Origin of the sequence: Paraherbaspirillum soli (genome assembly GCF_042654985.1) — a bacterium.
GTDB lineage: Bacteria > Pseudomonadota > Gammaproteobacteria > Burkholderiales > Burkholderiaceae_D > Paraherbaspirillum > Paraherbaspirillum soli.
Genome location: NZ_JBHSMT010000030.1, coordinates 1 through 115343, shown reverse-complemented (window position 1 = coordinate 115343; position 115343 = coordinate 1). Strand labels below are relative to the sequence as shown.

Genomic DNA, 115343 nt, shown 5'->3' with positions numbered 1-115343 from the left:
GCCCCCAGGCATTTGGCTGCTTCTGACCGACCTCGTGCGTGCGGCCCGCGGAGTTTTCTCGGTACCAGGCGATATCGTCGAGTTCGCCATATCTCGGGCTGTTTGTTCCGGCGCGGCAGGCGTATTCCCATTCCGCTTCGGTCGGCAGGCGATAGCCGCTACTTGCAGGGATCAGAGAGGCCCCGGTTTCATCTTCATGGATTTCGTAGCAGTCGGGCAGGCCGGCGGCCCTCGATAGCATGTTGCAGAACCGAACGGCATCCAGCCAGGATACGTTCTCTACCGGGCATTGCGCGGCGACAGTTGATGATGGCCGTTGTCCGGTTATCGCAGCATATTGCGCCTGGGTGACGGGATAGCGGCCGATCGCAAAGGGCTGCAGTTCGACCAGCCATTTACGGCTGATTCTATCGTCCCGCAATGCAATGGTTCCCGCGGGAATTCGTACCGTTTGCATATCGAGCGTTTCAGACGGATGTTCCATTTTCTCCATGGTGATGACAGAAGTGGCGTTGCATGACGGAAAGATTGCGATAGTAAAACTCATCAGGCGTACTTCCGTCAAGCGCGCTGTGGGCGGTGCGAGTTGTCAAGAACTGGCGCAGTGGTTCCGGCAGCGGATAGTTTGAGGTGCAAGCCTCACAAAGTGAAATCTCCATCATCGTAAGCGCGGCAGTAAGTCAGCCAGTCCTTGTGGACTTGGGCGGCGCAGTCCAGCGCCATGTCCATCAACTGCCGCTTCCATTTCTTGCGTTGACCAAAGTCGATCAGTTCATCGGCGCTTGCCGAACCCTGACGGCCGGCGCTGCGCAATTGGTCCCAGGCGACTATCTTGCCCATCGTGCCGATGGCGCGCTGCAGTTCTTGCATGGTGTGGCTTGGCCTATCCAGGGTGACGCGGTCTTCGCTCGGCTGCAGGCCGCGCAAGACGTAGCTGGTCTTGCCAACCATCACCGGCTGCAGGAAGGCCATGGATACCGCCTGGCAGCGCCGCTGTAGCTCGACCACGCGATGCGCTTCGCTTTTCCATTTCGGTTGCGCCACTTTCAAATGCGGTAGCAGGGCGGACGGCAGTGCTTGCTTGAGGTCGAGCAGGTAGTTGCCGTCCGGCGAGCCTTTACCGTGGACCAGGATCACGTAGCGGTCGACGCCCAGGCTGCCGGTGCCGGCGATCCGACGCGCCACATCCAGCACTTGATAGAAGTCCGGGTCGGGCTGTTGCGCGGCATATTGCTGCATGAATGCGGTGATCCTGGCGCGCTGCTTGGCGCCGACCGGCAGCGCCTTTTTTCCATCCAACCGCAGGATGCGTTGCTTGCCTTTGCGCTCGGTGCGGCGGTTGAGATGGTGTGGGCGCTGACGTTGGCGCAGGCTGTTGAGCAGGTCGCCGACGATGCCTTGCGCGGTGTCGCGCTCGACCCAGCGCATATGGCCTTGGGCCAGCGCGGCGGCATAGGCGTCGATAAAGCTCTGGCACAGCACCAGCGCTTCGGCGGCGGTGGCCGACAAGGTGTCGGCGCCGACCAGCACGCTGGTCAGGAAGCGCACCAGTTCCCAGCTGGCCGGGGCCAGCACGGCTTCGTCGAAATCGTTCATGTCGAAGTAGACCAGCCGGTTGTCGCCCTTGTAACTGCCGAAGTTTTCCAAGTGCAGGTCGCCGCAAATCCAGGCCAGCGGCGCCGATTTGAACAGGTCGCTTGACGGCAGCCGGTCATAGAACAGGTGGCAGCTGCCGCGCAGGAAGACGAAGGCGTTGCTGCGCATATTGCGGTATTTCATCTGCAGCCGTTCGGGATCGCGGCCCGCGTTGTAGTCCTGGATGCGACGCACTATGTTGGCCATGGCAAGCTCATGATGTTGTTGGACATCTCTAAAAACCGTAGCGAGCGGCCCAAGGTCGGGGCGACGATGTTGCAACACCTGCAGCCGTACGGAGCGGGAGAGCATCGCAGCCCCGAGATTGGGTCGCGCAGTAAATTTTTAGAGGTGCCCTATTGATGGAGGGGGCACGACCGGCAAATCCGGTCGGATGGTCCGCGTTGTACTGCGGGACAGCTGGCAATCTTACTATCAAGTAAGAAGAAGGATGCAGGATTTGATGCAAGGCCGGGGAGCAGGGTTGCTCCCCCTTGATTTGGTCGGCTTGACGTCTACCAGACCTGATAAACGCGGCCGGTCTGCGCGCCTTCGACGCTGCGGCTGTAGGCCATGGCGGCGCGGCTGGCGGGGACGGCTTCGAAGCCGTAAAAGAAGGCGCCGAAGTTGGCTAGCGATTCTTCCAGCACGGTCGGGCTGACGACGTTGATGCGGATACCGCGCTTGAGTTCGATGGCGGCGGCACGCACAAATCCTTCCAGGGCGGCGTTGACGGTGGTGGCGTTGGCGCCTTGCAGGATCGGTTCTTCGGTCAGGATGCCGCTGGTCAGCGTGATCGAGCCGCCGTCGTTGAGGTGGTGTTGCGCGACCAGCGCCAGGTTGATCTGGCCCATCAGCTTGTCGCGCAGGCCGACCTGGAATTGCTCCGGCGTCAGTTCTTGCAGCGGGCCGAAGTGTAGTTTGCCGGTGGTCGATACGATGGCGTCGATTTTGCCGATCTGGCTGAACAGTTTTTGCACGCTGTTGATGTCGGTGATGTCGACCTGGTACTGGCCGCTGGTGTTGCCGACTTCGATGATTTCATGGCGGCTTGCCAGTTGTTTGACGACTGCTTTGCCGAGGGTGCCGGTGGCGCCGATGATCGCGATTTTCATGATGACCTCTTGTTGGTTGTGGAGAAAGAGATGACAGTATGATTGCTTCTTAATCGGTGATAAATGGCTTAATATTACTATCACTTAACACCTATGGTGTGTAATTGGAGGGGTGATGGATCGCTTAGGCAGTATGCAGATTTTTGTTCGCGTCGTAGAAAAGGGCGGGTTTTCTGCGGCGGCGGAGGATGCCGGGATTTCGCCGACGATGGTTGGCAAGCATGTGCGGCAGCTGGAGGAGCATCTGGGCGTGCGGCTGCTTAACCGCACGACGCGGCGCCAGAGCCTGACCGAGATCGGCCAGTTGTATTTCGAGCGCTGCAAGCAGGCGCTGCTGGAAATCGAGGCCGCCGATGCCTCGGTCAAGGAGATGCAACTGGTGCCGCGTGGGGTGTTGCGGGTGACGGCGCCGGTCACGTTCGGAGCCCAGGTGCTGACCGCCGAGGTGCGGACTTATCTGGAGCAGCATCCGGAGGTCGAGCTGGATCTGGCCTTGAATGATCGCGTGGTGGACTTGGTGGAAGAGGGCTACGAGGTCGGCATCCGGGTCGGCGCGCTACCTGATTCCAGCCTGATTGCGCGGCCGTTGCAACCGTACCGGGCGCTGGTGTGCGCCGCGCCGGATTATCTGGCGCGCTGCGGCACGCCGCAAACGCCGCACGACCTGCGCGATCACAATTGCATGAGTTTTGTGTATGGCAACCGGTATAACCGCTGGAGTTTCGCCGACGCCGGCGGCCAGTTCGAGGTCGAGGTGGGCGGGCGGTTTCGGGTCAATAACGGCATGGCCTTGCGCACTGCGGCCTTGCACGGGCTCGGCATCATCATGCAGCCGGAGCCTTTGCTGCGCGAGGATCTCGCCGCCGGCCGGCTGGTCCGGATCCTGGACAACTATGCGTTGCCGCACAAGCCTATGCACATCGTGATTGCATCGAATCGCAAGATGACGCCCAAGTTGAAGTCGTTTGTCGAGTTTGTGGTGGCGCGTTTCGGCCGGGATGTTTAGTAGGGCGGATGAGCGCAGCGTTATCCGCCGTTGGATGTGCCACAGACATTTGATGCATCCAGAACGGCGGAAGGCGCTGCGCTTTTCCGCCCTACTATCCCTACTATTATTTAATAGCCGCCACGGTAACCGGTTTCTCCCGATATTCAGCCGGGAACATGCGCTTCAGGTTGTCGATCTTGGGCAGGTCGTAGATCGCGATATAGGGTTGGGCCGGGTGCAGGGTGGCGTAGTCCTGGTGGTAGTCCTCGGCCTGATAGAAGGCGTTCAGCGGCACGGACTGGGTTACCACGTGTCCCCGATAGACTTTGGCGGCGTCCAGTTGGGCGATATAGCTGTCGGCGATCCGTTTTTGCTCGGGGTTGCCGTAGAAGATCGCGGAGCGGTATTGGCTGCCGCTATCCGGCCCTTGCCGGTTCAGCTGGGTCGGGTCGTGCGCCACGGAAAAATAGATCTGCAGCAGTTTGCCGTAAGTGATCTTGTGCGGATCGAAGCTGATTTTTACCGCTTCGGCGTGGCCGGTGGAGCCGCTGCTGACGATCTCGTATTTGGCGGTGTCCTTGGCGCCGCCGGCGTAGCCCGACACGACCCGGGTCACGCCCTGGGTGTGTTGGAACACGGCTTGCACGCCCCAGAAACAACCGCCGGCCAGTACAGCGGTTTCGCTTGCGGCGTCGGGTGCGACGGTCTCATCCACTAGCGGCGGCGGGATTTTGACCGCGAGTTCGGCCGAGATGCCGGGCTGCCACCAGATGGCGCCGGCGACCAGCAGCGATACGGTGCAGAGTGCGCCGGCGATGCGTTGCGATTTCGATTTCATTGTGTTTCTCCTTGAATTATTCACTCAGGCGTCGGCCTTGAATTTCATCGCCGCCCCGTTCATGCAATAGCGCAAACCGGTCGGCTTCGGGCCGTCGTCAAACACGTGCCCCAGATGGCCGCCGCAGCGGCGGCAGTGGACTTCGGTGCGGGTCATGCCGAAGGTGCTGTCCTTGCGGGTACCGATCGCATTCGGCAGCGGCTGCCAAAAGCTGGGCCAGCCGGTGCCGCTGTCGTATTTGGTTTTGGACGAGAACAGAGGCAGATCGCAAGCGGCACAGGAGAACAGGCCGGGGCGCTTTTCGTGGTTGAGCGGGCTGGTGAACGGCCGCTCGGTGCCTTCCTGCCGCAAAATTGCATATTGCGTGTCGGTTAGCAATTTGCGCCATTCCGCATCGGGTTTGGTGACTTCGAATACTTCGGCCGCCGCGGCTGAGCGATGGAAGCGCCAGAGCGGCAGCAGTCCGGCCGCCAGCAACAAGCTTGTGCCCCTGAAAATGACCTTGCGTCGGGTGCTCATGAAAGATTCTCCTGAAGTTTTAAAACGGATTGCCCTGAACCAGCTTCCCATTGGTCAGAGTCGGCGTGGAAAACTTACATCTCTTTGATGAAATATGTTGGCCGCTGACGGATTAGAGCCTGTTTCGACGCTTTTGTTTGCAGGACTAAACCGGTTTGCCGCGCAGCATGTCGATGAGCACCCGCAAGGTGGTCGGCATCTGCTGCCGGCTCGGGTAATAAAGATAGAAACCCGGCATCGGCGGGCACCAGTCGTCCAGAACCCGCAACAGCCGCCCTTGGGCGATCAGTTCTTGCGCCTGGACTTCGTAGACATAACTCAGGCCGACGCCGTCCAGCGCGGCGCGGATCATCAGTTCGTCGTCGTCCAGCAGCAGCGGACCATCGACCTGGAGCGCCAGCGTTTCGCCATCCTTGGCGAACTCCCATGCATACACCGCGCCGCTCGGAAAGCGGCGGCCGATGCAGGCATGCTCCTTCAATTCTTGCGGCCGTTGCGGCAAGCCATGCGCGGCGGCGTAAGCCGGGGCGGCGACCACGATAAAACGCAGCGCCGGTCCCAGCGGAAGCGCGATCATGTCGCGTGCCAGGCTCTCGCCGAAGCGGATGCCGGCGTCGAAGCCGGCGGCGACGATATCGACCAGGCCGTCGTCGGTCACCACTTCCAGCCGGACTTGCGGGTAGGCCGCCAGGAAGCGCCCGAACAGCGGCGCCAGCAGCAGCCGCGCCGCCGGCCGTGGCACATTGAGCCGCAGCGTGCCGCGTGGCGTGTCGCGGAAACGGTTGACTTCATCCAGTGCTTTGTCGATGTCGCGCAACGCCGGTCTTAGCGATGCCAGCAGCTGTTCGCCGGCCTCGGTCGGGGTCACGCTGCGCGTGGTGCGGTTGAGCAGGCGCACTCCCAGCCGGGTTTCCAGCTTGCGCATGGCATGGCTCAGCGCCGATGCGGAAACGCCGCGTTCCAGGGCGGCCTTGTTGAAGTTGCGATGGCGCGCCACGCAGGCGAAGGCGTCCAGTTCGGTCAGGTCGGGTTTGGTCATTGATGAATTATGTTCAGTATTTCATGCGTCATAACATGGCTTATCGGAAGTAATTTAGCAGAGGATACTATCGGCGTCACCACTGATATAGGAGTAATTGCTATGAAAATCCGCACACTGGGCCGGCATGGCCTGAACGTTTCCTCGCTCGGCCTCGGCTGCATGGGCATGAGCTTCGCCTATGGCGGCGCCGACCAGGCGCAATCGATCCGCACCTTGCAACATGCGGTCGAACTTGGCGTCACCCATTTCGATACGGCCGAGGTTTACGGTCCTTATGTCAACGAGGAGCTGGTCGGGCGCGCCCTGCAAGCGGTGCGCGGGAAGGTGACCATCGCCACCAAATTCGGGTTCAAGATCCTGCCGCACGGCGAGGGCGTGGCGCGCATGGCCGGGGTCGACAGCCGCCCGCAACATGTGCGCGAGGCGGTGGAAGGTTCGCTCAAGCGCCTGGGGGTGGAAAGCATCGATCTGCTGTATCAGCACCGGGTCGATCCGCAAGTGCCGATCGAGGATACGGTGGGCGCGATGGCGGATCTGGTGCGGGCCGGAAAGGTGCGCCACCTGGGGTTGTCGGAGGTCTCCGCCGCCACGTTGCGGCGCGCCCATGCGGTGCATCCGATTGCGGCGGTGCAGTCTGAATATTCGTTATGGAGCCGCGAGCCGGAGCGTGAAGTGTTGCCGGCCTGCGTCGAGCTGGGCGTGGGTTTTGTGCCGTACAGTCCGTTGGGTCGGGGATTTTTGACCGGCAAGCTGAACGACACGCAGGGACTCGCGGCCGATGACTACCGGCGCACGCTGCCGCGCTTCCAGGATGCGGCGATGCACAGCAACCGGACGCTGATCGAGGCGCTGACCGTGCTGGCCGATCGGCGCGGCTGCACCCCGGCGCAACTGGCGCTGGCCTGGCTGCTGGCGCAGGGCGAACAGATTGTGCCTATCCCCGGGGCAAGGCAGATCCGGCATCTGGAAGAGAACGTGGCGGCCGCCGGGATCGCGTTGCAGGCGGATGAACTGGTTGCGATCCAGGCCGCGCTGGCCGCCGAGCGTATCGTCGGTCAGCGTTACGGCGAGGTGGAGCTGGGAATGGTCGAGCTCTGACCGGTCTTCGGTCAGCCGATGTTGACTTGCCTGACCGGATATTTGATGCGGGTGCTGTGCGGGTTGGCCAGTGTGAACGCCAGAGTCAGCGGGCCGACCCGGCCGATCAGCATCAGCAGCATGATCACGCACTGGCCGGCCATCGACAAATCGGCGGTCAGGCCGCGCGACAAGCCGGCGGTGCCGAAGGCTGACACCACTTCGAACGCCAGATCGAGGAATGGCCCCTTCTCGGTAATCGTCAGCAGCAAAGTGCCGGTGATGACGCAGAACAAGGAAATGACGGTAATCGCCAGCGCCCTGAGAATCACGTTGGAATCCAGGCTGCGGCCGAACACTACCGGATGCTGGCGCTGCCGGAGAAAAGCCCTGGTTGCCAGCAGCAGCACCATGAAGGTACTGAGTTTGATGCCGCTGGCGGTCGAGCCGCTGCCGCCGCCGATGAACATCAAGCCCATGATGAAAAACGCGGTGGCCGGCAACAGCGCCTGAATGTCGATTGTATTGAAGCCGGCGGTGCGCGGCGTGACCGCCTGGAACCAGGCCGCCCATAATTTGGTGCTGAAACTGGACAGCCCGCCCAAGGTCGCCGGGTTGCCGTATTCCAGCACCAGGATCACCAGCATCGCGATCAGGTTGAGCGCCAGCGTGCCGATCAGCATCAATTTGGTATGCAGCGAGTAATCGCGAAAGCGCGATTTGCCGAGCATGTCGGCCACCACCACAAAACCGATGCCGCCCGAGATCAGCAAGCCGGTAATCACGATATTGATCAGCGGATCGCCGACGTTGCTGGCCAGATTGTCCGATTGCAGCGAAAAGCCGGCATTGTTGAACGCCGAGATCGCGTGAAAAAAACTGTAGAACAGACCGCGCGACCATCCCAGCTGCGGCACCCAATGCAGCGCCAGCAAGGCCGTGCCCAGCAATTCCATGCTGATGGTGAAGCCGAACAGCAAGCCCAATATGCGCCGCATGTCGGCCTGCTCGCTTTGATTGAGCGCTTCGCGCAGGGCGGTCCGATGGCGCAATGCCAGCTGGCCGCTCATCACATGGATGATGAGCACGCCAAACGCCATCAGTCCCAGGCCGCCGCATTGCATCAGGACGATCAGCACCGACTGCCCGAACAAGGTGAATTGGGTGCCGGTATCCAGCACGATCAGACCGGTCACAGTGGAAGCGGAAGTGGCGGTAAACATCGCCTGCAGCCAGCTGATCGGGGTATGGGTCGCCAGCGGCAGCTTCAGCAGCAGCGTCCCGGCCAGCGCCAGCAGTACAAAAGACAGCGTCAGGAATTGCGGCGGCGCCAGGCCCAGCAGATGGTTTTTTGCTTGCAGCAGTAGACGCTTCGGCGGCGGGACTGGTCTCATGCGCGGCTCATAGGTATTTGATGATCTTGCGTAAATTTCCCAAAGTGCCCAGCAGCACGATCTGGTCGTCGACCTGGAACAGGTATTGGTCGTCGGCCGGCGCCATCACGCGCTCTTCGTGTTTGACCAGCAGGCATTGCACGTGGTGTTCCGGCAGGTGCAGATGTTCCAGCGTTTTGCCCGCCAGCCGTTCCGAGGCGCGCACTTCGACCGTGAACTGGTCGTGGCCCAGGCTGATGTAGTCCAGCACTTCCGGATAGATCAGGGTGTTCGCCAGCCGCAAACCCATCTCGTGCTCGGGATGGATGATGTGGTCGGTGCCGAGCTTGTGCAGGATCTGGTGGTGGTTGTGGTTGAGCGCCTTGGACCAGACTTTGGGCTTGTCCATGCTTTTGACGATCAGCGTCGCCAGCAAGTTGGCTTCCAGATCTTCGCCGATGGCGATCACCACCACATCGCATTCGTGCACGCTGAGGTCGCGCAGGACTTTTTCATCGCGGGCATCGGCCACCACTGCCTGGATGATGTGGTCCGCCACGTCGTTGACCAGGTCGGGATTGAGGTCGATGCCGATGACGTCGTTGCCGAGCCGCGCCAGTTGCGTGGCGACGGTGGAGCCGAACGCGCCCAGCCCGATCACGGCGTAAGTGCGTCTCATAATGCACCTCGTATTGCATCAGCGGATGGCATTAAAAATAGGGGCAGGGCGGCAAGGTCGATGGAATATTGAAAGGTCATTTTGCTTGGGAGCGTATGGTTTGTAAGTGGTGAGAGTAACGGCAGTTATTTAAGTTACGCAATACTTTCATAAGGCCGGATCTAAAAAATCTCCTGCGGGGTTTGGCCAATTCGTCAATCCATAATTCGTAGGGCGGAAAAGCGCAGCGCCTTCCGCCGTTTTGGATGCGTCAAGCACATGTGGCACATCAAACGGCGGATAACGCTGCGCTCATCCGCCCTACATGTTGCGATTGGCAGAATCATCTGCGGTTTTGGATCGCATCAAATTTCTCCCGTAAAAATCCCAACAGCGCCCGCACCGCAGGCGATGCGCTGCTGCGATGCGGATACACCATGTTCAACGGCGTTTCTTCGCCGGTGAATCGCTCCAGGATGGCCACCAGGTTGCCGTCGGCGATATCCCGGCGCACGTCCAGCCACGACTTGTAGGCGATGCCGATGCCGGCCACCGCCCATTCGCGCGCAATCGCGGCGTCGTCGGTCATGCGGTCGCCGCGCACTTTGATGTCGATCGGGTGCTTGCCCGAATAAAAACGCCAGTTATTGAACAAGCCGCGCTGCAGGTAATACAGCAGGCAATTATGCCCGGCTAGTTCCTGCGGCGATTGCGGCGTGCCGTGTCGCGCGAGGTAGGCCGGCGCCGCCACCGCCACCCGGCGGCTGGCCGCCAGCGGCTGCGAGATCAGCGTCGAGTCGTCCAGCTTGCCGTAGCGAAAAGCGATATCCACCGGGTCGCGAAACAGGTCAATGACACGGTCCGAGAATTGCAGCGACAAGGTGATTTGCGGATGGATTTCCTGAAATTCGTTGAGCCAGGGCAGCAACACATTGCGGCCGACATCGGACGGCATCGATAAGCGCAGATGGCCGCGCACCGCGCCATCGGCCCTCAGCAATGCCTCGCCCTCGCTCAGTAGCGCCAGCGCCTGCCGGCTGACATCCAGGAACAACGCGCCCTCCGGCGTCAGCCGCATGCTGCGGGTGGAGCGCACAAACAGGCGCGCATTGAGTTGCTGTTCCAGCCGCTTCAGGCTGGCGCTGGCGGTGGCCGGCAGCAGGTCGAGCTGGCGCGCCGCTTGCGACAGGCTGCCGAGGTCGGCGGTATGGATGAACAACTGCAAGTCGGTGGTCGAATACATTGGCAAATCCTGTTTGAAAGTAAATCAAATTTTACGGTATTCATAAAACATATCGACATAATCATAATGCGCTTTATTCGATCTTGTCGAAGCCTGTTCAACCTCATCAAGGAGCTGTTATGAAAGCCATCGCCTTAACCCGTTATTTACCCATCGAGAATCCGGAATCCCTGCTCGACGTCACGCTAGCCAAACCGATCCCGCAGGGGCGCGACATCCTGGTTGAAATCAAGGCCATCGCCGTCAATCCGGTTGACTGCAAAGTTCGCGCACCCAAAGAGACCGTCGAAAAAGCGCCGCGCGTATTGGGCTGGGATGCGGCCGGCGTGGTGCAGGCGGTGGGGCCCGATGTGAGCCGTTTCAAGGTCGGCGACAAAGTGTTCTATGCCGGCGACATCACGCGGCCCGGCAGCAATAGCGAGTTTCAGCTGGTCGATGAGCGGATCGTCGGCAACATGCCGGCAACGCTGAGTTTCGAGCAGGCGGCAGCATTGCCGCTGACCGCCATTACTGCCTGGGAGGCACTATTCGACCGTCTGCAGGTGCCAACGCCGCCGCATGCTTTGTCGCATGTCACTCCGCGCAAATCCATCCTGATCATCGGCGGTGCCGGCGGCGTCGGCTCGATCGCGATCCAGCTGGCGGCCAAGGTGGCCGGCCTGACCGTGATCGCGACCGCTTCGCGGCCCGAGTCGGCGCAGTGGGTGCGTGAGTTGGGCGCGCACCAAGTCGTCAATCATTTCGGCGACATGGCGGCAGAGTTGAAGGAACGCGGTTTTGACAACGTCGATTACGTGCTGATCCTGAACGATACCGACCGTCATTTCCCAGCCGCGGCGGCTGCGATTGCGCCGCAAGGCACGATTTGCACCATCGTCGAAAACAGCGCGCCGCTGCCAATCAATCTGCTGACAGCCAAAAGCGCCGGCTTCGTCTGGGAGTTCATGTTTACCCGTTCCATGTTCCAGACCGCCGACATGCAGGAACAGGGCAATTTGCTGGATGAAGTGGCGCGGCTGGTCGATAGCAAGATCATTCACACCACCGTGACCCAGGTTTTGTCGCCGATCAATGCCGCCAACTTGCGTCAGGCTCATGCGGCGCTGGAGGCGGGGCATGTGATCGGGAAGATTGTGTTGAAGGATTTTTAACTTATTGGACGCCTCGAAAAACCATAGCGAGCGACCCAAGGTCGGGGTGACGATGTTGCAACACCTACAGCCGTACGGAGGCACGGTGGGCATCGCAGCCCCGAGATTGGGGCGCGCAGTAGGTTTTTAGGGGCGCCCTTATTGCGTTTGTTGTCATAGGCATGGGGGAGGCGTGTTGGTCGGGAGGTCTTCACGCCTCAGTATTGCCATGCAATATCATGCGCAGGACTAAGGATTTGCGGGGGCATCGCTGTATAATGTCGGCTCCCGATTTAACCCGCAGCCATGCTGCATCAACTCCCCTCCCGCCATGTTGATTTTGCCCGGTTCAAATGCTCTGCCTGCCTTCCGTTCCCAACGTCTCTTAACGCAGTTACAGTCGATTGATAGCAATATCGTCGAAGTAAGCGGGCGTTTCGATCATTTTGTCGATGCATCCACGGTTCTCAGTCAGGATGACATCGGCCGTTTGGGCGCCTTATTGACCTATGGCGATCCGTTTACCGGCGACGACGAGGGTGAAACATTCATCGTGATCCCGCGTTTCGGCACGATTTCGCCGTGGGCCAGCAAGGCTACCGATATCGCCCACAACTGCGGTATGACGCACATCAAGCGCATTGAGCGCGGCATTGCGTATCAGGTAAAACTCAAATCCGGCTTGCTGGGCGGCGCCAAAAAGCTCAGCGACGACAGCGTCCGGGCGATTGCCGACATACTGCACGACCGCATGACGGAAACGGTATTGCGCAGCGCCGAGCAGGCGGCCGGCCTGTTCCGCGAACTGGATGCCAAACCGTTGGCGTTTGTCGATCTGCTGGCCGGCGGCAAGGCCGCTCTGGCGCAAGCCAATAGCGAGTTGGGACTGGCGCTGTCGGAGGATGAAATCGATTACCTGGTGGCTGCCTTCACCCGTGCGCAACGCAACCCGACCGATGTCGAGTTGATGATGTTTGCGCAAGCCAATAGCGAGCATTGCCGCCACAAGATTTTCAATGCCGACTGGACCATCGACGGTCAGGCACAGGATAAATCGCTGTTCGCGATGATCAAGAACACCCACCAGCTGCAACCGAAGGGCACGATTGTCGCCTACAGCGATAACTCGTCGATCATCGAGGGCGCGACGGTATCGCGCTTTTATCAGCGCGGCGCGGCAGAGGGCAATGTCTATCGGGCCACGGATGAGCTGACCCACATCCTGATGAAGGTCGAGACGCATAATCACCCGACCGCGATTTCACCGTTCCCCGGCGCCTCGACTGGCGCCGGCGGCGAGATTCGCGACGAAGGCGCAACCGGCCGCGGCGCCAAGCCGAAAGCGGGTTTGACCGGCTTCACCGTGTCCAACCTGCTGCTGCCGGAAGCGGCGCAAGCCTGGGAAAACGCGCAAGACGTAACCGCTGCAGTGGATGGCAAAGCGGGCATTTACGGCAAGCCGGACCGGATCGCTTCGGCGTTGCAAATCATGATCGACGGCCCGCTTGGCGGCGCCGCATTCAACAATGAATTCGGCCGGCCGAACCTGGGCGGTTATTTCCGCACCTACGAACAAAACGTCGGTGGCAATGTGCAGGGCTATCACAAGCCGATCATGATCGCCGGCGGCATCGGCAGCATTTCGGACAAGCACACCAAAAAGAACGATCTGCCGGTCGGCAGCCTGCTGATTCAACTGGGCGGTCCCGGCATGCGGATCGGCATGGGCGGCAGCGCGGCGTCGTCGATGGCGACCGGCACCAATACCGCCGACCTGGATTTCGATTCGGTCCAGCGCGGCAATCCGGAAATGGAACGGCGCGCACAAGAAGTCATCAACGCCTGCTGGGCCATGGACGATGCCAATCCTATCCTGTCTATCCATGACGTCGGCGCCGGCGGCCTGTCGAATGCGTTCCCGGAAATCACCAACGACGCCAAGCGCGGCGCGATTTTCGATTTGCGCAAAGTGCCGCTGGAAGAAAGCGGCATGGCGCCGAAGGAAATCTGGAGCAATGAATCGCAAGAGCGTTATGTGCTGGCGATTGCGCCGGACAGCCTGCCGCTGTTTGAATACCTGTGCCAGCGCGAACGTTGCCTGTTCGCGGTGGTCGGCCATGCGACCGAAGAACGCCAGCTGCGCGTGATCGATGCGCAGCACGATAATTCGCCGGTCGACATGCCGATGGATGTGTTGCTCGGCAAGCCGCCCAAAATGCATCGCGACGTGACCCGCGTCGAACAGAATCTGCCGGCGGTCGATCTGACCGGCATGGATCTGCTGGAAGTGTCGCAGCGCGTGCTCAAACTGCCGACGGTAGCCGATAAATCGTTCCTGATTACCATCGGCGACCGCACCGTCGGCGCCACCTCGGTGCGCGACCAGATGGTCGGCCCGTGGCAAGTCCCGGTGGCCGATTGCGCCGTCACCAGCATGAGTTTTGAAGGCTATCTGGGCGAAGCGATGGCGATGGGCGAGCGCACCCCGCTGGCCGTGATCGACGCGGCCGCCTCCGGCCGCATGGCGGTCGGCGAGGCGCTGACCAATATCGCGGCGGCGCCGATTGCCGATATCTCCGACATCAAGCTGTCGGCCAACTGGATGGCCGCATGCGGTCAGCCCGGCCAGGATGCCGCCTTGTTCGACACGGTCAAGGCGGTCGGCATGGAGCTGTGCCCGGCCTTGGGCATCAGCATCCCGGTCGGCAAGGATTCGCTGTCGATGCGCACCACCTGGACCGACAGCAAGAAAGAAAACGGCTCGACGCCGCAACCGGGCAAGGCGGTGACCTCGCCGGTATCGTTGATCGTGTCGGCCTTTGCGCCGGTGACCGACGTCCGCCGCACGCTGACGCCGCAGATCCGCACCGATGCTGGCGATACCGCGCTGATCCTGATCGACCTCGGACGCGGCAAGAACCGGATGGGCGCTTCGGCGTTGACCCAAGTCATGCAGCAGATCGGCAACGAGACGCCGGATGTCGATAGCGCCGCAGACCTGAAGGGCTTTTTCTCGGCGATCCAGCAGCTCAACAGCGAGCAAAAACTGCTGGCTTACCACGATCGTTCCGATGGCGGCTTGTTCGCCACCTTGTGCGAAATGGCGTTTGCAGGACACAGCGGCTTGTCGCTCAACCTCGACATCCTGACCATGGAAGGCGAGCACGCGGCGGATTGGGGCGACTCCAAAAACTGGACCGCCCAAGTTGCCGAACGTCGCAACGAACTGACCTTGCGCGCCTTGTTCAACGAAGAACTGGGCGCAGTGATCCAGGTCCGCGCCGAGCAAAAATCGGATGTGATGAACGTGTTGCGCACTTATAACCTGGGCGCTTGCAGTCATATCATCGGCAAGCCGAACGCGCGCGATGTGATCGAATTCAGCCGCGACGCCAAGACGATTTATAGCCAGACCCGCACCGACCTGCATCGCCTGTGGAGCGAAACCAGCTGGCGCATCGCCCGCCTGCGCGACAATCCAGCCAGCGCCGATGCCGAATACGCGCGCATCCTGGATGCGGCCGACCCCGGCATGACGCCGAAAATCACTTTCGATCTGCAGGACGACGTTGCTGCGCCATTCATTAACAGCGGCGCCAAGCCGCGCATCGCGATTTTGCGCGAGCAGGGCGTCAACTCGCACATCGAGACCGCGTATGTGATGCATAAAGCGGGCTTTACCGCAGTCGATGTCCACATGAGTGACCTGATCACCGGCCGCGCCAGACTGGATGACTTCAAGGGCTTTATCGCGGTTGGCGGTTTCTCTTACGGCGACGTGCTGGGAGCCGGCGAAGGCTGGGCCAAGACGGTGCTGTTCAATGCCAAGCTGGCCGAGCAGTTCTCGCAATTCTTCAATCGCGACGACAGCTTTGCGCTGGGTATCTGCAACGGTTGCCAGATGATGAGCAATTTGAAATCCATCATCCCTGGCGCGCAAGCCTGGCCTAAATTCACGCGCAACAAATCGGAACGATTCGAAGGCCGCTTTTCGATGGTGCAGGTCGAAGATTCGCCATCGATTTTCCTGCAGGGCATGGCCGGCACCCAAAGCCCGATCGCCATCGCGCATGGCGAAGGTTTTGCCGACTTCTCGCAAACCGGCGACATCAACCGGGCGCTGGTGGCGATGCGTTTCGTCGATAACCAGGGACAGGTGACCGAGGCTTATCCGTATAACCCGAACGGTTCGCCGCAAGGGATCACGGCAGTCACCACGCCGGATGGCCGCTTCAGCGTCTGGATGCCGCATGCGGAGCGCGTGTTCCGCACGGTGCAGCAATCCTGGCATCCGGAGGCGTGGGGCGAAGATTCGCCGTGGATGCGGATGTTCCGCAACGCGCGTAAGTGGGTGGGGTAAATCCCGCCTGGCCGTGCAGCAATTATTGTGTGCGGTTATTATCTCCAGGATTCGACTGGTTAATAGGCACCTCGAAAAACCTACTGCAGGGTTTGGCAAGCCCGCCAATCTCGGGCCTGCAGGGTTGGCAAGATCGTCGCCGTACATCCGTACGGTTGCGCTTCTTGACCCGACCTTGGGTCGCTCGCTACGGTTTTTCGAGGTCCCCAATACTTGGAGATCTCATGCTTACTTTGAAAAAAGTGCTTGCCCGTAACAAGGTATTCCTGATTCTCGTAGTGAGCATGGCGTTTGCGCGTAGCGCGATCGCAGATTGGTACGAGGTGCCGTCCGGCTCCATGTATCCGACTCTGATGATAGGCGACCGGATTTTTTCCAACCGCGTGGCCTACGATGTAAAACTCCCTTTCACCGATATCATCCTCAAACACATCGCTGATCCCCAGCGCGGCGATGTGGTCACTTTCAGTTCGCCGAAGGATGGGGTGCGGCTGGTCAAGCGCTTGATCGCGGTGCCCGGGGACGTGGTTGAAATGCGCGGCGAGCGCTTGTTCATCAACAATGTGGCGGCGGATTACGTGCTGGCGACAGGCGATGTTGCCAGCCAACTGGTCCCCGACACAGCAGGGCGGCAGCTGGTTCTTAATGAAAATCTTCTGGGGCAAAAGCATCCGATCATCGTGCTGCCTGAGTATCCGGCGGCTCGCTCTTTCGGACCGATCAAGGTGCCTGCAGGCGAATACATGATGCTCGGCGATAACCGCGACAACAGTGAGGACTCCAGATACATCGGGTTCGTCAGGCGCGAACTGTTGACCGGCCAGGTTGAGCGCGTGTTATTTTCGCTGGATAGCGCGAAATATTATTTGCCGCGTTTGAGTCGTTTCGGCGCAGCGATACTTTGAATTTGCCGTTTTTCTGAATTGCCTGAAAACCGATTTTGTTAGTTAAAGATTTAAAGATGTAAAAAAGCGCTCCGAGGAGCGCTTTTTTATTGGATGTTGCAGCTGCAGCGAAAGTCTTATTTGACTGTCGCTTTGCTACGCAATTCCTTTTGGTAGGCTTGCAGTTTTTGCTGTTGCAGCGCTTCAGTGATTTGCGGTTTCACTTCTGCCAGGGTAGGGATCTTGGCTGCACGTACTTCTTCCAGCTTGATCACGTGGTAGCCGAATTGGGTCTTGACTGGAGTTTCAGTCAATTGGCCAGCTTTAAGGGCAACCAGTGCATCGGAGAATGGCTTCACGAAAGAAGCTGGGTTTGCCCAGCCCAGATCGCCGCCGCTAGTTGCCGAACCTGGATCTTTCGATTGCTTGGCCAGATCGTCAAACTTGCCGCCGGCTTTCAGCTTGGCGATGATGGACTTGGCGTCGGCTTCGTTTTCAACCAGGATGTGGCGTGCGTGATATTCCTTGTCGCCGGCCTGGGCCTTGAACTTGTCGTATTCAGCCTGGATTTCGCCATCCTTGACCGGGTTCTTCTTGACGAAGTCCGCAACCAGGGCACGGATTTCGATCGATTGACGGGCGATATCGATTTGCGCCTTGACTTCAGGGTCGTTGCCCAGGCCCTTCTTTTCGGCTTCCTGGATCAGGACTTCGCGATTGATCAGCTCATCCTTGACCATCGCGCGCAGTTCCGGCGAATCAGGCTGGCCGCCTTGTGCCGACAATTGCTTGACCATCATGTCGGCGCGCGAGGAAGGGATTGCCTTGCCATTCACGACGGCGAGATTTTGTGCCATGACAGGCAATGCAGCAGCTGCAAAAAGCACTACCAGTAAACGGGAAGGTTTAAAAGTCATTATCAAATCCTAGATGAGGGAGTTATTAATAAATGGATGCGGAATAAAAACAGAATAAGATCAAATACGATTGCCAGACAAATTTTTATTTGCGTAGTTTAAGACGTTTTTATTTCGGATGGAGCCAGCGCATTGATTGCCAGCGCATGAATTTCAGTTTGCATCATGTCAGCCAGGCAATCATACACCAGCCTATGCCGATTTAAGCGATTTTGTCCTTCAAAAACTATGGAGACAATGCGTATCTTATAGTGACCGCCGCCGGAGGCGGCACCGGCATGTCCTGCATGCATTGCCGATTCATCCTCGACTATACATTCCTGCGGCGCGAAGGTCGCGATGAGGTTGTTACGAATCGTATCAAGACGTGCATCAGGGCGATTATTCATTCCGGGTCCTTGATGTATTTCGATAACATAATGCTCTGGGCAATAATGAATGCAAACATCAAACCCATGCCGCCGAACAGTTTGAAATTAACCCAGGTCGCGGTCGAGAAATTGAAGGCGATATAAAGATTCAACAGGCCCATCAGCGCAAAGAAAATACCCCAGGAAAAACCGACTCGCTGCCAGATTGGTTCCGGCAGCGCGATCTGTTTTTCCATCATGGTGCGAATCAGGTTTTTCTTGAGGATGAACTGACTGACCAGCAACGCCGTCGCAAACGCCCAGTACAGTACGGTCAGCTTCCATTTGATAAAGGTATCGTTATGGAAGTAAATGGTTAAGCCGCCGAATACGGAAATAATCACCAGCGAAATCCACAGCATCTTGTCCACTTTTTTACGACGTGCCAGAAGATAGCTGATCTGCGCCACGGTGGCCGCGATTGCAGCCGAAGTCGCCAGCAGCACCGGAGCCTGGGCCGCGGTCACCACGCCGCCGGAAACGATGCCCGATAAGTAATGACTGACCAGCGCTTGCGCAGCATCGGGACTACCTTCGCCCCACTTGAATATGCCGAAGAAAAGAATGGTCGGGAACAGGTCGAACAGAAACTTCATGTGTGATTTCTTTTAATCTAAATAAAACGATGTTGGTTTAATTTGTCGGCGTGAAACGCAACGACGCCGAATTAATGCAATAACGCAAACCGGTCGGCGGCGGTCCATCCGGAAACACATGGCCGAGATGGGCGTCGCATACCTTGCATAAAATTTCAGTGCGCATCATGCCATGACTGCGGTCGACGCGCTCGTCGACATTATCAGGATTGATGGCTTTGAAATAACTGGGCCAACCGCAGCCGGAATCAAATTTGGCGTCCGACTCGAACAACGGCGTGTTACAGCAGACGCAAGTATAAATCCCGTGTTCGTGATGATCCCAGAAGCGGCCGCTGAATGCGCGTTCGGTCGCCGCGTGGCGGGTCACTTCATATTCCATCGGCCCCAGCTCGGCACGCCATTCGGCGTCGGTTTTGATGACTTTTTCATTGCTCATATGATGTCTCCAACGTTTATGACGAACAACTCACTTCCAGCGCGCCGGCCCAGTCTGGCGGCAGGGCCGCATATTGTGCATGCTGGGCTTGTTCATCGAACGGTTTTTCAAGAATCTGCAGCAGCTTGCGCACTTCCGAAAAGTCCTTATTCTGCGCTTTTTCGATGGCGATTTGCGCCAGGTAGTTGCGCAGCACGTATTTGGGGTTGGTCGCATGCATCGCAAGCTTGCGCGCCTGATCCTGGCTGTTTTCCGCTTTCAGGCGCGCCCGGTATTGTAACGCCCAGGCGTCAAAGCCGGCGCGGTCGATAAACAAGTCACGCAAAACGGTATCGCTGGCCGGATCGTCCTGGCGCAATTCACCCAGACTGCGGAAAAACAGCGTGAAATCCACATGGCTGGCTTGCATCACCCCAAACATGGCGTCGAACAGTTTGTCGTCGTCAGGCTGCCTGGTTTGCAAGCCGAGTTTGGCGTGCAGCAAGTCGTCCAGTTTGGCGGCATATTGCGCCTGATAGTGTTTCAGCGCCTCTTCGGTCGCCTCGACACTGCCGATCAATGGCAGCAGCGCCTGTCCCAGTGCGAAGCAATTCCAGTGGCCGATTTGCGGCTGCATCTGATAGGAATAGCGGCCTTGCTGGTCGGTGTGATTGCAGATATGGCGCGGATCGTAGGCTTCCATGAAGCCGAACGGGCCGTAATCCAAGGTCAGTCCCAGGATCGACATATTGTCGGTATTCATCACGCCATGCATGAAGCCGACTGCCTGCCATTGCGCCATCAGGTGTGCGGTGCGGCGCGTGACCTCGGCCAATAGCGCCTGATACGGATTGTCGCTATCGAGCAGTTCAGGATAAGACTGGGCGATCACATAATCGGCCAGGGTTTTCAAGGCGTCGTGCTGATTGTTGTAATACCAGTGCTCGAACGAGCCAAAGCGCACGAAGCTGGGGGCCATGCGGGTCACTACCGCAGTGGTCTCTTGTGTCTCGCGCATCGCGAGTTGATTGGAGCCGATCACCGACAAGGCGCGTGAAGTAGGGATGCCGAGCGCCGCCATCGCTTCCGAACACAGATATTCGCGGATCGACGAGCGCAACACGGCGCGCCCATCGCCCATGCGCGAGTAGGGCGTCATACCCGATCCCTTGAGTTGCAATTCCAAACGTCCGCCATCGTTGCCGGCGACGTCGCCCAACAAGATGGCCCTACCGTCCCCAAGTTGCCCGGCCCAGACGCCGAATTGATGGCCGGAATACACCGCAGCCAGCGGCTGCGAACCGGGCAACAGGCGATTGCCGCTGAAAGCCTGGATAAATTCATCGTCGGCAAATGCCGCCGGATCAAGTCCGATCAAGTCCGCGGCGCCGGCGCTGGTATCCACCAGGTACGGCGCAGGCAGTGGCGTCGGCATCAGGCGGGTATAAAACGATGGCGGCAGCGCGGCAAAAGAATTGCCGAATGTCAGGCGGTCGAGCGGGGAGTGGGGAAGTATTGTTGCGGGGGCATTCATTACTTGGGTAGTCCTGGTAACGGTTGAGGTTTCTGCATGACCGCTGATGCCAGCCAAGTCAGTATTTTATGTCGATTGTGAGAACCCGTGCGGTGATCGATACCGTCAAGGCGCTCGATCCGAATACCGTCGGCAAGCAACAGATGTTGGATAGCACCCTGGCGTTTGCCCGGGTCAATTGCAAGAAGCAAGCTAACGCCGACTAATTAATAACTGAACGCTGCGCTTATGCGTCCTACATTGATGCCAGAGCGTAGTTGAAAAATGTTGGGCTTCGCCTTCGGCTTAATCACAACCTACGTTAGCAAATCCCGATCACCCATTACCAACCCTTTGCGTAACTCTCACGCAGTCGTTTGTATTTCCGCATTTTTTAATTATCTGACGGCCCTGATCATCAGCATCAAACGGCCGCCAAACTGATTCAACGCCAAGCCGCTCAACACCAGCAAGCCGGCCACAATTTTCCACCACTGTAATTGCTCGTCCAGCACCAGTGCGGCGCTAAGCATCCCCACCAGCGGCACCAGCAATGAAAAAGGGGCGACGGTGGCGGCCGGATATTTGCGCATCAGCAGCGACCAGATGCCGAAGCCGAGAATCGTGTTGGGATAAGACTGGAACAATACCGCCGCCGCCGACAGCCAGTGGAAATGGGTATAGGCCGTACTCCAGGCCGCCGGGCCTTCGAGCACTGCGGATGCCAGCAATAGCGGCGGCGCTGCGACCAGCGAGCCCCACACCATCATCGCCAGCGGGTTGACCTTGCCGATTTTCTTGGTGACGATATTCGCCGCCGCCCAGCTGAAGCCGCCGCCGATCACCATCAGGAAGCCGATCACGGTTGCCTTCGCTTCCAGATGCAAAGCCACCAGCAGCATGCCGGCCAAAGCGATCAATGCGCCCAGCAATTGCGGAATCAGCGGCCGTTCGCCGAGCACCAAAACCGCCAGTCCGATCGTGAAAAATGCCTGCAGCTGGATCACCAGCGACGCTAGTCCGGCGCCGAGTCCCAGTTGCATGCCGGAGAACAGCAACGCAAATTGCAGCGCGAACTGGAATATGCCGTAAGCAATCAGCAGACGCCATGGAATCGCCGGCCGCTTGATGAAAAACACCAACGGCAGCGCCGCAAAAGTGAAGCGCAAAGCGGAAAAGAGCAGCGGCGGCAAGCCCCCCAGTCCGACCTTGATGACGACGAAATTAAAACCCCAGATGGTGACGGTCAATAGGGCTAGGAGGATATCGCTTGGCTGCATGGCGTGGTCGGGTGCGGGTAGTGATGAAATCGGTGGTGGCAGTGACGTCTTGGTCAGGCGGATGGGGCGGTGCGAAACGGATTGCGGTCGTTCAACTCATCCATATAAGCTTCGATGCCGTTCGTTTCGCGCGCCAGGAAATTCGCCACCGCGTCGGAAAAATCAGGATGCGCCAGCCAATGCGCGGACCAGGTTTTTTGCGGCAGGAAACCGCGCGCCATTTTATGTTCGCCCTGGGCGCCGCCTTCAAAACACTGGATTTTTTGTGCGATACAAAACTCCAGCGGCTGGTAATAGGCGGTCTCAAAATGCAGGCAGGGGACTTCTTCCATCGCGCCCCAATAGCGGCCGTACAAGGTTTGCTCGGTATGGATCAACAACGACGACGCAATCGGTCGACCGTCGCGCTCAGCCACGATCAGCAAAATATTGCGTGGCATGGCGGCGCCGATGCGCAGGAAGAAATCCAGGTTCAGGTAGGGCGTTGAATGATGCGCCGCGTAGGTATGCCGATAGCAGCGGTTGAAAAATCGCCAGTCGGCTTCGGATGCATCGACGCCGCGCACGTGCCGGAAGTTGATGCCGGCATCGGCCACTTTGCGCCGCTCGGCGCGGATATTTTTGCGCTTCTTGCGTTCCAGCGTGTCGAGAAACTCATCGAAGTCGCGATAACCGGGATTGAGCCAGTGGAATTGCACCCCACTGCGCAGCAGAAAGCCGGCCCGTTGCAACGCGCTGGCCTGCTCGGCGGGCGGATACAGAATATGGGTGGAGGAGGTCTGGCTGTCCTGGCGCAGTCGCTGCAGCGCCGCGATCAAAGCCGCAGCGGCCGCCGCATTGCGCGCCAGCAGTCGACTGCCGGTGACCGGCGTGAACGGGATGGCCGACAGCAGCTTGGGGTAATACTCCAGCCCGCTGCGCTGATAGGCATCGGCCCAGGCCCAATCGAACACGTATTCGCCGTAAGAATGGTATTTGGCATACAGCGGCAGCGCTGCCAGCAACTGCGGGTTGTCGCTAGTGTCGTCCCACAACGTCAGGTACTGCGGCTGCCAGCCGGATTTCTCGGAGGCACAGCCGCTTTCATGCAGTGCATGCAGGAAGGCGAATGACAGGAAGGGATTGGCGTCGGCTTGCAAGTCTAGCAATTCATCCCATGCGGACTGGCCGATTTCGCTCAGGGAAGAAACGATACACGTGCGATAATTATCAGCTTCGTTGCTAGCTTCATTAAAGACATGATTGGCAACATTGTCGACAACACCTTCTGGATCTTTAGCTGTATTCATCGCTTCGTTTCATTGCCCGGTTTCATTACTTCATTCACAAACTCGTTGCCATTACCTTATCGCCATGACAGTTAAAGTCGCCATCGCCCAAATCAATAGTACCGTCGGCGACCTCGCCGGCAATCGCGCCAAAATCGCCGCATTTGCACGCCGCGCCGCCGAGCAGGGCGCCGATATCGTATTGACGCCGGAATTGTCGCTGGTCGGCTATCCGCCCGAGGATTTGTTGCTGCGTCAGGCATTCTACGCAAAAACGGCAGAGGCGTTGACGGCCTTGAGCGCCGATCTGGCCGAGCTGCGCGATCTGCATGTGGTGGTCGGCCATCCGCTGCTGCAGGATGGGTCGCGCTTCAACGCGGCATCGGTGCTGGTCAACGGTCGCGTGCTCGGCACTTATCGCAAATATGAATTGCCGAACGACGCGGTGTTTGACGAGAAACGTTATTTTTCATCGGCCGATGCGCCGCTGGTGTTTGACGTCAAGGGCGTCCGCTTCGGCTTGAATATTTGCGAGGACACCTGGTTCGCGCATGCTCCGGCCCGCGCCCGTGCCGCCGGCGCGCAAGTGTTGCTGGTCCCGAACGGCTCGCCTTATCACATGAACAAACAGCATCTGCGTTATGACGTGATGCGCGCCAATGTCACCGCGCAGGGCTTGTCGCTGGTCTACGCCAACCTGATCGGCGGCCAGGATGAATTGATTTTCGACGGCAATTCCTTCGTGCTGGATCAGCAGGGCCGGATCGCGGCCCGACTGCAGCACGCGCAGGAGGATTTGCAGATTGTCGAATTCGACGGTGCGGCACCGCTGCCTGCCCAAATCGCATCCGAGCTGTCGGTCGAGGCGCAGGTGTATCAGGCGCTGGTGCTGGGGGTCAGCGACTATGTCGGCAAAAACGGTTTCCCCAGCGTCTTGCTCGGCTTGTCGGGCGGCGTCGATTCGGCGCTGACCTTGGCGATTGCGGTCGATGCGCTGGGCGCCGACAAAGTCCGCTGCATCATGATGCCGTCGCCGTATACCGCCCAAATTTCATGGGTCGATTCGCGCGACATGGTGCAGCGCCTCGGTGTGCGCTATGACGAAATAGCGATCAACGACTGCTTTATGGCGTTCAAGGGGACGCTGGCAAACGAGTTCCAGGGGCTGGCCGAGGACACCACGGAAGAAAACATCCAGGCGCGGATTCGCGGCACCCTGCTGATGGCGCTGTCGAATAAATTCGGCTCGATTGTGCTGACCACCGGTAACAAGAGCGAGATGGCGGTCGGCTATTGCACCCTGTATGGTGACATGGCGGGCGGCTTTGCGGTGATCAAGGATATTGCCAAGACGCTGGTGTATCGCTTGTGTGCGTACCGCAATACGCTGTCCGAGGTGATCCCGACCCGCATCCTGACCCGCGCCCCATCGGCCGAGTTGCGGCCCGACCAGACCGACCAGGATTCGCTGCCGCCGTATGAAGTGCTGGACGCAATCATGCAGATGTACATGGAAGAAAATCGCAGCGCGGACGAGATAGCAGCAGCTGGTTATCGCCGCGAAGATATCGAGCGCATTACCCGGCTGATCAAGATCAACGAATACAAGCGGCGTCAGGCCCCGGTCGGGATCCGGGTCACGCACCGCGCTTTTGGCCGCGATTGGCGTTATCCGATTACGTCCAAGTTCCGCGATTGATATTGATAGGCCACGCCTTGATGCGGTGGCGGCTTTTGTCGTAAGGTTGTCGTTTTGTGCCCGTGAATACGATGCGAAGATTAATGTTTATTGCCTAAAGGAGAACTGCCATGAAACAAATTACTGCCGTTATCAAACCCTTCAAGCTGGATGAGGTCCGTGAAGCGCTGGCGGAAGTCGGCGTGACCGGCCTGACCGTGACTGAAGTCAAAGGCTTTGGCCGCCAAAAAGGGCATACCGAGCTGTATCGCGGCGCCGAATACGTGGTTGATTTCCTGCCGAAAGTAAAAGTCGAACTGGTGATCGACGATGCGCTGGCCGAGAGCGCAGTGGATGCCATCATCAAGGCGGCCCGCACCGGCAAGATCGGCGACGGCAAGATTTTCGTGCGCAATGTCGAACAGGTTATTCGTATCCGTACTGGCGAAACCGGTCCTGACGCGGTTTGATGCAACTCCCTTAGTCTTGTAATGCCCCTTTGACCGCGGTCGTTCGCATGTGTGGATGACCGAGCGGCTCTGCTTACTTAAGCAAAATTCCCGCCTCGCCTGTAGTTCTCCTACCCGTCGTAGGGATTGTCAGTGCCCCAGGTATCCACGCAGCAGTGGGACCAGATACCCTAGCGAATAAAAAGCGACCGTCAGTACTACGAATAACCCAAAAACCGATACCCACTTGTGTGCTGCCCAATGTCTCCATGCCATTGCATTTAGCAATCCAAAAAATATGGCCGGTCCGAATAATGTTCCGAAGAACAAAGGATATGTCCACCAGTGCTTTTGACAATGCTCAATGTCGTTGCACCCTTGAACGGGTATGTTTGATACTGGCCAATTAATGTGGCTAAAACTATAGAGACAGAGCCACGATAAAAATAACCCAAATGCAAAGCCTGAGAAGGCAGCTGTAAATCGCCTCATGCTATTGCCCAAAACAGAATCTGTTGATGAAGACATTGGATGAACCTTTGATGATGCTGCCGCCGTGCGACAGCGGGTCGCCGACCCTTGCTGCTGGTTTTGCCATCAAGTTTCTCCTGTGCGCTCACTATGCCTTGCGCGCGAATCGTTAATCGGTTTTCAAGATTCGGGATGCTAGTCAGGAAATGCACAATTGGCAATTGGTGAAATTCTTAAATTGTCTTGCAACATATCATCCGGCTCCAGGCTATCGAGAACTCGCACAATGTTTGGTGCGAAGTTCTTCGCTCTTCGCCGCATAGCCAGTGAGACGAGCAACTATAATCGCGGGCATTGCAATGTCGCAATGCTCAAAGCGTGAAGTCATGAATGTAAAAGTAGGCAATGGAACCTCACTCAACGAAGTCAGCGGGGGCAGGTGGCGAATGAGGAGTTGGTTGCTTTCTTTTGTGCTTATAAGCAGCAATTCGTTAGCATGCTTCACCATGCCGCCGAATGCAGGCCGCCCTCATAATGCATTGGTTCGTGAGGCGAGTTCGATTGTATTGTTGCAGGCAATCGCCCCGACAACAGTACGCGAAGAGTGTCAATTTAAAGTTGTTCGAACCCTCAAAGGGCGAACTCCGGAAGACTTGCGAATAACTTGCCGACTACCTAAAGCTGGTGATTGGATGACAAACTTCAGCGGTCATTCAGAAGGCAATTTTTGGAAAGGTTCGGGGCGTCTTGGTATCAATGGTGACTGCTCCGTAATTCCACCGGCTTTCACGCCAGGGAAAACTTATCTGGTTTTGTTTGGCATAGCGCCGGATACAAAACAATACGAAGAAATTGGCGGTTCAGATGACATCTGGCTCAAATATGTTCTAGACCAGATTGCCAGTGGCGATTGAATTCCTGAGTCATCAATCAAGTGCAATGTCTGCATTAGAGCAGTCGGGTGATTTGTTGGCGTTATAGGTAGTTAATTACGCTGCCCACAGTTCCGTAGCCATAGACAAAGCACCCGTTTCCGGAGCATTTTCCTGGCACATGAATGGTGCATAAAGCCTTCAGAACGGCGGCTTTTTGTTGCGGTGTATCGCATGAAATCTCTAGCCACTCGATACCGTCGTAACCGCCAATAGGGAAGTGATAAAGCCAGTCATGGTCCCAGCCGGACACATATTGGTTATCAATGCACTGTGTTCTGTATTGTGGTGATGGGCAAATGGCGTTCATGGCAAGGCGGATTTCATTCCACTTTGTGTTGTTCATTAATGCCGTTGTCTGGTCACGCGTCATTTGTAAGTTCTACGTTCGATGGAATGATTAGGTTTTGGCTTCACGCGATAACTGAACGCGGTGATTCGCACGGCAAAGTGGGGCGGAGTATATCAGTGCAGAAGTGGATGAATTGTTCGTCGTGGTGGGACTGACTTCAGTTTCTGAGTGACGGGCTACGGAGTAGTGGCCGTTTTAAGTAACGACACACGAATACAACCGTCTTCACTCCGTAGTCCGCTCAGCGGGGTCAGAGTTTTTTTACGCAAAAACCCGCGTAAAAAAACTCTGACCCCGGTGAGCTACAGTTTGCGGTCGCTCCGATTGCCAGCGTCGTCGACAGCAAAAATAGTGTTTGAATTTCAATAAGAACTGCGCTATCTTCCTTTCGTCGCAAGAAAAAGCGGCCTGGCGTAAGAACCAGAGTTGTGGATGTACCGGGCAGACAGCCGCTCCCGAGCGGTTTTTTTTCGTCTGCCCCTATCAATGTGCGTCTTCTATGGCGGGCCTTGGTAGGGAGGGCTTCGGGCCCTGCCGGTTTATGGTGCTCCACGCCGGTTTCTTACCCCTGCCTTGCGCCCGCCTCCTTCGTCAGCCGATGAAGGGCGGAAAACCCGCCGCAAAAGGAGCCCGCATGACCTATGCCAAAAAGCCGGATCAAACTTTCATCTTCCCACCTGTACGCGACACACCTGAACCCGAAGCCCTGCACAAGCCGTTCTCCTGGCTGGTCGAAGCGTTGCGGCACGATGCGGACGCGCTACGCTCATCCAAAACCAAAAACTACTGCTTGGGCATCCAAACCTGTCTGGAACTGATCCACGCCACCGACCTGGCCAGCGGCATTTATGCCGACCCGGCACACCCGCCGCTGCTGAGCGTCACCGCCCGCGAGCGGTTGATGTTGTTTGCGATCGACGCTTGCGGCGATCTGGCGGAAACGGCCGTTGAGGATATTGAGCGTCGTAATGCCAAGCACTTGAAAGAGCGTCGTTAAGTCAAGTAGGTCGGAAAAGCGCAGCGCCTTCCGACGTTGGATGCATCGCCGAAAAGAGCCAAGGGCTTGACCGGCTGATGCGATTCACGCCGTCGGAAGGCGCTACGCTTTTCCGACCTACGCATCTACGCATCTCGGGCTGGCTCCAGCGATTTGAAAACGGTTGGGCTTTGCAGCCCAACCAACACTGCGCTTAAGCCGCGCTCAGACTAGCCATCGCTTTGCCAAGAAACGCCGTCACCTCGGGCGTGACCCAGGTGCCTGCCAACAAGCTCGGCTCGTTTGCAAGGGCGTTTCGAATTTTCAAGTGGGTCGCAGGATCGTCGCCGGCATAAGCGCGAAACAGCTCTAGCCAGCGCTGCGCCAGACGCTGCATCTTGGGATCGTCCGGCGCCGTGGCCAGCGCCATTTCTTGGCGGACCTCGGCGATCAGCGGAGGCCATTCTTTCATCCGTTGGCCGTAGTGTTTTCTCATGTAAGCAAACTCGGCGGGTGACAGATATTTTTGATACACCACCAATTTGCTCTCCGCAAATGCCGCCAGGACGTAGTCCGCCATCTCGGACGAGATGCCGGTCTGTGCCTGCATCGCCGGTTCGTTCAGATGCATCGCGTTAAGCTGCACCAGCAACTTCGGATTGGCAGCGGTATCGCTTTCCAGCATCAACATCCAGCGCCTGGACAGCAGCTGCGCCTGCTCGCTCTGAGCAGGGACGCCAGCTTGCATCAGAGCATCGACTTCGGCGACCAAAGCAGACCATTCCGAATGCCTTGTTTCGTTGGTCATCAAAAACGGCAGCTGTGCGAGTTCTTCCTGTGAAAAATATTTGTCGTACATAGTCATTAACTCCATGGTTGTCAGCCAATCGGCAAGATCCGGCTCGCTCCCCGCGATGAACTGCGCACGCAGCCTGACCAGCCGGCCGCGCAAATTGGCGGTCTGCGCGATTTGCCGGTCAAGCATATTGATTTGCTGTTCGATGACGGTGGAAAGAGAGGTATCCGGCCGCGCCAGAATGGTTCCGATCTCGGTCAGCGGCAACCCCATGCGGCGCATCGCCTGAATCTGGTGCAAGCGGGCGATGTCGATGCGGTTGTACAGCCGATAGCCAGCATCGGAACGCGCAGAAGGGAGCAGCAGTCCTATCTCTTCGTAGTAATGAAGGGTTCTCACCGTCAAGCCGCAACGTTTGGCTAACTCTCCTACTCGTAATAACATCGGACCACTCCTCTTCTTATGCGTGAGTTAATGGTAGAGACTGACGTCGCGTGAGGGTCAAAGACTATTTTCAATTTGCGGATAAACGCCTCGATTAAGGCCACCTCTAAGCTATCATCTGGGCTGCCAAAAACCGTAGGAGTACCAGCCGTGAACCCAGAAGACCGCATCGTCGACATCGAGAGCAAGCTCGCGCACCAGGAAGACTTGCTCGATGAATTGAATAAATTGGTCTATCAGCAACAGCAAAAGATAGACCAGTTGGAAACCCTGTGCGCGGCATTGGCCCGGAAAATCAAGGATGCGTCGGACAAGGCCAATGAAGGCCAAGTTCCGCACGAGCGGCCGCCGCATTATTAATGCTGTACTTCGGCGCTCTTCATTTTGGAGATCACCGCCTGGACGCTCGCATCGGCATGCTTGTGCCCAAACTTGCGCTTCCCCCACGCCAGCAGGTCGTCAATGTAGGTAAACACCACCGGTATCACCAGCAAGCTTAAAAATGTCGAGGTCACCAAGCCGCCGATGACCGCGATCGCCATCGGTGCGCGGAAGCTGGCGTCCGCGCCCAGTCCCAAGGCGATGGGCAGCATGCCGGCACCCATGGCGATGGTGGTCATGACGATCGGTTGGGCGCGCTTGTGGCAGGCGTCGATCAAGGCATCGAAGCGGCTCAGGCCGTGATCGCGTCTGGCGACGATCGCGTATTCGACCAGCAGGATCGAGTTTTTGACCGCGATTCCCATCAACATCAATAAGCCGATCAGCGATGGCATCGAGAATGAACTGCGCGTGATCAACAGGGCCGCGAAGGCGCCGCCGATCGACAATGGCAGGGCCGCCAGAATCGTCACCGGTTGCAAGAAGCCCTTGAACAGCAGGACCAGCACCATATAGACGCACAGCACGCCGGTCAGCATCGCCAGGCCGAAGCCGGAAAACAGTTCCTGCATCACTTCAGCGTCGCCCAGTTCGCCGCGCTTGACATTGGGCGGCAGGTTTTTCAGGTTCGGCAACTCATTTACTTTGGCTAATACTTCACCCAGTTCATGGCCGTTCAGTTCGACGTGGATGATGACGCGGCGATTGCGGTCGATCCGATCTATCCTGGCCGGGCCGCTGTCGAAGCGCAGGTCTGCGACCGAACGCAATGGCACGTTGCCGTTTTTACCGGGTACCGACAGTCTTTCCAGTACGCTCATATCTTGCCGCGCCGCTTCCGGCAGCCGCACCCGAATCGGGATTTGGCGCTCCGGCAAATTGAGCTTGGCCAAGGACTGGTCATAGTCGCCGGCGGTCGCTACGCGCAAGGTTTCGCCGATCGCCGCAGCGGTGACGCCGAGGTCGGCGGCTTTGGCGAAATTCGGCGCGACGATGATCTCAGGCCGCACCAGGCTGATGCTGGAGGTGATATTGCCGAGGCCGGGAATGGTGCGGATTTCGCGTTCCACCGCTTGCGTCACCGCACTCAGTGCTTGCGGATCGTCGCCTGACAATAACAGCTGCAGTTCTTCGCCGTTGCCGCCGGCGCCGACGGTGACCCGCAGGCCGGGTAATTGCGTCAGCATCTGGCGCAGTTCGATATCGACTTCGGTCTGTTTCCTTGTGCGTTGCGGATGATCCTTCAGCATGACGGTCAAGGTCGCGCGGCGCGCTTCGTCGCCGCCGATGGCGCTATAGACCTGATCGACATCCTTGTTTTTCATCAGCAGCTGGCGCGCTTGTTCGGCGCTGGCGCGGGTTTCCGCCAAGGTGCTGCCGGGCGGCAGTTCCAGCGTGACCTGGGTCTGGCCGCGATCAGTAGGCGGAATGAAGCCGGTCGGCAAAAACGGGATCAGCGCCAGCGAGCCGATGAAAAAAGCCGCTGCCATGATGGTGGTCTTGACGCGATTCTGCAGGCACCAGGTGGCAAGCGCCAGGTATTTGCCCATCAGGCGGCTGTCTTTTTTCGGATGCACGATAGGCTTCAACAAATAGGCCGCCATCATCGGCGTCAACAAGCGCGCGACGACCAGCGATGCCGCGACCGCAATGGCGGCGGTCCAGCCGAATTGCTTGAAGTACTTGCCGACGATGCCGCTCATGAATGCGGTCGGCAAAAATACCGCGATCAGCGTAAAGGTGGTGGCCACCACGGCCAGCCCGATTTCGTCCGCGGCTTCCAGCGCTGCTTGATACGGCGTCTTGCCCATGCGCAGATGGCGCACGATGTTTTCGATTTCGACGATCGCATCGTCGACCAGGATGCCGATGACCAGGGCCAGCGACAGCAAAGTCACGCCATTGAGTGTAAATCCCAGGTAGTTCATCGCCAGGAAGGTCGGGATGATGGACAGCGGCAGCGCCGCGGCGGCCACCAGCGTTGCGCGCCAGTCGCGCAAGAATATCCAGACCACCAGCACCGCCAGGATTGCGCCTTCATACAACAGCGACATCGAACCTGCGTAGTTTTCTTCTACCGCGTCGACGTTATTGAACGCTTCGCTGATTTTGACGTGCGGCTCTTTTTCGTTCAGCGTATGGATGGCTTTGCGTACCGCATCGGCCACCGTGATTTCACCGGATCCCTTGCTGCGCGTGATTTCAAATCCGACCACCGGCTTGCCGTCGAGTAGCGTGATCGCAGTACGCTCGCCGACGCCGTCGCTGACCTTGGCGACCTGGTCCAGCCGGATCGTGCGGCCGTCCGGCAAAGCCATTTGCAGGGCCGCGATTTCGGTCACGTTGCCGACGGTGCCGATGGTGCGCAACGATTGCCGGGCGCCGCTGATGTCGGCTTTGCCGCCCGGCGCTTCCTGTTGCACGCGTTGCAGTTGACGCGAGATGTCGGCTGCGGAAACATTCAAGGCCGCCATGCGGGCAGGGTCGAGTTCGACCAATACCTCACGATTGACGCCGCCGACTCTGCCGATCCGGCCCACGCCGGGCACCGACAACAAGGCTTTGAAGACGTTGTTGTCGACAAACCAGGACAAGGCTTCTTCGTCCAGTTGGTCGGATTTGACGGTGTAGGTGAGAATCGGCTGGCCCGAGGTGCTGGCTTTGCCGTAGATCGGATCGCGCACTTCAGCCGGCAGGTCGCTGCGCACGCGATTGACCGCATCGTGCACATCGTTCATCGCTTCGGCCAGGTCTTTTTCCAGCCGGAATTCGATCGTGCTGGTGACGGCGCCATCGCTGACGGTGGTGTAAATGTGGCGGATATCCGCGATCGAGGCGATTGAGTTCTCGACTTTGCGCGCAACCTCTGTTTCCAGCTGCGATGGGGAGGCGCCAGGCAAGCTGATGCTCACCGTGATGAAGGGGAATTCGATATCGGGAGATTCCTGCACCAACATGCTTTTGAAGCTCAGCAGTCCCATCACCGTGAGCATGATGAACAATAAAATGGCCGGAACCGGATGTTTGATCGATAAGGAGGAAAAGTTCATGATGGGTCCTTGCTTATTTCAATGCCAGCGGTGCGGCGCTTGCGGCCGGTGCAGGTGCAGAAACCGAAGCCGGCGCAGCAACCACCTGCACCGTGTCGCCATCCGCCAGGAATCCCGCGCCCTTGGCTACCAGCGTCATCGCCGCCGTGATGCCGTTCAGCACCTCGATCCGGTCGCCGACGCGGCGTCCCAGCGTCACCTTGGTTTGCGCGACTTTATCGTCCTTGCGCAGTTGATAGACATAGCTGAATCCATCGCGCATCACGACCGCGCTTTGCGGCAGCGTCAGCGCGGCGGAATGACCGAGTTCGAACTGGCCGCTGCCGAACATGCCGGCGTGCGCGCTGCCTGGCGTCGGCAGGTCGACATACACCAGCGCATTGCGGGTAGCCGCATCGACAGTCGGCGCAATCATGCGGACCTTGCCGTCCACCGTGACGCCATTGGTGACGCGTAATTTGACCGTTTGGCCGGGTTTGATCAGCAGCAAGTCGCTGGCATTGACTTCGGCCCGCCATTCAAGGCGATTCTTGCGGATCAGCTTGAACAGCTCCTGTCCCTGCGCAGCGACGGCGCCGACCGTGGCCGTGCGTGAAGAAATGACGCCATCGTCAGGCGCGGTCACCTGGGTCTGGCGCAGGCGGATTTGCTCGAGTTCCAAGCGCGCTTGGGCCGACATCAGACGTGCTTTGGTGCTGCGTTCAGCGATGACATATTGCGTGGTTTGCTGTCCGCTCAAGGCGCCGCTGTTGGCTAAGGTGCGGGCCCGTTCGGCATTCGCTTCCGCCTCTGACAAGGCGGCGCGCGCTTCTTCCACCGCCGCCTTTTGCTGCGCCACCTGGGCCGCCACGCTTTCGTTGGTGAAACGCGCCAATACCTGGCCGCGTTTGACGACATCGCCGACATTGACGTTGACTTCCGCCAGCAGCAAACCGCCCAACTCGCTGCCGACCACGGCTTCTTGCCAGGCCGCGATGCTGCCATTGGCCGATAGCGTGAGCGGCCAGTCGTCGCTGTGTGGCTGGGTGGTGGTCACGGTCAATGCGGCCTTGGGTTTGGTGGCGGCTGCTTTTTCAGCGGGCTTGGCGTGATTCGCGGTCGTGGCCCAGAACCCGACAGCCCCTACGGCGACGACCAGCACGAGGGAAACCGTTTGTTTGGTAGATAGCTTTTTCATGACAGATATTCTTTACTTATCTATGTTTAAGAACGATCGGAATGTGGCGCTGTCGCCGGCATTGCCGCAACCTGGGCGTCGCTGCGCCAACCGCCGCCCAATGCTTTGTACAAGGCAATCCAGGCGGCGACGTGCTCGCGCTGGACGCTGATCAAGGTTTGCTGCGCCGCCAGGGAGGTGCGGCGCGCGTCTTCCAGCTCAAACAGGCTGCCGCTGCCGGCCTTGTATTTGTCGTCGTTGGCGCGGTAGTAGCGTTCATAATCGCGGGCTGCCGCTGCCGCATCGTCCTCGCGCCGGGCTGCCGCGTCCAAGCGCACCAATGCTTCCTCGATTTCACGCACTGCGCTGCGCACTTGCAATTGATAGCCGGCATAGGCTTCGTCATAACGGGCTTGCGCCAGGTCGACTTCCGCCTTGCGGCGGCCGGCATCGAACAGCGGCAGGCTGATCGACGGCCCGAACGACCAGGTATTTGAATGGCTGTTCTGGCCGTCGAATCGCAAGCCCGCGATGCCGATGCTGCCGAGCAGCGACACGCGCGGATAGCGATTGGCTTGCGCGACATTGATGTCGGCGCCGGCTGCCGCCAGTTCGCGTTCGGCCACCGCGATGTCGGGACGCTGCGTCAGGGCTTGGGCCGGCACCGCATCGACGATGATGCCGCGCGGCTGCGGTATGCGGTCGTTGGCAGCGAGTTTTGCGCGCAAGTCCGGCTCGGCGATGTCGGTCAGCGCCACCAAGGCCTTGATATCCAGGTCGCAGTCGGCGCGCTGCAAGATCAGCCGTTGCCGCGCATCGGCAGCCGATGCATTGATCAATGCGCCGTCGGCCGGCGCGGTAAAGCCGGCCTTGATCTTGAGCATGGTCAGCTGCGCCGTTTGTTCCCGCGACTGCAAATCCTGCGCCAGCATCGCCGCCGTCGCGATACAGGCGCGGTAATTGACCAAGGTGGTGCCGACTTCCGCGGCCAGCGACACCCGTGCGCCATGCCAATCCGCGCTGCGTGCCGACAGGCGCGCATTGGCAGCATCGGCAGACTTGCGCTTGCCGCCGAACAGGTCGATTTCCCAGCTGGCGTCGAGGCTCGCGCTGCTGCTGGTGCTGACCACGCTGGCGCCGGAACTGGGCGATTTGCTGCGGGTGCTGTTGGCATTGGCGGCTAGCGACGGATACAGTGCGCTGCGGGAAGAGCTTGCATTGGCGCGTGCTTGTGCGATACGGGCCAGTGCCTGGGCCAGGGTAGGGCTGGTGGTCTGCGCCGCATCGACCAACTCGGCCACCAGCGGATCGTCAAATTGGCCCCACCACCGGGTCAAGTCCGCGGTGCCATCATCTGGTGCCGAGTGCTTCGGCAGACTGGTCTGAAATTGCGGCAATACAGCGTGAGATGAAGCAGCCGGCGACGGCGCCTGGTAGGCGGGCCCGACAACACAACCGGCAATCACGGACAGCAGGGGCAAGCCGCCGATAATCTTAAGTAAACGCATCCAGTTTCCCTTACAAACGATTTTTTTGAGAGCTTCCCTAATGCGGGATTTTTTAATGATTTCAGCTGGTTTTATTTTGGTCTGCCTGCTCCAGTGATAAGTGCGTGCCGCTACTGTAGAGAAGAAAATTGCCGCACGGTATGTTATTGCGATAATCTGCGGAAACAAAGGGATAGAAGTGAAAAAGCATGGGATGGAATGCAAGATGGCATGGCGTTGCTTCAAGCATCAGTCTCACCGTTGAAATTCCAATGTATCTATCACCGATTTTTACGCTAATATACTGTATGAACATACAGTATATGGTGTGCCAATGTCAATCAAACAAGCAAACCCGCTATCCCAGCCCATAACCTTTCAAGCCCCGGTCGCTCCGCGCAAAGGGCGTGGCGCGACCAATAACATGCAGGGGCGTTACGAAGTCGAGCAGCGCGAGAACTTTGACGACGGCTGGGCGGTAGAGGCGGAACAGGACGATTCTCCGGCGCCGTTGCGCACCATCGTCACCGAAGAGCAGGCCAAGAGCATCCTGAACCGCAATGCCTCGCCGGATTTGCCGTTTCGCGTGTCGTTGAACCCGTATCGCGGCTGCGAACATGGCTGCATTTATTGTTACGCCCGGCCTACGCATAGCTACCTCGGCCTGTCGCCGGGACTGGATTTCGAGAGCCGTATTTTCGCCAAGGTGAATGCGCCGCAATTGCTGTTGCGCGAGCTGGCCAAGCCGTCCTATGTGGCCGAGCCGATTGCGCTCGGCGTCAACACCGATGCCTATCAGCCGTGCGAGCGTGAGCTGGGCCTGACGCGGAAAATTTTGCAGGTGCTGCATGATTGCGATCATCCGGTGGCGCTGATTACCAAATCGTCGCTGATTGAACGCGATATCGACCTGTTGGCCAGCATGGCGCGCAAGCGGCAGGTGCTGGCGGCGGTCACGCTCACCACGCTGGACCCGGTCATCGCGCGTACGCTGGAGCCGCGCGCCGCTGCGCCGGCACGCCGGCTGCGGACGATCAAGACCTTGGCCGAGGCCGGCATCCCGGTCAGCGTCAGCGTCGCGCCATTGATCCCGTTTGTCACCGAACCCGACCTGGAACGGGTGATCGAAGCCGCCGCCGAAGCCGGCGCGGTACTGGCCAATTACGTCGTATTGCGCCTGCCGTGGGAGGTTGAGCCGTTGTTCCAGCAGTGGCTTGACGCGCATTTCCCGGACCGCGCCAAGCGCGTGATGAACCGCGTGCGCGAGATGCGCGGCGGCGCGGCATATGACGCCGATTTTGCGACCAGGATGCGGGGCGAGGGGATCTGGGCCGATCTGCTGCGGCAACGGTTTGAGAAAGCGCTGATCAGATGCGGGCTGGCGCAGCGCGGCGGCTCGTTTGCGAGATTGGATGCGACGCGCTTCAGGCGGCCGTATGTTCCTTCCGAGCGGGAGAAATCGTCCGGGCAGCTGGGCTTGTTTTAGGGCTTGGTCCAAGATCTTCTTAGTGACGGACGGCACAAAACTACTTACACCGTTCAATTTGACGGCAAAGTTTTGATTGAGCGGCGCAGCTCTTCTGCCGTCGGCCGCTCGAAAAACATTTCCATCGCATCAAACATCGCTGGTGTCACGTCGAACGAATAGGTGTCGCCCTGTTCCACGTTTCTCTGCAATACACGTTGCCGGCGTACGCTGCGATCCGCGTCGACAAAACAGGGCAAAACCCGATGACCGCTTGCCTCGACCAGGGAACTCAGGCGATCGCGGTCGGTTGCACGCAGCAAGCCAAGATCAAGGATCACGTCCCGTCCTGACGTCAGGATTTGCATGCTGCTTGACCAGATCAGCGTTTCGCAACGCGTGACACGCGTCATGGCCCAGTTGATCCACGCCGAGTCCTTTTGAGCAGGCTGGTCATCGCCAAATAAGGTGTGCATCCATTCATCGATTGAAAAACGAACGGCGCTTGTCTCAGCTGCGATTTTTCGTGCATAAGTCGATTTGCCCGCACCGAGCGGGCCATAGATAAGGTGAACTGTTTGGATATTTGTCATGGCTTATTCCGCTGAATTGGTTGCGTGCTGTTACTCGGCGCTCGGCTGCTGAAAGCTGCGCGTTGCCAGGGTCCTGGCATGCTCCCGAATATCGACCGGCCAAGCCTCGACCAAGCGTTCGAATCCGGCCTGGTCGCCGGCAAAAAAAGCGCGGTTCGCTTCTTCAAAATCGGGCTGGTTGCCGGCCATGGCCGACATGAAGCGGTAGGCGTATTCCTGTGCGCGGCGGATCTGGTCGCGGCCGTCGCTGCGCCGCTTGGCATCCTCGACCAGTTTGCGCAAGGCTACCGAGGCGCCGCCGCGCTGGCTGTTGAGCCAGTCCCAATGCCGCGGCAGCAGCGTGACCTCGCGCCCGATCACGCCCAGCTTCGGCCGGCCTGGGCCGCGTGCCGGTTCCTGCGCGTCTTCCGGCGCGGCTTTTTCAACTGCCGCTTCGGCGACCGACAGTCGTTGCACCACTTGCTCCGCGGTGCCGCGAAAATCGACTTCGACCGGTTCGCTGGTGATGTCGTCGAAGATCAGGATGGGTGCGGATTCGTTGCGATCGATCAGCTCTTTTACCTTTAAAGCTACCAAAGCCAATTGACCGGAAGCGATGCGGTGCGGGCCGGCAAAGGCGATGACGGGACGTTCTGTGTGCTGGTTCATCTGAAAAACCTTTCTCAAAATAAGAGTATGTCGCAGATATTACCCGGGTGTAATGTGGGCGTCAATATTACCAAGGTAAAAATACGAAAATATTTTCGCCGAGCAAGCCGGTAAAATGCCGGACCTGTTTACCTGTCCTTCAATCTGCGTCGCCACCCTATGAATCATCATCAGCCAGCTCGCTCCATCGCATGGAATTCACTTTAATCACTTTGCTGAACGGCCTCAGCTATGGACTGCTGTTGTTTCTGCTGTCGGCGGGGCTGACGCTGATCTTCAGCATGCTGGGAGTGCTGAATTTTGCGCACGCGAGCTTTTATATGCTGGGCGCTTATTTCGCCTATGCGATCAGCGTCAAACTCGGATTCTGGCCGGCGCTGGTGCTGTCGCCGCTGCTGGTCGGGACGCTCGGGGCGCTGGTCGAGCACTTCGGGCTGCGCCATGTGCATCGCTACGGTCAGGTGCCGGAGTTGCTGTTCACCTTCGGCCTGTCCTACCTGATCGTCGAACTGGTGCAACTGGTGTGGGGCAAGTCGGCCTTGCCTTATGCGGTTCCGGCGCAGCTGGATAGCGCCTTGTTCACTTTGTACGGCACCGCTTTCCCGCTGTATCGGGGCTTCATGATGCTGCTGGCGCTGCTGATTTTGTTGGCGACGTATCTGTTTTTGAAGCGCTCGCGGCTCGGCCTGGTGGTTCAGGCGGCATTGAGCCATCCGCAGATGGTCGAGGCGCTGGGGCATAACGTGCCGCGCATTTATACGCTGGTGTTTGCCGCCGGTTGCGCATTGGCGGGGCTGGCCGGGGTGGTGGGCGGCAACGCCTTCGTGACCGAGCCGGGCATGGCGGCTGGGGTCGGCAGCATTATTTTCGTGGTGGTGGTGGTCGGCGGCCTGGGTTCGCTGGCCGGGGCTTTTGTGGCGTCCTTGTTGATCGGGGTGGCACAGACGTATGCGGTGGCGCTGGATGTTTCTTTATTGAGTGCTTTGGCGCACTTCGGTATCCGGGTCGATGCGGCCGCCAGCGGTTATCCGTTGTTGCAACTGACAGTGGCGCAGGTCGCGCCCATCCTGCCCTACCTGTTATTGATTATCGTGATGCTGGCGCGGCCGCGCGGCTTGCTTGGCGTGCGTGAAGGATGACGGCATGCATGTAAATACACTGCGCCGGCTGACCTGGGGCGGTTTTGCGCTGGCATTGCTTGGCGCGCCGCTGGTTTTTCCGCAGAATGCGGCGCTGTCGCTGCTGGCGCAATGCGGCAGCATGATGATCCTGGCACTGTCGTTCAATATGTTGCTGGGGCAGGCGGGCATGCTGTCCTTCGGTCATGCGGTGTATGCCGGGCTGGGGGCGTTTGCCGCGGTGCATGCAATGAACCGGATGGCGGGGGCATCCGCTGCGGTGCTGCTCTGCATTCCGCTGCTGGGCGGCATGGCGGGGGCGCTGTGCGGCGCCTTATTCGGCTTTGTCACGACGCGCAGGTCCGGCACCGCCTTGTCGATGATCAGCCTGGCTTTGGTCGAGTTGGTGACGGCCGGGGCTTTCATGTTTCCGGCTTTTTTTGGGGGCGAGGGCGGCATCAGCACCGACCGTGTGCTTGGGCCGGCGTGGTTCGGGATCGACTTTGGGTCGCAGCTGCAGGTGTATTACCTGATCGCCGGCTGGCTTTTTGTCTGTACTGCCGCCATGTTCGGATTGACGCGGACGCCGCTGGGACGGATCGCCAATGCGGTGCGCGAGAATCCCGAGCGCGCCGCCTTCATCGGCTACGACCCACGCCATGTGCGTTATCTGATGTTCATCCTGTCGGCCTTCTTCGCCGGTATCGCCGGGGCGCTGGCGGCCATCAACGTGGAAATCGCCAGCGCCGAAAACCTGGGCTTGCTGCGCTCGGCGCAAATCCTGTTGTTTACCTTTATCGGCGGCATCGGCACCTTCTTCGGGCCGCTGATCGGTGCGGTGGTCGGGGTGTTGTTTACGGCGCTGCTATCGACTTATACCCGCGCCTGGCAGCTATATCTTGGTTTGTTGTTCATGGGGCTTGTGCTGTTTGCGCCGGGCGGCATGGCCGGGGTGATGGTGTCGTCGGTAGCGGTCATGCGCCGGCTGGAGTTGCGCCAGTGGGTCCGACTGGCAAAACCATTGTTCCTGATGGCGGGCGCCATGTTGCTGCTGTCAGGCGCCAGCGTGGCATTGATTGAAATTGTTTACCGGCATGGGTCGGGCATCAGCGATGGATTGCCGACTAGTCCTTATCCGTATGGCTGGATGATCCTGTGTGCCGCGGCTATGGCGGCGGCAGCTTTGGTCTTGCGTTGCGCCGGGCCGCGTTTCCGGAGCAGGCTGGCGGCGCTGATCGAGGAGCGGCGATGATGAGCGCGACTGTTCTGGCATTGAAAGATGTACACAAAAAGGTCGCTAATAGCGCGATTATTTGCGGCGTCGACTTGCAACTTCAGCAAGGCGAACGGCTGGCTTTGATCGGCCCGAACGGCGCCGGCAAGACCACTTTATTCAATCTGATATCGGGCCGTGCGGCGCCGAGCAGCGGCGAAATTTTGCTGCACGGCCGCAGCATCGCAGGGTTGACGCCGTTCCAGGTCAATCGTCGCGGCTTGGCGCGCAGCTTTCAGGTGAGCAATATTTTTCCGCAATTGAGCGTTCAGGAAAACCTGCGCGTCGCGCTACTGTGGCCATTGGCTTATCGCTATGCATTCTGGCGGCGTTTGTCCGGCTTGCACGACGCCAGCCGGAACACCGCGCAAGTGCTGGAACAGATCGGCCTGAGTTCCTGCCGCGATGCCTTGGCCGGCTCGCTGAGTTACGCGCAACAGCGGGCACTGGAAATCGGCATCACCATCGCCGGCGGCACCGACCTGCTGTTGCTGGATGAGCCGACCGCCGGCATGAGCCGCGACGAATCCGCCGCGGCGGTGGCGTTGATCCGTCGAATCAGCAGCGGCAAAACCTTGCTGATGGTCGAGCACGATATGAACGTGGTCTTTGAACTGGCGGACCGGATCGCGGTGCTGGTGGATGGGCAGATCATCGCTTGCGACACGCCGGCCGCGATTCGCCGCAACGCTGCGGTGCAGGCGGCCTATCTGGGCGAGGGGGGCTGGCCATGAGTGCGCTACTCGAGATCGCCGGGCTGCATGCGTTTTACGGGCAAAGCCATGTGTTGCATGGCGTCGACTTGCGGGTCGGAACGGGAGAAATCGTCAGCTTGCTGGGCCGCAATGGCGCCGGCCGTTCAACCACGCTGAAGGCCGCGATGGGGCTGGTGCGCGCCAGTGGCTCCATCCGCTTCAACGGGCAGCAGTTGATCGGATGTCCGACATTCCGGATTGCCCGGCACGGATTGGCTTATGTGCCGGAAGAACGGGCGGTGTTCCCAAGCTTGACGGTGGAGCAGAACCTGCTGCTGGGCCTGAAGCGCGGCTTGCAAGGGTGCGGCTCGCTTGACGCCATGCTGCACATGTTTCCAGCGTTGGCGTCGCGCCGCGATACCCGTGCCGGCCTGTTATCGGGCGGCGAACAGCAGATGCTCAGCTTATGCCGCAGCCTGATGGGCGAGCCCGCCCTGATCATGGTCGACGAGCCGACCGAGGGCTTGGCGCCGCAGATGGTCAGGCTGGTGGCCGACTGTTTGCTGCGCTTGAAAGCGCAGGGCGTGTCGGTGTTGCTGGTTGAGCAAAAATTGGCGATAGCGCTGGAGATTTCCGACCGCGTGCTGGTGATGGGGCATGGGCAGATCGTGTTTGCCGGCACGCCGCAGGATTTGCGCGGGGATGCTGGGGTCAGGAAGAAGTGGCTTGAAGTCTGAATCCTGAAGGGGAGGCTCTAGTCGTCACAAGGCAAGCAGAATAATTTGCAAATACAACCTGTCAATAATGACAGGTCACAGACCTGTCATAAGCTGATTACATGTGCGGCGACGTTGAGGCAAAACAAGCACCGCTGCCCGGCGTTGCGTTGTGATATTTGCAAATGGTTTCTTTGGTACATGAAATTCGTTTCTTACACCTTGAGGAGATGATGTATGGCCAGTTTTGTCGAAGTGAACCAGCAGGATCCCCGTTATGAAACCCTCAAGAAGGGATTCAATTTGCGTTGGCCGCCACAAGGCGATCCTGGCGCTTCTCTCATTTACGTTTGCAAGACCGCGGAAGAAGTAGCGCTGGCTGCCAACGATGCCTTGGGCAGAGGCTATCGCCTGACGGTGCGAAGCGGCGGTCATTGTTACGAAGGGTTTGTGTCGAATACATTGCCGGAACCCGGTAAAAAACAACTCGCCATTATCGATCTGGGCCCCATGTCGGGCCTGGAATACGACGAAAAAGGGCTCTCCCATCCGAACCCTGAAAAAGTTGTCTACAAATTCCGCATTGCGGCGGGCAGCCAGAACTGGAACAGCTACGTCGATTTGTACAAACAGACAGGCAAAGCCTTGCCGGGTGGTTCCTGTTATTCGGTCGGCGTCGGCGGCCATATTTCAGGCGGCGGTTATGGGCTGTCGTCGCGCATGCAAGGACTGACCGTGGATTGGCTATCCGGGGTCGACATCCTGGTGCCGGCTCCGGACGGTAAAAGCGTTGTCCAGAAACATGTGAATCGAAAGAGCACCAACAACGATAGGCTGTTGTTCCTGTCCTGTTGCGGCGGCGGCGGTGGCAACCTCGGCATCATTACCAATTATTATTTCAGTGAGCTGCCCGATGCGCCGCGCGAAGCTTATTGGCTGGTGCTCGAATTTCCGTGGGCTGAGTGGGATAGGGTCGGCAAAGAGCGATTCGGTAATTTCCTGCAAGCATACTGGCAATGGTTCAAGACTCACGACGCCGAATGGGATAGCCCCAATCCAACCAAAGCGAATGGCGGTTTGTTTGTGCTGGGCAAGTTCCAGCACAGGTCCAGCGGCTCGGTTGCGCTGGCGATGCAATATACCGGTCTCGACGGTACTTTGAACGACACTAATAGCCAGCCCTTGGTCGATTTCGTCAAGACCATGACAGACGCAGCGGGCTTCAAGCCGCTGGTCGGGAACTCTTTCATTGCGCCGAATATCCCTGCGATGAATAATCCGCGCGGTGGCCAGAAGGCGGACGATGCACTCAAGGATGCCTTGCGTCTGGACTGGCTGCCTCTGACGCAGTTGATCAACGGCTCAGGCGCCAATCAGCGCGGCAAGTATAAATCGTCGTACCAAATCGGGAATTTCACGGATACGGAAATCGATGCATTGTGGAACAACCTGAATAACGACGATCCGGTCCTGACGCAGTCGCTGGTACAAATCGACTCATACGGCGGCCGTATGAACGATCCCAATCCCGCATATAACATCGAAAATTCCGTCTATCAACGCAGGTCGCTGTTGAAAAGCCAATACCAGACCTACTGGGCCGTCAGCGCCGGGCAAACTCCAGGGGAGGCGGCCGAGATCGAACGCAAGCATATTGCATGGATACGCAAGATTTTTAAGGATGTCCATAAAAACCAGGGTGGAAAACCATATGAAATAGAGCCGAACCCTCGGTACGAAGGCTGCTATATCAGCTATCCGGACATCGACATGAAATACACCGATGACGACCATAAGACCGTCGATCCACAGTGGCTGCGTCTGTACTACGGCAACAAGGTCGACGATCTGGTCAAGGCCAAGAAAGCCTTTGATCCGCACAACATCTTCCATCACGAGATGTCGCTGCCGACCAGCAATCCGGAAAAATAAGTAAGGTTTCCGGCAATAAAAAACAACAATGGCGCTCTTCGGAGCGCCATTGTTGTTTGCCGAGAACTGACGGCGGACCGGACCGATATTACCAATAATCCTCGGTGACAAATTGCCCCGGCAGCGCCCGGCGGCAAGGGCGCAAGCCGCGCTGGTGCAGGATTTCCCGGGTTTCGGAGATCATCTGCGGATTGCCGCAAATCATGATGCGGGCGGCTTCCACCGTGATCGGCCGGCCAGCCGCCGCTTCCAGTTCGCCGCTCGCCAACAGGGTGGTGATGCGGCCTTGCAAATGGTCCTGGGCGGCGTCTTGGTTATCGCGCGTAACGGTCTGGATCAGTTGCAGGCGCGCGCCGCCGGCGGCCAGCTGCGGGCGCTGCTGCAGGCTGGATAGCAAGTCCCGATACGCCAGTTCATCGGCGTTCCTGACGCAGTGCACCAGGATCAGGTTGCGGAATTTTTTCCACACTGCCGGGTCTTGCAGGATCGAGATGAACGGCCCGAGGCCGGTGCCGGTGGCCAGCATCCATAAATCCTCGCCGTCGACAAAACGATCGGCGGTCATGAAGCCGAAGCTGAATTTTTCTACCAGGATAGGATCGCCCGGTTTCAGGTTCTTGATTTGCTCTGTGAATTGGCCGCCGGGAACCTGCACCAGGTAATACTCCAGCTCGGCGTCATCGGCAGCGGAAGCAAGCGAATAGGCGCGCCACAGCGTTTCGCCGCCAGCCACCACCCCCAGCCGCGCGAATTGCCCCGGCGTGAAGCGATAGCCGGCCGGCCGCGTGCTCCTGAACGACAGCAACTGCTCGGTCCAGTAATGCACGCTGGTGACGGTCTCGGACGTTGCTTTGAGGGCGCTTACCGGCGCTGCCGGCGTGGGAGTGTTCATGGCTTAGCTTCCTGGTCGGGTGGTCCAAGCTTCGATTTTAATGCCTGCCGCACCGTAAAGAATGCTATCGCCGGCGCCAGCGCAAAACAGATGAACAGCCAGTGGGCGGCATTGATGGCACCAGCTAGGCTACCCGTCGCGCCGCCCGGTTCGGCCAGTCCGGCCAGCGAGGTCGCCAGTCCCGCCAGTGCAGCGCCGATCGCGGTCGCAAATAACTGCACGGTGGTCAGCGAATAAGCCGCAAGATCGCCTTCATCGGCGTGCGCGCTGCCCAATATCTTTGCCATCAAATGCGGCGCCCCCATGCCGATCCCGAAGCCGACCATGATCAGCGCCACGCACATCGGCAGCAGGCCGTAGCCGGCGACGATGGTCACCGACGGCACCATCACCGACAGCGCCAGCAGCGCCGCCATCACCACTGCCGGACCCGCTTTCATCACCCATTCCGCGCGCTTGCCGCTATAACTGGAGAACAGCAAGGCGGCCAGGGTCCAGCCGCAAGACATGATGCCGGTCAGGTAACCGGCCAATAGCGGTGAATGGCCTTGAATCACTTGCAGGAAATACGGCACATAGATTTCGGTGGTGAGTCCCAGGATGATCAAGATCATCGTCGCGTACAAAGCGCCGATCCGGGTCCGCAGCGAGAATGCGCCGCTGGGCAGCAGCCGGGCGGCGCCGCGCTGCTCCAGCCAGGCAATCAGCGCGATCAGGGCGATGCCGACCGCGACGCCGGCGACATTCAGCGCGATGCTGCTGAACAGGCTGGCGGCCGAGACCGACATGACGGCTGCCGCCAGCAGCACTATTTTCAGGGTCGGGATGGTATTCGGCGCGCTGTCGGCAGGTGCGTTCTGCTTCGGAATCTTCAGTGTGAATTGCACCAGCAATGCCAAGCCGAATGCGGCCGGCAGCAACACCCAGAAAGCGCCGCGCCAGCTGCCTGCCTGCGCGAACATGCCGCCGATGGCCGGCCCCGACAGCGTGGAAATGCCCCACATGCCGGACATCAATGCCATCGCCCGCGACCACAAAGCAGGCGCAAATACCAGCCGGATCATCGCGTAAGACAGCGCCACCAGCACGCCGCCGCCAAAACCCTGGATCGTCCGCGCCGCCAGCAGCCATAGCATATGCGGCGCCAGCGCGCAGCCGGCGGCGCCGATCGAAAAGATCAGCAGCGCCAGCAGGCAGGTGGCGCGATGGCCGATCCACTCGACCAGGCGCGAAGCGACGCCGGCGGCGATGATCGACGCCACCACGAACAGCGAGGTGGCCCAGGCGTAGTATTCCAGCCCGCCGATATCTCGGACGACCGACGGCAGGATGGTGGTGACGATGTATACGTTGGTGGCATGCATGCCGATCCCACCCGCCAGCGTGATCGAGCGCAAGGCATTTCGGCCGGAAAGCAAGTCGGCCCAACTGGCCGCAGCGGGGGAATTGAGGGAAGCGGGGGTAACAGACATGGGCAAGAAATATTTCGATCAAATATGGAGAGAAGTAGGGCGGAAAAGCGTAGCGCCTTCCGCCGTCCGATGTATTACAGCAGATTGAGCGTTTCAAAAACGGCGGAAGGGTGAAGCAGGGGTTTCGGATGGCATGCCATCCGCCTGCTGAACGGTATCCGCCTGCCAGCGGATACGCGCCCTGCAAGGGCTTCGCTTTTCCGCCCTACGCCAAGACGTTAGATGGCGCCGCGCTGTGACATACGGATAGCGGAAAACGATCGCCCGTTCAAAATCCGCCGGTGAACTGATACCTGGAGCCCGGATGCCATAAAGTGACTGAAGTCGCCACCTGATCGCGGACCCAGGTGCGACGCGACAGCACCAGGCTGGGTTCGCCGGCTTCCATCTGCAGCCGCTTGCGCACGGCGGCATCCGGCATCCTCGATTCGATGCTGTATTCGGCGCGGTCCAGCGGCGCGATCTGGACCATGTAGTGATTCGGGGTTTGCAGGTGAAAGTCTTGCTGCAGGTATTCCGGGAACAGCTGTGGATTGGTATAGCGATCCTCGAACTGGATCGGTATATCGTCGGCAAAATGCACGATGCTGGAATGAAATACCGAGCCGGTCGCGAAACCGATCGCCTTCAGCGCGGCCGGGGTTGCGCTGGCTTCCAGGGTCAGCACCTGGCTGCGGTAACGATGGCCGCGCGCCACCACTTCGTCGTCTATGCTGCGGATCTCGACCAGCGTCGATTGATATTTGCCCGGCGCCACATAGGTGCCGGACCCCTGGATCCGCACCAGCAGTTGCATGTCCGTCAATTCGCGCACGGCGCGGTTGACCGTCATCCGCGACAAGCCGAATTGCTGCATCAGCTCGCGCTCAGACGGGATCAGCTCGCCCGGCTTCCATGCGCCGCTGCGGATTTGCTGCGTGACATGGTCTTTTACTTGCTGAAAAGCTGGAATTGCTTTGACAAACGCGCTACTCATACACCTGCTCCAATCAATTGTTTCTTTACGGATGTTACGACAACCTTGCCGGAAAAAATCCTGAAAAGATGATTGACACAAGTTGTATAGACATTATACTTGATTGGACTATACAACTCTGCGTTCTGTCTACAAGCACGCATCATCGCATCACTTTCATTGAGGGCAAATCACCATGAGCACATCGAATACACCGGCAGCGACCGGCAACGATCCGCGGCGCGATGCCAGCCGTTCCATTCGCGCCGCACGCGGCACGCAGTTGACCGCCAAGAGCTGGCTGACCGAGGCGCCGTTGCGCATGCTGATGAATAACCTCGACCCGGAAGTGGCGGAGCGGCCGAACGATCTGGTGGTGTACGGCGGGATCGGCCGGGCCGCGCGCGACTGGGCCTGTTACGACAAGATTGTCGAAGCGCTGACCAACCTGAACGACGACGAGACCCTGCTGATCCAGTCCGGCAAGCCGGTCGGCGTGTTCCAGACCCATGCCGATGCGCCGCGGGTGCTGCTGGCCAACTCCAACCTGGTGCCGAAGTGGGCCGACTGGGAACATTTCAACGAACTCGACCGCAAGGGCTTGTTCATGTACGGCCAGATGACCGCCGGCAGCTGGATCTACATCGGCAGCCAGGGCATCGTGCAAGGCACTTTCGAGACTTTCGCCGAGGCCGGCCGCCAGCATTTCGGCGGCGACTGGGGCGGGCGCTGGATCCTGACCGCCGGACTGGGCGGCATGGGCGGCGCCCAGCCGCTGGCGGCGACGCTGGCGGGCGCGGTGTCGCTCACCATCGAATGCAAACAGTCCAGCATCGACTTCCGTCTGCGCACGCGCTATCTCGACAAGCAGGCCAAAGATCTGGACGAGGCGCTGGAACTGGTCAAATACCACACGCAACGCAAGGAGGCGGTGTCGATCGGCTTGCTCGGCAACGCCGCCGAAGTATTGCCCGAGCTGGTCAAGCGCGCCAAAGCCGGCGGCATCAAACCGGATCTGGTGACCGACCAAACCTCGGCTCATGACCTGATCAACGGCTACCTGCCGCTGGGCTGGACGGTCGAGCAATGGGTGCAGGCGCAAAACGATCCGTCGCAACAGGCCAGATTGTCAGCCGATGCCGCACGCTCCTGCGCCGCCCATGTGCAGGCGATGCTGGATTTTCATGCGATGGGCATCAAGACTGTAGATTACGGCAACAACATCCGGCAAGTCGCTTACGATGCCGGGATCAAGAACGCATTCGATTTCCCCGGCTTTGTCCCGGCCTATATCCGGCCCTTGTTTTGCGAAGGGAAGGGGCCGTTCCGCTGGGTCGCTTTGTCCGGCGATCCCGAGGATATTTACAAAACCGATGAAAAGATCAAGAAGCTATTCCCGCAAAACGCGCACGTCCATCGCTGGCTCGACATGGCGCGCGAGCGGATCTCGTTCCAGGGTTTGCCGGCGCGTATCTGCTGGCTGGGGCTGGGCGAGCGCCATCTGGCCGGTCTGGCCTTCAATGAGATGGTGCGTACCGGCGAATTGAAAGCACCGGTCGTCATCGGCCGCGACCACCTGGACACCGGCTCGGTGGCCAGCCCGAATCGCGAAACCGAGAGCATGAAGGACGGCACCGATGCGGTCTCCGACTGGCCGTTGCTGAACGCCTTGCTCAACACCTCCGGCGGCGCCACCTGGGTCTCGCTGCATCACGGCGGCGGGGTCGGCATGGGCTACTCCCAGCACGCCGGCATGGTGATCGTCGCCGACGGCACCGAAGCCGCCGCCAAAAGGCTGGCGCGGGTCTTGGTCAACGATTGCGCGTCCGGCGTGATGCGCCATGCGGATGCCGGTTATGAAGCTGCGATCGAATGCGCCAAGCGTCATCACCTGAATCTGCCGATGATCAACCGATAAACGTAGGGCGGAAAAGCGTAGCCCTTGCAGGGCGCGTATCCGCTGGCAGGCGGATACCGTTACGCAGGCAGATGGCATGCCATCTGAAACCCCTGCTACACCCTTCCGCCGTTGGATGTCCCACAGGCGTGTGATGCATCCAGAACGGCGGATAACGCTACGCTCATCCGCCCTACGTCAGCGCCTACAAGGAGCTAGCACGTGGAAACAAGCAGCAGCGCAGAAACGCTGGCGACCCCGGCCAGACGAGCGGCACACACGGTCAGGACCAGTGGCGGCAAGATCAAAGCCATAGCCGCCATCACCATCGGCAACGGCCTCGAATTTTTCGAATTCACGGCCTATAGCTTTTTCGCGATCATCATCGGCAAGCTGTATTTCCCGGCCGATGGCGACAGTGCGCAGCTGATGCTGGTGACGGCCACTTTCGGCATCGGCTTTGTTGCGCGTCCGATCGGCGGCTTGCTGCTCGGTTCCTATGCCGATCGAGCCGGTCGCAAGGCGGCCATGAGCCTGACCTTGACCCTGATGGCAATCGGTTCGGGGCTGATCGTGTTTGCCCCGACCTATGCCCGGATCGGTCTGGCCGCGCCGCTGCTGATTGTGCTGGCGCGTCTGTTCCAGGGCTTTGCGCTGGGCGGCGAATTCGGCGCGTCGACTTCGCTGCTGATGGAATACGCGGATGACCGCTCGCGCGGCTTCTACGGCGGCTTGCAGGTGGTCAGCCAGAATCTGAGCGCGCTGTTGGGGGCGTTGATGGGTTTGTCGCTGACGGCTGTGCTGAGTACCGCATCGTTGGAAAGCTGGGGCTGGCGGATACCATTCGCGCTAGGCTTGCTGATGGGTCCGCTCGGGGTGTATATCCGCCGCAATCTGCATGAAACGCTGGCAACCGGCGTGGCTGCCAGGAACTCCTTCAGCCATTCGATCCGCATCGTTTTTGCCGATCACCGGCCACAAATCGCCGCCGGCGTGGGATTGACGATGGGCAGTATCGCGGCGGTCTACATCACGCTGTATTACATACCGACTTATGTCGCCAAAGTGTTGCATATGCCGGCCTCGGCCGGCTTGACCGCGGCCTGCATGGCGGCGGCGGTCAACGCCTTGCTGGCGCCGCTGGTGGGGATGCTGTCGGATCGGGTCGGACGCAAGAAAGTGTTCGGCGTATCCTGCCTGTTACTGGTGTTTGCGGCCTATCCGGCATTCGCCTTGATCAATCAGGCGCCGACTATCGCCACCTTGCTGCCGGTGATGGCGCTGCTGACGATGCTGGCGACATTTACCGCGGTGCCCAATGTGGTGATGCTGCCGGAAATGTTTCCGCAAGCGGTAAGAGCGACCGGCATGTCGGTCGTGTATTGCATCGGGGTTGCCATTTTCGGCGGGTTTGCGCCGTTTTTTGCCACCAAGCTGATTGCGGTGTCGGGCAGCAATCTGGCGCCGTCCTGGTATTTGATGGCTTGCGGCTTGGGCGCGTTGGTGGCGTTGCCGTTCATACAGGAAAAGGCCGGTCAACCGATTGAATAGTATTGATTTAAATGCACATATCTGTCTCATTTTGAAAGCAAGTACCTATGAAAAATACCCTGACCATCCAGCCTGGAAAAATGTCCCTGGCAGAAATCCGCAGCATCTGGGCCGAAGCCGTGCCGCTGCAGCTGGCGCCGTCCGCTTACCCGGCGATTGAAGCTTCCGCCGCCACCATCCTCAGGATCGTCGGCCGCGGCGATGCCGCCTACGGCATCAACACCGGTTTCGGCAAATTGGCCAAAACCCACATTCCCGACGCGCAACTGGAAGAGTTGCAGCGCAACCTGATCCTGTCGCACTCGGTCGGCACCGGCGAATTGTTGGACGATGCGGTGGTGCGTCTGATCATGGCGATGAAAATCGGCAGCTTGGCGCGCGGCTATTCCGGCATCCGGCCGCAAGTCATCGATACCCTGCTGGCGCTGTACAACGCCGGCATCATGCCGTGCATCCCGGCCAAGGGCTCGGTCGGCGCGTCCGGCGATCTGGCGCCGTTGTCGCACATGACTTTGGCCTTGCTGGGAGAAGGCCAGGTCAGGGTCGGCGGCAAGCTGCTGGACGCCAGACACGCATTGGAACAAGCCAATATCGCGCCTATCGTGCTGGCCGCCAAGGAAGGCCTGGCGCTGATCAACGGCACCCAGGTATCCACCGCGCTGACCTTGCATGGCCTGTTTTTGGCGGAAAGGGTGTTGGCCGCCGCCACCGTCACCGGCGCGCTGTCGGTCGATGCCGCCAGAGGCAGCGATGCGCCGTTCGATCCGCGTCTGCATGAAGTACGCGGTCAGCCGGGGCAAATCGCGACCGCAAAGATTTATCGCCAGCTGCTCAGCGGGAGCGCGATCCGGCAATCGCACCTGGTCAACGACGAGCGCGTGCAAGACCCGTATAGCCTGCGCTGCCAGCCGCAAGTGATGGGAGCCTGCCTGGACCTGATAGCCAACGCGGCGCGCACCTTGCTGACTGAAGCCAACGCCGTCACCGATAATCCGTTGATTTATGCGGAACATGACGAGGTGATTTCCGGTGGCAATTTCCATGCCGAACCGGTCGCTTTTGCCGCCGATACGCTGGCCTTGGCGATTGCCGAAATCGGCGCGTTGTCGGAGCGCCGGATCGCCTTGCTGATCGACGCTTCCTTGTCCGGCTTGCCGCCGTTCCTGGTGGAGTCGTCCGGCCTCAATTCCGGCTTCATGATCGCCCACGTCACCGCAGCCGCTCTGGCTTCCGAAAACAAATCGCTGGCGCACCCGGCCAGCGTCGACAGCTTGCCGACTTCAGCCAATCAGGAAGATCACGTCAGCATGGCGACCTATGCCGGCCGACGCTTGCATGACATGGCGCACAACACCGCCACCATCGTCGCCATCGAATTGCTGGCGGCGGCGCAGGGGGTGGATTTCCATCAGCCTTTATTGACCTCGCCGATGCTGGTGCCGGTGCTGCAACGCTTGCGCCAGGAAGTCGGGTTTTACGACAAGGATCGTTTCTTTGCTCCGGATATCGAAGCCGCGAAACAACTGGTGTTGCAAGGCGCGGTCAGCGAGAGCTGCCAGCAGTTGTTTATCGGCCTGCATCTGGCATAACACCGGACCCGACATGGAACTGCATGCCTTCGACGACCTGATTGCCGCGCCTTGGAAAAACGGCGGCGGCAGCACGCGTACCTTATCCAGCTATCCGGCGGACGCCGGCTTCGATGATTTTTTGTGGCGGGTGAGCATTGCCGACGTCGATCAATCCGGGCCGTTTTCGTCTTTTCCCGGCATCGACCGGGTGATCATGTTGCTGGATGGCCCCGGCATGCAGCTGAACTTTGCCGATGGCAAGGTGCATGGCTTGACCACGCCGTTGCTGCCGTATTGCTTCAAGGGCGAGGAACAACTGGATGCGCGGCTGGAGGGCGGGGCATGCCGCGATTTCAACCTGATGCTGCGGCGCGGTGCCGCCAGCGGCGCGGTCGAGGTGTGGCACGCGACGCCGGACGTGGTCGAGGCATGCGATTTTCGGCTGCTGTTTTGCGTTCAGGGCAGCTGGCAAGTGAGTACATCGCATGCAGAATGCGCGCTGGAGCGGCGACAGACGCTGAGCTGCGAGGGCGATACCGGCCGCATCTCGGTCCGCCCATTGGCGGCAGACAGCGTATTGGTCGTGGTCAAGATCAACCGGCAACAAGGAATCGCGCATGCAAACTAATCAAGGCATCTGGCACAACGCCCGGATCGCGCCCGCCGGCGATCCAGATCATGTCATCGAAGACGGTGCGATTGCGGTGCGCGACGGCGTGATTGCCTGGATCGGCAGCGTCGAGTCCATGCCTGCCGAATTTGCGGAGTCGGCTTTGCCGCGCCACGATGTCGGCGGCCAGTGGATCACGCCCGGCTTGATCGACTGTCACACGCACCTGGTATACGGCGGTACCCGCGCCGATGAATTTGCGCTGCGGCTGGCCGGCGCCAGCTATACCGAAATCGCGCAGCGCGGCGGCGGCATAGTCTCCACCGTGCGAGCGACCCGCCTGGCGGATGAGGAGAGCCTGTTCCGGCAGGCGGCGCGGCGGCTGGAAGCCCTGCTGGCGGAAGGCGTGACGGCAATTGAAATCAAATCCGGATACGGACTCGATCTGCCGACCGAACGCAAAATGCTGCGCGTTGCGCGCCGTCTCGGCGTCAGTTATCCGGTCAGCGTAGTCACCACTTTCTTGGGCGCGCATGCGTTGCCGCTGGAATATCAAGGCCGCGCCGATGATTACATCAGCCTGGTCTGTCACGAGATGCTGCCGGCCTTGCACGATGAAGGATTGGTCGATGCGGTCGACGTATTTTGCGAGAACATCGGCTTCTCGCTGGCGCAGAGCGAACGGGTGTTCGAAGCCGCCGCCAAACTGGGCTTGCCGGTCAAGATGCACGCCGAGCAACTCTCCAATCTCGGCGGCACGCAGCTGGCGGCGCGCTACCGGGCGCTGTCGGTGGATCATCTGGAGCATTTGAGCGAAGCCGATGTGCTGGCAATGCAGCAGAGCGGCACCGTGGCGGTGCTGCTGCCCGGCGCTTACTACTTTATTCGCGAAACCAAACAGCCGCCGATCGAACTGCTGCGGCAATACCGGATCCCGATGGCGATCGCCACCGATCACAACCCCGGCACCTCGCCCACCACCTCCTTGTTGTTGATGCTGAACATGTCTTGCACGCTGTTCCGGCTGACCGTGGCGGAAGCCTTGCTGGGCGTGACTGCCAATGCCGCGCGCGCATTGGGCAAGGCCGATACGCACGGCTTGCTGGCGGCGGGGCGGGCGGCCGACTTTGCGATCTGGTCGGTGGAATCGTTGGCCGAACTGGCTTATTGGTCGGGTCTCAATCCTTGCAGTGCGGTGATCCGTGGCGGCGTTGCCGCAGCTTGATGTTGGAATCGTAGGAGGAGGAACAACATGAAACATATGAACCGCCTGATCGCCGACCAGGCATTGCTCCCCAGCGGTTGGCACAAAAACGTGCTGCTGGCCTGGGATGCCGACGGCATGCTGACCGAGGTGATCGTCAACGCCGAGCAGATAGCGGTGGCGCCCAAGGTCACCGGCACGGTATTGCCCGGCATGCCCAATCTGCATTCGCACGCCTTCCAGCGCGCGATGGCCGGCTTGACCGAATACCGCTCCGATCCGAACGACAGCTTCTGGAGCTGGCGCACGCTGATGTACGGCTTCGCCCAGAAATTGTCGCCGCCCGCCTTGAAAGCGATTGCGGTGCAGCTGTACATCGAAATGCTGAAGGCCGGTTACACCTCGGTCTGCGAATTCCATTACCTGCATCACGACATCGGCGGCAAGCCCTATGCCAATCCGGCCGAAAACCTGAACTGCCTGATCGAAGCGGCGCAAGAAGCCGGGATCGGCTTGACCTTGCTGCCGGTGCTGTACCAGTACAGCGGTTTCGGCGCGCAGCCGCCGCATGCCGGGCAGGTGCGCTTCATCAACTCGCCGGAATGGGTGATGAGCGTATTGCAGCGCTTGCAAAGCGAACATCCGCAGCACGCCGCTTTGCGTTACGGCGTCGCCCCACATTCGCTGCGGGCGGTGTCGCCGGCGTCATTGCAACAAATGCTGACGCTGCTGAATCAATGGGACGCGCAAGCGCCGGTGCATCTGCACATCGCCGAGCAAATCAAGGAGGTCGAGGATTGCGTCGCGCAGCTGGGCGCGCGGCCGGTGGCCTGGTTGCTGGATAACGTCGAAGTCGATAGCCGCTGGTGCCTGGTCCATGCGACCCACCTGAGCGCGACGGAAACCCAGGCGCTGGCGCGCAGCGGCGCGGTGGCGGGGATATGCCCGAGCACCGAAGCCAATCTGGGCGACGGCGTTTTCGACGGCGTCGCTTACGCTGCCGCGGGCGGCAGCTGGGGCATCGGTTCCGACAGCCACGTCAGCACCAGCGCGCGCGAAGAATTGCGTCTGTACGAATACGGCCAGCGCTTGCTGCATCGGCAGCGCAATCTGCTGGTCGGCAACGACGGTGCCGCTTCGGTTGGAAACTATCTGTACCGCGAGGCGCAGCGCGGCGGCGCCGCTGCCAGCGGACGGCCGGTGGCCGGGCTGGCGGTGGGACAGCGCGCCGACTTGCTGGTGCTGGAGGATCGGCACCCGGCATTGTGCGGCAAGCACGGCGACCAGTTGCTCGACAGTTTTATCTTTTGCAATCATGGCCAGACGCCGATACGCGACGTCATGGCCGGCGGCCGCTGGGTGGTCCAGAACGGGCATCATGCAAGCGAAGAGCGGAGCAGCACGGCCTATGCGGCCGCGTTGCGAGGCCTGCTGGCCGATTGAACAATTATAAAAAAGAGGAAATCCGATGAGTTCGCCAGTCCCGAAGTTCATTTTTAAGCGCGGCCGATTGCCGCTGCTGGTCTCGATGCCGCACGCCGGCGAGCATATCCCGGCGTCGATTGCAGCCGGCATGACGCCGACCGCGCTGACTTTGGCGGACACCGACTGGCACCTGCCTGCCTTGTATGACTTCCTCGATGAACTGGGAGCGTCGGTGCTGGTGGCGACCCATTCGCGCTATGTGATCGACCTCAATCGGCCTAAGGACAATGTCAACCTCTACCCGGGGCAGGATACGACCGGGATTTGTCCGGTGGACAGCTTTCACAAGGAGGCGCTGTATCAGCCCGGCCAAGAGCCTGACGACGCCGAGATTCAACGCCGGATAGCCGACTACTGGCAGCCTTATCACACCCAGCTGGAGCAGGAATTGCAGCGGCTGCGCAGCGAGCACGGCATCGCGATGCTGTGGGATGCGCATTCGATCGCATCGGTGGTGCCGCGCTTTTTTGAAGGGCGGCTGCCGGATCTGAATCTGGGCACCGCGTCCGGGACATCCTGCGCGCCGGAACTGACGGAACAGTTGCGGGAGATCGCTGCATCGGCGGCCGCTGTCGGCTATAGCCATGCGCTGAACGGCCGCTTCAAAGGCGGCCATATCACGCGCCACTACGGCCAGCCGCAACAGAATATCCATGCGGTACAGCTGGAGCTGGCGCAACTGACCTATATGCAGGAGCAAACGCCGTTTGCTTTCGATCCCGCACTGGCGGCGCAGGTGCAGCCGATATTGCGTCAGTTTATGGGCGCGATGCTGGCTTGGGCCAAGACCCATGCCGGTACGGCCTGACGCCGTGCGTCAGCTGGGTAGCGTAACGGGATTGGTCTTCATTTGGCGGGCGGCTTTTCTTCTGAAATAGGGCGGCTGTTGCACCAGATCGGACGAGCGGCAGGATCGTCGCAGCGATAACTATTTGGCGATGCGCAGCCGGCCAACAGGGTAACGAATGTAAAAATAGCGAATGCTGTTTTCATGGATCCCGCCTTTGTGGTTGATTTCCGCCCTAAATTACAGAGTCTTTCTCTTCCGCGAGTGGCGCCACCTGTTTCGGTGCGATGAAAAAGTCGCCCGGCCGCTTGCGGAAACGCCCCAGGACCGCCTTGGCCAAGCTCCAGCCGTGATGGAAATGCACCCGCCGGGCACGCAAGGCGACGAACAGCGCCAGCGAAAAACTGACCCACAGGTTGACTGTGCCGATCCCGATCACGCCGACGATGGACCTGACGGCAGTCTGCCAGCTCATCTGGTTGTCGAGACCGACCAGCGCAGTGGCAAAGTTGGTCGCCGAAAACGTAATGTGGCGGATGTCGATCGGCAGGCCCAGCATATAACCGATGGTGCCTATCGTGCCCAGCAAAATGCCGAAGTAAAAATTACCCATCAAGCCGCCGAGGTTGTGTTCCAGGTACTGCCCAAGCCTGGACAGGCGTTTCTGGCCCAGCAATTTGCGCAGCCAGCGCGCGCGCTCAACCCGCTGCGCCATGTGCGTATATAGCGCCTTGTTGTCGTAATAGCCGGAAATCAAGCCCGCCAGGAACAGGCAGACCCCGGCAATCGCCGCATGGAACAGCGCCAGACTGGCCAGCGGATCGATATCGTGCAGCAAGTGCTGCGCCTTCTCCGGCGATACCAGATGCGCGCCATGCAAATGAAAATAGCCGAGTGCGATCAGGTAGGCGACCGGAAAAGCCAGCAGCAAATTGCCGGCCACCGCGATGAACTGGGTCCGAATCACTTTGACGATCAATTCGACCAGGCTGTCGATGTCGATATAGCGGCCGTCGCGGCTTTGCAAACCGGCGGCGATGCGGGATGCGGTCATGGCCGGCTGCTTGGTCGCGACCGTGAAATGCAGCACATGAATCAGCATGAAGCCGAACGAATAATTCATGCTGAACAGGAATGCCTCGACCAAAGGCGCGGCCCGCAGATAGGACGCCAGGATCTTCAGTAAGGACATGAAGCCGATCACGACTCCGGCGCCGGACGCCGAGCGGAACATGGCGCTGTATTCGGTGCGGCTTTCGGCGATGTAATGTTCGCCGGTGCGGCTGGCGTTTTCAGTGACATTGCGCGCCAGCAGGTTGATGTTGTCGGCGAACAGCTCGCGCACCGCATATTTGCGGTTGTGCGCTTCGATCAACTCCTGGCCCAGCGCCAGGGCCTCGCTGAGCTTGGCGACTTGCGCAGGGTTGGGTGCTGCCTCCTGCTCGGCGAGGGCGGCCAGCTGCTCCTGGCTGCCGAGATCGCCGATATCCACCAGCATCAGCAGCTTGCGTAAGCGCTGAATACTCTGATCCAGCCTCACCAGCAAATAGGTGAGGGCAACGCTGGTGCCCATGCGCAAGGCGTTTTTGCGGATCTTGAGCACCACGGCGTCGCACTGATCCAGCATCACCAATAAATGCTTGGCATCTTCGGGCGCCGTGCTTTCGTTTGCATCGCTGACGTCGCCTGCCAGATAGCGCCGATAACCATGCAGATAGCGATGCAGCTCGACGTTTTGCATCAAGAACGGCGAGTCGAAATCCTCGATGGTGGGATAAAGCCGGATCAGCGACGGCTCCAGCCCCATGGCGCTGACGCGGTAGGACAGCACCTGGATCGCATCCAGCAACTCGACCATGGTTTTGTGGCGATCGTCGGCATCGCTGGCGACATTGTTCTCGGCATCGGTATAAGGCGCTGCGTTGACCAAAACCTCGATCAGCTTCAGCCAGTCCGCGCTTGGCACCGCGTTGATCCAGACATAATCGGTGTCGGCCGGCAGCACCCGATCCAGGCAATCGCGCAAATAATTCTCATCCAGCGCCGGTGGCAGGATGCGGAACGACATCCGTTGAAACAGTTCGGTAAAGAAGCCCGCGTTCGGCAGGATGCCGATATCGGTATACAGGCTGGTTTGACGCCGGGTCGAGAACAGCCGCAGCAAATAATGGCGCAGGGCGCTGGCCTGGGTCGGACTGCCATGCAGCAACTGCAGCAGTATGCGTACCTGCTCCGCTGCCTGCTCGGCCAGCTTCGGCTGCTTGGGACGCAATGCATTGATCAAGGCGACCAGATGATCAATGTTGTCGGAATGTGGGTCGGCGGCAATGCGTTGTAAGGTTGATAGCATGCAAAGATTTTCTCGAAACGCAAAGCAGCAGTATACGTGCAGTTGGCCCGCCTGAAGGTCAACCCGCTTATCGGAGCCGTTCTCGCTGCTACGCTGCGCTCGTGAATGACGTGTCAAATGGAAGCGCGATGGCGTTCGGTGGAACGCCATCGCGCTTTTTTTTAAAACGATCTTGATGATGCGCCGGGAATTATTTGGGTGTCAGTTGGCCGCGAACTTCTCCGCCGGGATGGGCCACGCTATGCACATTGACGTACAGATTGCCGGCCATATAGTCGACATATTCGTCGTCGGTGAGTTTGGTGCCGGCCGGCACCGACCATGTGTTGGGGGCGGTTTTAGTCAACGGATGTATGACCGGTCCCGCTTTCCCGGCAGCTCCTTTATGGATGTGCGACGCCATGGAATCGAAGCCCTCGACAGTGACGCTGCCGCTCACCATTTTTTCGGTATCGACCACGATCTTTCCGGTCCCGCTCGCCTTCGTGCTGACCGGCGGCACTTCTTGCGCGCCGGTCAAAGTAACGTGACTGGTGGGGTTCTCCGCCATCGCAGAACCGATCCCGAGCAACATCGTCAGGGTCACGAACAACAATGATCTTGCATGTTTTTGCAGGGTAATCATTTGTTTTCCTTCATCTTGGATTGAGGGGGATTGCTGGCAATAGTGTAGTCCGCTTTGTGTTCAGTGGAAATGTCCGTTGCGGCAGTGCCGGGCAAAGCTTGTCTGGTCGAAAAGTCGTTGCGGCCGATTGACACACTAATATGTTAATGATTATATTGCTAACACTTTGGCTCCATAACGCTTGAACTGCAGGGGGGAAGTGAAGATGCAGAAACATGGTCCTGTTGCGATATCGGGTAGACCGGGCGCCCAGGGAACAGTCTACGGCGTCATCCTGAATCATCGCCGGTCCTTGGCCGGTCTCGGCGATACGCTATTGCAAGCACCCTATAAAAGCCTGCCGCAAGCCCCGGTGCTTTACATCAAACCGGCCAACACGCTGGTAGCGAGCGGCGCCACGGTGCTGTTGCCTAGTCCCGCCAGACAGGTGGAAGTAGGCGCCACGCTCGGCATCGTCATCGGTGCTGCGGCGGCGCGCATCGGCCTGGAGCAAGCCGCAACAGTGATCGCCGGCTACGTGGCGGCGGCCGACTTGAGCCTGCCGCACGCCAGCTACTACCGCCCTGCGATACGCGAAAAATGCTTCGATGGCGCTTGTCCTATCTCGCAACAAATGATGCCCGCCAGTCTGGCGAACGATCCAGACAGCGTGTGCATCGAAACCCATATCAATGACACCCGGGTCGACAGCTGGCCGCTCGCGGACTTGGTCCGCAACATCCCCGAACTATTGCGCGACGTCACCGAATTCATGACCTTGAATGCCGGCGACATATTGCTGATCGGCGTGCCATGGCAGGCGCCGCAAGCGACGATAGGCGATGCGGTGCGGGTGGCGGTTGCCGGCGGCGGCGAGGTTTGTTTCCACATCCAGTCGCACGGATGGAAAAAGGTAGGAGGGGGCAAACATGAAAATGACGAATAGGCGCGGGCGCATCTTCTTCAACGGCGCCATCCATGAAGTCCGGCCCGCAGCCGACGGCCGGATTGAATTGGCGGACGGCCGCAGTCTGCTAGACAGTGAAGCGCACTGGCTGCCGCCGCTGGCGCCGCGCACCATCTTTGCGCTGGGACTGAACTATGCCGACCACGCGCGTGAACTGGATTTCAAGGCGCCGCAGCAGCCCCTGGTTTTCTTGAAGGGACCGAACACGATAATCGGCCACCGAGCCCACACGCGGCGACCGGCCGATGCGACTTATATGCATTACGAGTGTGAACTGGCGGTGGTGATCGGTCGCCATGCCAAGGACGTGAAGCGCGCTGATGCCTACGATGTGGTTGCCGGTTATACCGTCGCCAACGACTACGCCATCCGCGACTATCTGGAAAACTACTATCGGCCCAACCTGCGGGTCAAGAACCGCGACGGCTGCACGCCGCTCGGTCCCTGGCTGGTCGATGCCGCCGCCGTGCCCGACCCGATGAACTTGCGCTTGACCACCAGCGTCAATGGCAAGCTGACCCAGCAAGGCAACACCGGCGACATGATCTTCACGATCCCGGCATTGATCGAATATCTGTCCAGTTGCATGACCCTGGCGCCGGGCGACATCATCCTGACCGGCACGCCGGAAGGTTTGGCCGATGTGCTGCCCGGCGACGAGGTGGTGACCAAAATCGAGGGCATCGGCCGCCTGATCAATACCATCGTCGGCGACGACGACCATTCCAACGTTGGAGGACAGACATGATCAAGCATCTGATCAACGGTAAACAAGTCGCGAGCCGCCAGACTTTCGAGACTCGCAATCCGGCCAATAACGAAGTGATCGCTGAGGTCGCGAGCGGCGGCGAGGCCGAAGTCGGCGCCGCCGTGCAAGCGGCGAAAGAGGCGTTCCCGGCCTGGGCCGCCAAGCCGGCGGCGGAACGCGCCAGGCTGATGCGCCGTCTGGGCGATTTGATCACTCGCCACGTGCCGCCGCTGGCCGAACTGGAAAGCAGGGATAGCGGTCAGGTGATAGCACAAACCCAAAAAACGCTGATCCCGCGCGCCGCCGATAATTTCCATTTTTTTGCCGAAGTCGCCACCCACATGGATGGCGAATCGTTCCAGTCCGACAGCGGCCATCTGAACTACACGATGTGGCAGCCGGTTGGCGTCTGCGCGCTGATTTCGCCGTGGAACGTGCCGTTCATGACCGCCACCTGGAAGACCGCGCCCTGTCTCGCGCTCGGCAACACCGCGGTGTTGAAAATGTCGGAGCTGTCGCCGCTGAGCGCCGACTATCTCGGCCAGCTGGTGCTGGAAGCCGGCATTCCGGCCGGGGTGTTCAATGTCGTGCACGGTTACGGCAAGGAGGCAGGAGAGCCGTTGATTCGCCACCCCGACGTGCGCGCGATTTCGTTCACCGGCAGCACCGCGACCGGCAACCGCATCGTGCAGCAGGCGGGATTGAAAAAATTCTCGATGGAGCTTGGCGGCAAATCGCCTTTCATCATCTTCGACGACGCCGACTATGAGCGTGCGCTGGACGCCGCGCTGTTCATGATTTTTTCCAACAATGGCGAGCGCTGCACCGCTGGTTCGCGCATCCTGGTCCAGCGCGGTATCTACGACAAGTTTGTCGTCGACTTCGCGGCACGCGCGGCCAATCTGAAGGTTGGCGATCCGCTCGATGCCGACACCATCATCGGCCCGATGATCAGTCGCAGCCATTGGGAAAAAGTCATGCGCTATATCGCGCTTGGACAACAAGAGGGCGCGCGCATGGTGTGCGGCGGCGGCCTGCCGGCGGTGCCTAATCACCTGCGTCACGGCAATTGGCTGCAAGCCACGGTATTCGCCGATGTCGATAACCGGATGCACATCGCCCAGGATGAAATTTTCGGCCCGGTGCCGTGCCTGATCCCGTTCGGCGACGAAGCCGAAGCGCTAAAGATCGCCAACGATACGCCGTATGGACTGTCCTCGTATGTCTGGACCGAAAGCACCGGGCGCGCGCTGCGCATGGCGCGCGGCATCGCGGCCGGCATGGTGTTCGTCAACAGCCAGAATGTGCGCGACCTGCGCCAGCCATTCGGCGGCGTCAAAGCCTCGGGCACCGGTCGCGAAGGCGGACATTACAGCTTCGAGGTGTTCGCCGAAGCGAAGAATGTCTGCATCTCCTATGGCGAGCATGCGATTCCGCGCTGGGGGCTCTGAGTCTGGTTCGCGTTTGGCAATGCCGGATTTGGACTGCGATATTTTCCGTGGACAGAACAGTACGAGTGACATGACTGATGTACGAATGATTATTTCAAGTCAAACCAGGGGAAATATATGCGATTCCAACACTTGTTTTTATGTGTCGTCATACCGGTACTCGGCGCTTGCAGCGCAACGTTGCCGAATAATGCATCCGTACCCATCGACAAGCGGTCAACGCTGGTCACTGTTCCGATGACGCCGGTGTCGATAGGCTGTGTCGGTCACGAAGGGGTGTCCTATATTCACGCGTTTTATGTAAAGGAGCCATTCAGCGAATACATGGCGGGAGGCATTAGTTGCGGCGGCACCAGTGCATCTGGTTACATACTCCCTACCCAATGGCAGCCCGGCATGAAGGTCAAGGTGCGCTGGAACCGACCAATCAAAGGTGAAGATAACTGGATAGAAAAAACCACCACGATCAGGCGATATGAAAGAGCGGGGACACTTACCGTTCATTTCTTCGCCAATGATGAAGTGCGAGTGGTTTCGTCTGCTCGTTATGCTCCGGAAAGCCCGATGCATCCGCTTCCCAAAAGCGTCACGATAGCCCCGCCGGAGGAAGAGTAAATGAACGTACCTATTCAATCCGCACCACTGATTGTTCGTGGCCGCGCTGAAGATGTGATGGCATTAAATTTTGCCGAGACCTGTGCTCTCGACGGCATGAATGGCGAATCGTTCAGGACTGCGCATCTGTTGTGCCAGTGCTTCGTCAAGATAGGTTTGTTTTTTGATGGCACCAACAACAATCGCATCCGTGATGAACCGTTGAAGTGCCACACGAATATCGTCAAACTATTTAACGCGCATAAAGCCGTCGATGGTATAGGCGATTATCTGCAACAGCCTCACCACTACCGGATTTACATTCCCGGTCTGGGTACGCGCTTTCCGGAAAACCGGGAATGGCGCGAAAGCCAGGAAGGCAAAGCATTCGGCAAAGGTGGTCAGGCACGCATTCTGTATGCATTGCTGGAAGTCTATAACGCGGTGTATCAATCGATTAATGATGGCGTCAAGATGTTCGAGGATCATGAAATTACCGCCAAACTCCAGCAATACGCGCAAGACGTCGACACCGGCGACCCGCTGCGCGATGCGCACGATCCACGCCCAGACCGCCGCAGCTGGTTTGGCGATCTGAGCAAAGAACTCGACAAACGCTTGCGCAAGGTGCGCGCAGAGCGGCCGTTGCCGAGAATTCCTAACATCTCGCTGAATGTGTTCGGCTTTTCGCGCGGCGCGGTCCAGGCGCGGGCGTTCTGCTACTGGTTCAACGACTTGCTGCAAAAAGACGGCACCTTTGCCAGCATGCCGGCTGAGATCAAATTCCTCGGCCTGTTCGACAGCGTAGCGTCGATCGGTCCAGCCAACTCGGTGGCGGAAAGCACGCCGATCTTTTGGGCCGATGGCCACTTCGTCTGGGCCAAGGAAATTCTTCAACCATTGCCCGATTGCGTCAAGCACTCCGTGCATTACATCGCCGCCCACGAACAGCGCCGCAATTTTCCAGTCACCCGCGTCAAGCAAGGTGCTGGCGGCAAAGTGCTGGAGTATCTGTATCCCGGCGTGCATTCTGATGTCGGCGGCGGCTATGCGCCGGGCGAGCAGGGCAAATCGCGCAGCATGGACCTGCTGTTGTCGCAAATTCCGCTGCTGCATATGCACCATGCGGCCACCGTCGCTGGCGTGCCATTGGCCGCATGCTGCATATGCACCATGCGGCCACCGTCGCTGGCGTGCCATTGGCCGCGTATTGCGTGATGGATGATCGTTTAAAAAAAGGTTACGAGATTTCTCCCGAACTGAGCGCGGCCTGGAACGCTTACATGAAAGCGGGGGAGTTCAAGGGAGATGATTTTCGTTCTTTGATGAATGAACACATGCGGCTGTTTTACAGCTATCGGCACGCCTTCCTGAATGGTTTCAATTATTTGCGTTTCTACGCTGAAGGCTGCAACGCCCAGGAAAAAGAAGATCTGGGCAGCTACAACGAAGCGCTGAAAAGCGATTTGCTGCTGCTGCGCACACGGAAATTGCTGTTGCGATCCGATGGTCGCATGGGCCGACATTACGACCTGGTGCGGCCGCTGGAACGCCAGCAAATCGCCAACGCCAATGACTGGCAGCAGCGTCTGTACTATGCCGATATTGCGCCCAGCCCAGAGGAGTTATGGGCGTTGGAACAGTTCAAGGAGCCGCCCGACCCGCAGAATGCGCCGTACATGGCGTTGCTGGCGGACCAGGTGCACGACTCGCTGGCGGGGTTTTACCTGGCTGGTTATAGCTCGGCCGAAGAAAAGGCCGAGGCGCTGCTGGCGATGGCGCGAGAGCATGACAAAACCCGCAAGGAGCCGAGCTCGCGGTACGACAAAAGGGTGTGGGACAACTATCAAGAGGCGCTCAAGAACGATCCGAAGTTGGCCGCGATGATGCAGAGCAGGATAGACAAATACAAGGAAGCGGAAAATGCCCCCGGCTATCGGTTGGAGAAAATCAATGCGCTGGAAAACGCGCACCAGCAGACGCCGTTCAGCCAGCAGGAACAAGACAAGTTGACGCCGCTGTTCCCGACCCAAACCGATGCCGATGCGGCCGACCTCGGCCATTGGGCGGTCCGGACCCAGACCGACAAGTGGCGCGAGGGCGGCGGTTATTTGCGGCAGCGGGTGGTGTTTTGACAGGGATTAAAAGCGCGATCGAATTTATAAGACCGTGAAATCCAAGCGAAATTAGAGATCGCTTAAAAGGAGAGATGATGGGCACTCTGGCTCTTGCCGCCAAGATTACGCACGTTCCGTCGATGTACCTGTCCGAACTGGACGGCCCGCATAAAGGCTGCCGGCAGGCCGCCATCGACGGCCATCTTGAAATCGGCCGCCGTTGCCACGAATTCGGGGTCGATACCATCGTCGTATTCGACGTGCACTGGCTGGTCAACGCGGAATACCACATCAACTGCGCGCCCCGTTTTGAAGGCGTCTACACCAGCAACGAGCTGCCGCATTTCATCAAGAACCTGGCCTATGCCTATCCGGGCAACCCAGAGTTGGGCCACTTGATCAGCAACACCGCCAACCGGATGGGTGTCAAGAGCCGAGCACACAGCGCAACCACGCTGGAACTGGAATACGGCACCCTGGTGCCGATGCGCTACATGAACAGCGATCAGCATTTCAAGGTGGTCTGCGTCTCGGGCTGGTGCATGTGGCACCAGCTGGCGGAGAGCGAGCGCTTCGGCCTCGCCGTGCGCAAGGCGATCGAACAGCACTACGACGGCACGGTGGCGGTGTTTGCCAGCGGTTCGCTGTCGCACCACTTTGCCGACAACGGCACCGCGCCGGATTTCATGCACAAGGTATGGGACCCGTTCCTGGAACAAATGGATCGCAGGGTGGTGGAGCTGTGGCAGCAGGGCGACTGGAGCACCTTTCTCGACCTGCTGCCGATGTATAACGACAAGTGCTGGGGCGAGGGCGGCATGCACGACACCGCGATGCTGCTCGGCTTGCTGGGCGGACGCACTTACGACCAGCGCGCCGAAATCATCACGCCGTATTTCGGCAGTTCCGGCACCGGCCAGATCAATGCCGTTTTTCCGATTACACCGTTAAGAACGTAAGGACTGCCATGCCCCATCTAACGCTGGAATACTCAGCCAACCTGAGCGCCGACGGCGACCTGCAAACCCTATGCGCCCAACTGGCGGCCTGCCTGATCGCCCAGCAAGCGGACGGCAAGCCGGTGTATCCGATCGGCGGAGTCCGGGTGCGGGCCATCGCCGCCGACTACTACTGCATTGCCGACGGTGCTGCCGATGCGGCATTCGTCCACGCCACGCTGAAGATTGCCGCAGGCCGCAGCGAACCGGTCAAGCGCCGCACCGGCGATGCGTTGTTCGAAGTGCTCAAAACCCACTTCGCCGTGCTGTATCAACAGATGGGCCTGGCGCTGTCGCTGGAGATCACCGAATTCAGCGAGTCCAGCGGCAGCTGGAAACATAACAACCTGCACGCGCGCTACAGCAAGGCATGAGCGCCTTGCCCTGCACGCCGGGTACGCGCCTTTCACTCCCGAATCCACTGTTACAGTCCACTAACCCGAAAGAAAGCCCCATGCTTCTACCAAGTACCATCCACAAACTGGCCGCGCAATTGCATGAAGCCGAGCGGACGCGCAAGCAGTTGCGCCATTTCTCGAGCGCGCATCCCGGCATGACTATCGAGGATGGCTATGCGATCCAGCGCGCATGGCTCCAGCTCAAGCTGGCCGAGGGCCGTGTCGTCAAAGGTCGCAAGATCGGCCTGACCTCGCGCGCGATGCAATTGTCTTCGCAAATCACCGAACCGGATTACGCGCCGCTGCTGGACGATATGTTTTTCGAGCAGGGCGGCGACATCCCGTTTGCGCGCTTCATCGCACCGCGGATAGAGGTCGAACTGGCATTTATCCTAGCTTGTTCGCTCAAGGGGCCGGGCATTACACTGTTTGACGTGCTGGCAGCTACCGACTATGTGACGCCGGCGATCGAGATCATCGACGCGCGGATCGAGCAGTTTGACGGCGAGACAAAAACGCCGCGCAAGGTGTTCGATACCATCTCCGACTTTGCGGCCAATGCCGGCATCGTGCTTGGCGGTCGTCCGGTGCGGCCGCACGACGTCGATTTGCGTTGGGCCGGTGCGATGCTTTACAAAAACGGTGTGATAGAAGAAACCGGACTGGCGGCAGCGGTGTTGAACCATCCGGCCACTGGCGTGGCTTGGCTGGCCAACAAAATTGCGCCCTATGACGAACAGCTCAACGCCGGCGACGTGGTGCTGGCGGGCTCGTTCACGCGTCCGGTGCCGGCTGCTGTCGGCGATACTTTCCAGGCCGACTACGGCCGGCTCGGGCAAATTGCGTTTCGCTTCGTTTGAGGATTTTTCCCTATGGACATGCCGCGTAATGGTTTCAAGCAGAGACTCAAAGATCAGCACTTGCAGCTGGGTCTTTTTCTCGGTCTCGCCCATCCGCTTGCCGCTGAAATCCTGGCCGGTTGCGGCTTCGATTTTTTGCTGATCGACGCCGAGCACGGCCCCAACGATCTGCGTTCGGTGCAGGCCCAACTGCAGGCGATTGCCGCCTACCCGGTGCAGGCCGTGGTGCGGCCGCCGCAGCACGACAGCGCGCTGATCAAGCAACTGCTGGGCATCGGCGTCCAGACCTTGCTGGCGCCGATGGTCGACAGCGCCGCCCAAGCGAAGGCCTTGGTAGCCGCCATGCGCTATCCGCCGAACGGCATGCGCGGCGTCGGTACCGGGCTAGAACGCGGTGCGCGCTGGAACGGCATTGACGACTATCTGGCCCAGGCCGATGCCGAAATGTGCCTGATGGTCCAGGTCGAGTCCCGTACCGGGATAGCGAATCTGGCCGCGATTCTACAAGTGGAAGGGGTGGACGGCGTATTCATCGGCCCGGCCGACCTGGCTGCGTCAATGGGCCATCCCGGGCAGACTGCGCATCCGGAAGTGAAGACGGCGATTGAAGGCGCTATTGCGACGATCCGGGCGGCAGGCAAGGCCGCCGGCATATTTTGTGCCGATTCGACGCTGGCTGCGGCCTATCGGGCTGGCGGCTGCAACGTGCTGGCGGTTGGGGCCGATACCAGCTTATTGCGCAATGCGGCGCTTGATCTCGTCAATACCTTCAAGCCGGCATCCGGCAGTGCGGCTGGTGCTTCGTATTGAGTCAAATTTTGAGTTGGTGCGCATCGTCGGTCGCACCACTTGCGCGCTTGATTGCCTGGACAAGAACCGCAGTTCCCGAGTACTCAGGTATTTGTCGCAAAGCCTGGTTCTTGATTCGGCCCAAACGATGCAGGTCGCGCAGCACGCCTCGCGCGAGAAGATAGATGGCGTCATCAACCAGGAACATTAACTCTTTGCGGGAATGGCCTTCTTTGGCAACAAGACCTGAATAGCGCTGCAGGCGACGTCGCTCGGTTTGCGTGTCTCGGCGGCACCTAGGGCAAGTGACGCAATCGGCATCGACATAGAATTTCAATGTTTCGAACCAATGCTTCTGCTCTTTGGCAAAGAAGATGAAAGGCCGTTGGCAGGTACGGCATTTTTTCAGCATATCTACGTAGTAGTTGCGCGGATACATCGCGTAATTTTGCTGTGTGGGATCGGCAATGATTACAGACTTGGGAAAGATGGATTCGCGGTCGTAGCTCCAATGCCCTCGGCGGATTAGCGATTCCGAGACTGAAATACCGGAATTTGTCGGACGGCCGCCGTGCTGCGGATGCGGCACGATTTCCTGCAGTAGCGCCGCGCTTAACAGTTTTTCCATGGAGTGAGTTCTAACGAATGTTGAGCTTTCGCGGCAAAAGATTCCATGTTAATGGATACATACCTGCTGTAATCCGGAGGAATTGTGGTTGTCAGAACGATGTCGGTTGGCTGCAGGTGATGAATTGGATTTTTTCTGCGATCGTTCAAGAAAAAAGAGAACTCATGGTGTTCGCAGACGGTTACGGCTTGATCTGCAATGCGGTCAAGTATCGATGATTCGGGCAATGTATCGCCTATCCACGGCAGCAGCCGAAATACTGCTTCATCCCGTTTTCCAGCCGGGCGCAAGCCAACAAATTTGAGCAGTGCGATGTTTCCGAGCGGGAGCGGGATACTGAAAACAGCGCCAATTGGCGAGTCCAGCTGTTTCTTCGGAGGTTTCTGTGGCTTTAGCTTGACCTGCCTCAATGGCGGCTGTGGAGTTTGTAGCTTGCTACTCAGCGCGGCTAGAACTTTGGCTCTTGCACGAACCTCAGATGGCGCATCCTCTTGCCAGTACCTCACATCACCGCCTGCTTTCAGAAGGGCGAGTGTATGCGCTTTTACGTTGGCGCTCAGACAGCCAAATCTCCATTGTGTTTCGGCCAGTCCAAAGTACACGAGGCACTCAATTTGATGGTTGGACAAAACCTCGTCGAAGCGTCCGAGAATTTCACTTTCTACTTCGGAATGGCTCAATCCTTCTTCTAAATGGGTCTTGAACGCATCACGAACCTCGCATGTCGTATCGTCCGAATAAAGACCTGTTCCCCATGCTCCCATACGTACTCTCAATAATTAAGTTGACTGGTGCACTTTAGCGTCCGGGTTGAATGTCGAGCTAGCTCAGTCATTGAAAATTTTTAGTTCAGGATCGAATTCGGATCTGCTCAGCTGTTCTCCGTAGCGTCCAGTGGGAGCTACGGGCTCTTGCGCTTGGAGCCGATAGACCCAATGCACCGCCACTGTGCCGACCACCGGCACTAGCCAAATCAGCGCGAGCTGCAAATGCTGTTGCTTCCTGATGTAAAAATCGCAGCGGATGATCATCCAGGAAACGCGCACCTGATACGCAAGCATCAATGTTCCAAGGCAAAGCAGTGCGGTCGTCATATTCTCTTCACGGAGGCCCGTGTATGAGCAAGGGTAGTACAACAGACATGCGGCCTAATCTCATGGGGCTGCAGCAAGCGTGTACTCGAAGTCATAAAAATGCTTGCCATCGACGATGTTGATCGCCATCTTGCCTGCCAGCCCAAGCAGTTCAGCGGTGCCGGAATCCGGGACCACCGTGATCAGCAGTTGCGGTACTCCGCGCGTCATGGTGCCGCTGTGCTGTAGCACGAAGCTGCCGCTGCGGCCATTCAAGGTGCCGACCACCCGCTCAAGCGCGACGTAACCGGCCGAGCCTTTGACCTCGGTGCCGGCGGCCAGCATCTGGCCCTTGCTGCTGGCGTCGAGTTCGCCGTGGAATTGCTTGTCGATCGACCTCCTGCCGATGCTTGGATCGCCGACCTGGTCTTCCTGCGGCTGAGGATTCAATTTCACTTCAAACGTTCCGCTCGCACGATTCGTCACGACTGCCTCCTTTTGCTATGTCCGTTGATCGTTCGGCACCACAACCACCGCCGTGCCGTAACACAGCACCTCGGTCAAACCGGCCATCAATTCCGTGGCGTCGTAGCGCATCGCAATAATCGCATTGGCGCCGCTTTGTTGGGCGTGTTTGCACATCAGTTGATAGGTCTCCGATCGCGCTTGCTCGCACAGTTGGGTATAGATCGTGATGTTGCCGCCAAACAGGGATTGCAGCGCGCCGAAAAAATTGCCGACGATGGAGCGGGAGCGGACGGTAATGCCGCGCACGGGGCCGATGTTTTTGACGATCGTGTAGCCAGGCAATTCAAGTGCCGTAGTGACCATGGTGTTCTGCATGATGAGTCCTGAAAAAGCCAACTGGTTAGTTACATCAATTCAAAAAATATTCCTGAATTGCCGGCACTTCTACTGTGCAATTGGGCGCAGTAGGACATTGCTTGCAAGCATTGCAGCATAAAGACAGAAAAGGTGTATGTCTACTGGGCAGGCGGCGCACTAGTGCATTGGTTTCTTTGTTAAAAGATAGGGGGCATAGGAAAACTATGCCGATTAATCACGCATTGTTGACAGCAACGAATTCTGCACTATCGGACGAGCGCTCAAAGGCCGCACCGATGGCGGAGTCAAGCAACGTCAAGATTGAGTCATCGCGACTCAAAACCGCTCCTAGTGAGACAAATGCGATGTTTTTCGCATCATCCATATATTCATCCGATTCATCGCCAGCCAAGATACGCCAACCGCTATCTTGCTCGTTATCGGGTTCTTCCCTGTATAAATAGCCGATCTTTAAACCGTCCTTGAGAATGCGATTGGTGACGAAGCAGCGTGGAATATATTTTTCAACAATGTTGTCGTCATCATCGTGTTTGGTGTTGATGATGTGAATGTCCCGAAAGCTGACGGGGTCATCCAGTGCGATGTCTTTGATGTGGTATGGCTCGTTATTCAAGCGTCCGCTGAAGCAGCCATTTCCTTCAATCGAATCGACCAGTACCCACATGCGCTCAGCGCCCGGCGCTTCCGGATCATCGCTTTCAAAAGCGAATATCAGCTTTACAACCTCGCCGACAGCAATTTTTGCTATGACTTCATCGGAAGGCTTATAAAAGGTGTATTTGTTTTTTGCGGCAATTTCCGCCGCGTCCACTAAGTGCCAAGACGGCATGCGTGCTCCTGATTACTAACGGTTTCTATGCAACGCCACTCGGCCAAGTGCCAAAGCGCATTGCTTGCAAGCACCGCAGCATAAAGACAGAGGGGACTTATGTCTACTGGGCAAGCAGCCCACAATGAATTTCCCCGATCCAGCCCTCCATGATTAAAGGGCATCTCGAAAAACCGTAGCGAGCGGCTCAAGGTCGGGGAGAGAAGCGCAGCCGTACGGAGGTACGGTGACGAATATGTCACCTCTGCAGCCCCGAGATTGGCGAGCTTGCTAAACCCTGCAGTAGGTTTTTAGAAGCGCCCTAAAGTTCTTCCACTTTCCTGCCGTTAACACCAAGGAAAGCACGGCATACGCTTGCCAGATTTTCATTAACGGCGCGCCAACGCTCCATCCTATTAATAATTGCTCAAGAAAAAACTGGAGATTCCCACATGCATAAACTGAGCTTTGTCCAGAAACTCTGGTTGCCCCTGATCATTAGCCTGGTTGCACTATTGGCGGTATCGGTCTTCAATGCTTATCAATCTCGCGCTATCCGCCTCGAAGAGCGCAAACACGACCTGGTCAACGTGTCCGGCGTGGCGATGAGCGTGATCAAGGAATACGGCGCGCTGGCGGCTAGCGGGGCCTTGAGCAAGAGCGATGCGCAAAAGCAGGCGTTGGATCGGATCAAGGCCATGCGCTACGGTAAAGACGGCTATTTTTCCATTTCCACCTCCAGCGAAGTGATGGTGATGCACCCGATCAAGCCGGAGCTGGACGGGAAAAAAATGAGCGATTTCAAAGACCCTGAGGGCAATCTGCTGTTTGTCGCCATCTCCAAGGCCGGCAGCCAGCCGGACGGCGGCTTCATCAACTATGTCTGGCCGCGCGTCGGTTCCACCGCATCGGTGCCCAAGACCTCGTTTGCGCTGGCCTATCAACCGTGGGATTGGGTGGTGACGACCGGGGTGTATGTCGATGACATCACCACGGCATTCATGCGCTCGCTGTATCAAGCCGGCCTGATCCTGCTGGTGGTGGCAGCGGCACTGGTGGCTTTCGTTATCTATTCCAACCGCAGCATCCTGCACACGATAGGCGGCGACCCGGGTCAGGCGGCAGATATCGCCAACCGCATCGCGGCCGGCGATTTGACCTTGAGCATAGACGTTCGCCCGGGCGACGACGACAGCCTGGTGTATGCGATGAAGTCGATGCGCGACTCGCTGCTGCGCACCATCGGCAATATCAGGACCGCGGCCGATGCCATCGCCACCGCCTCCAGCCAGATCGCCAGCGGCAATCAAGACTTGTCGAGCCGGACCGAACAACAGGCCGGTTCGCTGGAAGAAACCGCCTCGGCGATGGAAGAGTTGACCTCCACCGTCAAACAAAATGCCGACAACGCGCGTCAGGCCGATCAACTGGCCGTGACCGCCTCGGGCGTGGCGGCTCAAAGCAACGCCGTGGTGTCGCAAGTGATCAACACCATGGGCACGATCCGCGATTCGTCCAAAAAGATTGTCGACATCATCAGCGTGATCGACGGCATCGCCTTTCAAACCAATATCCTCGCCCTCAACGCCGCGGTGGAAGCGGCCCGCGCCGGCGAGCAAGGCCGCGGTTTTGCGGTGGTGGCCTCTGAAGTCAGGAACCTGGCGCAGCGTTCCGCCACCGCAGCCAAGGAAATCAAGGTCCTGATTGACGATTCGGTGGATCAGGTCGGCGTCGGCAGCAAGCTGGTCGAGCAAGCCGGGGCCACCATGGATGAAGTGGTCATCAGCGTCAAAAGAGTCACGGATATCGTCGGCGAGATCGCCACCGCCAGCAAGGAACAAAGCATCGGCCTGGAACAAGTCAATCAATCCATCACGCAAATGGACCAGGTGACCCAGCAAAATGCGGCCTTGGTGGAGCAGGCTGCGGCAGCGGCGGAATCGCTGCAGGATCAGGCTGCCAATCTGGCGCGGGAAGTCAGCCTGTTCAAGCTCGGCAACGTGCAATCGGCTCATGCCGAACCCGCCAAGCGCACGCTGGATATCACGCCGCGCCCAGCGCAGTTGGGCTCGAAGCTTAGTGGACGCGCGGTGGCCTGAAAAATGCTCGCGGCGGATCGCTGCTTCAGCGCATGTCGATCAAGAACGTCAGGGCGGCATTGCCGCCGCCCGGCGTGACTTGGCTGGCAACCTGGTAGTACTGGGCCGTCAGCGGCAGCCGCATATCCCAGCTGTTGACATTGCCCAGACTGTTCCAGGTGTTGAGCGGCAGCGGCGCGTTGTCTTTCAGTATGCGGATGCCAATGCCGGTGGCGGCGTTCGGGCCGCTCAGTTTGAGAACGTCCGGGTTGTCGGCGCTCGCGGCGCCGACGAATCTGATCGACATCGGCGTCGGATGGCCGTCTCCGTAGCCGCTGCAATTGAGGCCGATCTCGAAATTGCGCGTGACCGGCGTCGAACCCGGCCCGGTGAAGCCGGCGGCCGGAACCTCGCCAAAATCGACCACCAGGTTTTTCGAATCGGTGTTGACGTTGCAGGCCACGCCATGCACGTAAGTGTTGATGACGTGCAGCGATCCGATGTTGTGCCCAACTTCGCCGCCGGCCGGCGCGGCATCGACCCGCAGTATCAAGCCTTGTACGTGGCCCGGCGTTATCACGCCAGTGCGGATCAGGGTCACCAACAGCCTGACGTTGCTGGTTGAGCCGTCGCCAGGGTGCTGCATGAATATGCCGTCGTTCAAATTGCTGATAACTTTGCCATCCTGCGTTACCCGCATGGCGAGGCCGGGCAGATTGGTGCGCCACAGGTCGGTGCCGGGCAGGGTGCTGAAATCGGTGCCGAAGTTTAATGTTTTCGGCAGGTCCCGGCCCTGGCCGTCTTTATTGCAGGTGATGTGCAAGGTCAATTCACGCGCGGCCAGGAAGCCGCCGGGCGCCGCGTCGTTGTCCATGATGGGGCCGAATCCGATCGCATTGAAGTCGTCCGGGGCGCTACTGCAATGCGCTTGCGCCACTGTCGATAGCAGGCCAAGGGCCAGCGCCAGCAGGCCCCGGCGCAGAGTGAAGAGTGTTTGCTTCATTGTGTTGATTCCTTGTCTGTCGCTGTGCTGTTGAGGGTCAGGGTGCGGTCGGCTGGTTGGCAAGTCGCGTCGATTTCGGGCAGCGTGTCGCGGCCGCTCTTTGCCGCGTCCGCCAAGGCGAACGACAGCGAGCAGCTTTCGCTGGGACGATTGCCCCAGCGTACATGCAGCGTGCCTTTTTGCCCGGCGCCGGTGGCGAAGCTTTGCCCGTCCGGGCCGACCATGCCGACCTCGCGCCCATCGTCGGTCAGCACCGTCGCACCGAACGGCACCGGTTGTCCATCCGGGCCGGTGATGTTCAGCAGCAGGCGGCCGACCGCGACTTCGAACGGGGTCATCACGACTGCGCCGCGGGTCGGCACCACGTTGGCGGTGGCGTTCTTTATCTCGACCTGGCGGTCGAGATCGCCGGTGGTCAGCGAGATCCGGTTGGCGCGGTAGGGTGTGACATGCGGCACCACGGCGTAGCCGCTGCTGTCGGTGCGGACTCCTGCGTTGGCCTGAATGCCGACGTCGGCGGCCCCTTCGGCGCGGACCAGGGCGATGGTGTCGCCCAGCGGTTGCGAGAGCGTCAATCCGTGTTCATGCAACACCATGCCGCCAGTCGCGCTGAGCGAGGTCTGGGCGCTGTCGTGCGAGGTGTTATGCGTCAGCGTTGCCTGGCCGGCCGAGGTCCGGTAGATGGCGCTGGCGCCGCCGCTGAAGTCGCCGGCCGAGCGGCTGCCATCGACGCTGTAGCTGAGGCGATTGTCGTCGAACGCGGTGCCGAACACGCCGACCCGTTGCTCCGCATGGCCGCTGCCGCTGACGAAGCTGGCGCTGCCATAGGTGGTGCTCGATTCCGGCGGACCCAGCGGGATCGACAGGTTGAGCGCTATCTGGCGGTTGATGCTGCCGTCTGCCCGGTGCTCATAGTTGAGATTGAGGCTGACCGGCATGCGCTGGATGCTGGTCGAATAGCCGAGTTGCAGCATGCGGTCTTTGCCGTCGCGGTTCAGGTAACGCTGTTCGCTGCCGGTGAAATACAGCGAGCCGAGGCTGCCCAGGTTCTGGCTCACAGTGGCTTCCAATTTGCTCTGGCGGTTGCGCAGATCGAAACCGTCGGCTGGCGACAGATCGGAACGCACCGCGTCGCTCAGGCTGCGATAGTTGCCGCTATAGCGGTAGGCGGCCGCGCGGATCTCGGTGCGGCTGGCATCGATCACCTTGGCATACATCAGGCGGGCCGCTTGCCCGGAACCGGCGCGGCCGCTGTCGTTGTTGTCCTGGGTACGGCTGGCGGTCAGGTCCAGCGAGACCGCCCCCAGGTAGGCCATGTTGCGGGCGACCCCGAGCGAGGCCGCGGTATGCACCGGGGATAGCGAGATGCCGCCGTACACGGTGGTTTCGTTGGCCAGTCCATGCGATGCGCTGGCGCTGACGAACATCGGACTGCGGCTGGCGCCCGGCACTCGCAGCTGACCGAGCGTGGCGCGGTATTTCCATGCGTGCTGACGCAGCAGGGTCGGGATGCTGGCGTAGGGCTGGATGAAGGTGCGCTTCTGGCCATCGGCTTCGATGATCGTGACTTCCATGTCGCTGTTGGAGGTGGTCGAATACATGTCGTCGATCGCGAACGGGCCGGGCGAGACGTAAGTGCTGTAGATCAGGAAGCCGTTCTGGCGAATCTCGACCTTGGCGTAACTCTGGGCGATGCCGCGCACCACCGGCGCATAGCCGCGCAGGCTGTCCGGCTGCATGGTGTCGTCGGAGGCGAACTGGGCGCCGCGAAACGGCACGCTGTCGAACACATCGCCCGGCGTAAAACTGTCGCCCAGCGTCAGCTGGCCGCGCAACGACACCAGGTCGCGCTGGACATAGCTGTTGAGCATTTGACCGTGGGTGCCGCTGGCATCGCGGTTGATGGTGCTGCTGGTGCGAAAGCGCCAGGGGCCGAGATTGACGCCGGATTGCAGGCTGGCATACCACTGCACCCCCGGCCCGTCGCCACCGCCGTTGCCACTGCTGTCGCTGCGATGATTCTTGGCGGCGCTGAGCCGGTAGTCGAGCATGGCGGCATTGATGCCTTCGTCCCATTGCGAGGGCGGCACCGCACCGCGCGGCTGGCTGCTCATCGACGCTTGCGGCACGGTGACCGTCAACACCTGCGGTCCCGGGTCGAAACTCACCTGGCTGCCCGGCATGGTGAGCGCGATATCGGCGCACTCATCCGGCGCCAGTGCCGCCAGCAGCGGGTAGGCGGGCAGGTTGACGCCTAGCGCCGCCGCCAGGGTGGATGTCATGCACGCTTGCGCGCCGCCGTGGCTGCCGTCGGCGGGAGCCTCGAAACGGACATCATGCTGACCGCTTTTTTCACCGTTGATGGTGACGTCGACCAGATGCACGCCGGGCAGCGCCACGTTGTCTTTGGCGAAGGTGTCGAGCGCGATATCGGCAGGACCGCCGCCAAACGATAGAAAGCTGGCGTTGAATTTATTCTCTGCAAGCGCCGTCTTGCCGGCGGCCAGCAGTGCCGGCATGGCGATCAAGAGCGCCAGGGCTCTGAGTTTGAAACGGGAAGGCAGTGCGTACATGGCGGCCCAAGGAAAATGAGAGAATCAGTCGGTTTTTGCGGCAGCTGCGCCGGAGCGGACCTCGGCCTGCGCGGCGTTGCCGGTCGCACCGTAGTCATTGATGGTCTGGAAACTCACGCTGAGCGGCTGCGCCGGTATCGCTTTCAAGCTCTTGACCGGGTAGCTGACATCGGTCAGCGGCGGCGCGGTTTCCAAGTCCAGATCTTCGTGCGCGGCGCCGTTCAGCTTGACGCTGGCGAACGTGACATGGAACGGCGTCGGATTGTGGACCCGCAGCGCGAGCCCCTTGCCGCCTTCTGCCGGGACCAGCTGCCAGCTGAGTTTTTGCGCCGCTTCGGCGGCATTGCCTTCCAGCCCTGCCGGCCGATAAAACAATTTGATGCGGGTATGGATGGCGATCTGCAGCACGTTTTGCTTATCCGATGCCTCCGGGATTTCCTTGATGTTCATGCCGAACACCGACTCGCGGTCGGTCGGCAGATTGCTGCGGGTGCGCATGATGCGCAGCAGGTTTTCCTTGCCGGGATCGAGCCGCGACAGCGGCGGCGTGACGAAGAAAGGGGCTTTTTTCTGATCGCTCTCGGCGGCTGTATCGACCCATGCCTGGACCACGAACGGCGACTTGTCGGCATTCTTGATCGGGACGCTCGCTTCCCGTTGTTTCTCTTCGAAAATGACGCGGGTGGCGCCGACCACAACGCCGGCGCTGGCCGACTGGATGGCACAGCAGGAAAGGATGCAGCCGGCGAGCAAGCGCCGTGTTCGATGGGTGTTCATGGTCGTGGCTCCAATGTCGGGATGGGCAAGGCCATCGCGGGTGGAAGGAATGAGGAAGGCCGGCGCACCGGCGCTTCCTTGTGCAGAACGGGGAAATTAACGGTAAGTCACTTTGAAGGCGGCAGTCGCATTGGCGGCGCCGGCCTTCGTTTCGGTCTCGGTGGAGACGTAGTTGGCCTTGAAGTCCAGGCTGTTGTCGCCCGGCGCCAATTGGTACTCCTGGGATTCCGAGTTGATCGCAACCGCGTGGTCGTCTTTGTCCGCGAGTTTGATCGCGACGCCGGCGGCATCGGTAGGAGCACCGGTGCCGATCTTGAGCAATTCGCTATTGTTTTCGTCGGTCTGGCCTTCGAATGTCACCCTGACGCCTTCCAATTGCGTGTCGCATTTGTTCAGCTGGATCTTGAAAGGCACCGGAGCGCTTTCGGTGCCGGCTTCGGCGAGTGCGTCTTTGGTGACGACGCCCATCGGTACGTCGATGTTGCCGCTAGGGATTTCGCAAGTGGTGGCAACGATCTTGCCGGTGAAATTGATGTTGCCGCCGTCGGCTGCCATTGCGCCGGCAGTGCACAGGCATAAGGATGCTGCGATGGCGAGTGAGGAAAGTTTCATAAATATCTTCATAACAGTTAAGCGTCGAAAGGAGCGTGAATTGATGCGGTTCACGCGCTATAAGTCATGCAAAGCCACACGGAGCGTGTCTTGCTAAGGACGGATTGTGGGGAACTGTCGGATCGCTGGAAACAAATCTGAATAAAGTCTTAAAGCGGATGTGCATAGGATTTGTCCTATCAAATAAATGAGATTTCGCCCCGCCGAATCTGGGATGCCGGCACCTATGGAAGCACTCGGATTTGTCCCAGAATGAGCGCTGTTCCCGATCGACCCGGATCAGACAACGCGACCATCAGGGGGAGCCATCCATGTCCAACACCACCACTGTAGCCATGCCGTTCGCAGTATTGCGTCAAGCCCTGCCGCGCATACGTCTGACCGACCTGATCTTCGGGCTGTGCGTGGTGGCGATCGCGGTCATCGGCGCCCAACCGGCCACCGAAGCGATGTTTGCCTCGATCGACCGGATTCATCACGATGTCGTCCTGGACCTGCTGCCGCAGCCAAATTCGCAACGGGTGACGGTCATCAATCTCGATCAAAAGACGATAGACGAGTTGGGACAGCGCGACAGCTTTGCGCGCGCCACGCATGCCAAACTGCTGGCGCATTTGCAGCGGGCGCGGAGCGTGGTGTTCAATATGAATTTTGTCAGCCCGAGTCCGCCCGGCCAGTCGCTGGCCGATGCGATCGCAAAAAATGGCCGGGTGGTGGTGCCGATGTCCTCCAGCGGCGGCAGCGCGGCGGCCGACGACAAGCAACTGCTGGCGCCGACACCGGCGGTGACGCAAGCGGTGGCGGCGCTTGGCCATCGCAACTTCATGGTCGGCAACTTCAAGGTGGTGCGCGGGATTTTTCCCTATCAAAGCAGCGGCGGCGCCGAACTGCCGCACATCGCCCTGGAGGCGATCCGGGTAGCGGGCATGCACTTGCCGTTCAGCGATATCCGCCTGCTGGCGCAGCGCCAGATGTTGTCGATGACCCAGCAGATGGCGGATGTATTGATGCTGATCCTGCCAAGCAAGATGGACCTGGCCCAGTACTCGTATGTCGACGTGCTGAAGGGCCGGATTCCCGCTGCCGCCTTTGCCAATCGCATTGTGTTTGTTGGGCATCAGGCGTTCGAGGCCTCCGGCAGCTTTAATACTTCTTCCCTGTCCGAGCAAAGCATGAGCCGCAACCAGGTCGATGCGCTGGTGACGCAGGCATTGCTGGATGGGCGCGTCATGCACGGCGTGCCGGAATGGTGGAAGAGCAGCATCAGCCTGACGGTGGTGCTGGGCCTGATGCTGATTTGCATGCTGGCGCCGGGCAGCCGCATGCATCGTTTTGCGCTGCTCTGGATCGTTGCCTATTTCGCGGTCGCGACGGCGCTGCTGGCGTTCGAGCATGTGTGGCTGCCGGTCAGCGCCACGCTGGTGTGCTGCATGCTGGTCTACGCTGCTTATGCGTGGCGCAGGCTGGCGGGTACGCATCGCTTGCTCAAGCACGAACTGGCCGAGCTGCGGCAACTCTCCAGTGTCATGGGTTTTGCCGCACAGTCCGAGGTCAACGACCGCAACGGCGCGGCCAACCTGATGCAGCCCCTGCATGAAATCAAACAAGCCATGCGCCAGATTCGCGTCTGGCAGGAAGCCTATGCCGGCGTGATCAACATGCTGCCGTATCCGATCTTCCTGGAGCAGGACGGCCGGATCGTGCTGTGCAATGACAAAGCCAATGCGATGTTGAAAGCGTATGCATCGGATGGCGCTTCGATCGGGGTTGCCGAAGAGGCGATTCTGGGACTGGCGGCCGGCTGCCGGGCGCAGAGCCAGGATGGCGAAGCCATCTGTGTGTCGGAAGTGACGATGGGCGAGCGCGAACAATTGCTGCTGGTGACGCCGTTTGCCTTTTTGAATGAAGCCGATGGCGCTGCCAAGCTGATCAGTTTTGTCGATATCCAGGACGTCAAGGAAACGGTGGTCAACGATCGTCAGGCTTTGCGCTATATGGCGCACGACTTGCGCAATCCGCTGACCACCATGCTGGCCCTGATCGAGCAACAGGACGGACAGGGCGAGTCGGGCGGCGGCGAGGCCTTCCTCGACGATCTGCGGCGGCTGACCAATTACAGCCTGCGCGTGGCACAGGACTTCATGCAATTGTCGCGCGCCGAACATCTGGACCCGGCCAGCTTTTTACCGCTCACCTTGAATGAGCTGGCGAGCGAAGCCTTGGACCAGATCGGCGGCGCCGCGGACCAGAAGCAGATCGCCTTGCTGGCTCCCGACGACGATGGCGGCAATCTCTGGGTAAGCGGCAATTACGACATGCTGCTGCGTGCCACCGTCAACCTGCTCGACAATGCGGTCAAATATTCGCCTCCGGGGTCTGCCATCGTGCTGCGGATGGAGCGGGCGCAACAATATGTTTGCCTTAGCGTGCAGGACCAGGGCATTGGCATTCCCGAGCAGGCGTTGCCGCAATTGTTCGATCCGTTTTTCCAGGTCGACAAGCGCTGCCAGAGCGCGCGCAACGGCGTTGGCTTGGGCTTGCCGTTTGTGCGCACGGTGATGGAGCGGCATGGCGGCTTGGTCGAGGTCGCATCCGAAGTCGGGCGCGGCAGCTGTTTCCGGCTGGTGCTGCCTGCCTACGCCATGGGGGAAGAAGAGCATGCCTGATGTGCGCAGCAGTTTGCGAGCGGGTATTTGGATTTCTTTGAGAATGATTGGGCTGCCGGGATGACTCTGAAAAAATGCAGCTATCCGAGAACACAGATGTAACGCTGCGCGAGCGATGTTGCCCGCGGTTTTCCGGAGACGTCATCGGTACCGGCTGACGCGCAACGACCTTGGGTCAATGTCGGCATCGCAAGGTATCCGATCAATTTTTATCGTTTTCCCAAAGGCTTCTAATGAAACAATCCACACCCAAACAAAAGAAATTGCTGAACACCGTCGCACCTGTACTCGTACTGACCCAATTGGCGGCAGTGGCGATGTCGCTGGCGCCGAATCTGGCTTCCGCGCACGGTTCGATGGTCAATCCTCCTAGCCGTGAATATTATTGCAAGACCAGTGACGATCCGGAAGGCCCGAGAACTGCTGGCTGCAAGGCAGTCATCGGGAAAAACGGTAACGGCATTATTTATGATTGGATGAGCAATGCCCAAGGCAGCGCCAATGGCAAACACAAAGAGGTAGTGCCGGACGGCCTGCTATGCGCCGGCGGCAAGACCGCCCGCGACGGCCTCGATTCGATCGCTGACTGGAAGCGCACCACGATCACCCCTGACGCCAATGGCGTGGTAGAGCTGCAATATCTCCAGACAGCGCCGCACGCAACCGAGTATTTTAAAAACTACATCAGCAAAGATAGCTACGACGGTAGCCGCGCCCTGCGTTGGGATGATTTGCAACTGATCGGCGAAGTCGGCGAGCAGCCTGCCGAAACCAATACCAAAATGAAAGTGAAGATTCCCGCCGGCATGACTGGCAAGCGGGTTATCTATAACGTCTGGCAACGTAGCGATAGCCATGAAGCGTTTTATGCCTGTTCCGACGTTGATGTCGCCGGCGCCGTGGCGTCCAATTGGAAAGCGATGGGTCCACTCCAGGGCGGCGAAGTCAAGGCTGGCATGGAAATCACGCTGCGCGTGTTCGACAAAACCCGCGGCAGCGATCTCGAAAAGCACACCATTTCGGTCGCCGCTAGCCAAATGAAAGCCGCAGAATGGATCTATGCTCTGGCGCAAAAAGTGAATAATGATTCTTCCCGCGTCAAGGTCGGACAATTGGGCAGCGACGGCAAAGTGGTGCCGATCAAGAGCGCTACCGAGAATTCGATCTTCGGCAGCGGCAAGGAATACAACTTTGCGATTGACCAGAACGTCCCGGGCGAAGGCGGCGGCAATGGCGGCGGCACTGAGCCACCGGTCAACCAGCCTCCGGTAGCCAAGATTTCCGGTCCGTCCTCGGCCAACGCAGCGCAAAACGTCGCATTGTCTGCAGCCGGTTCAAGCGATGCGGACGGCGATGCGCTGACTTATACCTGGACCGTGCCGGCAGGCATTACGGCAACGCGTAACGGTGCTGCATTGAATTTCACAGCGCCTAGCCTGGATAAAGACACCAGCTTTACCTTCAAGGTTGCGGCCAACGACGGCAAAGCATCGTCTTCCGCCAGCCATACCGTGACGGTCAAGGCCAAGGCGGGCGACGGCGGTACGCCTCCTAGCGGAACCACCAAGATCACCGGTCCGGATACGCTGGTGGCGGGTACGCCTGCCAAGCTCACAGCCACTTCGGGCTTCAAGGGCGGCGTCTCTTACAAATGGACTGCTTCGAAGGACGTTGGCGGTACCCCTACTACCAAGCGTGATTTCTTGATCGTGCCGGGATTGGTCGACAGCACCACGACTTACACCATCGGAGTTGTCGCCACCAGCGCTGAAGGCGAGACTAAAGGTCAAACGCGTGCGGGCGAATTCAAATTGACGGTAACGCCGAAGGCGCCTGCCGGTGGCGGTACTGCGTACCAAGCTGGTAATACGTATGCAGCAGGCGATGTCGTGACCAATAACGGCAATTCGTACGAGTGCAAACCGTTCCCGAATTCGGGCTGGTGCGGTCAATCCCCGGCGCATTACGAGCCGGGTGTCGGCAGCAACTGGACTGATGCCTGGATTCAGAAGTAATTTTGCAATAGTGTCAAACTGATGGCCGCACACCGCGGTCATCGAGCAAGCCCCTTTTCGGTAACGAGAAGGGGCTTTTTTATTGGTGCAGCAGGTTGGAGCCTATTGGACGCAGCCGGGTTACAACGCCAACCGCTCGCGTGCGATCAGCGCCAGCAGCGTATCGAGCCGATGATGGTCGCAAGCGATGGCAAGGCCGTCCGTGAATATCGGCGCGCTGAGGTCGCTCAGTACGCTGCCGCTCGGCATCTCCAACGCCAGCCGGGCGCCGCGTTCCCATGCCAGGCGGACCGTATCGGACCAGTGCAGCTGACGCGCCATATTGTTGGCCAGATCGTCGGCTATGCGGGTCGGCTCGGAAAGTGGACGTATCGCAGCGGTGCTCAGGTAGCTCAACTGCGGGCGCTGCACCGCGATCTCGGAAAAAGCCGTCGTCATGGCGGCCGCTGCGGCATCGAGCAGCGGGCAATGAGAGGGCACGTTGACCGCCAGTCGTTCGACCCTGGTCGCGCCGCATTCAATAGCGAGCAGCATGACCGCGCGCAAGGCGTGGTCGGCGCCGGCAATCACCATCTGCTGCGGCGCATTGAGATTGGCCAGATAGACCGGATGCGACGCCGTGTGTACCCGGGCGATCAATGGCGCCAGCTGATCTCGATCAAGGCCGTTGATGACCGCCATGCCGTAACCGCGCGGATAGGCGCTCTCCATCAACCGTGCGCGGCGCTCGACCAGCCGCAGCGCGTCGGCGTAGTCCAGTGCACCGGCAATCACCGCCGCCGGATAGGCCCCGATCGACAGGCCGGCGACCATGTCGGGGCCGGCTTGCTGCGCGCCCAGGATGCGGGCCATGGCGACGCCTGCAATCAGCAGGCATAGCTGGACCGCGTAAGTCGATGCCAGCGCTTGTGCTGTATCCAGCAGCAGGGGATCGGCGTCAAGCACGTCGCCAGCCTCAGCCAACGCGCGCCGGGTCTCGGGATGATCGGGCAGTGCGTGGAGCATGCCGGGCTGCTGCGCGCCTTGGCCTGGGAACGTGAACAGGATGCTCATTGCGGTCTCTATGCCAACGCGCTGCTAGGGCAGAGGAATCAGCGCAGCCGAGATGCGATCGGCATTGGCGCTGAATACATTGTCGGCGTCCAGTTGCAGCAGATAGCCCTGGCTGACCAGCGCGTTGGCAGCGGCGCTGACCTTGCTTCGATAATCTGCCCGGCCGCTATAAAGATCGGCCAGCGCAGCACGACTGTCCGCACCGCCGGTCTTGGCCGCCTGGTTGATGGCGAATGGAATCGCCGCGCCGGCCGCGCTGCATGCCTCGCCGACCGCATGGCCGTTGGTGCGCAGGTTCCAACCGGTATAGGTGGCCAGCGGCACAGCCAGATCCGGCACCAGGATGCCCGCAGTCTCGTTGCCGTTGCGGTCAACCTTCGGCACCAGGATGGTGTACTGCCTGGACAGATCGGCAAGCGGGACCGCGTTGCTGTAATCGGTCACGAACAGTTGGTTGACAATCGCGTTGCCGTCGTATGCCAGGCTGATCGCAGTCGGCGTAGCGTTGACGCCGTTCGGCACGACGATATTGCTCAAGTCGGGAAAGCCAAGCGCAGTCTGGCTGGTCGCGACCAGTTCGCCGGCGGCAACCGTCGGGTAGCGGGACGGCGGTGGCGGCGTGCCGTGCGTCAGCCACCTTTCCAACGCCGGAATCAGCGCCCGGGCTACCGGGTTCAGGCTTGCCGGATTGTTCGGGAACTGGCACAGACTGCCAGCCGGAGGCAAAGTCAGCACGCCGGAAGCGACGCCGGCGCCGCCGCCGTGCTGGGTACTGGCGACCAGGTAATAGCGGACGTTGTCGGGCAAGCTCACATCCCGGCCTGCGCCGTCGGTGAGCACCAATGATGCGCGGCCGCCCCACCATTCAAAACTACCGTCCAGCTGCATGACCTTGGGACAGGTGTCACTGGTTGTGCACTTGCGCAACAGACCGTCGGTCATTCCGCTCAGCGGGTCCGTGATGACGTTATAGGCAAACGGGAATTGATCGCCCGGCATCCAGTGGTCTTCGTGCTGCTTCGACCAGCGGCCGATCTGCGAGAAGCGGGTGTTGAGCCAGGTTTTGCGCGCGCCTGGAATCACGGGTATCAAGCCATCGAAGACCTTATTGCCGTGCGCATCCCGGTTGAATCCCAGGTACAGGAAATCACGCAAGAAGCGGCCGGATTGCGATATGCCTTCGCCGATCGCAATGTCGACATTGGTGGTCGGTTGGTCAGCGCAATTTGCGCCGGCGGCACAGGCGGCAGTCTTCAGGTCGTTCAAAGGATTGGGATTGCCTTGCGCATCGTGCGCGTTGTAGCGCAGGAAGGAAATCAAATCCCGTACCGCCGCCAAGCCGATCCCATTGACCTTGGGATCTTTGGCGCGGTACACGAAGCTGTAGATGGTTCCCGCATCCGGCGCTACCGGGATGGCGCCGGGGCCGGGCACGGTGGCTGGCGGTGTGAATGAGACAGCAGTCGCACCGTTGGCAGTCTGGACATAGCTCCAGGTGTCTACCGGCGCTGATGGCGCGGCGTAGTCTTGTCGGCCGGCTCCATTGCGCCATGACTGGCGCGCAGTAAAAATGACTTCGGAGCGATCCGCGCTCGACGCCGGCGCATAGCTCAATGGAATGGTGTTTGGTGGTCCTGCCGTGGTATCGGGGATGAACTCTTCTCGGCTCAGGCTGGTGATGGCGCTGCCGTCCGGCTGGGTGACGCTCGGGAAGCGGGTGCCAACTGCCGCGCTTGCGCCATTGCCGGTCTGCGCGATGTCTCCCTGCCAGCCGCTCCAGACGATGGTGTAGCCGTATTGCAGCAACGACGGCATGCTTGCCGCGGGTGTCGTTCCGCTGACCAGCGGGCCGCCGCCGATGAAGACGGTTTGGCCGAGTTTGTTGCCGCGATTGACGACATCGTAAAAAAGCACGCGTCTGGCATTGTGCGCGTTTTGCGGCCGCAGAATCACGACGTCGGTGGTGTAGGCTACATAACCGTCGGCATCCAGCGGCGCATGCTGGAGGTCAACGATGCCGGCGTTGTCCGGCGCGCTCGGATTGAGCTTGCCATGCACGATGCCGGTAATGACTTGATAGGGGCCGGACGCGCCAGGCGGAGTGACGCCGTTGAATGCCGGCACGCTGGAGACGACTTCAAATTGATCAATGATTCCAGCCGCCTGCGCTGGTGACGTGACGGGACGGTTGTGTCTGCTGTCATTGCAAGCTGCCAGCAAGGCGCAGATACACACTGCATTCAGGAGCAGTTTTGTCGTCGTGAGCATTTGTCGATAGCCTCTTATTAAGCGATCTGGCGCCACGGGTCCTCGGTCAGCAACGGCCCATGGTCGGTCTTCAGCAATACCCGCCGATGACCATTGGTCCATTCGGACAGGGAGAAAGCGCCATGGCCGGTCTCGATCTGGATATCGATGCGGCAAATTGACGCTGCGCTCAGTGCCAGCAGCAATGCCGTCTGAGCGGTGCTGAGCGGCTTGCATGCGCGCACGATGAGATCGAGATCGCTCTCCAAGCGCAGCACCGGCAAGCCGCTGGCAAGCGCAAAGCCGACGCTGCCGGTTGGTCCCCAGCACAGGCCGGACGCCAGCAGCGACGGCGCCAGGGTAGCGAGTGCCTTGAATGCAGGGAAGGCGCACAGCCGAGATTGACTATGCCTATGCCAGGCTGCTCCGCTGACCAGCTGTTCCGGCGTAACGCAACGCGCTACTGCCTGACGCGCCAGATATGCCTTGGCGCGTTGGCTGCGATGCGTGCCGCGCAGCCCGACCGGGATATAGTCGGGGTCGCTGACCAGTTCACGCCGCATCACTAGCGGCGCCCGGGCCAGCCATGCTGCGGTCGCCCACGGCGGCAGAGGACAGGTCACCGACAATGCGGCCGGATCTGTGATCCACAGCAAATCATGTGGACGCGGAGCGTGCTGGTCGGCGTCAGGGAGGTGATATCCGATCATGCTATAGAGCGCTCTTATCCCACCAATGCTTTGGTAGCGAAGAACAGCAGCGACGGCCCCAGCAGGCAACCCAAGCCGGTGTAAAAGGTCGAGGTCATCGCGCCGTAGGGAACCAGCTTGGGATCGAGCGCAGCCAGGCCGCCGCAGACGCCACTGGTGGTGCCCATCATGCCGCCGAAGATCATCGCCGTGCGCGGATTGTCGAGGCCGATATATTTGGCGGCGAATGGCGTGCCGACCATCACCAGCACCGACTTGACCAGTCCGGCGGCGATGCTGAGCGCCATCGCCTCGGAACTCGCGCCAATCGCCGCGCCGGTGACCGGGCCGACGATATAAGTCACCGCCCCGGCGCCGATGGTGGTCATGCTGATGGCATCGGTATAGCCGAATGCGTAAGCGACTCCGGCGCCGATGACGAACGACAGCACCACCCCGACCAGCAGCGAGATGACGCCGCTCAGGCCGCAACGCCGCATGTCGCTCAAGGTTGCGCCGAAAGCGGTCGAGACGATGGCAAAATCGCGCAGCATGGCGCCGCCCATCAGGCCGATGCCGCTGAACAGCTTGATATCGACGATGCCGTTCTTGCCGCCGCTAAGCACGCCGCCGACATACGCCAGCAGCAGGCCGATCATGATTGCCAATGCCGAGCCGTGCAGCTTTCCACGCGTCAGTCTGGCCGACAGGAAGTAGGAAATCCACATCGTGATGCCGATCACCGCAAAGGCGGTCAGCAGGCCGTTTTTGACCAGCAGGCTGGTCAGCATGGCGCTCATGCTGTTTCCTGTTCAGTCTGGTCGGCAGGCTGCAGTTGAGTGGCCGATTTGGCCCGGCCGATACGGTCGATGGCAGGAATCAGCGCAAAGCTGACGACCACCGCAAGCACGCCCGCCAGCACCGCTGCCGGTCCGCCCTTGAGTGCGGCGACCACGTTTTGCTGCGCCGCCATCGCGACCACGATGGGGATATACATCGCAGTCCAGAAGCCGATGCCGGGGATGGAAGCCGGCAGCAGCTGCGTGCGTTGCAGGCGATCGGCGATCAGTATCAGCAACAGCATCGCAAAGCCGACGCCGCCGACGTTGGCCTTGACCCCGAGCGCGACGCCGAGCAGGTCGCCCACGAACAAGCCGAGCAGGGTACAGATGGCGAGTAGCGCCACGCCATAAATGATCATGATGTGCTGTCCTTCAGTCCAGCCGCAATTGCATTGCAGCTTGGGAGTCGTCACGCGACCATTGCGTCCGCATCATCTCTCTTACCGTGACCGATGCGCGGCGGTGTTTGGCATCCAGGCGACTGCCAAGATCGCGTCCGGGATCGGCCCTGACGCTTGCCAACGCCTCGCGCAAGCTGTGCTCGACCGTGTGGATATCGGCCGCGGACGGCTGCGCCGGCTGGTCAAGCGTCAGGCATCGCCATAACAGGCCGAGCGAGGCAAAACTCGCAATGTCGTAAGCCATCGGCGGTATGGTCGCAGCGAGGGCTGTCAGCGCATCGACCGAACGCAACGTGATGCGCGCCGCCGATTCTTTGCCCATGGCATGCACCGTCACTGCGGGATCATTGATCGCGATCAGGCGATTGGCCTGGTAGCCATGCGCGAGAAAAGCGCCGGACATGGCTTTGCCGACAATCAAGCCAAGCACCGGATGGCCGGCCAGACGGGCTTGCGCATAAGCCCCGGCGGCGGCCGCCAGCGCCTGATGGATGCCGAAAGCTTCTTCGCGCCGGCCATAGGCCTGGCTGGCGACGTCGATCACGGCAACGATGGGGGTCTTGCCGGCGCCGCGGTCGGCGGCCATCAACTCCTGTACCGCCCGGGCCAGCTGCCAGCCTTCGATCAGGCCGACTTCGCCGCTGCGCGCACGCGGAAACCGATTGGCAGGATCGGGCACCACTGCCAGGTAACGCGCTCTGCGGCCTGCCAGGTCGGCGTCGGCCACCCGCACCGAGGCTGGATAGCCTGCGATCGGCGTGGCATCGCCGGTCAAGATTGAAAACCAGAGTGCGCCGCGACTCGGTGCAATGCTTGGGTTCATGTTGAGAATCCTTTCCGGTAAATCGCACGCACCGCTTCCGGTGTCGCCTGCGCGCTGGTATCGACTTCAGCCAGGCAGCGCAGGAAGTCCTGGTGCAGATCGCTGCGGTGCTGATACGGGACGCCGCGCCGGAACAAGTCGCCGACTACGCTGCGGATGTGCTGGGCATCGTCTTCGACATAGATGTCGGCCAATCCGCAGCGGTAGCGCTGTTCGCCGCCGATCAGGCTCCAGATGAACGGTTTGTCGCGCGAGTCGCATTCGGCGATGCCAGCTTCCTGCTCAATCACCGCCGGCCCATTCAGGCCGAGCCGCGCCTCGCGCGTAACGATCAGATAGCTGCACAGGGCGGCGCCGATCGCCATGCCGCCGAAGCAGCCGACGGTGCCGGCAATGATGCCGATCACCGGCTGGTAACGGCGCAGATCAACGATGGCCGAATGGATTTCTGCAATCGCCGCTAGCCCGAGATTGGCCTCTTGCAGGCGCACGCCGCCGCTTTCAAACAGGATGACTGCCGTGGTCGGGATGCCTTTGCGGTTATCGGCGGCCGCCAGTTCCAGGGCGCCGGCAATCTTGGCGCCGCCGACCTCGCCCAGGCTGCCGCCCTGGAAGGCGCCTTCGATCGCCAATACGACGCATGGCTGGCCGTCGCATGTGCCCTTGGCGACCACCACGCCGTCATCCGACTGCGCGACCACGCCTTGCAGGGCCAGCCAGGGCGATGTGACGCGATCGAAGGGGCCGATCAGTTCGTGCATCGAACCGGCGTCCAGCAAGGTGCGGGCCCGGCTGCGGGCATCCAGTTCGATGAAGCTGTCGCGTTGCAGCAGTGATGACGATTTCGCGCTGTTCATGGATGCCTCATTTTCTGTTCACGCGCTGGTGCGGATGATGCAATTCTTCAAACGCTTGTTCGATCCGCAGCCGTACCACGCCCGGCGTCGCGCCAAAATCATTGATCTCGATCCGGGCCGCCGGCAGTTGCGCACTGGCGAAAATGCGCGTCAAAAGCGCTTGCCAGACGCGGCTCTTGCCGTGCACCGAGGTGTTGATGGCGACGCTGGTGACGTGGCTTGCCGACGGCGGTTCCAGCAGGACTTCCAGGTCGCCGGAGGCAACCACGCCGGCCAACACACGTTCTGAGGCAGGTGCCCCTGCCGGATATTCATAGAAGATTTTTTCCATGGATTTCCTCTTTTGGTTAATGAACAAAATCCGTCCTGAGCTGGTCCAGGAACAGCGTCGCCGCCAGCAGGTCGGCCGCACCGCCCGGCGAAACATGCAAGACCAGCAGCTCTTCCTCGTACTGGCGCAGCACGCTTCGGCCGTGTGGGCTGGCGGCGCCGCCTGCGGCCAGCACCCGCTGCGCACCGGCTTGCACCGAGGCCAGCGCTGCTGTGCCGCCGCGCGACAGGATGCAGGTGTCGTCGAGTTCGGCGATCACCGCCAGCAAGGCATTGAGGCGGGCGTCGTTGACCTTGTCGCCGCGTGCACGGGAGCGTTCCAGGCAGGGCAGTGCGATCTCGATGACATGCGGAAATCCCGCTTGCGCTTGCGCTCGTGCACCGCCAACCCGGTACTCGTGGCACGCGCGTTGCCCCTTGTTGCCGGTCAGTACAGGGGAAAATGGGTCTGGTATGCGCGCCAGTACGCCGGCGCGGGCAGCCACCGCTGCCGGTGCCAGTGCGTTGCAATCCTGCGCCGCGGCGGTCACCAGCAGGCCGAGGGCCCAGATTGCCCCGCGATGGGAGTTGATGTCGCCGGTGGCGCGCATCATGCTCGCCTCGCCCTGGCGACCAAGGAAGCCAATGTGCTCGCGCAATCTTTGCAGGTCGGCCATGCTCTGTCCTGCAACGGCCATCGCATGGAAGGTGGAGTGCAGCGCCCACGCCGAATGACACATCAATGCCCAGCTGAGATCGCGGTGCGCGCCGCGGCTGCGCATATCGACCAGGCCGGGTTTTGGGGTCAGCGTGACCTCATCGATCAGTGCCGCCACCACCAGGTCGGCCAGATATTCGGGCAAGGGCGCGGTCGGCGGGGGCGAGTACGGCGTGTATTCCTGCTCGGCGGCAGGATGCATGCGGTGCTGATCAAACAGGGCAGCAGCAATCATTACCAACTCCGGAATCTGGCGGGCGGTGCGTACAGGTCGTCGGACCAAAGCACCAGGTCAGCCAGGCTCTTGGCAGCCAGTAGGGAACGGGTCGCCTCGCTACGCTGTACCCCGAGGTCTTCGGGCAGTGCTATCAGTCCTTCCCGGCGCAAGTCGGCAGTGCCGGCCGGATCGTGAGTCATGCCGACCGGCGTGACGCCGGCGACGGCGGCCAGCATGGCTTTACGTTGTTCTAGCGAGCGCGCCTTATAGAGATAGGCGATGCCTTCCTCCGTCAATACGTGCGTCACGTCATCGCCATAGATCATGACCGGTGCCAGCGGCATGCCGGATGCACGGCCCACTTCCACTGCGTCGAGCGTCTCGACGATGGTCGGCTGGCTGCCGTTCTGGAACGTTTCAACCATCTGCACGACCAGCTTCTTGCCGCGCGCCAGCGGGTCGTCGGTCTCGATCAAATCAAGCCAGGCCGGGCTGGCGTGACGCCGCCCGCGCGGATCGTGGCCCATATTGGGGGCGCCGCCAAAACCGCTCAGACGACCGCGGGTCACGGTGGATGAGTTGCCTAGCCCATCCATTTGCAAGGTGGAACCGATGAACAGGTCAATCGCGTATTGCCCGGTTAATTGGCACAGGGCGCGGTTGGAGCGCATCGAACCGTCGCGGCCGGTGAAGAAGATGTCGGGGCGGGCGGCGACGTAATCCTCCATGCCCAGTTCGCCGCCGAAGCAGTGAACGCTTTTCACCCAGCCGCTTTCGATCGCCGGGATCAGGGTCGGATGCGGGTTCAGCGTCCAGTGTTTGCAGATCTTGCCCTTGAGGCCGAGCCGTTCGCCGTAAGTCGGCAGGATCAGTTCGATCGCAGCGGTATTGAAGCCGATGCCGTGATTGAGCGACTGCACCTGATGCCGTTCGTAGATGCCGCGGATGGCCATCATCGCCATCAATATGTGTACCGGCTTGATCAGCCGGGGATCGCGGGTGAACAGCGGTTCCAGGAAAAACGGTTGCTCGGACTGCACCACAAAATCGATCCAGGAGCCGGGGATATCGACTCGTGGCAGCTGGCCCGGATCGTCGACGATCTGATTGACCTGAGCGACGACTATGCCGTCGCGAAAGGCGGCCGCCTCGACCAGCGTCGGCGTGTCTTCGGTGCTGGCACCGGTATACAGATTGCCCTGGCGATCGGCCTTGAATGCGGCGACCAGCACCACATTCGGCGTCAGGTCGAGGTACAGGCGGGCATACAGTTCGAGGTAGGTATGAATCGCGCCGATTTCCAGCAAGCCGTCTTGCAGCAACTGCGCAATGCGCAGGCTTTGCGCACCTGCATAGGAAAAATCGAGCTTGCGGGCGATGCCGCGCTCGAACAGTTCGAGGTGTTCCGGCCGGCTGACGCTGGGCATGATCAGGTGCAGCCGGTTCACTTTGGCGGGATTGACCCGGGCCAGCGCGCCGGACAGAAAATCAGCCTGCTTCTGGTTGTTGCCTTCCAATGCCACACGGTCACCCGGTGCGATCAATTCTTCCAACGCGGTGACGATGTCATCGCTGCGCAATACCGGACCGTCGGCCAGATGCCGCACCAGCGCCAGGCGCCGGCTTTTCTCGGTTCGGCGCTTACTCCACTGCGGATCAAGCTGGGCGCTGGCTGGCATGCTCACTCCGATAAATTGACCACGGTGATTGCACAATAAAGTTGTCGGTCCAATACTTCAATAAACCTTGTTGAACTGTCATTACTGTAAAGTGAATGAAATCGGGCTTGTAATATCGAGATAGCTTGTCTACACGAATGACTGCGGGGGAAGGATGGCAATCGATGAAGCGATCACGCTGAAAAAACTTGAAGTCTTTCTCGCTTTCATGACGCACAACAACATGGCGCGGGTATCGGAGAGCCTTGGGCAAAGCACGGTCAGCGTGCATCGCGCTTTGCATTCGCTGGAAGAGGCGCTGCGCTGTCCCCTGTTCAAGCGCGCAGGACGTCAGTTGATTCCGTTGCCGGCCGCTTACTCCTTTGTCGAATATGCGCAACGGGCATGCGAGGAATGCGAAGAAGGCGTGCGAAAAGTACGCGAGGCCGCGGGCTTTAATGCGACCCGACTCAAGATCGGCGCTCTGTATTCCTTGACCTTGCGCTGCATCCCGCAATTGCTGATCGGGCTCAAGTCACGCCGGCCAGACCTCGACATCGACCTGACATTGGGCTCCAATCGGGAGTTGCTGCAACAGCTGGCGGATGGACGGCTGGATGCGATAGTGATCGGCCTGCATGGCCCCAATGACAATCAGGCGCTGGCTGCCGTGCCCCTGTTTCATGACGAGGTTCTTCTGGCGGCTCCGCTGCATTCACCGTATGCCGGCCGGCGACAGGTCGACCTTAGGGATTTTCGCGCAGAAAAATTTGTCGCCTTGAACGCAGGATTCGCCACCGCTCAAGACTTTGATCGCTGCTTTGAACGGGCCGGCTTTCTGCCCCGGATTGTCATGCGCGCCCCGGATATTTTTTCCCTGATCAATCTGGTCAGCGGCGGCGTTGGATATAGCCTGTTACCTGGCCGGGTCGGCGAATTTAGTCCGCGCCTGACGTTGGTTCCGCTCGAAGCGACGTATGCTGCGCGCCAGGTGATTACCCTGCTGCTACCGAAAAGCCGGGAGCGCGACCCTAAACTATTGGCACTCGCGGCTGAATGCCGGATGGTTGGCAGGCGCAATCGTACGATGCCTGCATAAGAAGCTAGCTATGCACTTGCCGCAAACAGCTGCGGGGTTGAGATCAGTGAACCGGCATAGTTAAATAGGATAATTCTTAACGTTAATTGGTAATTCATCCAATTGGATATCTCATCAATAGGCACGAAAATTCTTGTATCGAGTTTTAAGCGATGTAGGCAGCAACATCAGTGAATGGCAAACAAGATATAGGAATGTGATATGAAACTTCGTGATGATCAATGGGCGAAACTGGAGCCGTTACTGCTAGGGCGTCAAGGAGACGCCGGTGCCAAGGGCCGCAACAACCGGCTGTTTATCGAGGCCGTGCTGTTGCTGGTATCGAGCAAATGCGAGTGGAGCGCCTTGCCTTCTCGCTACGGTCAATGGCGGACCAATTACGTGCGCTTCAGACGCTGGACGCGATGCAATGTCTGGCGGCAAATCAGCGGGGCTGGAATCGATGATAGTGAGCTAATGTCGAAACTGAACGCGATCGTGGAACACGGTGATCAGTACACGCGGCGCCTGCAGGAAAAAAAATCGAGAAAAGCCAACTCGATCTCTTACCACTCAACGTTGTATCAGGCTGGGAGCATGCACCTCGCGCTGCCGTCCGAGGAGGAGTCTACTTCGCACTGGGTTCGCCTGGTGACGACCAGCGGCCATGGATAGCGGCAAAATATCCAGGTGATTCGAGCAGCGCAAGCCTAATTAGGCCGGACGTATGAAAAGCGCAATGCGCCGCGTCCGGTCATCATCTTCTTCATCTATTCTTCCTATTTTCTGCTGCGCTCGTCCGTGGGTGTGGTAATCGACCGCGAGTGACGGCTGGTACTCCCTTAGCACATTCCGTAACTCTCCCAACGTGCGATATCGAACGCTTCCCGCTGCTTTTTTAAGCGCCGGGGCAGCTTCGTCACGCGTGTTCCGCAATGCAGGCAACTGTTTGCAGCGATCGAAAATAGGAATTTCCTCAGATGAAAATGCGGCATTCGACAATGGCCATGAGGACGCAAGGTCGCCATGATTTTGACGTTCTGCCAAATATAAAAACAAGCTGAATGTCCTATCGCAGCGCTGTTTTTGTGAGCAGGCGATTTGATTTTTCACCTAACCATGGAGGGACTGAACGAGCCAGGCAGCTAACCGAGGATCATTTCCATGCCCACGTGTGGTCGTTCCGGTGACGCGTTTATCACTGACCGCAGCGCTTCTTGGTGCGTCCACGTGCTGGTCGATTTGAATTTATTTGAGCTGAACCACTAACTTAAAATTTTAAGGTGAATATGAAAACGAATATTCAAGCGGTACGATGCGGCGCAAACAAGAAGTTGACTTTACGGCCTGTGGCATATGCCGTGCTGGCAGCATTGCCGATGGTTGCCGTCATGGCCGCCAGTCCGGCACTGGCGCAATCCGCCCTGAACACCGCGACCGGAGCGGTCGCGCCGGGTATCGCAGCTGCCGCGAATGGCACTCCGGTGGTCCAGATCAACGCACCGAACCAGGCCGGGGTCTCCCACAATAAATTCACCGACTACAACGTTGGCGCTCAAGGGCTCATCCTGAACAACAGCACGACGGCGGTGCAGACCCAGCTGGGCCAGCAGATCGACGGCAACGTAAAACTGAACGGTAAAACTGCCGGGGTGATTCTGAACGAAGTCATCGGATCGTCGGCCACGCAACTTAACGGCATCACTGAAATCGCCGGCGCGACAGCCCAGTTGATCGTCGCCAATCCCAACGGTATTTCGGCTGACGGCGCTGGCTTCGTGAATGCCTCTCGCGTGACGCTGACCACCGGTGCGCCGGCGTTCGGCAGCGACGGTAAGGTTGCTGGTTTCGACGTCAGGAAGGGGGCGATAGATATCTCTGGCGATGGCCTGAACGCCAGCAGCACGGACAAACTTGAGCTGTTCGCCCGCAGCATCGAACTGAATGCGGCGCTACGAGCGAAAGAGGTCCTGATGGTTGGCGGTGTCGGCAAGGTTGATGCGAAAAGCGGCATTGTCGTCAACGATGGCAGTGTCGCAGATGAAGGCGAGGCGCCTGAGGTCTCGATCGACGTTGGCGAGTTAGGCAGCATGTACGCCAACGCCATCCGCATGGTCGGCGCCGAGAACGGCGTAGGCGTCTCTATTTCCGGCAATGTGAAGGCGACCGGTGCGCTGAATGTTGACAGCGCAGGATGGATAACGGTCGACGGTGGCACGCTGGCCTCAGGCGGGAAGATGGGGTTGATCGCGAGCGGCGAGGTCGGCTTCGAGGGAGGGGCGGCGGCTAAATCGGGCGCCGATATGACCGTCAAAGCAGGTTCGATTGCGATAGATGAGAGTTCGCTGACCGCTGGCGGGGCGATACGTTTGATGGCTGGCGCTAAAGCCGGTATTTATGGCAGCACAGTCCAATCGGCAGGCGATTTGACGATCAGCGCCGACCGGAAAATTGCGATAGGCGGCGGTTTGCTTACCTCGGGCCGGAATGCACGTCTGTCGGCGGGCGATAGTCTCGATGTCTATTATCAAGGCGCGGTCAAGGCGGCCGGCGATCTGATCGTCAATGCGGCCGGGGTTGATCTGGAAAGCGGCGTATTGAACGCGCTTGGAGCGATGCAGCTGACAGCGGAGCGCGATGTCTCGATTGATGATGCCAGTACGGTCAAATCCGGCCGCGATCTGACGGTGACGGCTGCTACTCTGACCAATCAAGGCAGGCTGGATGCTCAGGGTTCGTTCCAGTTCACCGGCGGGATGCTGACCAATACAGGTGGGCTAATTCAGGTGAATAAGGAGCTGAGGGTAATTGGCAATCTCAACAATCGCGATACAAGAAATGCGGAGCGGGGGCTGAAGGCGGATAAGGTCATAGTTGCTGGCACGACCGATAACGGTAACGGGCTTATTGTCGCCAAAGCCAAATATGGTTTTACTGCGCTCGGTGCTGTGAACAACGACGGCGGCATCATTAAGGAGCGAGGTGCCGAAGTCAATCATGGCTACGTCGCAGCGCCATGATGATCAAGCGTAAGCCAACATAAAAGGTAATGCCGCAGGAGTCATTCTGACGATCAGCGGTTCGTGGCGAGGTCGGCGAGGTGTGCATAACACCTCGCCGATTTTTTTATGCTTCGAATGTTTTGGGTGCAATAGATTAAGAAAATTCCTGGGATAAGTTGGTTTATTGTCAAATAGATGTGTAATATGATTGTCATTAGAATAACTAAACTGATAAGGGCAATCTGCCATCCGGAAGAGGTAAGAGAATATGTCTTTGACCCAACAAACATCCCCTGCTGAACAGCCCGAAGCCCGCGTGATCCTTGCCGACGACCATGCTGTTGTGTTGCACGGCATACGCAATATCCTGCTTGGCGAGCCGTCGATCAGGGTCTTGTCCATGGCGCGCAACGTCGACGAGATTTTTGCCGGCCTGGAGCGGCAGCTTTGCAATGTATTGCTGACGGATTTCTCGTTCGACGGCGATGAACAGCCGGATGGACTGGATATGTTGCTGCGTATTGCGCGAATGTATCCCGACCTCAAGATTATCCTGCTGACGATGCATGACGATCCGGTTGTGATCCGTCAGGCGATGGCGATCGGCGTGGTCGGTTTTATCAGCAAAAACCACGATGACCTGGCGATGCTGCCGAACGTGATACGGCGCGCAATGAACGGTCAAAAATACGTCGATCCGGTCACCGCCAGAGGTCTGGTGGAGCGCATGTTCGATCGACCGAAAGGTTTGTCTCCGCAGTTCGACCTGACCCCGCGTGAATTGGAAGTGCTGCGTCTGTATAAGCGCGGCATGTCGCAGACTGACATCGCACGCCATACGCATCGCAGTATCAAGACTATCAGCGCACAGAAAAGCAGCGCCATGAAAAAACTGGGCGCCAAGAACGACATCGAACTGATTGAAGCGCTTGGCCGCCTGGTCTGAGCGGCATGTCGATGCCCGTCAACCCCGGCTTGCAACAAGCTATCCGTAGTCACAAGCCGAGCCAGAATCCGCCATCCTCGATGGCATTAGGGCGATATTCGAGACTGCTGTTGTACATTGGCAGCGCCATCCTGACCGTGCTTATTTTGATTTCAGTCGGCCTGGCCTTGGCGTCACGGATTCAACGGGCGATCAATGATCAAAGCCTGGTTTTTGCCACCCAGCGCGACTATGCGCGCGCTGAAGTCCTGCGCATGGAGGCCAGGCTCAAGCAATTCCTGGATAGCTACGAGGCCCGTTGGTTGCTGCACAAGCATGACTTGATTCCGCTGGAAAAATATCGTGCGCAACTGATGACTGCCCAGGCGCCTATTATTACCGGCCTCGACCTGACCCAGGTTCCGTATGGCGTGATGAGCACGTTGACCGCTCCCGAAGATGTGGAACGGCTGGAAGAATTATTGAAGCTGGTACGCGATGTCCCTTCCGCCGCGCGCTTGAACAATAGCGAATTGGGACACCCGCTGGGCGGCTATACCTATGACCCCGCCGGCCGTTTCATCGCGATCGTGCCGCCATGGGGGGCACAATACGCGCCCGCAATCGATGCTTCATTCCGGCTAGCGGACTTCATCAAACGTCAAACCAGTGCAGTGGAGGCGGTGCTGGCCCAGTATTCGTCGGCTGAGCTGAAACAGCGCCGAGTCGTATGGATACCATTGAACCGGGATCCGATTAGCGGGATGCTGGTCGCCCAATTCGGCGGCCCGGTGTATGACGGCGACCGGCGGATTGCGGTTGTGGTGGCGTCGATCCCGTTCGAAAATTTCAGCTACTACTTTACCAATCCGAACCGGGATCCCGGCTTCTTCGTTCTGTCCAGCGACAAATCCCACATTTACGATGTCAATCAACAGGACGACAGGCACTCGCAACTGGGGCAACTGGTGCTGGCGCAAGCACCGCATTTCAAGGTGAGCGACGACCAGCCCCATTCGACTCGGATCGGGGCTACTTTTTTTCTGTATCAGCGTGTGCCTGGCCCGAACTGGACGGCAGTCTATGCGTTCGACTGGGATAAAGTGCTGCGCAGTATTCAGAGTGAATTGCTGCTGACCCTAGGCCTGATGTTGCTGGTACTGTTTATTTTATGGGGTCTGGTGATCGTTTTCGATCGCAGAGTTTTCGCACCCTTGCAGCGCGATGCTCGTCAGGTCTACGAAAGCGAGGCATTTAATCGTACGCTGGTGGCGACCGCACCAGTCGGGCTGTGCGTACTGGATGCGAACTCCGGGCAGATTGTCGCCCAGAATGCGCTCGCGATGGAACTGACCTCCAGCACTGCCGACCAAGCACAGGCGTTCTACCGCATGCTGCTGGAACGCCATGCCCGAAACGGCAACGCCACGCCAAATAACAGCTTGATGGAGTTGTCGTGGGAGTCGTCATCCCCGGATGGCGGTATACGCCACGTGGGCGTGGTAGTCAGTCCCACTCGCTACGCGGGTAGAGCCGTGCTGCTATGCGGCTTGACCGACAACAGCCAACGCGTCATCAGCGAGCAATTATTGCGCGCCGCGAAACGGGCGTCGGACGAGGCGAACCAGGCCAAGTCCCTGTTCCTGGCCGCCATGAGCCATGAGATTCGCACGCCGCTACATGGAGCGCTGGGCAATCTGGAGTTGCTGGAACGGGAGCCGCTGGCGCCGGCACATTTGGCTCTGGCACGTACCATCAGACAATCATTCGATGCATTGCTGTCGTTGATCAACGATATCCTCGATCTGTCCAAAATCGAGGCGGGCGAACTGACCTTGAACAACGCTGGTTTCAACCTGGTCGAGTTAGTCGAATCCTGTGCCAGGACATATGCGCCGGTCATTGCAAAACACGGGGTCCGCTTCTTTTGCCTGATTGATCCTGAGACGCCGGTGCAGGCCATCGGCGACAGTCGGCGCTTGCAGCAGATCCTGTTGAATTTGTTGAGCAATGCGGCCAAGTTCACGCGGCTTGGACAAATCAGCATCGGTGTTTGCCCGATCACGTGCGCGAGCGGCGAGCGCATCATCCGCTTTCAAGTCATCGATTCAGGCGTCGGGATTTCTCGAGCGGACCAACAGCGGCTGTTCGCTCCCTTTATTCAGGTCGGCGATGAGCGGCAGAGTACCGGTGGCACGGGTCTTGGCCTGTCCTTGTGCAAGCGCCTGACGGAATTGATGGGGGGAGAGATCAGCGTCGCCAGCGAAGCAGGGGCGGGGAGCGTGTTTTCGTGCGAAATACCGTTTGCACTCGAACAGCATTGGAAGCCGGACAGCTCAGCGCCTGCGTTGCGATGTCAAATCTTGTTGCTGTGTGATGCTGGGCCATGGCGCGATCTGCTGATCAGGCAATGCATTGCCTGGGGAGCGACGGTGCGAACCGCCGACCATCGGGCTGAGACGATCAGGTTCGAGGATGGACGTGACACGATTCTGCTGATTGCCGGTGGCGACGACTGCGATACGCCGCCGGCATCAGCCTGCGGTCTACAGCACTTCAAGCAGATCGTCGTGGCGTCGTGGTCCGGGCCGATGGAGCCGGAGCACTCGGAACACGGTATACGGGTGACGTCGCTTTCCCGCGATGGGCTGTATAAGGCCTGTGTGCTGGCCGCCGGCGGAGTGCTTGACCTGCCGCGGGGTCCGTCGGCAAACGCTGCGGCGCAATCGGTTGCCGCGCATGAAGAGTCGGTGCTCATTGTGGATGACGATGCGGTCAGCCGGCGTTTGTTGCGAGATTACCTGGCTGCGCTGGGCTATGCCCGAGTCGATCAGGCAAGAGATGGTCAAGAGGCGCTCGACAAATGTGGTGCGCACGACTATGACCTGGTGTTGAGCGACCAAGGCATGGCTCGCATGGATGGGCTGGCATTGGCGGCCGCATTGCGAGAGCAGGGCAGTGCGGCGCCATTGGTGTTGATTACCGCCGGCATGCTGACGTTGGCAACGCCGGCGGTGCGGGCAGCGGGAGTGCTGGCGGTGTTGAACAAGCCAGTGTCCATCGTGCAGCTTGAACGGCTTCTCAAGCAAGTGTTTGCTCAACCAGAGGCGATCTTGCGGAGCGCCAGGCCGAGCGCGGCCGCCAAGCCAACCGAGCTTTACGTCAAGCACGCCGAGCTACGCGCACTGTTTGTCGAGAGCTGGAGGCAAGATAAACAGGTCCTGGATCAAGCGTTCAAGGAGGGCGAGAAGCTGGCTTTCCTGCGTCGTCTGCACAAGGTCAAAGGGGCTCTGTCCATTCTTAGGGAAGGCGATTTGGCGGCGCAGTGTGAAGGCATCGAACGCGGTTGCAGGGAGGGCGGCATGGAAGATATTTCAGCGCTGCGCTACCAGACTTTCAAGAACAATGTGGAGCGAGCTCTAGGTATACAGATGCAGACTGCTGCGCCATAAAGCGTGAGCCGCTGGCCCGAAGCCTGCCAGATCAAGCGCCGCGGCAAGTTGTTTTATTGATAGCGTCAAAATTTCAGTTAATTCCTAAAGGAAATTAGTAAAAGCCCTATATCAGGAATAGCCCAGGATGCGCAAAATAAGTCGAGTTCCATCCGCTGTTCGCGCTTTCGGCGTGAGGAGAATCGACGGATGAGGAAGGACTTGTTCGCGGCAGCGAGCACGGCACCGCGAGTCGGGCAAGTCTTCCATGTGTTGGACGCGTGCTTGATTCACCGGATTGATTAGGGAGAGCATGAAAGCGCTTGATATTGTCTTGTATTGCAAGACCGAGACATTGGCTGACCGGATTCAGCGTGAGTTGCCGAGTGATGGATTTGCCGTCTTTGGGTGCACCAATACGCACGCGCTTTACCGTGGCTTGCGTAGAAAACCGGCCAGCCTGCTGGTATTGGTGGGGGATGTGGCCGACATCTGCGCAGTGCTCGGACCGTTGCCGTCAGCGGACATTATCGGCATTCTCGCCGTGCTGGCGGGCGACGCAAGTGAGGATGACCGGATCTCGGTATTGCAAGCTGGTGCGGATGTCTGTATCTGCGACGGCGGCCTAACGCGGGAGTTTGCCAACGCCGTGCTGGCCATGGATCGGCATCTGGAGCGCTGGAAGACCCGAGTGGTGGAGGGCTGGCGGGACATGCTGTACATGGCTCCGACGCTGACCGAGCAGGCCGAACATTCACTGGATTACAGAGTCGCGGCGCACGTTGGTTCGCGTTCGCGGAAGACGCAAGCGTGGCATCTGATCAATGGCGGCACCACGCTGGTCAGTCCAAACGGCACACAGCTTACCTTGCGTCCCAAGGAGCGCTGTCTTTTGTCGGCATTGCTGGCCAGGCCCAATCAAGAAATCCATAGCAGCGAGCTGTACGCCATCGTCTGGTCCGGCACTGGACGCGGAGCCGACGGTACTCCGAACAAGCGGGCGCTAGCGGTTGAGATCAGTCGCTTGCGGCAACGTGCACGGCTGCTGGGCCTGGAACTGCCGGTGCGTCCGATACATGGCAAGGGTTATATCTTTGCGGGCGATGCATTGAGCTGCTGACGTATTTGTTCATGCATGAACATGCAGCACCGGCTCGTGCACGACCGCATTGCCCTCCAAGTCGCCGTGGCGGACAGTTTTTGAATAGCCCTCACGTAATAAGGAAATCACACAAATGCAACGACTCCAATTGTCAATCGCCGCAACGCTGGCTGCAGGTTTGTTCGCTGGCTGCGCCTTTCAGCCGGATGGCGCATGGTCCGGCTCTAAACCGCTGGTGATCGCTCATCGAGGCGGAACCGGAGATTATCCGGAAAACACCTTGCTGGCGATCCGCCAGTCGCTTGCCGACGGCGCCGACGGAATTTGGCTTTCCGTACAGATCAGCCGTGACAATGTGCCGGTACTATACCGTCCGCAAGACCTGTCGGCGTTGACCAATGCCGCCGGTCCGGTGCGCGACAAGACAGTGGCCGAGCTGGCCCGGGTGAACGCGGCGTGGCAATTCAAGCGAATCGACGCTGCGGGCGTGGTGAGCTACCCCTATCGTGAGCAAGCTCCCGCCATTCCGACTTTACGCGAGGCGCTCCTTGTGGTGCCGCCTAATGTGCCGATACTGCTGGATATGAAAGCGGTGCCGGCTGATGTCCAGGCCAAAGCGGTGGCGCAGGTACTGGATGAGCAGGACGCCTGGGAGCGAGTCAGGATTTATTCGACTGACGCCGCTTATCAGATGGCGTTTGCAACATATCCGAAAGCGCGCATGTTCGAATCTCGCGATGACACGCGCACCCGTTTGTTCCAGACGGCGCTTGGCGGCGCTTGCCAAAACCCGCCGCCAGCATCTTCAGCTGCAGGTTTCGAGTATCGCAGGGATGTTCAGGTCATCGAGAAGTTCACGCTGGGTGAGGGCGTGTCCAAGGTTCGCGCACGTACTTGGTCGCCGAACACGATCGCTTGCTTCAGGACTAATCCGAACGTGGAAATTCTCGCCATCGGCATCAATAGCGTAGAAGACTATCGGGCCATGGCCTGCCTGGGAGTGGATGCTGTACTGGTCGATTCACCGCGCATGATGGCTGGGCGTCCGCGATGTCAGCAGTAAGATGGCATCTCGACAAACCGTGGCGAGCATCACAGCCCCGGGATTGGCGGGCTTGCCAAACCCTGCGGCAGGTTTTCGAGGTGCCCTTACCTGTGCGGCTTGGCCGGCGCATGTCTGGTGCGCGCCCTTATGGCGGCTGCCGCCGGTCGCCGCTGTTTCACTCCTGCAGCCGACCTTTCTATTGAGCGCCCCGGCAATTCTACTGCCGCGATCGGGATGTCTTGCTTGGCCAGGAAACGATCCAACGCCTGGTACAAATCGCGCACGGTTTTAGAGCCCACGCCTGACTCCAGGTTTTGGTATTGGGCTTCAATCAAAGGCGCTATTTCCTGCACCAACGCCTGGCTTTTCGCGGTAAGGGAAACCAGTACCCGGCGCTGGTCGGCGTCCACTCGCGCACGTTCGACCAGGTCGATCTCTTCCATGCGCGCCAGCACACCCACCAGGCTTGGACTGAGGATCTGGCATGTTTCGCCAATTTGCCGCTGTTCCATGGTCTCTCGCTCGCTGAGCGTCCGGATGATGCGCCATTGCTGCTCAGTTAATTCGTAGTGATGCAGGATGTGGCGAAAATTGCGCACCACGCACTCACGTGTCTGAAGTAATAGCAATGCGAGATTGCGACGTTTCAAAATATTGTCCATTTCTGAATTTCTGTCGATGGTTTGATACCGGCTAGCCGTTGAATGATCACCTTTAAATACCTGCTGCAGAGGTGAGATTGTCGATGCCATACGTCCGTATGAGTAAGCGTTGCAGTATTGTCGCCCTGATCTTGGGGCGCTGGCTGCGGCTTTTGGAGGCGACCAAATCTTATCCATGTCTAAATTCTTATCCACGGTGTAGCTCTCTGGCAATGTTTTTCTGCGTCGTACTTGAACTGCGCTGAGTTCCGTGCTCACGGTTTTGATGACGGAAAGTGCAGATATGCACCGTGCCCCGACGAATTGTTGTTCAATCAAGGGCTGATTAAACAGCCGGCTGCACAGTTTGATAAAATCGTGCGATGCATTATTCAAACAACTGTTCAAGCATCGATCTGATGTATCCAAGCCCTTGCCGCATCGCCGCCGGCCGTCATGCCATAGACAGCCATGGGGCCGAACGCTTTCGCCAAGCCGTCTTTTGAGCGGCAAGCCGCGACCCGACTTACCTTACCCACACCCAGTTATGTTATCAACTATGAAATTGACCGTTTTGCGGGGCCACCATGCATGAGCATGCAGACACAAAATCCGCATCGTTGCGCGAAAAAAATCTCGAATACGTCACCTCATGTGACCTGCCGATGCCCTGGGCCACGTTCCAGCTCCATGCTTTTCTCGACACCGTTACCGGTAAAGAACATCTGGCGTTGACGCTGGGCGACGTGGCGAATGGCGAGCCGGTGCTGGCGCGCCTCCATTCCGAATGCCTGACCGGCGATGCCTTGTTCAGCCAACGCTGCGACTGCGGCGCGCAGCTGGAAGGCGCACTGAAAAATATTGCGGCGGAAGGTCGCGGCGTGCTGCTTTATTTGCGACAGGAAGGGCGCGGCATCGGCTTGATTAACAAAATCCGCGCTTACCGGCTACAGGATGCCGGCGCCGATACCGTAGAGGCAAACCATAAACTGGGGTTCGATGCCGACCTGCGCGATTACGGCCAATGCAAACCGATCCTGAATTACCTCGGGATTACCGAGCTTCGGCTGATGACCAATAATCCACGCAAGATGGATGCACTGCAACAGCATGGGGTGCCGGTGACCGAACGGCTGCCGCTGCTGCTTAATCGCAATCCTTTTAACGAGCACTATCTGAGAACCAAGGCATCCAAACTCGGCCACTGGATTGCAGTCCACACGCCCGGCCATAAATAAATTCCCGGTCCAAGGCAATGCCGAGAGCACGTAAGGCAGTTAAGCGATGATGCAGAATTTAATAGTGTTGATAGCCCAGTACGGGCTATTACTGGTATTTGCCAATGTCCTGGTGGAGCAACTCGGCTTGCCGTTGCCGGCGGTGCCCACCATGATCGTTGCCGGGGCGTTGGCAGCGGATGGCAAGCTGTCGCTGTCCGCGGTTTTTGCCGTGTCGTTGGCCGCCTGCATCATCGGCGATGCGGTCTGGTATTGGGCCGGGCGACGTTTCGGCAACCGTGTGCTCAGGCTGTTGTGCCGGGTCTCGCTGTCCCCGAATTCCTGTGTGATGCAGGCGCAAGTCAGCTTCAGGCGCTGGGGCGGCAGTTTGCTGATGGCGGCCAAGTTCGTTCCCGGCCTGTCCACCATGGCGCCGCCGATGGCGGGGGCGATGAAACTCGGCTGGCCTTCGTTCTTGTTCTTCGATAGCGTTGGCGCGATTGTCTGGATCGGGGCGGCGGTCGGCGCCGGCCGCTTGTTTCACGCCAAGATCGAGTATCTGTTTGCCCGCCTGGAAAGCATGGGCACGATTGCCATCATGCTGTTGGCGGGATTGCTGGCGCTGTATATCGGGCTCAAATGGTGGCAGCGGCGACACCTGGTCAATACGCTGCGGATGGCGCGCATCAGCGTCGACGAATTGCAGCACTTGATGAAGTCCGGCGACAACCCTGTGATTGTCGACGTCCGTTCCGCGGTCGGCCGCCAGCTTGAACCGCGCCGCATTCCGGGGGCATTGCCGGTGGATCTCGGCCGGATGGATGAACTCAACGCGTATATCGGCCACTTGCCTAGCGATCGTGAAATCATCCTGTACTGCACCTGCCCGAACGAAATCTCGGCGGCCAAAGTCGCCAAGATGCTGATGGATCGCGGTTATACACGTGTGCGTCCGTTGCAAGGCGGTCTCGAAGCTTGGGCGGCAGCCGGTTATTCGCTGGAAGAATTATCGTTGGATTTGATCGCTGAAGAATTGGCATAGCCGGCTGCCGCAGTAAAACTTACAGGCACCTCTTACGAATCGAGGCAGGCCGCGACCACCGGATTATTGCTGCCGGTATTGACGAAGCCGTCGCTGATCCATTGCTTGGTCGTCAGCTTGTACCAAAGCGTGGTTTTACCCCAATTGCCGTCCACCGAATCGCCGTACGCATAGCACGCCAGCAGCACCTTGGCGCCATTTTGCAGCGAGCCGATAATGTCTGCGCTCAGGCTAGGCGCGTTGCGCAAATTGACTGCCCCCCGTGCTTGCACCGTACCGGGTTGGGGCTGGCCGGGCGGTGGCGGCGGGGTGTTGTCGGGGCCGTAATTGGTCAATGAGGCTTGCACCGAAACGCGTCTGGCATTGCGCACAGCGTAGCCGCCGTAGGCATTCTGTCCTTCGAAGAACTGCCAGCCGCCGATCGTCTTGCCGTTCACTGCGACCTCATTGCCGTCCTTGCTCAGCGACAGGTGCACATGAGCGCCGCTGGTATGGCCGCCGCACGGCAATGCATTCCCTATCATCCCAATGTAGGTGCCCATGCGCACCAGGGTGCCGTTGCTCGCATCGGATAAATTGGTCATGTGGTAATAAGTCGTGGCGTAGCCATTGTCATGCACCAACTTGACGATGGCGCTGCCGCCGTTCTCGCAGCTCTTGTAAATGGTGCCGTCGCGTGCCGCCAGTACCCGCCCATCCCCGCCCGAGAAATCCAGCGAGTTGAACGGACGGCTGTCGCCGCTCCAGCCATGCGCGCCGCCGGTCCAGTACCACGCGGTTCCCTGTTGCCACGGCAGGGCTAATCCGGTGTCGCCGGCCGCGCTCCTGGCTGACGATCTGGGCCTAAGGCTGCGTTGGGCGCGAAAATTGGCTTTTTCCACTGGGCTCAGCACTTCGTCCGGCGCGCTTTCCAATAGCTTGAAAAAGACGTCGCTGGCCTCCAGCCCCAACTGCCATTTGCCATTGACGCGGTGTGCCAGGAACAGTCGCGTCAGCGGGTCTGCTTCGCTATCGGCGGCAAGCTTCTGTGTCACCGAGCCTAAAATCCAGTTCTGGCTTGAGTCGGTCTTGCTTACTTCAACCACGGTATCGGTAGCCGAAGTCGCAGCTGCTACGCCGGCGCTGGCGGCAAAAGCTGAGTTTGCGGTCTGACGAAGCGCGTCGTCTTCAACCGGGCGGACCTGGCCGCTGGCGGGACCGAGGCAGCTCAGGCTAAGCAGCGCCATAGCCGTAGCGGACAAATAAAGGCGAGGTGGGAACATATGTTCTCCTGTGGTGTTGGGAGTGCTTTTCCTTAACCAAACGCTGCCGTGCGAGAAACGATCAACGATGGATGGGGAAGCCCGCTCCGATAGGAGCGGGCAAGACTGCGGTCAAAAGTATTGATCGATCACGTCTATTGGTAATTGGCGACCAGCGTGACGCCGCTGATCGTTTGATAGGCATTCAGCAGCAGGTAGTAAGTTCCAGCCTTGGGCGCGGCGATGGTGATACTTTCGCTGGTGGTGGGGCCGTCGGATTTGGCGTCGTATGTGCCAGTGGTCGGAGCCGAGCCGGATTTGGCATAGATGTCGCCATCGCCGCTACCGCCGGACAACTTGAAGTTCAGATTGCGGGCACCGGCCGGGACCGTGATGGTGAAGGTTTTGGTGGCATTGGTGGAAAGCGACAGGCCGCTGACCGGCACGCCCTTGCTCAGGACATTGCCGCCGCCGCTGGTGCCGCAACTGACGCCGACGCCATTGAATGCCGCCGTCACGTCAGCCACCGGATAACCGCGATCCGCCGCTGCCTTTTCCACGCCGCAGGCGCCGTCGTTGAAAGTGCTGTCGGCACTCCAGTACAGCTTGTTGGCATAGGCCATGACCTCGAACGCCTTGCGGGTGCTCCAGCCGGGCGCGGTCGCCAACAGGTAAAACGCCTTGTTATAGACGCCGCTGGTGTAGTGCACATCCAGGCTGTCGGAGTAGTCGGCGGCATTATCAATCGAGCCGCCGTCCTGGGTTGGGTTAGCCATATAGCGCAGCGCACCGCTGCCCTTGAAAATCTCGGCGCCTACCAGGAAATCGTTCTTGCCCTTCATGTAGTTTTCAGAGGCTTCGCCGGCCATGTCGGAGAACGCCTCGTTCATGCCGCCCGACATGCCGCTATAGGTCAGGCCGGAGTTCTGTTCGGTGAAGCCATGGCTGATTTCATGCCCGGAGACGTCCAGCGCCACCAATGGATAAAAGGTGGTCGCGCCATCGCCGAAGTTCATCGCGCTGCCGTCCCAGAAAGCGTTCTCGTAATTGCTGCTGTAGTGCACTTTCATGTACAGGGTTTGGCTGATCGGACGCAGGTTGAGCCAGTCGTGATACATGTTGAACACGACGCTGCCGAAGTAATGGGCGTCGTTCAACGGCGAATAAGCGCCGTTCGTTACATGGTCGGCATTGCGCGGGCAGGTGAACTGGTAAGGCGTCGTGCCGCTGGTGCCGTTTTTCAGGTCGACCGTGACGACATTCGGGGCCACCATTGCGCAGTTGTTGTCGACGACCAAAGGGCCGTAGTTGGTGCCGTATTCATACTTGCCGGTCTTCAGGTTGCCGCCGGGGCCGGTCGCGTCGCGGTGAGTCAGGCCTTCCCAGTGTTTCAGCACGGCGCCGGTATTGGCGTCGATCACATAGTAGGGACGGCTCGGCTTGCCGCCGACGGTGGTGACGAAGGACACCACATAAACCAGCTGCGCGACATTGTTGGCGCCGAGCTTGATGTACAGCTTGGCCTGGTCGTTCTCGGTAGTGATCGCCAGCGCCTTGGTCTTGGCCTGGGACAGGACATCCGCCGCCGAGTACAGCGGTTTGGCGCTAGGCAGGTCGCGGTCGAGATTGCGCAATACCGCGCCGGACAACTGAGGCCGTACCTGGCCGGCAGCGCGCTGTTCGACCACCGCGTCGTTCCATACCGGCACGCCCAGGTGGTATTGCTGGTAACGGGTGACGACTTTGCCGTTGGGGTAGGTCTGGCTGCGCAACGGTTTCAACTCGTCGGTGCTCAGGCCTAGCATTTCGTGCACGCTGATCTTGTTGCTGCCCTGTGTCGCAACAGTGGCCGGTGCGGTATAACCCTCCAGTTCAACCCGATCCGCTGCGATTGCACTTGAGGCTGTTAACGCTAACAGCGATAACAGAAAAGGACGTTCCATACGTTTTGAGGCTATCGTCATGACTCACTCTCTTTCGTTATTGTGGGGATTACTCACAAAAATTAACCGAATCTTTCGCGGATAAGCGAATTTTCCGGTCTACCAGAACATCAATATTCCCCAATCCAAATGAATCGGAAGACCGATTCATTTGAGATCGGCGCCATTGATACAGTGCATTCAAACAGGTGTTGAAAAACAGAAGGGCGCGACATCGCCGGCCGTGGAGTCTGCAAACAGCAAGAAAATTTACAAGCTGAAACAAATATCCCTTATTTCAAACTAGTCTGATTTTTTGCGGGGCACCAGTTGATATATTTGACAGGATGTAAAAATCCATGACATCGCTTATTGCGCGATTCTTTAATTGTTTTGTCAATTAATGATCATGGCCTAAAAGTTTTTGGCCACAACGCAGCACCCGCAAAATGCCAATTTGATTGTCGCTGCTCGACGCCGCTTTGACGTGGCTGTACGCAGCCGGGCCAAGAGCACATGAACTGGTAGGAAAGCTAGTAAATTCGCGCTTGATGCGCTTCCGTGCTCTGGAAAATATGGTCTTCAGGAGTCGCAGAAAACAGCGAGATCCGGGCATCATCCCGGGACAGGCAGACGCTGGCCGCGTAGCCGTCCGGGCACGGCACGCGATGCACAAAAAACGGTGCGGCGCTGGCGCCATTTTCATCCACCACCAGGCAGCCTGCAGCGTCCCGCGCCGCCTCAAAACGCAGCGCGGGAAGCGCATGATTCAAACCGATGCCGAGCACTTTGCAATACGCTTCCTTCTGCGTCCAAAGCCGATAAAAATACAGCGCCTGCTCGGCCGCCGGCAGTAAGTGCAACGCCGCTTTTTCAAGCGGATGACAGGCCCACTCAACGAGTTCGTGGATATCCGTTTTTTGCCGGTCCATGAACTCAAGATCAACCCCGACCGGCTGCGCTGCGATGGCGATCATCGCATAACGATTGCTGTGTGAAAGATTAAAGTGCACCAGCTGGCCGACCGTGCCGGGTTTGCCGAATTGATTGTAGAGAAACTCAATCTGCGCCGCATGCCTGGACAAATAATGCGACAACAGCAAGCGCAGTGCGCTGCGGTTTCGCTGATAGTGCTGACGCAGGTTTGGCGCGCGAAAGCGCTGCGCCTTTTCGCGTTCGTCGGCGCTCAATACCGAGCCAAACGCATCCCATCCGCAGTCGTCCATATCCACGCTCCAGATATGCACTTCTCCTGCTTGTATTGAATGATTCAAATCTTCTCTCTCCGATCTTGGGCCGCTCGCTACGGCTTTTAGAGGCGCCGTTGAATATGGGCCTTGATTATTTTGCGCGGCATGATTATGCCGGTTCTTCGGCGCTTGTTGTGTTTTCAACGGCTTTGATGTTGCGCAGATTGGCGCTGGAGAGTGCAAACAGCGCAATCGCGATGAGTAAAACCCCGGCCCCGAGATACAAATTGCGGGTCGACGCATAGACGATCAGGAAGCCGACCAACGAAGTCGACAGCGGCGTCACCACCGCCATCATGAACATCAGAAAACTCATTACCCGTCCGCGCATATGGGCCGGGATGCGAGACTGGATCCAGACTATCAGCCTGACCTGCACCAAGCCGCTGAACAGGCCGATCGAAAACATCAGGATGGCGCCGGTAGTGAAGTGATGCACCATGCCTAAATTGATGATGATCAGCCCCATGATGCCGTCGGCGCAAAACACCATTACCCCAAGCCGGCCCAGCGCCCAGCGCGGCAGCAGTCCCAGCAGCGCCATCCCGGCCAGGCTGCCGGCTCCCTGCGACGAGATAAGAATGCCGAAATAATTGGCGCCCAGATGCATCTGCTCTTTGACCAGCAGCGGCAGTCCAACCTGGATCGGACCGGCGGTGAGGAAGGCAATCGCCGCCCAATACAGGAACAGGGAACGGAGCGTGACATCCGACCATGCCCAGCGGGCGCCCTGGGTGATCGAGTGCAGTATGTTGGAGGTCGACGGATGACGCGCTGTTTTGCCGGCGCTGCCCGACGCCATGCGGGTCAGCGCGAATCCGGCCGTCACAAAACATGCCGCGCTAAGAATAAAGGCCAGTCCCAGGCCGTGCGCGGTATTCGATGCCGGACTGCTGTTCGCTTGCAAGCCGGGCAAAACAATCAGCAGCCCGGCGAGCGTGGGGCCGATAAAGAGCGAGAACTGGTTGATTCCCATAAAAAAAGCATTTGCCGATTGCAAGCGTTCGGCGGCGACGGTTTCCGGCAGCAGTGCTGCGGCGGATGGTCCGGTGAAAGCATTGATCACGCCGATCGCCACCGCGAAAAGATAGAGCATCCAGAGTTGCAGGTTGCCGCTCAACACGGCAAGGCCGACCGCGATGACCAGCGCGGCGCAGATAAACAACGACCATTTCAACACCAGGCGCGGCGAATGGCGGTCGACCAGGGCGCCGCCGATGATGATGAAAACGGCGCGCGGCAGCTCCATGGCGGTAATCACCATGCCGAGCGCGAAGCCGTCGCCGCCCAGTTGCAGCACCAGCCACGGCATCGTTATCAATGCGATTTGCTGGCCCATGACGGCGCTGAACCAGGCGCACATTAGCCAAAGAAAACGCCGATCGCGGAGCAGGGTGAATTTACCTTCTGCAGGGGGCTGTTGGAGGTTTTGCATAAGCTTTGGCGCTTTTCGTCACGGTAAAGGTTTCGTGTTTTATCAAGCTGCTTGGTAGTTAAACGGAGCGCCCCGACGGCGTAGTTAAATGGGGTCAGAGTTTTTTTTCGGCAGTCGTATCGCCGAAAATTACTCTGACCCCATTTAACGGGCTACGGAGTGCGGGCGGTTGCATTCGGTCGGTCTTTGGGTAGCTAATACGGTTGCTACTCCGTGGAAGCAAGCCGGGGGTGGCCCGGCAGCCACTCACTTTTCTTGCTTCGCCAAGAAAAGTAAGCAAAAGAAGGCGACCGCAAAGCCACTGCCTTCCCTTCGGTCAGGTCCCCAAATGAGCCAACTGTCAGCCGGGTGTGAAGACAAACTCGCCTTCGGCTCAAACATGTCTTCCCACAATTCCCGGCTAACAGTCGTCCCATTTGGCAGCGTCCCAATGCGGAATGCACGTCAAAAACAACTGCAACTTCAACCGCAACCGCACGATAGACATCGACGCTTCCCCTGAAAGAAATCGAAGCATGAAGGGTAGAGCAATCCGCATAAAAAAACAGCCTGAGAATCCATTCTTAGCGAAACCAAACTGCCGCAATGGAGACCCCCATAGTCGACATTCACTGCAGCGATTTCGCGCCGTCGTTTCCTATGGCGGCGAGGAAAAATCGGCAGGCCGAAGGCACTCCGATCGCAGCGGAAAGGCAGTCAACAAGGCGCACGACAACTGTCATAAATGACAGCTGTCAAAATTCGCAAGTTCCCCACAATCACGAAAGTCCGAACTGCGGACCATTTTTAAAAACCTGCCGCAGCATTTCGGTCATCAATCAATCTTAGGGAACAGCGTAATGGATGCAAAAGACCAGCAGCAAAAAACCAATTCCGGGCGTCGTGATTTTCTGTCCAACACGGGAAAAGTCGCGGCAATCGGCGCCTTGGCCGGTTGGATACCGCTAGCGCAAATGAGCGCGGCGCAGGCCGCCAGCGGCAGCCTGCCTGCCAATTTTCCAAGCGATATCCCGTTGTACAAACAGACCTTCAAGAACTGGGCCGGCGACATCAAGGTCGACGATGTCTGGACTTGCGCGCCGCGCAGCGCGGACGAGATCGTCAAGATCGCCAACTGGGCGAAAGACAACGCTTATAAAGTGCGGCCGCGCGGCATGATGCATACCTGGTCGCCGCTGACCGTCACTGCCGGCGCCGATGCCTCGAAGGTGGTGCTGCTCGATACCACCCGCTATCTGACCGCGGTCGCGATCGACACTTCCGGCTCGCGGCCGATGGTGACGGCGCAGACCGGGATCACGATGGAAGCGCTGTTGACCGCATTGGAAAAAGCCGGCCTGGGCATGACCGCGACGCCGGCGCCGGGCGATCTGACCCTGGGCGGCGTGCTGGCCATCGACGGCCACGGCACGGCGGTCCCCGCCAATGGAGAGCAGCGTCTGCCAGGCAGTACTTACGGCTCCGTGAGCAATCTGGTGCTGGCCTTGACCGCGGTGGTGTATGACGACAGCAGCCGCAGTTATGTGCTGAAAAAATTTGCCCGCGACGATCCGCAGATTGCCGCCTTGCTGGTCCATGTCGGCCGTGCGCTGATTGTTGAAGCCACGCTGCAGGTAGCGCCGAATCAGCGTTTGCGCTGCCAGAGCTGGTTCGATATTCCGTATGCCGAACTGTTCGCACCGGCGGGCTCGGGCGGCAAGACTTTTTCCAGCTTCCTGGACAGTGCCGGACGGGTGGAGGCGATCTGGTTCCCGTTTACCAGCAAGCCCTGGCTCAAGGTATGGACCGTGACCCCGAACAAGCCGCTCTTTTCGCGTGAGACGACGCAGCCATTCAATTACCCGTTTTCGGACACTCTGTCGACCGAAGTGGGCGACTTGATGCATAAGATCGCCGTGCTGGGGCAGGGCGAGTTGACGCCGGCCTTCGGCCAGATGCAATACACCGCCGCCTCGGCCGGATTGGTGACGACCTTCTCCTGGGATTTATGGGGCTGGTCGAAGAACCTGCTGCTGTATGTCAGGCCGACCACGCTACGGGTGACCGCCAACGGCTATGCGGTGTTGACCAAGCGCGCCAACGTGCAGCGCGTGCTGAACGAATTCACCACTTTCTATCAAGCGCGCTTGACTGCGTACCAGCAAATGAAGCGCTTCCCGATGAACGGCCCGGTCGAAATCAGGGTCACCGGCCTCGACGATCCGAACGACGTGCCATCCTCGAACGGTGTCTCGCCGCTGCTGTCCGCACTGCGTCCGCGACCCGATCATCCGGAGTGGGACGTCGCGGTCTGGTTCGACATTCTGACCTTTCCCGGCACACCGTATGCCAACCAGTTCTACCGCGAGATCGAGCAGTGGATCGAGTCCAACTACAGCGGCTCGTATGCCGCAGTGCGGCCGGAATGGTCGAAGGGCTGGGGCTACACCGACCAAGCCGCGTGGGCCGACCCGGTAGCGCTGCAAACCACGATTCCGAACGCGTTCAGGGTGGGGCAGTCGGCGGTAAGCAATTGGGATGTGGCACGTGCGGCGCTGAATAAATTCGACCCGTACCGGATCTTCTCGTCGCCTTTGCAGGACAGCTTGCTGCCTTGAGTGGTGGTTTCTAAAAATGGCAAGAAGCTAATAATTGCCAGCGTGTCCGATAGCGTTTATAGTCGCTTCCGTCCCTGAGAGAAAAATCCTGGACGTGGTTTCGAAGCCACTAACAGTAACGCACGGACCGCGGCTTGCGGTTTTCTACGTGCGCGACCTTTATCGCCCTCCACGGGCGGTGAAGTGGGGAGCCCCCTCGGGGGCTGCCGGGGTCGCTTAAAGTTACTGTCCGGTCTTCGAATCCTGCTTTCGCCGCCGTGTGTCAAGAACGCAAAAGCCGAAGTATCGGCCGCTGCGATGCTTTATTGAAGATGAGGGTCGGCCCCTCGTGATCGGCGTGCAGGCG

General features: G+C 59.3%; 102 protein-coding genes (1 of these 102 running past the window's edge). 47 read left to right on the top strand and 55 right to left on the bottom strand.

Going from position 1 to position 115343, the window contains the following annotated elements; genetic code table 11:
- The 3 genes from ACFPM8_RS20525 to ACFPM8_RS20515 form a co-directional block, all read right to left on the bottom strand.
- Positions 1–547: the 5' portion of a formylglycine-generating enzyme family protein gene (locus ACFPM8_RS20525; RefSeq protein ID WP_379000475.1), read on the bottom strand. The gene continues 215 nt to the left of window position 1, outside the view; 547 of the gene's 762 nt are visible here — the first part of the coding sequence; the start codon lies at positions 545–547; its stop codon lies beyond the left edge, outside the window.
- Positions 548–639: 92 nt separating this feature from the next.
- Positions 640–1842, bottom strand: coding sequence for a DUF2252 domain-containing protein (locus ACFPM8_RS20520; RefSeq protein WP_379000473.1), 1203 nt, complete (start codon positions 1840–1842; stop codon positions 640–642).
- Positions 1843–2150: 308 nt separating this feature from the next.
- Positions 2151–2753, bottom strand: a complete 603-nt coding sequence (locus ACFPM8_RS20515; protein WP_379000535.1) for a short chain dehydrogenase — start codon at positions 2751–2753, stop codon at positions 2151–2153.
- A 112-nt stretch (positions 2754–2865) separates the two neighbouring features.
- Here ACFPM8_RS20515 and ACFPM8_RS20510 point away from each other — a divergent pair, with 112 nt between their 5' ends.
- Entirely contained in the window at positions 2866–3756 is an 891-nt protein-coding gene (locus tag ACFPM8_RS20510) for a LysR family transcriptional regulator (RefSeq protein ID WP_379000472.1), read from the top strand.
- A 106-nt stretch (positions 3757–3862) separates the two neighbouring features.
- Here ACFPM8_RS20510 and msrA read toward each other — a convergent pair whose 3' ends face one another.
- The 3 genes from msrA to ACFPM8_RS20495 form a co-directional block, all read right to left on the bottom strand.
- Positions 3863–4576: a peptide-methionine (S)-S-oxide reductase MsrA gene (gene msrA, locus ACFPM8_RS20505; protein WP_379000470.1), complete on the bottom strand. Its 714-nt coding sequence runs from the start codon at positions 4574–4576 to the stop codon at positions 3863–3865.
- A gap of 24 nt (positions 4577–4600) precedes the next feature.
- Positions 4601–5095, bottom strand: a complete 495-nt coding sequence (gene msrB, locus ACFPM8_RS20500) for a peptide-methionine (R)-S-oxide reductase MsrB (protein ID WP_379000469.1) — start codon at positions 5093–5095, stop codon at positions 4601–4603.
- A gap of 145 nt (positions 5096–5240) precedes the next feature.
- Positions 5241–6134, bottom strand: a complete 894-nt coding sequence (locus ACFPM8_RS20495) for a LysR family transcriptional regulator (RefSeq protein ID WP_379000466.1) — start codon at positions 6132–6134, stop codon at positions 5241–5243.
- Positions 6135–6236: 102 nt separating this feature from the next.
- Here ACFPM8_RS20495 and ACFPM8_RS20490 point away from each other — a divergent pair, with 102 nt between their 5' ends.
- Complete coding sequence (locus tag ACFPM8_RS20490; RefSeq protein ID WP_379000463.1) at positions 6237–7235, top strand: aldo/keto reductase; 999 nt, start codon at positions 6237–6239, stop codon at positions 7233–7235.
- 11 nt (positions 7236–7246) lie between these two features.
- Here ACFPM8_RS20490 and ACFPM8_RS20485 read toward each other — a convergent pair whose 3' ends face one another.
- The 3 genes from ACFPM8_RS20485 to ACFPM8_RS20475 form a co-directional block, all read right to left on the bottom strand.
- Positions 7247–8608 carry a TrkH family potassium uptake protein gene (locus ACFPM8_RS20485; RefSeq protein WP_379000462.1) on the bottom strand — a complete coding sequence of 454 codons (1362 nt, stop codon included), beginning with the start codon at positions 8606–8608 and terminating at the stop codon, positions 7247–7249.
- 7 nt (positions 8609–8615) lie between these two features.
- Complete coding sequence (locus ACFPM8_RS20480) at positions 8616–9266, bottom strand: potassium channel family protein (protein WP_379000460.1); 651 nt, start codon at positions 9264–9266, stop codon at positions 8616–8618.
- Between the two features lie 322 nt (positions 9267–9588).
- The gene (locus tag ACFPM8_RS20475; RefSeq protein WP_379000459.1) at positions 9589–10488 is read right to left on the bottom strand and encodes a LysR family transcriptional regulator; all 900 of its coding nucleotides are present in this window, start codon (positions 10486–10488) and stop codon (positions 9589–9591) included.
- 119 nt (positions 10489–10607) lie between these two features.
- On the opposite strand from ACFPM8_RS20475, the gene ACFPM8_RS20470 reads away from it, so the two are divergent.
- The 3 genes from ACFPM8_RS20470 to lepB all read left to right on the top strand — a co-directional run bounded on the left by ACFPM8_RS20470 (position 10608) and on the right by lepB (position 16883).
- Entirely contained in the window at positions 10608–11639 is a 1032-nt protein-coding gene (locus ACFPM8_RS20470) for a zinc-binding alcohol dehydrogenase family protein (protein WP_379000457.1), read from the top strand.
- Positions 11640–11949: 310 nt separating this feature from the next.
- A complete protein-coding gene (gene purL, locus ACFPM8_RS20465) occupies positions 11950–15978 on the top strand; it encodes a phosphoribosylformylglycinamidine synthase (RefSeq protein WP_379000455.1) in 4029 nt (1342 codons plus the stop codon).
- A gap of 224 nt (positions 15979–16202) precedes the next feature.
- Entirely contained in the window at positions 16203–16883 is a 681-nt protein-coding gene (gene lepB, locus ACFPM8_RS20460) for a signal peptidase I (RefSeq protein ID WP_379000454.1), read from the top strand.
- Between the two features lie 116 nt (positions 16884–16999).
- On the opposite strand, the gene ACFPM8_RS20455 is transcribed toward lepB, so the two are convergent.
- The 5 genes from ACFPM8_RS20455 to ACFPM8_RS20435 form a co-directional block, all read right to left on the bottom strand.
- Positions 17000–17779, bottom strand: a complete 780-nt coding sequence (locus tag ACFPM8_RS20455) for a peptidylprolyl isomerase (RefSeq protein WP_379000451.1) — start codon at positions 17777–17779, stop codon at positions 17000–17002.
- Positions 17780–17877: 98 nt separating this feature from the next.
- Positions 17878–18168, bottom strand: coding sequence for a BolA family protein (locus ACFPM8_RS20450; protein ID WP_379000449.1), 291 nt, complete (start codon positions 18166–18168; stop codon positions 17878–17880).
- Positions 18165–18785: a septation protein A gene (locus ACFPM8_RS20445; RefSeq protein WP_379000447.1), complete on the bottom strand. Its 621-nt coding sequence runs from the start codon at positions 18783–18785 to the stop codon at positions 18165–18167. The genes ACFPM8_RS20450 and ACFPM8_RS20445 overlap by 4 nt, the downstream gene beginning before the upstream one ends.
- A gap of 37 nt (positions 18786–18822) precedes the next feature.
- A complete protein-coding gene (gene msrB / locus ACFPM8_RS20440; protein ID WP_379000446.1) occupies positions 18823–19224 on the bottom strand; it encodes a peptide-methionine (R)-S-oxide reductase MsrB in 402 nt (133 codons plus the stop codon).
- Positions 19225–19240: 16 nt separating this feature from the next.
- Positions 19241–20737, bottom strand: coding sequence for a protein adenylyltransferase SelO (locus ACFPM8_RS20435; RefSeq protein ID WP_379000444.1), 1497 nt, complete (start codon positions 20735–20737; stop codon positions 19241–19243).
- Positions 20738–20805: 68 nt separating this feature from the next.
- Between ACFPM8_RS20435 and ACFPM8_RS20430 the strand changes: the two genes are divergently transcribed.
- On the top strand, positions 20806–20943 hold the full coding sequence (locus ACFPM8_RS20430; protein WP_379000441.1) for a hypothetical protein: 138 nt from the start codon (positions 20806–20808) through the stop codon (positions 20941–20943).
- Positions 20944–21114: 171 nt separating this feature from the next.
- On the opposite strand, the gene ACFPM8_RS20425 is transcribed toward ACFPM8_RS20430, so the two are convergent.
- Positions 21115–21996 carry an EamA family transporter gene (locus tag ACFPM8_RS20425; protein ID WP_379000439.1) on the bottom strand — a complete coding sequence of 294 codons (882 nt, stop codon included), beginning with the start codon at positions 21994–21996 and terminating at the stop codon, positions 21115–21117.
- Positions 21997–22049: 53 nt separating this feature from the next.
- Entirely contained in the window at positions 22050–23285 is a 1236-nt protein-coding gene (locus ACFPM8_RS20420) for a GNAT family N-acetyltransferase (RefSeq protein WP_379000437.1), read from the bottom strand.
- A gap of 64 nt (positions 23286–23349) precedes the next feature.
- Between ACFPM8_RS20420 and ACFPM8_RS20415 the strand changes: the two genes are divergently transcribed.
- From ACFPM8_RS20415 to ACFPM8_RS20405, 3 genes are all read left to right on the top strand, one after another.
- Positions 23350–24963 carry an NAD+ synthase gene (locus ACFPM8_RS20415; RefSeq protein WP_379000435.1) on the top strand — a complete coding sequence of 538 codons (1614 nt, stop codon included), beginning with the start codon at positions 23350–23352 and terminating at the stop codon, positions 24961–24963.
- 110 nt (positions 24964–25073) lie between these two features.
- Complete coding sequence (locus ACFPM8_RS20410; RefSeq protein ID WP_379000433.1) at positions 25074–25412, top strand: P-II family nitrogen regulator; 339 nt, start codon at positions 25074–25076, stop codon at positions 25410–25412.
- A gap of 836 nt (positions 25413–26248) precedes the next feature.
- A complete protein-coding gene (locus ACFPM8_RS20405; RefSeq protein WP_379000431.1) occupies positions 26249–26776 on the top strand; it encodes a hypothetical protein in 528 nt (175 codons plus the stop codon).
- Between the two features lie 61 nt (positions 26777–26837).
- Here ACFPM8_RS20405 and ACFPM8_RS20400 read toward each other — a convergent pair whose 3' ends face one another.
- A complete protein-coding gene (locus ACFPM8_RS20400) occupies positions 26838–27167 on the bottom strand; it encodes a DUF6678 family protein (RefSeq protein ID WP_379000430.1) in 330 nt (109 codons plus the stop codon).
- 613 nt (positions 27168–27780) lie between these two features.
- On the opposite strand from ACFPM8_RS20400, the gene ACFPM8_RS20395 reads away from it, so the two are divergent.
- Positions 27781–28143 (top strand): hypothetical protein, encoded by a 363-nt coding sequence (locus tag ACFPM8_RS20395; RefSeq protein ID WP_379000428.1) that lies wholly within the window; start codon positions 27781–27783, stop codon positions 28141–28143.
- Positions 28144–28336: 193 nt separating this feature from the next.
- On the opposite strand, the gene ACFPM8_RS20390 is transcribed toward ACFPM8_RS20395, so the two are convergent.
- Positions 28337–29362 (bottom strand): MerR family transcriptional regulator, encoded by a 1026-nt coding sequence (locus tag ACFPM8_RS20390; RefSeq protein ID WP_379000425.1) that lies wholly within the window; start codon positions 29360–29362, stop codon positions 28337–28339.
- Positions 29363–29512: 150 nt separating this feature from the next.
- Here ACFPM8_RS20390 and ACFPM8_RS20385 point away from each other — a divergent pair, with 150 nt between their 5' ends.
- Entirely contained in the window at positions 29513–29722 is a 210-nt protein-coding gene (locus ACFPM8_RS20385) for a SlyX family protein (protein WP_379000423.1), read from the top strand.
- Here the strand turns inward: ACFPM8_RS20385 and ACFPM8_RS20380 are convergent.
- Genes ACFPM8_RS20380 through ACFPM8_RS20370 form a run of 3 tightly spaced genes read right to left on the bottom strand, consistent with a single transcriptional unit; the run spans position 29719 to position 35457 of the window.
- A complete protein-coding gene (locus ACFPM8_RS20380) occupies positions 29719–32793 on the bottom strand; it encodes an efflux RND transporter permease subunit (protein WP_379000421.1) in 3075 nt (1024 codons plus the stop codon). The genes ACFPM8_RS20385 and ACFPM8_RS20380 overlap by 4 nt on opposite strands.
- Before the next feature lie 13 nt (positions 32794–32806).
- On the bottom strand, positions 32807–33970 hold the full coding sequence (locus ACFPM8_RS20375; protein ID WP_379000418.1) for an efflux RND transporter periplasmic adaptor subunit: 1164 nt from the start codon (positions 33968–33970) through the stop codon (positions 32807–32809).
- Positions 33971–33996: 26 nt separating this feature from the next.
- Positions 33997–35457: an efflux transporter outer membrane subunit gene (locus ACFPM8_RS20370; protein ID WP_379000416.1), complete on the bottom strand. Its 1461-nt coding sequence runs from the start codon at positions 35455–35457 to the stop codon at positions 33997–33999.
- Positions 35458–35770: 313 nt separating this feature from the next.
- On the opposite strand from ACFPM8_RS20370, the gene ACFPM8_RS20365 reads away from it, so the two are divergent.
- Complete coding sequence (locus ACFPM8_RS20365; RefSeq protein ID WP_379000414.1) at positions 35771–36922, top strand: PA0069 family radical SAM protein; 1152 nt, start codon at positions 35771–35773, stop codon at positions 36920–36922.
- A gap of 53 nt (positions 36923–36975) precedes the next feature.
- On the opposite strand, the gene ACFPM8_RS20360 is transcribed toward ACFPM8_RS20365, so the two are convergent.
- Together ACFPM8_RS20360 and ACFPM8_RS20355 are read right to left on the bottom strand one after the other, a co-directional pair.
- Entirely contained in the window at positions 36976–37494 is a 519-nt protein-coding gene (locus ACFPM8_RS20360) for a P-loop nucleotide/nucleoside kinase family protein (protein WP_379000412.1), read from the bottom strand.
- Positions 37495–37524: 30 nt separating this feature from the next.
- A complete protein-coding gene (locus ACFPM8_RS20355) occupies positions 37525–38142 on the bottom strand; it encodes a DUF2239 family protein (protein WP_379000411.1) in 618 nt (205 codons plus the stop codon).
- Positions 38143–38333: 191 nt separating this feature from the next.
- On the opposite strand from ACFPM8_RS20355, the gene ACFPM8_RS20350 reads away from it, so the two are divergent.
- The 5 genes from ACFPM8_RS20350 (at position 38334) to ACFPM8_RS20330 (ending at position 43876) form a co-directional block, all read left to right on the top strand.
- Entirely contained in the window at positions 38334–39281 is a 948-nt protein-coding gene (locus tag ACFPM8_RS20350; RefSeq protein WP_379000408.1) for a branched-chain amino acid ABC transporter permease, read from the top strand.
- 4 nt (positions 39282–39285) lie between these two features.
- Positions 39286–40512 (top strand): branched-chain amino acid ABC transporter permease, encoded by a 1227-nt coding sequence (locus tag ACFPM8_RS20345; protein WP_379000405.1) that lies wholly within the window; start codon positions 39286–39288, stop codon positions 40510–40512.
- Positions 40512–41267, top strand: a complete 756-nt coding sequence (locus ACFPM8_RS20340) for an ABC transporter ATP-binding protein (RefSeq protein WP_379000402.1) — start codon at positions 40512–40514, stop codon at positions 41265–41267. The genes ACFPM8_RS20345 and ACFPM8_RS20340 overlap by 1 nt, the downstream gene beginning before the upstream one ends.
- Entirely contained in the window at positions 41264–41965 is a 702-nt protein-coding gene (locus ACFPM8_RS20335) for an ABC transporter ATP-binding protein (RefSeq protein WP_379000399.1), read from the top strand. Before ACFPM8_RS20340 ends, ACFPM8_RS20335 begins: the two co-directional genes overlap by 4 nt.
- A 216-nt stretch (positions 41966–42181) precedes the next feature.
- Positions 42182–43876: an FAD-binding protein gene (locus ACFPM8_RS20330; RefSeq protein ID WP_379000397.1), complete on the top strand. Its 1695-nt coding sequence runs from the start codon at positions 42182–42184 to the stop codon at positions 43874–43876.
- An 88-nt stretch (positions 43877–43964) separates the two neighbouring features.
- Here the strand turns inward: ACFPM8_RS20330 and ACFPM8_RS20325 are convergent, their stop codons facing one another.
- The 3 genes from ACFPM8_RS20325 to hutC all read right to left on the bottom strand — a co-directional run bounded on the left by ACFPM8_RS20325 (position 43965) and on the right by hutC (position 47216).
- Complete coding sequence (locus ACFPM8_RS20325; RefSeq protein WP_379000395.1) at positions 43965–44768, bottom strand: ferredoxin--NADP reductase; 804 nt, start codon at positions 44766–44768, stop codon at positions 43965–43967.
- Positions 44765–46240 carry an MFS transporter gene (locus tag ACFPM8_RS20320; protein WP_379000394.1) on the bottom strand — a complete coding sequence of 492 codons (1476 nt, stop codon included), beginning with the start codon at positions 46238–46240 and terminating at the stop codon, positions 44765–44767. The genes ACFPM8_RS20325 and ACFPM8_RS20320 overlap by 4 nt, the downstream gene beginning before the upstream one ends.
- Positions 46241–46508: 268 nt before the next feature.
- On the bottom strand, positions 46509–47216 hold the full coding sequence (gene hutC / locus ACFPM8_RS20315; RefSeq protein ID WP_379000392.1) for a histidine utilization repressor: 708 nt from the start codon (positions 47214–47216) through the stop codon (positions 46509–46511).
- Between the two features lie 175 nt (positions 47217–47391).
- Between hutC and hutU the strand changes: the two genes are divergently transcribed.
- The 7 genes from hutU to hutG all read left to right on the top strand — a co-directional run bounded on the left by hutU (position 47392) and on the right by hutG (position 56321).
- Positions 47392–49113 carry a urocanate hydratase gene (gene hutU / locus ACFPM8_RS20310; RefSeq protein WP_379000391.1) on the top strand — a complete coding sequence of 574 codons (1722 nt, stop codon included), beginning with the start codon at positions 47392–47394 and terminating at the stop codon, positions 49111–49113.
- A gap of 201 nt (positions 49114–49314) precedes the next feature.
- Positions 49315–50643: an MFS transporter gene (locus ACFPM8_RS20305; RefSeq protein ID WP_379000389.1), complete on the top strand. Its 1329-nt coding sequence runs from the start codon at positions 49315–49317 to the stop codon at positions 50641–50643.
- A gap of 47 nt (positions 50644–50690) precedes the next feature.
- Complete coding sequence (gene hutH, locus ACFPM8_RS20300) at positions 50691–52232, top strand: histidine ammonia-lyase (RefSeq protein WP_379000386.1); 1542 nt, start codon at positions 50691–50693, stop codon at positions 52230–52232.
- 13 nt (positions 52233–52245) lie between these two features.
- Positions 52246–52842 (top strand): HutD/Ves family protein, encoded by a 597-nt coding sequence (locus ACFPM8_RS20295; RefSeq protein ID WP_379000384.1) that lies wholly within the window; start codon positions 52246–52248, stop codon positions 52840–52842.
- Positions 52832–54049 carry an imidazolonepropionase gene (gene hutI / locus ACFPM8_RS20290; RefSeq protein WP_379000382.1) on the top strand — a complete coding sequence of 406 codons (1218 nt, stop codon included), beginning with the start codon at positions 52832–52834 and terminating at the stop codon, positions 54047–54049. Before ACFPM8_RS20295 ends, hutI begins: the two co-directional genes overlap by 11 nt.
- A 36-nt stretch (positions 54050–54085) precedes the next feature.
- Positions 54086–55471: a formimidoylglutamate deiminase gene (locus tag ACFPM8_RS20285; protein ID WP_379000534.1), complete on the top strand. Its 1386-nt coding sequence runs from the start codon at positions 54086–54088 to the stop codon at positions 55469–55471.
- Positions 55472–55496: 25 nt separating this feature from the next.
- Entirely contained in the window at positions 55497–56321 is an 825-nt protein-coding gene (gene hutG / locus ACFPM8_RS20280; RefSeq protein WP_379000380.1) for an N-formylglutamate deformylase, read from the top strand.
- A gap of 38 nt (positions 56322–56359) precedes the next feature.
- Here the strand turns inward: hutG and ACFPM8_RS20275 are convergent, their stop codons facing one another.
- The 3 genes from ACFPM8_RS20275 to ACFPM8_RS20265 all read right to left on the bottom strand — a co-directional run bounded on the left by ACFPM8_RS20275 (position 56360) and on the right by ACFPM8_RS20265 (position 59275).
- The gene (locus ACFPM8_RS20275; RefSeq protein WP_379000378.1) at positions 56360–56506 is read right to left on the bottom strand and encodes a hypothetical protein; all 147 of its coding nucleotides are present in this window, start codon (positions 56504–56506) and stop codon (positions 56360–56362) included.
- Positions 56507–56535: 29 nt separating this feature from the next.
- Positions 56536–58650, bottom strand: coding sequence for a site-specific recombinase (locus ACFPM8_RS20270; RefSeq protein ID WP_379000377.1), 2115 nt, complete (start codon positions 58648–58650; stop codon positions 56536–56538).
- 190 nt (positions 58651–58840) lie between these two features.
- The gene (locus tag ACFPM8_RS20265) at positions 58841–59275 is read right to left on the bottom strand and encodes a CHRD domain-containing protein (protein WP_379000375.1); all 435 of its coding nucleotides are present in this window, start codon (positions 59273–59275) and stop codon (positions 58841–58843) included.
- A 205-nt stretch (positions 59276–59480) separates the two neighbouring features.
- Between ACFPM8_RS20265 and ACFPM8_RS20260 the strand changes: the two genes are divergently transcribed.
- From ACFPM8_RS20260 to ACFPM8_RS20215, 10 genes are all read left to right on the top strand, one after another.
- Positions 59481–60200, top strand: coding sequence for a fumarylacetoacetate hydrolase family protein (locus ACFPM8_RS20260; RefSeq protein WP_379000373.1), 720 nt, complete (start codon positions 59481–59483; stop codon positions 60198–60200).
- Positions 60190–60969, top strand: coding sequence for a fumarylacetoacetate hydrolase family protein (locus ACFPM8_RS20255; protein ID WP_379000533.1), 780 nt, complete (start codon positions 60190–60192; stop codon positions 60967–60969). The genes ACFPM8_RS20260 and ACFPM8_RS20255 overlap by 11 nt, the downstream gene beginning before the upstream one ends.
- Positions 60966–62420 carry a 5-carboxymethyl-2-hydroxymuconate semialdehyde dehydrogenase gene (gene hpaE, locus ACFPM8_RS20250; RefSeq protein ID WP_379000371.1) on the top strand — a complete coding sequence of 485 codons (1455 nt, stop codon included), beginning with the start codon at positions 60966–60968 and terminating at the stop codon, positions 62418–62420. The genes ACFPM8_RS20255 and hpaE overlap by 4 nt, the downstream gene beginning before the upstream one ends.
- 117 nt (positions 62421–62537) lie before the next feature.
- The gene (locus ACFPM8_RS20245; RefSeq protein WP_379000370.1) at positions 62538–63035 is read left to right on the top strand and encodes a DUF3304 domain-containing protein; all 498 of its coding nucleotides are present in this window, start codon (positions 62538–62540) and stop codon (positions 63033–63035) included.
- Positions 63036–64232 (top strand): T6SS phospholipase effector Tle1-like catalytic domain-containing protein, encoded by a 1197-nt coding sequence (locus ACFPM8_RS20240; RefSeq protein WP_379000368.1) that lies wholly within the window; start codon positions 63036–63038, stop codon positions 64230–64232. It abuts the gene before it with no gap.
- Entirely contained in the window at positions 64232–65149 is a 918-nt protein-coding gene (locus ACFPM8_RS20235; RefSeq protein ID WP_379000366.1) for a hypothetical protein, read from the top strand. The genes ACFPM8_RS20240 and ACFPM8_RS20235 overlap by 1 nt, the downstream gene beginning before the upstream one ends.
- Positions 65150–65226: 77 nt before the next feature.
- Positions 65227–66090 carry a 3,4-dihydroxyphenylacetate 2,3-dioxygenase gene (gene hpaD, locus ACFPM8_RS20230; RefSeq protein WP_379000363.1) on the top strand — a complete coding sequence of 288 codons (864 nt, stop codon included), beginning with the start codon at positions 65227–65229 and terminating at the stop codon, positions 66088–66090.
- 8 nt (positions 66091–66098) lie between these two features.
- Positions 66099–66503 carry a 5-carboxymethyl-2-hydroxymuconate Delta-isomerase gene (locus ACFPM8_RS20225; protein WP_379000360.1) on the top strand — a complete coding sequence of 135 codons (405 nt, stop codon included), beginning with the start codon at positions 66099–66101 and terminating at the stop codon, positions 66501–66503.
- An 80-nt stretch (positions 66504–66583) separates the two neighbouring features.
- Positions 66584–67387, top strand: a complete 804-nt coding sequence (gene hpaH, locus ACFPM8_RS20220; protein ID WP_379000358.1) for a 2-oxo-hept-4-ene-1,7-dioate hydratase — start codon at positions 66584–66586, stop codon at positions 67385–67387.
- A gap of 12 nt (positions 67388–67399) precedes the next feature.
- Entirely contained in the window at positions 67400–68197 is a 798-nt protein-coding gene (locus tag ACFPM8_RS20215; protein ID WP_379000356.1) for an aldolase/citrate lyase family protein, read from the top strand.
- Between the two features lies 1 nt (position 68198).
- Here the strand turns inward: ACFPM8_RS20215 and ACFPM8_RS20210 are convergent, their stop codons facing one another.
- The 6 genes from ACFPM8_RS20210 to ACFPM8_RS20185 all read right to left on the bottom strand — a co-directional run bounded on the left by ACFPM8_RS20210 (position 68199) and on the right by ACFPM8_RS20185 (position 71552).
- Positions 68199–68804, bottom strand: a complete 606-nt coding sequence (locus ACFPM8_RS20210) for a zinc-ribbon domain containing protein (protein ID WP_379000354.1) — start codon at positions 68802–68804, stop codon at positions 68199–68201.
- Complete coding sequence (locus ACFPM8_RS20205; protein ID WP_379000352.1) at positions 68789–69568, bottom strand: hypothetical protein; 780 nt, start codon at positions 69566–69568, stop codon at positions 68789–68791. Before ACFPM8_RS20205 ends, ACFPM8_RS20210 begins: the two co-directional genes overlap by 16 nt.
- 63 nt (positions 69569–69631) lie before the next feature.
- Entirely contained in the window at positions 69632–69898 is a 267-nt protein-coding gene (locus ACFPM8_RS20200) for a hypothetical protein (protein ID WP_379000350.1), read from the bottom strand.
- 60 nt (positions 69899–69958) lie between these two features.
- A complete protein-coding gene (locus tag ACFPM8_RS20195; protein ID WP_379000348.1) occupies positions 69959–70363 on the bottom strand; it encodes a DUF3224 domain-containing protein in 405 nt (134 codons plus the stop codon).
- A gap of 15 nt (positions 70364–70378) precedes the next feature.
- Entirely contained in the window at positions 70379–70720 is a 342-nt protein-coding gene (locus ACFPM8_RS20190; protein ID WP_379000347.1) for a YbjQ family protein, read from the bottom strand.
- A 217-nt stretch (positions 70721–70937) separates the two neighbouring features.
- Positions 70938–71552 (bottom strand): immunity protein Imm33 domain-containing protein, encoded by a 615-nt coding sequence (locus tag ACFPM8_RS20185; RefSeq protein ID WP_379000346.1) that lies wholly within the window; start codon positions 71550–71552, stop codon positions 70938–70940.
- A 431-nt stretch (positions 71553–71983) separates the two neighbouring features.
- Between ACFPM8_RS20185 and ACFPM8_RS20180 the strand changes: the two genes are divergently transcribed.
- Positions 71984–73630: a methyl-accepting chemotaxis protein gene (locus ACFPM8_RS20180; protein ID WP_379000344.1), complete on the top strand. Its 1647-nt coding sequence runs from the start codon at positions 71984–71986 to the stop codon at positions 73628–73630.
- Between the two features lie 25 nt (positions 73631–73655).
- On the opposite strand, the gene ACFPM8_RS20175 is transcribed toward ACFPM8_RS20180, so the two are convergent.
- The 4 genes from ACFPM8_RS20175 to ACFPM8_RS20160 form a co-directional block, all read right to left on the bottom strand.
- Positions 73656–74612, bottom strand: a complete 957-nt coding sequence (locus ACFPM8_RS20175) for a fimbrial protein (protein WP_379000342.1) — start codon at positions 74610–74612, stop codon at positions 73656–73658.
- A complete protein-coding gene (locus ACFPM8_RS20170) occupies positions 74609–77185 on the bottom strand; it encodes a fimbria/pilus outer membrane usher protein (protein WP_379000340.1) in 2577 nt (858 codons plus the stop codon). Before ACFPM8_RS20170 ends, ACFPM8_RS20175 begins: the two co-directional genes overlap by 4 nt.
- A gap of 24 nt (positions 77186–77209) precedes the next feature.
- Positions 77210–77962 (bottom strand): fimbrial biogenesis chaperone, encoded by a 753-nt coding sequence (locus tag ACFPM8_RS20165; protein WP_379000338.1) that lies wholly within the window; start codon positions 77960–77962, stop codon positions 77210–77212.
- A gap of 96 nt (positions 77963–78058) precedes the next feature.
- Complete coding sequence (locus ACFPM8_RS20160; protein WP_379000336.1) at positions 78059–78574, bottom strand: fimbrial protein; 516 nt, start codon at positions 78572–78574, stop codon at positions 78059–78061.
- 311 nt (positions 78575–78885) lie between these two features.
- Here ACFPM8_RS20160 and ACFPM8_RS20155 point away from each other — a divergent pair, with 311 nt between their 5' ends.
- Both ACFPM8_RS20155 and ACFPM8_RS20150 read left to right on the top strand, forming a co-directional pair.
- Positions 78886–81240 carry an ATP-binding protein gene (locus tag ACFPM8_RS20155; RefSeq protein WP_379000334.1) on the top strand — a complete coding sequence of 785 codons (2355 nt, stop codon included), beginning with the start codon at positions 78886–78888 and terminating at the stop codon, positions 81238–81240.
- A gap of 233 nt (positions 81241–81473) precedes the next feature.
- On the top strand, positions 81474–83255 hold the full coding sequence (locus ACFPM8_RS20150; protein WP_379000332.1) for a lytic polysaccharide monooxygenase: 1782 nt from the start codon (positions 81474–81476) through the stop codon (positions 83253–83255).
- 120 nt (positions 83256–83375) lie between these two features.
- Here ACFPM8_RS20150 and mdcH read toward each other — a convergent pair whose 3' ends face one another.
- Genes mdcH through mdcA form a run of 10 tightly spaced genes read right to left on the bottom strand, consistent with a single transcriptional unit; the run spans position 83376 to position 93090 of the window.
- Positions 83376–84308, bottom strand: a complete 933-nt coding sequence (mdcH, locus tag ACFPM8_RS20145) for a malonate decarboxylase subunit epsilon (RefSeq protein WP_379000330.1) — start codon at positions 84306–84308, stop codon at positions 83376–83378.
- A gap of 24 nt (positions 84309–84332) precedes the next feature.
- Entirely contained in the window at positions 84333–86576 is a 2244-nt protein-coding gene (locus ACFPM8_RS20140) for an alpha/beta hydrolase domain-containing protein (protein WP_379000328.1), read from the bottom strand.
- Positions 86577–86593: 17 nt separating this feature from the next.
- A complete protein-coding gene (locus tag ACFPM8_RS20135) occupies positions 86594–87265 on the bottom strand; it encodes a malonate decarboxylase holo-ACP synthase (RefSeq protein ID WP_379000326.1) in 672 nt (223 codons plus the stop codon).
- A gap of 14 nt (positions 87266–87279) precedes the next feature.
- On the bottom strand, positions 87280–88044 hold the full coding sequence (gene madM / locus ACFPM8_RS20130) for a malonate transporter subunit MadM (protein ID WP_379000324.1): 765 nt from the start codon (positions 88042–88044) through the stop codon (positions 87280–87282).
- Entirely contained in the window at positions 88041–88445 is a 405-nt protein-coding gene (gene madL, locus ACFPM8_RS20125; protein WP_379000322.1) for a malonate transporter subunit MadL, read from the bottom strand. The genes madM and madL overlap by 4 nt, the downstream gene beginning before the upstream one ends.
- A 13-nt stretch (positions 88446–88458) precedes the next feature.
- A complete protein-coding gene (mdcE, locus tag ACFPM8_RS20120; RefSeq protein ID WP_379000321.1) occupies positions 88459–89310 on the bottom strand; it encodes a biotin-independent malonate decarboxylase subunit gamma in 852 nt (283 codons plus the stop codon).
- The gene (locus tag ACFPM8_RS20115) at positions 89307–90167 is read right to left on the bottom strand and encodes a biotin-independent malonate decarboxylase subunit beta (RefSeq protein WP_379000319.1); all 861 of its coding nucleotides are present in this window, start codon (positions 90165–90167) and stop codon (positions 89307–89309) included. The genes mdcE and ACFPM8_RS20115 overlap by 4 nt, the downstream gene beginning before the upstream one ends.
- A gap of 7 nt (positions 90168–90174) precedes the next feature.
- A complete protein-coding gene (locus ACFPM8_RS20110) occupies positions 90175–90498 on the bottom strand; it encodes a malonate decarboxylase subunit delta (protein ID WP_379000317.1) in 324 nt (107 codons plus the stop codon).
- Positions 90499–90514: 16 nt separating this feature from the next.
- The gene (locus ACFPM8_RS20105) at positions 90515–91429 is read right to left on the bottom strand and encodes a triphosphoribosyl-dephospho-CoA synthase (protein WP_379000315.1); all 915 of its coding nucleotides are present in this window, start codon (positions 91427–91429) and stop codon (positions 90515–90517) included.
- Positions 91429–93090, bottom strand: a complete 1662-nt coding sequence (mdcA, locus tag ACFPM8_RS20100; protein ID WP_379000313.1) for a malonate decarboxylase subunit alpha — start codon at positions 93088–93090, stop codon at positions 91429–91431. The genes ACFPM8_RS20105 and mdcA overlap by 1 nt, the downstream gene beginning before the upstream one ends.
- A 154-nt stretch (positions 93091–93244) precedes the next feature.
- Between mdcA and ACFPM8_RS20095 the strand changes: the two genes are divergently transcribed.
- Both ACFPM8_RS20095 and ACFPM8_RS20090 read left to right on the top strand, forming a co-directional pair.
- Positions 93245–94168, top strand: a complete 924-nt coding sequence (locus tag ACFPM8_RS20095) for a LysR family transcriptional regulator (RefSeq protein ID WP_379000311.1) — start codon at positions 93245–93247, stop codon at positions 94166–94168.
- Between the two features lie 201 nt (positions 94169–94369).
- Positions 94370–94822: a transposase gene (locus tag ACFPM8_RS20090; protein ID WP_379000309.1), complete on the top strand. Its 453-nt coding sequence runs from the start codon at positions 94370–94372 to the stop codon at positions 94820–94822.
- Between the two features lie 39 nt (positions 94823–94861).
- On the opposite strand, the gene ACFPM8_RS20085 is transcribed toward ACFPM8_RS20090, so the two are convergent.
- Positions 94862–95206 (bottom strand): hypothetical protein, encoded by a 345-nt coding sequence (locus ACFPM8_RS20085; RefSeq protein ID WP_379000307.1) that lies wholly within the window; start codon positions 95204–95206, stop codon positions 94862–94864.
- Between the two features lie 230 nt (positions 95207–95436).
- Between ACFPM8_RS20085 and ACFPM8_RS20080 the strand changes: the two genes are divergently transcribed.
- From ACFPM8_RS20080 to ACFPM8_RS20060, 5 genes are all read left to right on the top strand, one after another.
- Positions 95437–97167 carry a filamentous hemagglutinin N-terminal domain-containing protein gene (locus ACFPM8_RS20080; RefSeq protein WP_379000306.1) on the top strand — a complete coding sequence of 577 codons (1731 nt, stop codon included), beginning with the start codon at positions 95437–95439 and terminating at the stop codon, positions 97165–97167.
- Positions 97168–97417: 250 nt separating this feature from the next.
- Positions 97418–98095 (top strand): response regulator, encoded by a 678-nt coding sequence (locus tag ACFPM8_RS20075; RefSeq protein WP_379000304.1) that lies wholly within the window; start codon positions 97418–97420, stop codon positions 98093–98095.
- Between the two features lie 5 nt (positions 98096–98100).
- A complete protein-coding gene (locus ACFPM8_RS20070) occupies positions 98101–101526 on the top strand; it encodes a hybrid sensor histidine kinase/response regulator (RefSeq protein ID WP_379000302.1) in 3426 nt (1141 codons plus the stop codon).
- A 292-nt stretch (positions 101527–101818) separates the two neighbouring features.
- Positions 101819–102625, top strand: coding sequence for a winged helix-turn-helix domain-containing protein (locus tag ACFPM8_RS20065; RefSeq protein ID WP_379000300.1), 807 nt, complete (start codon positions 101819–101821; stop codon positions 102623–102625).
- A gap of 115 nt (positions 102626–102740) precedes the next feature.
- The gene (locus ACFPM8_RS20060; protein ID WP_379000298.1) at positions 102741–103670 is read left to right on the top strand and encodes a glycerophosphodiester phosphodiesterase family protein; all 930 of its coding nucleotides are present in this window, start codon (positions 102741–102743) and stop codon (positions 103668–103670) included.
- An 86-nt stretch (positions 103671–103756) separates the two neighbouring features.
- Here ACFPM8_RS20060 and hpaR read toward each other — a convergent pair whose 3' ends face one another.
- Entirely contained in the window at positions 103757–104689 is a 933-nt protein-coding gene (gene hpaR / locus ACFPM8_RS20055) for a homoprotocatechuate degradation operon regulator HpaR (RefSeq protein WP_379000296.1), read from the bottom strand.
- 191 nt (positions 104690–104880) lie between these two features.
- Here hpaR and ribA point away from each other — a divergent pair, with 191 nt between their 5' ends.
- Together ribA and ACFPM8_RS20045 are read left to right on the top strand one after the other, a co-directional pair.
- Positions 104881–105531: a GTP cyclohydrolase II gene (gene ribA / locus ACFPM8_RS20050; RefSeq protein WP_379000294.1), complete on the top strand. Its 651-nt coding sequence runs from the start codon at positions 104881–104883 to the stop codon at positions 105529–105531.
- Between the two features lie 46 nt (positions 105532–105577).
- Positions 105578–106552, top strand: coding sequence for a DedA family protein/thiosulfate sulfurtransferase GlpE (locus ACFPM8_RS20045; RefSeq protein ID WP_379000292.1), 975 nt, complete (start codon positions 105578–105580; stop codon positions 106550–106552).
- A 32-nt stretch (positions 106553–106584) separates the two neighbouring features.
- Here ACFPM8_RS20045 and ACFPM8_RS20040 read toward each other — a convergent pair whose 3' ends face one another.
- From ACFPM8_RS20040 to ACFPM8_RS20025, 4 genes are all read right to left on the bottom strand, one after another.
- Positions 106585–107814: a peptidoglycan DD-metalloendopeptidase family protein gene (locus ACFPM8_RS20040; protein ID WP_379000290.1), complete on the bottom strand. Its 1230-nt coding sequence runs from the start codon at positions 107812–107814 to the stop codon at positions 106585–106587.
- 134 nt (positions 107815–107948) lie between these two features.
- The gene (locus ACFPM8_RS20035) at positions 107949–109757 is read right to left on the bottom strand and encodes a M4 family metallopeptidase (RefSeq protein ID WP_379000288.1); all 1809 of its coding nucleotides are present in this window, start codon (positions 109755–109757) and stop codon (positions 107949–107951) included.
- Between the two features lie 491 nt (positions 109758–110248).
- Positions 110249–110989, bottom strand: coding sequence for a 4'-phosphopantetheinyl transferase family protein (locus ACFPM8_RS20030; RefSeq protein WP_379000286.1), 741 nt, complete (start codon positions 110987–110989; stop codon positions 110249–110251).
- Positions 110990–111074: 85 nt separating this feature from the next.
- Positions 111075–112400: an MFS transporter gene (locus ACFPM8_RS20025; protein WP_379000284.1), complete on the bottom strand. Its 1326-nt coding sequence runs from the start codon at positions 112398–112400 to the stop codon at positions 111075–111077.
- Positions 112401–113239: 839 nt separating this feature from the next.
- Between ACFPM8_RS20025 and ACFPM8_RS20020 the strand changes: the two genes are divergently transcribed.
- Positions 113240–114997: a cholesterol oxidase substrate-binding domain-containing protein gene (locus ACFPM8_RS20020; RefSeq protein ID WP_379000282.1), complete on the top strand. Its 1758-nt coding sequence runs from the start codon at positions 113240–113242 to the stop codon at positions 114995–114997.
- The last annotated feature ends 346 nt before the right edge of the window (positions 114998–115343 follow it).

Bases quoted from the DNA above. Each gene is read 5' to 3' on its own strand.
- ACFPM8_RS20520 (WP_379000473.1), bottom strand. From the start codon at position 1,842: ATGGCCAACATAGTGCGTCGCATCCAGGACTACAACGCGGGCCGCGAT.
- ACFPM8_RS20510 (WP_379000472.1), top strand. From the start codon at position 2,866: ATGGATCGCTTAGGCAGTATGCAGATTTTTGTTCGCGTCGTAGAAAAG.
- msrA (WP_379000470.1), bottom strand. From the start codon at position 4,576: ATGAAATCGAAATCGCAACGCATCGCCGGCGCACTCTGCACCGTATCG.
- msrB (WP_379000469.1), bottom strand. From the start codon at position 5,095: ATGAGCACCCGACGCAAGGTCATTTTCAGGGGCACAAGCTTGTTGCTG.
- ACFPM8_RS20495 (WP_379000466.1), bottom strand. From the start codon at position 6,134: ATGACCAAACCCGACCTGACCGAACTGGACGCCTTCGCCTGCGTGGCG.
- ACFPM8_RS20490 (WP_379000463.1), top strand. From the start codon at position 6,237: ATGAAAATCCGCACACTGGGCCGGCATGGCCTGAACGTTTCCTCGCTC.
- ACFPM8_RS20485 (WP_379000462.1), bottom strand. From the start codon at position 8,608: ATGAGACCAGTCCCGCCGCCGAAGCGTCTACTGCTGCAAGCAAAAAAC.
- ACFPM8_RS20480 (WP_379000460.1), bottom strand. From the start codon at position 9,266: ATGAGACGCACTTACGCCGTGATCGGGCTGGGCGCGTTCGGCTCCACC.
- ACFPM8_RS20475 (WP_379000459.1), bottom strand. From the start codon at position 10,488: ATGTATTCGACCACCGACTTGCAGTTGTTCATCCATACCGCCGACCTC.
- ACFPM8_RS20470 (WP_379000457.1), top strand. From the start codon at position 10,608: ATGAAAGCCATCGCCTTAACCCGTTATTTACCCATCGAGAATCCGGAA.
- purL (WP_379000455.1), top strand. From the start codon at position 11,950: ATGTTGATTTTGCCCGGTTCAAATGCTCTGCCTGCCTTCCGTTCCCAA.
- lepB (WP_379000454.1), top strand. From the start codon at position 16,203: ATGCTTACTTTGAAAAAAGTGCTTGCCCGTAACAAGGTATTCCTGATT.
- ACFPM8_RS20455 (WP_379000451.1), bottom strand. From the start codon at position 17,779: ATGACTTTTAAACCTTCCCGTTTACTGGTAGTGCTTTTTGCAGCTGCT.
- ACFPM8_RS20450 (WP_379000449.1), bottom strand. From the start codon at position 18,168: ATGAATAATCGCCCTGATGCACGTCTTGATACGATTCGTAACAACCTC.
- ACFPM8_RS20445 (WP_379000447.1), bottom strand. From the start codon at position 18,785: ATGAAGTTTCTGTTCGACCTGTTCCCGACCATTCTTTTCTTCGGCATA.
- msrB (WP_379000446.1), bottom strand. From the start codon at position 19,224: ATGAGCAATGAAAAAGTCATCAAAACCGACGCCGAATGGCGTGCCGAG.
- ACFPM8_RS20435 (WP_379000444.1), bottom strand. From the start codon at position 20,737: ATGAATGCCCCCGCAACAATACTTCCCCACTCCCCGCTCGACCGCCTG.
- ACFPM8_RS20430 (WP_379000441.1), top strand. From the start codon at position 20,806: ATGTCGATTGTGAGAACCCGTGCGGTGATCGATACCGTCAAGGCGCTC.
- ACFPM8_RS20425 (WP_379000439.1), bottom strand. From the start codon at position 21,996: ATGCAGCCAAGCGATATCCTCCTAGCCCTATTGACCGTCACCATCTGG.
- ACFPM8_RS20420 (WP_379000437.1), bottom strand. From the start codon at position 23,285: ATGAATACAGCTAAAGATCCAGAAGGTGTTGTCGACAATGTTGCCAAT.
- ACFPM8_RS20415 (WP_379000435.1), top strand. From the start codon at position 23,350: ATGACAGTTAAAGTCGCCATCGCCCAAATCAATAGTACCGTCGGCGAC.
- ACFPM8_RS20410 (WP_379000433.1), top strand. From the start codon at position 25,074: ATGAAACAAATTACTGCCGTTATCAAACCCTTCAAGCTGGATGAGGTC.
- ACFPM8_RS20405 (WP_379000431.1), top strand. From the start codon at position 26,249: ATGAATGTAAAAGTAGGCAATGGAACCTCACTCAACGAAGTCAGCGGG.
- ACFPM8_RS20400 (WP_379000430.1), bottom strand. From the start codon at position 27,167: ATGACGCGTGACCAGACAACGGCATTAATGAACAACACAAAGTGGAAT.
- ACFPM8_RS20395 (WP_379000428.1), top strand. From the start codon at position 27,781: ATGACCTATGCCAAAAAGCCGGATCAAACTTTCATCTTCCCACCTGTA.
- ACFPM8_RS20390 (WP_379000425.1), bottom strand. From the start codon at position 29,362: ATGTTATTACGAGTAGGAGAGTTAGCCAAACGTTGCGGCTTGACGGTG.
- ACFPM8_RS20380 (WP_379000421.1), bottom strand. From the start codon at position 32,793: ATGAACTTTTCCTCCTTATCGATCAAACATCCGGTTCCGGCCATTTTA.
- ACFPM8_RS20375 (WP_379000418.1), bottom strand. From the start codon at position 33,970: ATGAAAAAGCTATCTACCAAACAAACGGTTTCCCTCGTGCTGGTCGTC.
- ACFPM8_RS20370 (WP_379000416.1), bottom strand. From the start codon at position 35,457: ATGCGTTTACTTAAGATTATCGGCGGCTTGCCCCTGCTGTCCGTGATT.
- ACFPM8_RS20365 (WP_379000414.1), top strand. From the start codon at position 35,771: ATGTCAATCAAACAAGCAAACCCGCTATCCCAGCCCATAACCTTTCAA.
- ACFPM8_RS20360 (WP_379000412.1), bottom strand. From the start codon at position 37,494: ATGACAAATATCCAAACAGTTCACCTTATCTATGGCCCGCTCGGTGCG.
- ACFPM8_RS20355 (WP_379000411.1), bottom strand. From the start codon at position 38,142: ATGAACCAGCACACAGAACGTCCCGTCATCGCCTTTGCCGGCCCGCAC.
- ACFPM8_RS20350 (WP_379000408.1), top strand. From the start codon at position 38,334: ATGGAATTCACTTTAATCACTTTGCTGAACGGCCTCAGCTATGGACTG.
- ACFPM8_RS20345 (WP_379000405.1), top strand. From the start codon at position 39,286: ATGCATGTAAATACACTGCGCCGGCTGACCTGGGGCGGTTTTGCGCTG.
- ACFPM8_RS20340 (WP_379000402.1), top strand. From the start codon at position 40,512: ATGAGCGCGACTGTTCTGGCATTGAAAGATGTACACAAAAAGGTCGCT.
- ACFPM8_RS20335 (WP_379000399.1), top strand. From the start codon at position 41,264: ATGAGTGCGCTACTCGAGATCGCCGGGCTGCATGCGTTTTACGGGCAA.
- ACFPM8_RS20330 (WP_379000397.1), top strand. From the start codon at position 42,182: ATGGCCAGTTTTGTCGAAGTGAACCAGCAGGATCCCCGTTATGAAACC.
- ACFPM8_RS20325 (WP_379000395.1), bottom strand. From the start codon at position 44,768: ATGAACACTCCCACGCCGGCAGCGCCGGTAAGCGCCCTCAAAGCAACG.
- ACFPM8_RS20320 (WP_379000394.1), bottom strand. From the start codon at position 46,240: ATGTCTGTTACCCCCGCTTCCCTCAATTCCCCCGCTGCGGCCAGTTGG.
- hutC (WP_379000392.1), bottom strand. From the start codon at position 47,216: ATGAGTAGCGCGTTTGTCAAAGCAATTCCAGCTTTTCAGCAAGTAAAA.
- hutU (WP_379000391.1), top strand. From the start codon at position 47,392: ATGAGCACATCGAATACACCGGCAGCGACCGGCAACGATCCGCGGCGC.
- hutH (WP_379000386.1), top strand. From the start codon at position 50,691: ATGAAAAATACCCTGACCATCCAGCCTGGAAAAATGTCCCTGGCAGAA.
- ACFPM8_RS20295 (WP_379000384.1), top strand. From the start codon at position 52,246: ATGGAACTGCATGCCTTCGACGACCTGATTGCCGCGCCTTGGAAAAAC.
- hutI (WP_379000382.1), top strand. From the start codon at position 52,832: ATGCAAACTAATCAAGGCATCTGGCACAACGCCCGGATCGCGCCCGCC.
- ACFPM8_RS20285 (WP_379000534.1), top strand. From the start codon at position 54,086: ATGAACCGCCTGATCGCCGACCAGGCATTGCTCCCCAGCGGTTGGCAC.
- hutG (WP_379000380.1), top strand. From the start codon at position 55,497: ATGAGTTCGCCAGTCCCGAAGTTCATTTTTAAGCGCGGCCGATTGCCG.
- ACFPM8_RS20275 (WP_379000378.1), bottom strand. From the start codon at position 56,506: ATGAAAACAGCATTCGCTATTTTTACATTCGTTACCCTGTTGGCCGGC.
- ACFPM8_RS20270 (WP_379000377.1), bottom strand. From the start codon at position 58,650: ATGCTATCAACCTTACAACGCATTGCCGCCGACCCACATTCCGACAAC.
- ACFPM8_RS20265 (WP_379000375.1), bottom strand. From the start codon at position 59,275: ATGATTACCCTGCAAAAACATGCAAGATCATTGTTGTTCGTGACCCTG.
- ACFPM8_RS20260 (WP_379000373.1), top strand. From the start codon at position 59,481: ATGCAGAAACATGGTCCTGTTGCGATATCGGGTAGACCGGGCGCCCAG.
- ACFPM8_RS20255 (WP_379000533.1), top strand. From the start codon at position 60,190: ATGACGAATAGGCGCGGGCGCATCTTCTTCAACGGCGCCATCCATGAA.
- hpaE (WP_379000371.1), top strand. From the start codon at position 60,966: ATGATCAAGCATCTGATCAACGGTAAACAAGTCGCGAGCCGCCAGACT.
- ACFPM8_RS20245 (WP_379000370.1), top strand. From the start codon at position 62,538: ATGCGATTCCAACACTTGTTTTTATGTGTCGTCATACCGGTACTCGGC.
- ACFPM8_RS20240 (WP_379000368.1), top strand. From the start codon at position 63,036: ATGAACGTACCTATTCAATCCGCACCACTGATTGTTCGTGGCCGCGCT.
- ACFPM8_RS20235 (WP_379000366.1), top strand. From the start codon at position 64,232: ATGGATGATCGTTTAAAAAAAGGTTACGAGATTTCTCCCGAACTGAGC.
- hpaD (WP_379000363.1), top strand. From the start codon at position 65,227: ATGGGCACTCTGGCTCTTGCCGCCAAGATTACGCACGTTCCGTCGATG.
- ACFPM8_RS20225 (WP_379000360.1), top strand. From the start codon at position 66,099: ATGCCCCATCTAACGCTGGAATACTCAGCCAACCTGAGCGCCGACGGC.
- hpaH (WP_379000358.1), top strand. From the start codon at position 66,584: ATGCTTCTACCAAGTACCATCCACAAACTGGCCGCGCAATTGCATGAA.
- ACFPM8_RS20215 (WP_379000356.1), top strand. From the start codon at position 67,400: ATGGACATGCCGCGTAATGGTTTCAAGCAGAGACTCAAAGATCAGCAC.
- ACFPM8_RS20210 (WP_379000354.1), bottom strand. From the start codon at position 68,804: ATGGAAAAACTGTTAAGCGCGGCGCTACTGCAGGAAATCGTGCCGCAT.
- ACFPM8_RS20205 (WP_379000352.1), bottom strand. From the start codon at position 69,568: ATGGGAGCATGGGGAACAGGTCTTTATTCGGACGATACGACATGCGAG.
- ACFPM8_RS20200 (WP_379000350.1), bottom strand. From the start codon at position 69,898: ATGACGACCGCACTGCTTTGCCTTGGAACATTGATGCTTGCGTATCAG.
- ACFPM8_RS20190 (WP_379000347.1), bottom strand. From the start codon at position 70,720: ATGCAGAACACCATGGTCACTACGGCACTTGAATTGCCTGGCTACACG.
- ACFPM8_RS20185 (WP_379000346.1), bottom strand. From the start codon at position 71,552: ATGCCGTCTTGGCACTTAGTGGACGCGGCGGAAATTGCCGCAAAAAAC.
- ACFPM8_RS20180 (WP_379000344.1), top strand. From the start codon at position 71,984: ATGCATAAACTGAGCTTTGTCCAGAAACTCTGGTTGCCCCTGATCATT.
- ACFPM8_RS20175 (WP_379000342.1), bottom strand. From the start codon at position 74,612: ATGAAGCAAACACTCTTCACTCTGCGCCGGGGCCTGCTGGCGCTGGCC.
- ACFPM8_RS20170 (WP_379000340.1), bottom strand. From the start codon at position 77,185: ATGTACGCACTGCCTTCCCGTTTCAAACTCAGAGCCCTGGCGCTCTTG.
- ACFPM8_RS20165 (WP_379000338.1), bottom strand. From the start codon at position 77,962: ATGAACACCCATCGAACACGGCGCTTGCTCGCCGGCTGCATCCTTTCC.
- ACFPM8_RS20160 (WP_379000336.1), bottom strand. From the start codon at position 78,574: ATGAAACTTTCCTCACTCGCCATCGCAGCATCCTTATGCCTGTGCACT.
- ACFPM8_RS20155 (WP_379000334.1), top strand. From the start codon at position 78,886: ATGTCCAACACCACCACTGTAGCCATGCCGTTCGCAGTATTGCGTCAA.
- ACFPM8_RS20150 (WP_379000332.1), top strand. From the start codon at position 81,474: ATGAAACAATCCACACCCAAACAAAAGAAATTGCTGAACACCGTCGCA.
- mdcH (WP_379000330.1), bottom strand. From the start codon at position 84,308: ATGAGCATCCTGTTCACGTTCCCAGGCCAAGGCGCGCAGCAGCCCGGC.
- ACFPM8_RS20140 (WP_379000328.1), bottom strand. From the start codon at position 86,576: ATGCTCACGACGACAAAACTGCTCCTGAATGCAGTGTGTATCTGCGCC.
- ACFPM8_RS20135 (WP_379000326.1), bottom strand. From the start codon at position 87,265: ATGATCGGATATCACCTCCCTGACGCCGACCAGCACGCTCCGCGTCCA.
- madM (WP_379000324.1), bottom strand. From the start codon at position 88,044: ATGAGCGCCATGCTGACCAGCCTGCTGGTCAAAAACGGCCTGCTGACC.
- madL (WP_379000322.1), bottom strand. From the start codon at position 88,445: ATGATCATTTATGGCGTGGCGCTACTCGCCATCTGTACCCTGCTCGGC.
- mdcE (WP_379000321.1), bottom strand. From the start codon at position 89,310: ATGAACCCAAGCATTGCACCGAGTCGCGGCGCACTCTGGTTTTCAATC.
- ACFPM8_RS20115 (WP_379000319.1), bottom strand. From the start codon at position 90,167: ATGAACAGCGCGAAATCGTCATCACTGCTGCAACGCGACAGCTTCATC.
- ACFPM8_RS20110 (WP_379000317.1), bottom strand. From the start codon at position 90,498: ATGGAAAAAATCTTCTATGAATATCCGGCAGGGGCACCTGCCTCAGAA.
- ACFPM8_RS20105 (WP_379000315.1), bottom strand. From the start codon at position 91,429: ATGATTGCTGCTGCCCTGTTTGATCAGCACCGCATGCATCCTGCCGCC.
- mdcA (WP_379000313.1), bottom strand. From the start codon at position 93,090: ATGCCAGCCAGCGCCCAGCTTGATCCGCAGTGGAGTAAGCGCCGAACC.
- ACFPM8_RS20095 (WP_379000311.1), top strand. From the start codon at position 93,245: ATGGCAATCGATGAAGCGATCACGCTGAAAAAACTTGAAGTCTTTCTC.
- ACFPM8_RS20090 (WP_379000309.1), top strand. From the start codon at position 94,370: ATGAAACTTCGTGATGATCAATGGGCGAAACTGGAGCCGTTACTGCTA.
- ACFPM8_RS20080 (WP_379000306.1), top strand. From the start codon at position 95,437: ATGAAAACGAATATTCAAGCGGTACGATGCGGCGCAAACAAGAAGTTG.
- ACFPM8_RS20075 (WP_379000304.1), top strand. From the start codon at position 97,418: ATGTCTTTGACCCAACAAACATCCCCTGCTGAACAGCCCGAAGCCCGC.
- ACFPM8_RS20070 (WP_379000302.1), top strand. From the start codon at position 98,101: ATGTCGATGCCCGTCAACCCCGGCTTGCAACAAGCTATCCGTAGTCAC.
- ACFPM8_RS20065 (WP_379000300.1), top strand. From the start codon at position 101,819: ATGAAAGCGCTTGATATTGTCTTGTATTGCAAGACCGAGACATTGGCT.
- ACFPM8_RS20060 (WP_379000298.1), top strand. From the start codon at position 102,741: ATGCAACGACTCCAATTGTCAATCGCCGCAACGCTGGCTGCAGGTTTG.
- ribA (WP_379000294.1), top strand. From the start codon at position 104,881: ATGCATGAGCATGCAGACACAAAATCCGCATCGTTGCGCGAAAAAAAT.
- ACFPM8_RS20045 (WP_379000292.1), top strand. From the start codon at position 105,578: ATGATGCAGAATTTAATAGTGTTGATAGCCCAGTACGGGCTATTACTG.
- ACFPM8_RS20040 (WP_379000290.1), bottom strand. From the start codon at position 107,814: ATGTTCCCACCTCGCCTTTATTTGTCCGCTACGGCTATGGCGCTGCTT.
- ACFPM8_RS20035 (WP_379000288.1), bottom strand. From the start codon at position 109,757: ATGACGATAGCCTCAAAACGTATGGAACGTCCTTTTCTGTTATCGCTG.
- ACFPM8_RS20025 (WP_379000284.1), bottom strand. From the start codon at position 112,400: ATGCAAAACCTCCAACAGCCCCCTGCAGAAGGTAAATTCACCCTGCTC.
- ACFPM8_RS20020 (WP_379000282.1), top strand. From the start codon at position 113,240: ATGGATGCAAAAGACCAGCAGCAAAAAACCAATTCCGGGCGTCGTGAT.